The organism is Pseudomonas sp. M5, assembly GCF_016907075.1.
GTDB lineage: Bacteria > Pseudomonadota > Gammaproteobacteria > Pseudomonadales > Pseudomonadaceae > Aquipseudomonas > Aquipseudomonas putida_E.
The window spans coordinates 1,292,923-1,408,265 of the sequence record NZ_JAFBBH010000001.1; the positions used below are offsets into that span (position 1 = coordinate 1,292,923).

92 protein-coding genes and 1 pseudogene (2 of these 93 only partly in view) are annotated in these 115,343 nt (G+C 61.1%); 39 read left to right on the forward strand and 54 right to left on the reverse strand.

The window, feature by feature from the left end; translation table 11 throughout:
* On the forward strand, window positions 1-865 hold the 3' portion of the coding sequence (locus JOE27_RS05965; protein WP_204918226.1) for an 8-oxoguanine deaminase. 494 nt of this gene lie to the left of the window's left edge; the window shows 865 of its 1,359 coding nt (coding positions 495-1,359); the start codon falls outside the window, past its left edge; it ends in the stop codon at window positions 863-865.
* A gap of 66 nt (window positions 866-931) precedes the next feature.
* Here JOE27_RS05965 and JOE27_RS05970 read toward each other — a convergent pair whose 3' ends face one another.
* The 4 genes from JOE27_RS05970 to nhaA form a co-directional block, all read right to left on the reverse strand.
* A complete protein-coding gene (locus tag JOE27_RS05970; protein ID WP_046785803.1) occupies window positions 932-1,657 on the reverse strand; it encodes an anti-sigma factor in 726 nt (241 codons plus the stop codon).
* A complete protein-coding gene (locus JOE27_RS05975; protein WP_046785802.1) occupies window positions 1,654-2,202 on the reverse strand; it encodes a sigma-70 family RNA polymerase sigma factor in 549 nt (182 codons plus the stop codon). Before JOE27_RS05975 ends, JOE27_RS05970 begins: the two co-directional genes overlap by 4 nt.
* Before the next feature lie 105 nt (window positions 2,203-2,307).
* Window positions 2,308-2,841 (reverse strand): DUF3455 domain-containing protein, encoded by a 534-nt coding sequence (locus JOE27_RS05980; protein ID WP_046785801.1) that lies wholly within the window; start codon window positions 2,839-2,841, stop codon window positions 2,308-2,310.
* Between the two features lie 128 nt (window positions 2,842-2,969).
* On the reverse strand, window positions 2,970-4,328 hold the full coding sequence (gene nhaA / locus JOE27_RS05985; RefSeq protein WP_046785800.1) for a Na+/H+ antiporter NhaA: 1,359 nt from the start codon (window positions 4,326-4,328) through the stop codon (window positions 2,970-2,972).
* 287 nt (window positions 4,329-4,615) lie between these two features.
* Here nhaA and JOE27_RS05990 point away from each other — a divergent pair, with 287 nt between their 5' ends.
* The 8 genes from JOE27_RS05990 to JOE27_RS06025 all read left to right on the forward strand — a co-directional run bounded on the left by JOE27_RS05990 (window position 4,616) and on the right by JOE27_RS06025 (window position 25,784).
* Window positions 4,616-5,377, forward strand: a complete 762-nt coding sequence (locus tag JOE27_RS05990) for an efflux RND transporter periplasmic adaptor subunit (protein WP_204918228.1) — start codon at window positions 4,616-4,618, stop codon at window positions 5,375-5,377.
* Entirely contained in the window at window positions 5,364-6,710 is a 1,347-nt protein-coding gene (locus JOE27_RS05995; RefSeq protein WP_204918230.1) for an HlyD family efflux transporter periplasmic adaptor subunit, read from the forward strand. Before JOE27_RS05990 ends, JOE27_RS05995 begins: the two co-directional genes overlap by 14 nt.
* Window positions 6,710-8,800 carry an HlyD family efflux transporter periplasmic adaptor subunit gene (locus JOE27_RS06000; protein WP_204918231.1) on the forward strand — a complete coding sequence of 697 codons (2,091 nt, stop codon included), beginning with the start codon at window positions 6,710-6,712 and terminating at the stop codon, window positions 8,798-8,800. Before JOE27_RS05995 ends, JOE27_RS06000 begins: the two co-directional genes overlap by 1 nt.
* A 97-nt stretch (window positions 8,801-8,897) precedes the next feature.
* Window positions 8,898-19,433 (forward strand): VCBS domain-containing protein, encoded by a 10,536-nt coding sequence (locus JOE27_RS06005; RefSeq protein WP_204918233.1) that lies wholly within the window; start codon window positions 8,898-8,900, stop codon window positions 19,431-19,433.
* 35 nt (window positions 19,434-19,468) lie between these two features.
* A complete protein-coding gene (locus JOE27_RS06010; RefSeq protein ID WP_115274511.1) occupies window positions 19,469-20,977 on the forward strand; it encodes a TolC family protein in 1,509 nt (502 codons plus the stop codon).
* Between the two features lie 271 nt (window positions 20,978-21,248).
* Window positions 21,249-23,141: a penicillin-binding protein 2 gene (mrdA, locus tag JOE27_RS06015; RefSeq protein WP_115274510.1), complete on the forward strand. Its 1,893-nt coding sequence runs from the start codon at window positions 21,249-21,251 to the stop codon at window positions 23,139-23,141.
* A 98-nt stretch (window positions 23,142-23,239) separates the two neighbouring features.
* On the forward strand, window positions 23,240-24,547 hold the full coding sequence (locus tag JOE27_RS06020) for a phosphate ABC transporter substrate-binding/OmpA family protein (protein WP_204918235.1): 1,308 nt from the start codon (window positions 23,240-23,242) through the stop codon (window positions 24,545-24,547).
* A gap of 172 nt (window positions 24,548-24,719) precedes the next feature.
* Window positions 24,720-25,784: a TerC family protein gene (locus JOE27_RS06025; RefSeq protein WP_119687262.1), complete on the forward strand. Its 1,065-nt coding sequence runs from the start codon at window positions 24,720-24,722 to the stop codon at window positions 25,782-25,784.
* 47 nt (window positions 25,785-25,831) lie between these two features.
* Here JOE27_RS06025 and JOE27_RS06030 read toward each other — a convergent pair whose 3' ends face one another.
* The 3 genes from JOE27_RS06030 to JOE27_RS06040 all read right to left on the reverse strand — a co-directional run bounded on the left by JOE27_RS06030 (window position 25,832) and on the right by JOE27_RS06040 (window position 29,001).
* Window positions 25,832-26,233: a hypothetical protein gene (locus tag JOE27_RS06030; RefSeq protein ID WP_115274507.1), complete on the reverse strand. Its 402-nt coding sequence runs from the start codon at window positions 26,231-26,233 to the stop codon at window positions 25,832-25,834.
* On the reverse strand, window positions 26,220-27,623 hold the full coding sequence (locus JOE27_RS06035; RefSeq protein WP_115274506.1) for a PAAR domain-containing protein: 1,404 nt from the start codon (window positions 27,621-27,623) through the stop codon (window positions 26,220-26,222). Before JOE27_RS06035 ends, JOE27_RS06030 begins: the two co-directional genes overlap by 14 nt.
* A gap of 148 nt (window positions 27,624-27,771) precedes the next feature.
* A complete protein-coding gene (locus JOE27_RS06040; RefSeq protein ID WP_204918237.1) occupies window positions 27,772-29,001 on the reverse strand; it encodes an acyl-CoA dehydrogenase in 1,230 nt (409 codons plus the stop codon).
* Between the two features lie 139 nt (window positions 29,002-29,140).
* On the opposite strand from JOE27_RS06040, the gene JOE27_RS06045 reads away from it, so the two are divergent.
* Window positions 29,141-30,067 carry a LysR family transcriptional regulator gene (locus tag JOE27_RS06045; RefSeq protein ID WP_046785795.1) on the forward strand — a complete coding sequence of 309 codons (927 nt, stop codon included), beginning with the start codon at window positions 29,141-29,143 and terminating at the stop codon, window positions 30,065-30,067.
* A 165-nt stretch (window positions 30,068-30,232) separates the two neighbouring features.
* Window positions 30,233-31,387: an aminotransferase class V-fold PLP-dependent enzyme gene (locus JOE27_RS06050; RefSeq protein ID WP_204918238.1), complete on the forward strand. Its 1,155-nt coding sequence runs from the start codon at window positions 30,233-30,235 to the stop codon at window positions 31,385-31,387.
* 77 nt (window positions 31,388-31,464) lie between these two features.
* On the opposite strand, the gene nfsB is transcribed toward JOE27_RS06050, so the two are convergent.
* Window positions 31,465-32,118 (reverse strand): oxygen-insensitive NAD(P)H nitroreductase, encoded by a 654-nt coding sequence (gene nfsB, locus JOE27_RS06055; RefSeq protein ID WP_115274503.1) that lies wholly within the window; start codon window positions 32,116-32,118, stop codon window positions 31,465-31,467.
* A gap of 103 nt (window positions 32,119-32,221) precedes the next feature.
* Here nfsB and JOE27_RS06060 point away from each other — a divergent pair, with 103 nt between their 5' ends.
* The 3 genes from JOE27_RS06060 (at window position 32,222) to JOE27_RS06070 (ending at window position 34,660) form a co-directional block, all read left to right on the forward strand.
* Window positions 32,222-33,112 (forward strand): LysR family transcriptional regulator, encoded by an 891-nt coding sequence (locus JOE27_RS06060; RefSeq protein WP_115274502.1) that lies wholly within the window; start codon window positions 32,222-32,224, stop codon window positions 33,110-33,112.
* Between the two features lie 82 nt (window positions 33,113-33,194).
* Entirely contained in the window at window positions 33,195-34,025 is an 831-nt protein-coding gene (locus tag JOE27_RS06065; protein ID WP_204918240.1) for an AraC family transcriptional regulator, read from the forward strand.
* Window positions 34,026-34,075: 50 nt separating this feature from the next.
* Window positions 34,076-34,660, forward strand: coding sequence for a LysE family translocator (locus tag JOE27_RS06070; protein ID WP_204918242.1), 585 nt, complete (start codon window positions 34,076-34,078; stop codon window positions 34,658-34,660).
* Between the two features lie 61 nt (window positions 34,661-34,721).
* Here the strand turns inward: JOE27_RS06070 and JOE27_RS06075 are convergent, their stop codons facing one another.
* On the reverse strand, window positions 34,722-35,921 hold the full coding sequence (locus JOE27_RS06075) for a sugar transporter (RefSeq protein ID WP_046785789.1): 1,200 nt from the start codon (window positions 35,919-35,921) through the stop codon (window positions 34,722-34,724).
* Window positions 35,922-36,142: 221 nt separating this feature from the next.
* Complete coding sequence (calA, locus tag JOE27_RS06080) at window positions 36,143-37,195, reverse strand: vanillin reductase (RefSeq protein WP_125923797.1); 1,053 nt, start codon at window positions 37,193-37,195, stop codon at window positions 36,143-36,145.
* A gap of 181 nt (window positions 37,196-37,376) precedes the next feature.
* On the opposite strand from calA, the gene JOE27_RS06085 reads away from it, so the two are divergent.
* Complete coding sequence (locus JOE27_RS06085; protein WP_119687267.1) at window positions 37,377-38,282, forward strand: AraC family transcriptional regulator; 906 nt, start codon at window positions 37,377-37,379, stop codon at window positions 38,280-38,282.
* 67 nt (window positions 38,283-38,349) lie between these two features.
* Here the strand turns inward: JOE27_RS06085 and thpR are convergent, their stop codons facing one another.
* Window positions 38,350-38,895, reverse strand: a complete 546-nt coding sequence (thpR, locus tag JOE27_RS06090; RefSeq protein WP_119687268.1) for an RNA 2',3'-cyclic phosphodiesterase — start codon at window positions 38,893-38,895, stop codon at window positions 38,350-38,352.
* Between the two features lie 169 nt (window positions 38,896-39,064).
* Here thpR and lpxO point away from each other — a divergent pair, with 169 nt between their 5' ends.
* The 4 genes from lpxO to JOE27_RS06110 all read left to right on the forward strand — a co-directional run bounded on the left by lpxO (window position 39,065) and on the right by JOE27_RS06110 (window position 43,383).
* A complete protein-coding gene (gene lpxO, locus JOE27_RS06095) occupies window positions 39,065-39,964 on the forward strand; it encodes a lipid A hydroxylase LpxO (RefSeq protein WP_046785785.1) in 900 nt (299 codons plus the stop codon).
* Between the two features lie 24 nt (window positions 39,965-39,988).
* On the forward strand, window positions 39,989-40,558 hold the full coding sequence (locus JOE27_RS06100; protein ID WP_204918243.1) for an N-acetyltransferase: 570 nt from the start codon (window positions 39,989-39,991) through the stop codon (window positions 40,556-40,558).
* Between the two features lie 113 nt (window positions 40,559-40,671).
* The gene (gene yghU / locus JOE27_RS06105) at window positions 40,672-41,511 is read left to right on the forward strand and encodes a glutathione-dependent disulfide-bond oxidoreductase (protein ID WP_119687269.1); all 840 of its coding nucleotides are present in this window, start codon (window positions 40,672-40,674) and stop codon (window positions 41,509-41,511) included.
* A gap of 168 nt (window positions 41,512-41,679) precedes the next feature.
* On the forward strand, window positions 41,680-43,383 hold the full coding sequence (locus JOE27_RS06110) for an amidase (protein ID WP_204918245.1): 1,704 nt from the start codon (window positions 41,680-41,682) through the stop codon (window positions 43,381-43,383).
* Window positions 43,384-43,502: 119 nt separating this feature from the next.
* On the opposite strand, the gene JOE27_RS06115 is transcribed toward JOE27_RS06110, so the two are convergent.
* The 8 genes from JOE27_RS06115 to JOE27_RS06150 form a co-directional block, all read right to left on the reverse strand.
* Complete coding sequence (locus JOE27_RS06115) at window positions 43,503-45,389, reverse strand: methyl-accepting chemotaxis protein (protein ID WP_204918247.1); 1,887 nt, start codon at window positions 45,387-45,389, stop codon at window positions 43,503-43,505.
* Between the two features lie 101 nt (window positions 45,390-45,490).
* On the reverse strand, window positions 45,491-46,210 hold the full coding sequence (locus JOE27_RS06120) for an ABC transporter ATP-binding protein (protein WP_115274492.1): 720 nt from the start codon (window positions 46,208-46,210) through the stop codon (window positions 45,491-45,493).
* Window positions 46,207-47,007 (reverse strand): ABC transporter ATP-binding protein, encoded by an 801-nt coding sequence (locus JOE27_RS06125; RefSeq protein ID WP_115274491.1) that lies wholly within the window; start codon window positions 47,005-47,007, stop codon window positions 46,207-46,209. The genes JOE27_RS06120 and JOE27_RS06125 overlap by 4 nt, the downstream gene beginning before the upstream one ends.
* Complete coding sequence (locus JOE27_RS06130; protein ID WP_115274490.1) at window positions 47,004-47,870, reverse strand: branched-chain amino acid ABC transporter permease; 867 nt, start codon at window positions 47,868-47,870, stop codon at window positions 47,004-47,006. Before JOE27_RS06130 ends, JOE27_RS06125 begins: the two co-directional genes overlap by 4 nt.
* Window positions 47,863-48,756, reverse strand: a complete 894-nt coding sequence (locus JOE27_RS06135) for a branched-chain amino acid ABC transporter permease (RefSeq protein ID WP_115274489.1) — start codon at window positions 48,754-48,756, stop codon at window positions 47,863-47,865. The genes JOE27_RS06130 and JOE27_RS06135 overlap by 8 nt, the downstream gene beginning before the upstream one ends.
* A 63-nt stretch (window positions 48,757-48,819) precedes the next feature.
* On the reverse strand, window positions 48,820-49,938 hold the full coding sequence (locus JOE27_RS06140; RefSeq protein ID WP_119687274.1) for an ABC transporter substrate-binding protein: 1,119 nt from the start codon (window positions 49,936-49,938) through the stop codon (window positions 48,820-48,822).
* Window positions 49,939-50,130: 192 nt separating this feature from the next.
* Window positions 50,131-51,420 (reverse strand): OprD family porin, encoded by a 1,290-nt coding sequence (locus JOE27_RS06145; protein WP_115274487.1) that lies wholly within the window; start codon window positions 51,418-51,420, stop codon window positions 50,131-50,133.
* 138 nt (window positions 51,421-51,558) lie between these two features.
* Window positions 51,559-52,878, reverse strand: a complete 1,320-nt coding sequence (locus JOE27_RS06150) for an MFS transporter (protein WP_119687276.1) — start codon at window positions 52,876-52,878, stop codon at window positions 51,559-51,561.
* A 334-nt stretch (window positions 52,879-53,212) separates the two neighbouring features.
* Here JOE27_RS06150 and putA point away from each other — a divergent pair, with 334 nt between their 5' ends.
* The 3 genes from putA (at window position 53,213) to JOE27_RS06165 (ending at window position 58,995) form a co-directional block, all read left to right on the forward strand.
* Window positions 53,213-57,148, forward strand: a complete 3,936-nt coding sequence (putA, locus tag JOE27_RS06155) for a trifunctional transcriptional regulator/proline dehydrogenase/L-glutamate gamma-semialdehyde dehydrogenase (protein WP_204918249.1) — start codon at window positions 53,213-53,215, stop codon at window positions 57,146-57,148.
* Window positions 57,149-57,216: 68 nt separating this feature from the next.
* On the forward strand, window positions 57,217-58,008 hold the full coding sequence (gene proC / locus JOE27_RS06160; RefSeq protein WP_204918252.1) for a pyrroline-5-carboxylate reductase: 792 nt from the start codon (window positions 57,217-57,219) through the stop codon (window positions 58,006-58,008).
* A 66-nt stretch (window positions 58,009-58,074) separates the two neighbouring features.
* Window positions 58,075-58,995 carry a LysR family transcriptional regulator gene (locus tag JOE27_RS06165; RefSeq protein ID WP_119687279.1) on the forward strand — a complete coding sequence of 307 codons (921 nt, stop codon included), beginning with the start codon at window positions 58,075-58,077 and terminating at the stop codon, window positions 58,993-58,995.
* A gap of 163 nt (window positions 58,996-59,158) precedes the next feature.
* On the opposite strand, the gene JOE27_RS06170 is transcribed toward JOE27_RS06165, so the two are convergent.
* Together JOE27_RS06170 and JOE27_RS06175 are read right to left on the reverse strand one after the other, a co-directional pair.
* Window positions 59,159-59,668: a ProQ/FinO family protein gene (locus tag JOE27_RS06170; RefSeq protein WP_115274482.1), complete on the reverse strand. Its 510-nt coding sequence runs from the start codon at window positions 59,666-59,668 to the stop codon at window positions 59,159-59,161.
* 105 nt (window positions 59,669-59,773) lie between these two features.
* On the reverse strand, window positions 59,774-61,156 hold the full coding sequence (locus tag JOE27_RS06175) for a PLP-dependent aminotransferase family protein (RefSeq protein WP_119687281.1): 1,383 nt from the start codon (window positions 61,154-61,156) through the stop codon (window positions 59,774-59,776).
* A gap of 121 nt (window positions 61,157-61,277) precedes the next feature.
* Between JOE27_RS06175 and JOE27_RS06180 the strand changes: the two genes are divergently transcribed.
* Complete coding sequence (locus JOE27_RS06180) at window positions 61,278-62,147, forward strand: DMT family transporter (RefSeq protein ID WP_119687282.1); 870 nt, start codon at window positions 61,278-61,280, stop codon at window positions 62,145-62,147.
* A gap of 21 nt (window positions 62,148-62,168) precedes the next feature.
* Here the strand turns inward: JOE27_RS06180 and JOE27_RS06185 are convergent, their stop codons facing one another.
* The 7 genes from JOE27_RS06185 to JOE27_RS06215 form a co-directional block, all read right to left on the reverse strand.
* Window positions 62,169-62,624, reverse strand: a complete 456-nt coding sequence (locus JOE27_RS06185; protein WP_012314933.1) for a hypothetical protein — start codon at window positions 62,622-62,624, stop codon at window positions 62,169-62,171.
* Between the two features lie 472 nt (window positions 62,625-63,096).
* A complete protein-coding gene (locus JOE27_RS06190) occupies window positions 63,097-63,903 on the reverse strand; it encodes a transporter (RefSeq protein WP_115274478.1) in 807 nt (268 codons plus the stop codon).
* A gap of 56 nt (window positions 63,904-63,959) precedes the next feature.
* A complete protein-coding gene (locus JOE27_RS06195) occupies window positions 63,960-64,490 on the reverse strand; it encodes a hypothetical protein (protein WP_115274477.1) in 531 nt (176 codons plus the stop codon).
* 82 nt (window positions 64,491-64,572) lie between these two features.
* On the reverse strand, window positions 64,573-65,241 hold the full coding sequence (locus tag JOE27_RS06200; protein WP_115274476.1) for a DUF3313 domain-containing protein: 669 nt from the start codon (window positions 65,239-65,241) through the stop codon (window positions 64,573-64,575).
* A 46-nt stretch (window positions 65,242-65,287) separates the two neighbouring features.
* Entirely contained in the window at window positions 65,288-66,550 is a 1,263-nt protein-coding gene (locus JOE27_RS06205) for an OmpP1/FadL family transporter (protein WP_231386497.1), read from the reverse strand.
* A gap of 121 nt (window positions 66,551-66,671) precedes the next feature.
* The gene (locus JOE27_RS06210) at window positions 66,672-68,594 is read right to left on the reverse strand and encodes an alkyl sulfatase dimerization domain-containing protein (protein WP_115275519.1); all 1,923 of its coding nucleotides are present in this window, start codon (window positions 68,592-68,594) and stop codon (window positions 66,672-66,674) included.
* A gap of 499 nt (window positions 68,595-69,093) precedes the next feature.
* Window positions 69,094-69,480, reverse strand: coding sequence for a putative quinol monooxygenase (locus tag JOE27_RS06215; protein ID WP_174141852.1), 387 nt, complete (start codon window positions 69,478-69,480; stop codon window positions 69,094-69,096).
* A 439-nt stretch (window positions 69,481-69,919) separates the two neighbouring features.
* On the opposite strand from JOE27_RS06215, the gene JOE27_RS06220 reads away from it, so the two are divergent.
* Entirely contained in the window at window positions 69,920-70,321 is a 402-nt protein-coding gene (locus JOE27_RS06220; protein WP_085984893.1) for a cupin domain-containing protein, read from the forward strand.
* Window positions 70,318-71,115, forward strand: coding sequence for a carboxymuconolactone decarboxylase family protein (locus tag JOE27_RS06225; RefSeq protein ID WP_174141850.1), 798 nt, complete (start codon window positions 70,318-70,320; stop codon window positions 71,113-71,115). The genes JOE27_RS06220 and JOE27_RS06225 overlap by 4 nt, the downstream gene beginning before the upstream one ends.
* Before the next feature lie 144 nt (window positions 71,116-71,259).
* Here the strand turns inward: JOE27_RS06225 and JOE27_RS06230 are convergent, their stop codons facing one another.
* From JOE27_RS06230 to JOE27_RS06250, 5 genes are all read right to left on the reverse strand, one after another.
* Window positions 71,260-72,177, reverse strand: a complete 918-nt coding sequence (locus tag JOE27_RS06230) for a LysR family transcriptional regulator (protein ID WP_115274466.1) — start codon at window positions 72,175-72,177, stop codon at window positions 71,260-71,262.
* A 108-nt stretch (window positions 72,178-72,285) separates the two neighbouring features.
* Window positions 72,286-72,729, reverse strand: a complete 444-nt coding sequence (locus JOE27_RS06235; protein ID WP_115274465.1) for an NUDIX domain-containing protein — start codon at window positions 72,727-72,729, stop codon at window positions 72,286-72,288.
* Window positions 72,730-73,929: 1,200 nt separating this feature from the next.
* Complete coding sequence (locus JOE27_RS06240; protein ID WP_204918254.1) at window positions 73,930-76,353, reverse strand: TonB-dependent receptor; 2,424 nt, start codon at window positions 76,351-76,353, stop codon at window positions 73,930-73,932.
* A gap of 90 nt (window positions 76,354-76,443) precedes the next feature.
* Entirely contained in the window at window positions 76,444-77,286 is an 843-nt protein-coding gene (locus tag JOE27_RS06245; protein ID WP_177010495.1) for a FecR domain-containing protein, read from the reverse strand.
* A gap of 3 nt (window positions 77,287-77,289) precedes the next feature.
* Complete coding sequence (locus tag JOE27_RS06250; protein WP_182445202.1) at window positions 77,290-77,799, reverse strand: RNA polymerase sigma factor; 510 nt, start codon at window positions 77,797-77,799, stop codon at window positions 77,290-77,292.
* Between the two features lie 909 nt (window positions 77,800-78,708).
* Between JOE27_RS06250 and JOE27_RS06255 the strand changes: the two genes are divergently transcribed.
* Together JOE27_RS06255 and JOE27_RS06260 are read left to right on the forward strand one after the other, a co-directional pair.
* Entirely contained in the window at window positions 78,709-78,951 is a 243-nt protein-coding gene (locus JOE27_RS06255; RefSeq protein ID WP_012314948.1) for a hypothetical protein, read from the forward strand.
* 140 nt (window positions 78,952-79,091) lie between these two features.
* Complete coding sequence (locus JOE27_RS06260; RefSeq protein ID WP_119687292.1) at window positions 79,092-79,307, forward strand: DUF3077 domain-containing protein; 216 nt, start codon at window positions 79,092-79,094, stop codon at window positions 79,305-79,307.
* Between the two features lie 283 nt (window positions 79,308-79,590).
* Here JOE27_RS06260 and JOE27_RS06265 read toward each other — a convergent pair whose 3' ends face one another.
* Complete coding sequence (locus tag JOE27_RS06265) at window positions 79,591-80,481, reverse strand: serine hydrolase domain-containing protein (protein ID WP_119687293.1); 891 nt, start codon at window positions 80,479-80,481, stop codon at window positions 79,591-79,593.
* Window positions 80,482-80,843: 362 nt separating this feature from the next.
* Window positions 80,844-81,836, reverse strand: coding sequence for a hypothetical protein (locus tag JOE27_RS06270; RefSeq protein ID WP_119687294.1), 993 nt, complete (start codon window positions 81,834-81,836; stop codon window positions 80,844-80,846).
* 91 nt (window positions 81,837-81,927) lie between these two features.
* On the opposite strand from JOE27_RS06270, the gene JOE27_RS06275 reads away from it, so the two are divergent.
* Window positions 81,928-82,212 carry a hypothetical protein gene (locus tag JOE27_RS06275; protein WP_115274461.1) on the forward strand — a complete coding sequence of 95 codons (285 nt, stop codon included), beginning with the start codon at window positions 81,928-81,930 and terminating at the stop codon, window positions 82,210-82,212.
* A gap of 76 nt (window positions 82,213-82,288) precedes the next feature.
* Window positions 82,289-84,250, forward strand: coding sequence for a WD40 repeat domain-containing protein (locus tag JOE27_RS06280; protein ID WP_119687295.1), 1,962 nt, complete (start codon window positions 82,289-82,291; stop codon window positions 84,248-84,250).
* A gap of 52 nt (window positions 84,251-84,302) precedes the next feature.
* Here JOE27_RS06280 and JOE27_RS06285 read toward each other — a convergent pair whose 3' ends face one another.
* A complete protein-coding gene (locus JOE27_RS06285) occupies window positions 84,303-84,638 on the reverse strand; it encodes a hypothetical protein (RefSeq protein ID WP_039601381.1) in 336 nt (111 codons plus the stop codon).
* Between the two features lie 114 nt (window positions 84,639-84,752).
* On the opposite strand from JOE27_RS06285, the pseudogene JOE27_RS06290 reads away from it, so the two are divergent.
* Window positions 84,753-86,025 (forward strand): annotated as a pseudogene (locus JOE27_RS06290) (IS1182 family transposase).
* A gap of 363 nt (window positions 86,026-86,388) precedes the next feature.
* Here the strand turns inward: JOE27_RS06290 and JOE27_RS06295 are convergent.
* The 5 genes from JOE27_RS06295 to JOE27_RS06315 all read right to left on the reverse strand — a co-directional run bounded on the left by JOE27_RS06295 (window position 86,389) and on the right by JOE27_RS06315 (window position 91,935).
* Window positions 86,389-86,838, reverse strand: coding sequence for a GNAT family N-acetyltransferase (locus JOE27_RS06295; protein ID WP_119687296.1), 450 nt, complete (start codon window positions 86,836-86,838; stop codon window positions 86,389-86,391).
* Between the two features lie 80 nt (window positions 86,839-86,918).
* Window positions 86,919-87,857 (reverse strand): 2-hydroxyacid dehydrogenase, encoded by a 939-nt coding sequence (locus tag JOE27_RS06300; protein WP_204918256.1) that lies wholly within the window; start codon window positions 87,855-87,857, stop codon window positions 86,919-86,921.
* On the reverse strand, window positions 87,854-89,221 hold the full coding sequence (locus tag JOE27_RS06305; RefSeq protein WP_204918258.1) for an MFS transporter: 1,368 nt from the start codon (window positions 89,219-89,221) through the stop codon (window positions 87,854-87,856). Before JOE27_RS06305 ends, JOE27_RS06300 begins: the two co-directional genes overlap by 4 nt.
* An 84-nt stretch (window positions 89,222-89,305) precedes the next feature.
* The gene (locus JOE27_RS06310; protein ID WP_204918260.1) at window positions 89,306-90,889 is read right to left on the reverse strand and encodes an aldehyde dehydrogenase (NADP(+)); all 1,584 of its coding nucleotides are present in this window, start codon (window positions 90,887-90,889) and stop codon (window positions 89,306-89,308) included.
* A gap of 101 nt (window positions 90,890-90,990) precedes the next feature.
* A complete protein-coding gene (locus JOE27_RS06315; RefSeq protein WP_204918262.1) occupies window positions 90,991-91,935 on the reverse strand; it encodes a LysR family transcriptional regulator in 945 nt (314 codons plus the stop codon).
* A gap of 115 nt (window positions 91,936-92,050) precedes the next feature.
* Here JOE27_RS06315 and JOE27_RS06320 point away from each other — a divergent pair, with 115 nt between their 5' ends.
* From JOE27_RS06320 to JOE27_RS06330, 3 genes are read left to right on the forward strand one after another with little or no spacing between them, the layout of a single operon-like run.
* Complete coding sequence (locus tag JOE27_RS06320; RefSeq protein ID WP_204918264.1) at window positions 92,051-93,232, forward strand: fumarylacetoacetate hydrolase family protein; 1,182 nt, start codon at window positions 92,051-92,053, stop codon at window positions 93,230-93,232.
* A 49-nt stretch (window positions 93,233-93,281) separates the two neighbouring features.
* Complete coding sequence (locus JOE27_RS06325) at window positions 93,282-94,670, forward strand: MFS transporter (RefSeq protein WP_012314962.1); 1,389 nt, start codon at window positions 93,282-93,284, stop codon at window positions 94,668-94,670.
* Window positions 94,671-94,701: 31 nt separating this feature from the next.
* On the forward strand, window positions 94,702-96,489 hold the full coding sequence (locus JOE27_RS06330; RefSeq protein WP_115274452.1) for an IlvD/Edd family dehydratase: 1,788 nt from the start codon (window positions 94,702-94,704) through the stop codon (window positions 96,487-96,489).
* A 193-nt stretch (window positions 96,490-96,682) separates the two neighbouring features.
* Here JOE27_RS06330 and JOE27_RS06335 read toward each other — a convergent pair whose 3' ends face one another.
* Window positions 96,683-97,153 (reverse strand): MarR family winged helix-turn-helix transcriptional regulator, encoded by a 471-nt coding sequence (locus tag JOE27_RS06335; RefSeq protein ID WP_012314964.1) that lies wholly within the window; start codon window positions 97,151-97,153, stop codon window positions 96,683-96,685.
* 286 nt (window positions 97,154-97,439) lie between these two features.
* Between JOE27_RS06335 and JOE27_RS06340 the strand changes: the two genes are divergently transcribed.
* The 6 genes from JOE27_RS06340 to JOE27_RS06370 all read left to right on the forward strand — a co-directional run bounded on the left by JOE27_RS06340 (window position 97,440) and on the right by JOE27_RS06370 (window position 103,799).
* Window positions 97,440-98,393 carry a PDR/VanB family oxidoreductase gene (locus JOE27_RS06340; protein WP_204918266.1) on the forward strand — a complete coding sequence of 318 codons (954 nt, stop codon included), beginning with the start codon at window positions 97,440-97,442 and terminating at the stop codon, window positions 98,391-98,393.
* 36 nt (window positions 98,394-98,429) lie between these two features.
* The gene (locus JOE27_RS06345) at window positions 98,430-99,506 is read left to right on the forward strand and encodes an aromatic ring-hydroxylating dioxygenase subunit alpha (protein WP_161872813.1); all 1,077 of its coding nucleotides are present in this window, start codon (window positions 98,430-98,432) and stop codon (window positions 99,504-99,506) included.
* A 306-nt stretch (window positions 99,507-99,812) separates the two neighbouring features.
* On the forward strand, window positions 99,813-101,147 hold the full coding sequence (locus JOE27_RS06350; protein WP_119687304.1) for an MFS transporter: 1,335 nt from the start codon (window positions 99,813-99,815) through the stop codon (window positions 101,145-101,147).
* 34 nt (window positions 101,148-101,181) lie between these two features.
* Window positions 101,182-102,456 (forward strand): OprD family porin, encoded by a 1,275-nt coding sequence (locus tag JOE27_RS06355; RefSeq protein WP_204918267.1) that lies wholly within the window; start codon window positions 101,182-101,184, stop codon window positions 102,454-102,456.
* 692 nt (window positions 102,457-103,148) lie between these two features.
* Window positions 103,149-103,391, forward strand: coding sequence for a hypothetical protein (locus tag JOE27_RS06365; RefSeq protein WP_012314969.1), 243 nt, complete (start codon window positions 103,149-103,151; stop codon window positions 103,389-103,391).
* Between the two features lie 144 nt (window positions 103,392-103,535).
* Window positions 103,536-103,799 (forward strand): DUF3077 domain-containing protein, encoded by a 264-nt coding sequence (locus JOE27_RS06370; protein WP_012314949.1) that lies wholly within the window; start codon window positions 103,536-103,538, stop codon window positions 103,797-103,799.
* A 486-nt stretch (window positions 103,800-104,285) separates the two neighbouring features.
* Here JOE27_RS06370 and JOE27_RS06375 read toward each other — a convergent pair whose 3' ends face one another.
* The 12 genes from JOE27_RS06375 to JOE27_RS06430 all read right to left on the reverse strand — a co-directional run.
* Complete coding sequence (locus JOE27_RS06375) at window positions 104,286-105,137, reverse strand: DUF6282 family protein (protein WP_204918271.1); 852 nt, start codon at window positions 105,135-105,137, stop codon at window positions 104,286-104,288.
* Window positions 105,134-105,910: an alpha/beta hydrolase gene (locus JOE27_RS06380; protein ID WP_204918273.1), complete on the reverse strand. Its 777-nt coding sequence runs from the start codon at window positions 105,908-105,910 to the stop codon at window positions 105,134-105,136. Before JOE27_RS06380 ends, JOE27_RS06375 begins: the two co-directional genes overlap by 4 nt.
* Before the next feature lie 13 nt (window positions 105,911-105,923).
* The gene (locus JOE27_RS06385) at window positions 105,924-106,913 is read right to left on the reverse strand and encodes a nitronate monooxygenase (RefSeq protein WP_204918275.1); all 990 of its coding nucleotides are present in this window, start codon (window positions 106,911-106,913) and stop codon (window positions 105,924-105,926) included.
* A gap of 50 nt (window positions 106,914-106,963) precedes the next feature.
* Complete coding sequence (locus tag JOE27_RS06390; protein WP_204918277.1) at window positions 106,964-107,323, reverse strand: antibiotic biosynthesis monooxygenase; 360 nt, start codon at window positions 107,321-107,323, stop codon at window positions 106,964-106,966.
* Between the two features lie 17 nt (window positions 107,324-107,340).
* On the reverse strand, window positions 107,341-107,805 hold the full coding sequence (locus JOE27_RS06395) for a flavin reductase family protein (protein WP_239539305.1): 465 nt from the start codon (window positions 107,803-107,805) through the stop codon (window positions 107,341-107,343).
* Window positions 107,806-107,873: 68 nt separating this feature from the next.
* The gene (locus JOE27_RS06400) at window positions 107,874-109,049 is read right to left on the reverse strand and encodes an LLM class flavin-dependent oxidoreductase (RefSeq protein WP_204918282.1); all 1,176 of its coding nucleotides are present in this window, start codon (window positions 109,047-109,049) and stop codon (window positions 107,874-107,876) included.
* A gap of 26 nt (window positions 109,050-109,075) precedes the next feature.
* Window positions 109,076-109,777, reverse strand: a complete 702-nt coding sequence (locus JOE27_RS06405; RefSeq protein ID WP_204918284.1) for an RraA family protein — start codon at window positions 109,775-109,777, stop codon at window positions 109,076-109,078.
* Window positions 109,777-110,937: an isocitrate/isopropylmalate family dehydrogenase gene (locus JOE27_RS06410; RefSeq protein ID WP_204918286.1), complete on the reverse strand. Its 1,161-nt coding sequence runs from the start codon at window positions 110,935-110,937 to the stop codon at window positions 109,777-109,779. The genes JOE27_RS06405 and JOE27_RS06410 overlap by 1 nt, the downstream gene beginning before the upstream one ends.
* Window positions 110,934-111,959, reverse strand: a complete 1,026-nt coding sequence (locus tag JOE27_RS06415; protein ID WP_348632615.1) for a nucleoid-structuring protein H-NS — start codon at window positions 111,957-111,959, stop codon at window positions 110,934-110,936. The genes JOE27_RS06410 and JOE27_RS06415 overlap by 4 nt, the downstream gene beginning before the upstream one ends.
* A gap of 425 nt (window positions 111,960-112,384) precedes the next feature.
* Window positions 112,385-113,314, reverse strand: coding sequence for a LysR family transcriptional regulator (locus tag JOE27_RS06420; protein ID WP_204918290.1), 930 nt, complete (start codon window positions 113,312-113,314; stop codon window positions 112,385-112,387).
* 47 nt (window positions 113,315-113,361) lie between these two features.
* Window positions 113,362-114,552 carry an MFS transporter gene (locus JOE27_RS06425; protein ID WP_204918292.1) on the reverse strand — a complete coding sequence of 397 codons (1,191 nt, stop codon included), beginning with the start codon at window positions 114,550-114,552 and terminating at the stop codon, window positions 113,362-113,364.
* Window positions 114,549-115,343, reverse strand: partial view of a zinc-dependent alcohol dehydrogenase family protein gene (locus tag JOE27_RS06430; protein ID WP_204920623.1) — the 3' portion only. 207 nt of this gene lie beyond the right edge of the window; only the last 795 of its 1,002 coding nucleotides appear in the window; its start codon lies off the right edge, out of view — the gene reads right to left on this strand; it ends in the stop codon at window positions 114,549-114,551. Before JOE27_RS06430 ends, JOE27_RS06425 begins: the two co-directional genes overlap by 4 nt.

Sequence of the window (115,343 nt, forward strand, 5' to 3'; positions counted from 1 at the left end):
CGGGCTGCCGCCAGACTCGGTGGTGGAAAAGGAAAGCGACATCCTCAAGGAGTCTCAGCGCCTGATCGAGGACTACCACGACGCCAACCATGGCTCGATGCTGCGCGTGGTCGTGGCGCCCTGCTCGCCGTTCTCGGTCAGCCGCGACCTGATGCGTGAAGCGGCGGTGCTGGCACGCAACTACGGGGTTTCGCTACACACCCATTTGGCTGAAAACGTCAACGATATCGCTTACAGCCGCGAAAAGTTCGGCATGACCCCTGCCGAATACGCCGAGGACCTGGGCTGGGTTGGCCACGATGTGTGGCATGCGCACTGCGTGCAACTCGACCAGCACGGCATCGAGCTGTTCGCCCGTACCGGCACCGGTGTGGCCCACTGCCCGTGCTCGAACATGCGCCTGGCCTCGGGTATTGCACCGATCCGCAAGATGCGCGACCACGGGGTGCCCGTAGGCCTGGGCGTCGACGGCTCGGCCTCCAACGATGGCGCCAGCATGATCGGTGAAGTGCGCCAGGCGCTGCTGCTGCAGCGTGTCGGCTTCGGCCCTGATGCGATGACCGCACGCGAAGCGCTGGAAATCGCCACCCTCGGCGGTGCCAAGGTGCTCAACCGTAATGACATCGGCGCCTTGGCGCCGGGCATGGTCGCCGACTTCGTCGCCTTCGACCTCGGCCATGTCGCCTACGCAGGTGCCCACCACGACCCGCTTGCGGCCTTGGTGTTCTGCACCCCGACCCAGGTCGACACCAGCGTGATAAACGGCCGTGTAGTGGTCAAGGACGGCCGCATCACCACCGTCGACCTGCCGCGGGTGCTGGAGCGCCACAACCAGTTGGCCCGTCAGTTGGTTACCGGCGATTGATAGCGGCCTGCAAGCCTGTAGAGCGGCGCGCAGGCGCCGCTTTTACTGCCCCTGTGCAAGGCGCTGTCAAAGCACCTTCACCGCTCGACCGATGAACTGCACAGGCCCGGTTGGGCGTCCGGTCGGCGAGCCGCCCGCTCTTTCCAGGGTCAGTTCGAACAGTTGGTTGGGCTCCAGGGGAGGCAGGTCATGCGCGGGCACGCGATATTGCTCGCCAGGTTTGACCAGGCCCAGCGACAGTGGCGCCTGCCACTGTTCGCCCTTGGTCCAGAACTGCAGCACCTTGTCGCTCGGTACCGCGAACTGCCCCAAGGGAATCAGTTGAATGCTGCGGGCATCGCTTGCCTGTACCACCCACCCCGGGGCACTGTCTGCCGGCGCAACCAGCACCACAAGGTAGGAAGGTTCCGGCGCCTTGGCGGTCAGCAGCGTGAAGGCCAACAGCAGGCTGGCAACCAGGCCTGCACCCGCCAGGCCTTGCCATAGCACCAGGCGATGCCACCAGCGCCTTGGCTGTGCTGACGCCGCCTTGCGCTGTGGCTGTGACTGTGACTGTGCATCGACGCTGCGGCTGATCCGCCCCCACAAACGTGGGCTGGGTGGCAAAGGCTCAGCGAGTGCGTTCAACGCCAATAGCCGCTGCTCCCAGGCATCCACGGCACCACGCAACTGCTGATCCCCCGTCAGGCGCTGGCGCACGGCCTCATGTTGTTCGGCCGACAAGGTACCCAACACATACTCCCCGGCCAACTCATCAAGTGCCTCGGCGGTTTCGCCCAGTGGCTTCTTCATCCCATGCACTCCCGCAACGCCTTCAGGCTGCGTTTGATCCAGGCTTTGACGGTACCCAACGGTGTGTTCAGCAACCCGGCGATTTCGGCATGGCTGCAACCGTCGACATACGCGTGCAGGATGCACAGCTTGCGTGAGGGTTCCAGTTGCTCGAGGCAACGGTGAACCTTGGCCGAGTCCGCCATAAGATCGATATCACTCGCGAAGGGCAACGGTACTTGTGCACTGTCGAACGCCCCTTCATCCAGCACGACTTCGCGCCGGGTGTCGCGTATGTAATTGAGCGCCAGGTGCCGGGCCACGCTATAGATCCAGCCCCGCGCAGAGCCGCGCGCAGGGTCGAAGCTGGCAGCCCCGGACCATATCCGAATGAAGGCATCGTGCAGGATGTCTTCTGCTGTAGCGTGGTCGCGGGCGATACGGCGCACCACACCTAGCAGGCGTGCGCCCTCCTCCTCGTAGAGTGCATGCAGCGCTCGGCGGTCTCCCCGTGCGCAGGCTTCAAGGCAACGCTGAAAGTCGAAAGGGGGCAAAGGTGAGTTCACTGCAAGGTCAGCCCTATAGTCCCTGGACGGTTCCCCCAGCCATTGGGCCGGGGGGCTGTCGATCAGCGTAGACGCCAGTGGCTCACCTGCCTATGCGCACTGCCATCATTTTGCCGCCCAGAAGATATAGTCAGCCTGGTAATCAACGATTTTGCGCTCACCTTTGTTCTGCATCGAGCAGGCAGTTGCCGGCGCAACACCGCCGCGGGTGGCCACGCGCTGGATATAGCTCACACCGGTCATGGCCCCTTTACCTTCGGCCGGGCTGGCCTGAACCAGCTGGTAAGGCAGGTCGCCCTTGGCCGCTGGCGCCACGGCCAATTGGGTGCCGGTGACCTTCGAGCCGTCTTTGGCCTGCCAGGTGGCGGGCGGCCCGAAATAGTCGCCCACCGCCTTGCCAGACCTGTCCTTGAGTACCGCTTTGGGGCCGACGAATGTCCACTCGGTCTGGCCGGGGGCATTGGCTTTGTCGCGGCATTCGTAGGTGACCTGGCCCACACCGACGGTTTCCAGCATGACGGCGTGGCCATCCGGAACCTTGACCGCGTCGGGCAAGGCGGATTGAGCGTGAGCGGCTTGGCTGGCCACGATCAGGACAAGACCGCCTGTGAGCATCAGCATGGTAACTGGGCTGTTCATGGTGCAAATCTCCTGGCGAGTAATCGACAGCGCGAAGTCGCGCTACCTGTAATACCCGCCAGGTTGCAGATTGGATGCACCTGTGGAAAAAAATTGTGCATCCACCCGTACGTTGCCCGGCTTGCCTGTCAGCCTACCTGGGCCGGTGCCGTCTTGGCTGCCTTGCGCAGGCTCCACACACCCCATGCCAGGCCGATCACAGCAGCAATGACCGAGCCCGAAAGTACGCCAAGCTTGGCCGCGCCCAGAACGCCAGGGTCAGAGAACGCCAGGTTGGCAATGAAGATCGACATGGTAAAGCCGATGCCTGCCAACAGCCCGATCAGCGTGATGCCGTGCCAGGTAACGCCCGCCGGCAACGCGCACCAGCCCAACCGTACCATCAGCCAGCTGATCGTCACGATACCCAACGGCTTGCCCAGGACCAGCGCCACAGCGACGCCTGTCATCACCCAGTGAGGACCATCGGCAGACAGGTCGACACCAGACAACCCGACACCGGCGTTGGCCAGGGCGAACAGCGGCATGATCGCGAAAGCCACCCAAGGGTGCAGATGGCCTTGCACGCGCAGCACTGGGGCGACCAGCTCGCGCTGCGCCACACGCAGGTTTTTCAGCGGGCTCATGAGTTCGCTGTCATCGATCTGCGGTGCCTTGGCGCGGCCGAGCAGGTCGTCGGTGAAGCGGGTGACGGCCTCCAGTGGGCGCTCGCCCAAAGGCATGGCCCGAACCGGTGTCATCAGGCCAAGCACCACGCCCGCCAAGGTGGGGTGGGCACCGGTCATCAACATGCCCAGCCAGGTGATGAACCCGGGGATGATGTAGGCATAGGCCGAACCGACACCTATCTTCTGCAGGCCGAGCACCAGCAGCAGGCCGATGGCGGCGACGCCGAAACCGCTGTAATCCAGGCCACCGGAGTAGAAGAAGGCAATGATCAGCACCGCGATGATGTCGTCGATGATCGCCAGGGCGAGCAGGAACACCCGCACATTGGAAGGGATCGACTTGCCCAGCAGCGCCAGCACACCCACTGCAAAGGCGATGTCGGTGGCAGTCGGCACTGCCCAACCCTCTTGCGCGGGAGGCGAATGATTGAACGCCAGGTAGATGAGCGCGGGTACCACCACACCGCCGACAGCCGCCGCCATCGGCAGCGTGGCCTGGCGCAGGCTGGACAGCGCGCCTTCATGAATTTCGCGACGGATCTCCATACCGACGACCAGGAAGAAGATGGTCATCAGGCCGTCGTTGATCCAGAAATGCAGTGACTGGGAATAGACCAGCGAGCCGACACCGAAGCTTATCGGCGTGTGCCAGAGGGCGTCATAGCTTTCGGCAGCGGGCGAATTCGCCCAGATCAGTGCTGCAACGGCGGCGATCAACAGTACGACGCCGCTCACGGCCTCGATATGCAGAAAGCGTTCGAAGTTGGCGAATGCGCGTTGGGCAATTTGCTGGGCACGGGGCATTACGTGTTTTTGCATGGGCACAAGAACTCCCGCACGGCGGCCCGACCTGCGTAGTTATTTAACCTGCGTCACTGCGTCATGCAGCTAGCACCCGGCGGGGATTCTAGCGCAAAACCTGGATACCGTGCACGAAACCGTCTTTCAACGCTTGGTTGCAGCCACCTGAACGCCTGCCCGCGGCACAGCAACCGCGCTCCCTTTACGACCCCCGGTTGGGCAAATTGCGAATTCATTCCTAGTATGAAGACGTTATAGCGATTGCGTTGCGTGCCTGCTGGATGCCTCTCTACAAGGAGTCGAGAATGCCTTTGCCTGTCGTTGCTCAGCGGTACCTTACCTTGTTGCTGGCCTTGGCCAGCGCTGCCGCCCAGGCCGAGCAAGGCGCCCCAACCGAGGACCCGCAACTGATTCGCGTGCTGCTGGCTGCCGAACTGGAAACGACCCTGTCCAGCCAGATGAGTGGCACCTTGGGCGAAATCCAGACGCGCTTCGGCGACCAGGTGGCCAAAGGCGTCACATTGGCACGTTTCAACTGCAACGAAGCCCAGGCCCGTAGCAAGGTCGCGGTGGCTGAACTGGCCATGGCCCGGCAGAACCTGCAGGCCAAGCAACAGTTGCGCAAGCTGGACGCAGTGGGCGACATCGAAGTGGCCGCAGCCAAAACCGAAGTGCAGAAGGCCGATGGGGCCCGCGCCATGGGTGAGGCGCAGATGAGCTATTGTCGGGTCCTGGCGCCGTTTTCGGGCCATGTGGCCAAGGTTTACGTCAAGCCCTACCAAACCGTCAGCGCAGGTACACCGCTGTTTGACCTGGTCAGCGATGGTGCATTGAAGGTGCGCCTCAATGTCCCTTCCAGCCAGTTGAAAACGCTCAGCCCCGGCCAGCCGTTGACGGTTAACGTTCACGAAACGGGCAAGACCTACCCGGCCAAGGTCAGCGTGATCAATGCCAGGGTAGATGCGGTGGCACAGACGGTGGAGCTTGAGGCGCGCTTCGATCAACGCTTTCCCGAACTGATGGCCGGCATGAGCGGCACCGCGCGGTTCGACCATGACCGTGAATAGGCCGCTGCCTCACCCACAGCTATTGCTGCAGCTGGACGCCCTGCGCGACAAGGCCATGGCCGCCGAGACGCTGGACGCACTGGCGTTCAGCATGGCCAACGACCTGTACCCGCTGCTGCCCTTTCACCAGGCACTGGTGTTCGGCCAAAGCAAGGCCGGCCTTGAACTGCTGTGCGTGTCGGGCCTGGCACGGCCCACCGAAGACTCGCCCTACCTGGTCTGGCTCAGGCGCGCCAGCCGTTGGCTGGCCGGGCGTCTGGCCGATGCGCAGCCTACCTGGCTGACCCTGGACAACGCCTCGCCGCCCGACGACATCGCTCAGGGCTGGACCGAATGGTGGCCTTCGGGGTTGTGGTGTATACCGCTGCACGCCCCTGCCGGCGAGCGCCTGGGCGTGCTTGTACTACTGCTCGAAGAAGCACCGCCGCCGGTGGTGCATCAGCAACTCGATGGCCTGATACGCACTTGGGCCTACTGCTGGAACACGCTGACACGGCGCCGCCGGCTCGGTCGATGGCGCCCCAGCCGGCGTCAGGTGCTGGTGACCCTGCTGGTAGCAGCGTCGCTGTTATTGGTGCCAGTGCGTCAGACGGCACTGGCACCGGCACAGATCGTCTCGCGCCAGGCACAGATTGTCAGCTCTCCGATCGACGGCGTGATCGCCCAGGTATCGGTACGACCCAACCAGCCGGTGCAAGCCGGCACGCCGTTGTTCACCCTTGACGAAACCACCTTGCGCAGCCGCGCCGAGGTGCTCGGCAAGGAGGTCGCCGTGGCCGATGCCGAATTGCAGGCTGCCAACCAGCGGGCGTTCGACAACCCGCAAAGCAAAAACGAACTGACCCTGCTGCAGGGCCGTGTCCAGCAACGACGGGCCGAACTGGCCGCTGTACAAGCGCAACTGCGGCGCACCCAGGTGCTGGCTCCACGCGCCGGGGTCGCGGTGTTCAGCGACCCCAACGACTGGCTCGGCAAACCGGTGACAACCGGCGAGCGCATCATGCACGTTGCCGACCCTGCGCAACCGGCCATGCAGATCCAGCTCGCCGTGGCCGATGCCATAGCCCTGGAACCTGGCGCCGAAGTGACCTTGTTCCTCACTGCCTATCCGCTCAGCCCACTCAAGGGCAAGATCCTCGAAACCAGCTATCAGGCCAAACCCAGCGACGATGGCGTGGTCGCCTACCGTCTGCTGGCAAGCATCGACGAGCATTCCGAGCATGCCCGCCTAGGCCTGCATGGCACCGCCAAGCTCTATGGCGACCGCGTCATGCTCGGCTACTACCTGCTGCGTCGCCCGCTGGCCACGTTGCGAGCCTGGAGCGGCTGGTGATGCTGGATCCCAGCGACCTGCCGCTGCCGCCACTGCGCGAGGACCTGCGCCTGTGCGAAGCCGCCGACAGCCGAGAAGGCGAACCGGCGTGGATGATCCACGACACCGTGCTGAACCGCTTCTACCGCATCGGCTGGCTGGAGTTCGAATGCCTGCTGCGCTGGGGCCAGACACCGCGCCAGATCAGCGAGCAGGTGTCGCACGACAGCGCGCTCAAGCCGGATGTCGAGCAGGTACTGGCACTGCGTGCGTTTCTCGAACAACACCACTTGCTGCGCCCAGGCCCCGAGCAACTGGCCAGGCTGCAAACCGCCAATGAGGCGCGCACCTGGTCAAGCTGGCGCTGGTGGCTGCACCACTACCTGTTCTTTCGCGTGCCGCTGCTGCGCCCACAAGCGGGCCTGCAGCGCCTGGCAGCTGCCTTGGGTTGGCTGTTCCATCCGCTGACCGGGCTAACAGTGATCGGTTTGACCATCCTGGGCGTGATCCTGGTGATGCAACAATGGGACAGCTTCACCCATGCCGTGGTGGAATCATTCTCCACCGAAGGCCTGTTCAGCTTTGCCCTGGCGCTAGTGGTGGCAAAAACCCTGCACGAGCTCGGCCATGCCCTGGTAGCCACGCGCCTGGGCTTGCGCGTCGGGCACATGGGTGTGGCGTTTCTGGTGTTGTGGCCAATGCTTTACACCGACACCGGCGAAAGCTGGAAGCTCAAGCGTGCCCACCAGCGCCTGGCGATCGCTTCGGCGGGCATCGTCACCGAACTGTCCCTGGCGGGTTTGGCGACCCTTGGCTGGGCCGTGTGCGACGATGGCGCCCTGCGCAACGCACTGCTGTACCTGGCGACCACCAGCTGGGTCCTGTCCCTGGCGCTCAATGCCAGCCCCTTCATGCGCTTCGACGGCTATTTCATCCTCAGCGACCTGCTTGACTTCCCCAACCTGCACGAACGCTCTTCTGCGCTGGCTCGTGTAGCCATGCGGCGCACCCTGCTGGGGCTCGACGAAGCCTGGCCGGAGCCGTTTCCCATTGGCCAGCGACGCCTGCTGGTGGCGTTTGCCTTCGCTACCTGGCTGTATCGCCTGGTGCTGTTTCTCGGCATCGCCGTGGCGGTCTACCTGTTTTTCTTCAAACTGTTGGGGATCGTGCTGTTCATGGTCGAATTGGCGTGGTTCATCGCGCTGCCGGTGAAACGTGAGCTGAGCCACTGGTGGCAACAGCGGGCACGCATTCCGGGGCAGCGCAAGCGGATATTCTATGTGTGCCTTGGCCTGGCCCTGCTGGCCCTGGCAGTACCTTGGCACAGCCAGGTAAATGCCGTAGGTGTGGCCCGTGCCGAGCACCAGCTGCGCGTCTACACCCCCTACCCTGCACGGCTGAAAAGCCTGCACCAGGCGGGCCCTGTCAAGGCCGGCGACGTACTGGCAGTGCTTGAGGAGCCGGACCTGAACTCACGCATGCGCAGCAGTGAGGCCAGCGCCCGCAGCTATGAGGCACGCTTGTCGGGGCTGCTGGCCGACCCTGCGGGGCTGGCCGAGGATGCTGCCACCCAACAGCGCCTGATGGTGCAGAACGAGGAAGCACGCGCCGCGCGCAGCGAGATTGCCCGGCTCAACCTGCAGGCGCCATTCGCCGGTCACTGGCTGGACCTTGAACCCGACTGGCAGCCTGGCCAGTGGTTCAACCGCCAGCAACCGCTGGGCATCTTGATAGATCCCCGTCACTGGCAGATCGATGCCTACGTCGCCCAGGACCAGGTGCACCTCCTTGCCGTCGGCAACCCGGTGAAATTCTATCCTGAAGGCCAGGCCATCGCCCTGCGCGGCAAGGTGCTGGCGATTGGCAGCACACGCGCCGGGCATTTGGCCCACCGCATGCTCTCTTCACACTTTGGCGGCCCGGTGCAAACGAGCGGTGAAGCGCTTGTACCCGACCATGCACTTTTTCAAGTGCTGGTGGCCCTGGATGAACCGCTGGCCAGCGTGCGCGAAACCCGCGGCAAGCTGAAGATCGATGGGGAAAAGCGCAGCGTGCTGGGCGAGGTGGGCAAATGGCTGTTGGGCGTTGGCCTGCGTGAGAGCGGTTTCTGAACATTGCCTTCCGGCGCCTGCTCCCCCGCCCCGAGAAAACCCGACTACGATTGCTAAAGCTTCGAATCTGGCGACGAACTTCTGAGCAGGGATGGAAATGGACATCAAGAGCAGAGCCGGCTTTGCCACTGCCTCGCGCCCTCGGTCGCACACCGTTGCCCTTGAGCAACGCATTCTCTTCGATGGCGCTGCAGCCACCGCTGTCGATCAACAGCACCACAGCGATGCCAGTGCTGCCGAGAGCAAGGACACTAGCCACCCTGCGCCTACCGCCAGCGAAGCGCAGACCACAACTGCAGCAACCACGCCACGCAACCTGGTAGTGATCGATGCGCGCGTGGAAAACCGCGACCAATTGGCTGCCAACCTGCCGGCCGGCACCACTGCGCTGGTGGTGGACCCTGGCCAGGATGCCATCGCTGCCATCAGCAATGCCTTGGCGCAACTGGGCAAGGTCGACGCCATTCAGGTGTTCTCCCATGGCGCTTCAGGCCAGTTCACCCTCGGCAACCAGGTGTTCACCAGCCAGACGGTCGAACAGTTGGGTGACCGCCTGAGTGCCTGGAGCAGTGAGTTGAACGCCGGTGCAGATATTCAGCTGTATGGGTGTGATGTGGGTAGCGGCAGCGCTGGCCAGGCTCTGGTCAACGAACTGGCACGCTGGACGGGTGCCGACGTTGGCGCATCGAGCAATGCGACCGGCAATTCGTTGGCCGGCGGCGACTGGCGCCTTGAGGTCAGCAATGGCGATGTCGACAAAGCCATCGCTCTGGCAGCTACCACCCTCGACAGCTTCCAGGGCCTGCTGGCCGATGCCAGCCCTACGGCCAGCCTGAATAGCGGTGGGGCCGAGGTGCAGTTGGGCGAACAATTCACCTTCACCGTAAGCTTCAACAACCCCTCGACCCAGGAAGGCTACGCCCCATTCATCGACGTATTCCTGCCTGCCACCGGCCGCGACGGCGATGATGGTGCCACTTTTGTCTCCGCCACCTACCTGGGCCAGGCGGTCAACAGCTTCGTGATCACGTTCGATGCCAACGGCAATGCGACCCACCCCCTGGCCAAGGACGCCAGCGGCAACGCCTTGGTCATCAATGCCGCCAGCGTGGGCATGAAGCCCGGTGACCAGATGGTGGTGCTGCAGTTGCCTTACGCCAGCGTCACCAACGGCCAGCCCAGCATCGACATCCAGATTACCGCGCAACTGAGCAACCTGGCCGACACCAGTTATTCCGACGGCACGCCAAACCTCACCATCAATACCCGTGCGGGCTTCGAATACGGTAACGATTCGCTGAACAACCCTGTGCAAGACCCAAGCCTGGTGGAGAGCGCGCTGCACAGTTTCATCGTCACGCCCACCCTGCTGAAAGTCTCGCAGACGTTGAACATGCCGGAGGGCGAAACGGTCACCGGGCCCAACTTCACCCGCACCCAGACCGTCACCGTCACCCCGGCCCCCGGGCAGACGCTGAGCAATGTCACCATCACCCAGACCGTGCCCGACCAGGTACACGTCAGCGCCATCACGCCAGGGCCGGGCGGCACCCTGACGTCGATCACCTTGCATGACGGTACCGTACTCACCAACCCGGCACTCATCGCTCTGGCACTGGCGAACCCCAATGCTTTCGTGGCCAGCTATGACATCCACTACGACACCCTCAGCGCCGCCAGCACCACGCAAGTCAGTTTCTATGTACCGGAAATCGACGCCAACGGCCGGCCCGTGATCGACCCGGCCACCGGTAACCCGGTAACGATCAACTTCGGCACCGCTAGCGTGACGGGTGACTGGAACCCACTGGACCCGCGCGACCGCCCCACTGACCCGCAAGGCTACCCATTCAACGAAACCGGCAACGGTCAAGGCGCGACGTTCGTCGCCAAGTCGATAACCCTGCTCAAGCAGGTCAACCTGCAGAACGACGTCGGCACCACTGGCCTCACGCCCGGCGATACCTTGCGCTACACCCTGGGCGTGGCGATTTCCGACTTCTTTGCCTTCGGTGAGAACATCCTCGAACAAGGCCAGTTCACCCTGACCGACCTGCTCAGCGATGGCCAGACCTTCGACCCAAGCAACCCTCCGACCCTGGTCATCCAGCAGCATGGCGGCACACAGAGCATTACCCTGATCTACACCCAGACAGTGAATGCCGACGGCAGCACCACGCTGGTCTTCGACATTGCCGAATCCATTCGCCAAGCGGTAGCCGGCCCCGGCGTTGCGGCGCTGTTCGGCGACCTCTACGACGACACCTTGCAGGAAGGCGCCACGCGCCTGAGCATTGTCTACGACGCCCTGATCGACGCCACCTACACCACCGACCACCCGCCCCACGACCAGCTCAACGAAGGCGACAGCGTCGGCAACAGCGCCACGGTGGATGCCACTGTGCTGCGCGATGCGGTCAACATCGGGGGCACTCAGACCGACGGTTCCGCCACCACCAGCACCATCCAGTCCTCCACCGTCGATATCGAGCTCACCCAGGTCAATGGTGGCAACCCACCGAGCAACGGCGAACTGCGCCCGGGCGATGTGGTGACCTTCACCATCAGCTACGACCTGCTGGTAGCCGACTACGAGAACTTCAAGCTCACGGCCTACCTGCCCTTGCCCCTGCTCAACGCGGCCGGCATCAGCTGGAGCTTTGGCACAGGCGTTGGCCAATGGACGTTCGGCAGCGGTAATACCATTCTCGACGTGCCAGACAGCGTCACCACCGGCCCCGGCAACGCGATCGTCTTCGACTTCGGCAACTACGTGTCCGGGGGGCTAGACGGCGGCACGGTGCAAGTGCGTTTCACCATGGTCGTGGGTGATCAACCCTATGCCGACCAGCGTGCACTGGACGTGCTGGCGCAATCGAGCCAGACCACCACCGTCGACAAGACCGTGCTCACGTCGTCGGATGTGGCGGTGATCGCGTCGGTCGCCGAACCGGTGCTGGACATCAAGCACGGCGTGGTCGCCAGCAGTAACGGCACAGTCACCGGCACCACCGGGAGCTGGGCGGCCCCCGGTACCAGCGGCGTGCCGTTCAGTGGCAGCGTCACCAGCCTGGCAGCGGTGGACGGCAACGTCAGCGGCATCGATGGCGCTGACATCCTGCGCCTGGCCACCGCCCTGAAGAACAGCGGCGGTGGCGGTGCTTACGACGTCAGCACCAGCATCACGCTGCCCGCCGGCCTGTCATTTGCCGGCGGCAGCCTGGGTGCGGCGAACCTGCAGATCTACCGCGGTGACGGCACCCTGCTGGTGCAGGGCACCGACTACAGCGTCAACGGCAACACCATCACGTTCCTCGACGCCAACGGTCAGGCCACCTTGCTGGCCGGCCGCGCCGGCACCGCCGCCGACCTTTCCGGCAGCAACGTGGTGGTCATCACCTATGACGTGACCGTGGCCAACGCCATCCTCGCCTCCAGTACCCTGCAGAGCACTGCGGCACTGACCAACTACGCCAGCGTCGACGGCGGCCAGGACTTCACACCGACCGACCTGGTCGAGGTCGCCAGCCAGCAGGTTGCCGCCCCGGCCATCAGCAAGACCTACAAGGACGGCACCCTCAGCGAAGATGACTCCAGCGCCACGCACACCACCGGCAGCAACCTGGTGATCGGCGAAAGCATCACCTACGACATCGTGGTCACCTTGCCGGAGGGAGCCACGGGCAGCCTGCGCATCAATGACCTGATCCCCCCCGGGCTGCGGCTTGATCCGCGCTTCAATGGCAACCTGGGCTACGAAATCATCACTACCACGGCAGGCAGCGCGGCCTTGACGGCGAACTTCAACGGCGTACTCAACGTCAACCCGGTGACCCTGGACGGCAGCGACGGCGCCGACCTGCTGCTGGTGTTCGGCAGCGCCGGGAGCACAGCCGACAACATCATTGGCAACAACAGTTTCGTCATCCGCCTGGTGCTGGTGGCCAGCAACGTGGCCGGCAACCAGCAAGGCACCACACTCAACAACGGCGCGCAGCTGGTCTACAGCGACCCTGACGGCGACACGCCCAATGGCGCCACTGCGGTGGATCGCAGCATCAGCAGTGCCCAGCAACCTGGCGTGGCCATCGTCGAACCCACCCTGAGCGTCACCCAGCAGGTAACCTCGACCCCGACCTTCGGCGGATTCGACGAAGGCGATACCGTCACCTTCACCATCACCGTGGCCAACAACTCAGGCACCGATGCGTTCGACATCAGCCTGCTGGACGTGCTGCCGACCGAGATCGACAACCTGGTGATCAGCGGCACGATTCAGTACAACGGCGGGGCCAGCAACAACGGCGGCGTCGATTTCGTCATTCTCAACGGCCAACTGGTGACCGCCAGTGGTGCCAACATCGACATTGCCAACGGCGGCAGCATCGTCATTACCTTGTCCGGCGTGGTCAACGCCACTGCCGCAGGTGAAGCGGCAATCCCCAACAATGTCGAAGTGCGCTGGAGCAGCCTGGACGGCACCAGCAACACCACCGACACGGTAAATGGCGAACGCAGCGGCGACGACGGCCGGCTCAATTCAGGCGCACTCAACGATTACCGCGTGTTGAGTGCCCTGCTGATCCCGGTCACCAATGGCATTCAGGTATCTCGCGTAGGCGGTGTGGCCGACACGCCACCGCCCACCAACAGCAGCGGCGCTACCGACACCAGTGGTTTGCTGGAAACCGTGGTGGTCGGTGAAATCGTCCGTTACCGCGTGGCGGTGCTGGTGCCCACCGGCGACAACCCCGATTACCAGATCCGCATCGAACTGGCCGCGGGCCTGGAGTTCATACCCGCCGACCTCAACAATATCCTGATTGCCATGGTATCGAGCCAACTGGGCGGCCTTACCACGGACGCTACCGACCTGCTCAGCGGCGGTACGTTGTACATGACCGGCAACCAGGACAGCGATGTGGCACTGCCGATCCAGGCGGACCTCAGCGGCACGACACCGTCCGGCACTTTCGACGGCAACAATGGGCGGCTGGTGATCACCACCAACGCCGACGGCAGCCAGACCATCACCTTCAACCTCGGCAACCTGACCAATACCGAGGCCAACGACAGCGACATCGAGGGCGTGATCCTCGAGTTCAACGTGCGGGTCAGCAACGTAGCGGGCAACCAGGCCAGCAGCCAGCTGGGCATGACCGTGTTCGAACACGTGGGTGAAAACGGCGGTGTGGACCGGGGCCAGAGCGATACCGTATTCGAGCGCATCGTGGAGCCCAGCTTCAGCAACCTGGACAAATCGGTCATAGACGTGTCCCCAGGCAGCGGCACCACCGATGCCACAGTATCGGTGAGCTTCACCCAGAACGGCGGTGCGCCGGCCTATAACACCCACCTGGCCGACCAGTTCCCCAGTGGCAGCAACTACCAGGTGCAGAGCATCCTCCTCAACGGCGTGGCACTGGACCTTGGCAACCTGCCCAGTGGGGTGACCTTCAGCGATGGCACGGCAATCGCCGTGGACTTCGCCCGGCTCGCGCCCAACGACTCGGTCCAGGTGATCTATACCGTCACCCTGCCCAACGTCACCATCGCCGACAACGCCGCCAGTGCCGCCGTACTGACCTGGACCAGCCTGCCCACCGACTTCGAAACCACCGGCTGGGGTGGCTCGCTCCCAGCAACAGCTGGTGGTGCTACCGGCGAGCGTACCGGGCAAGACGGCGCCACAGGGCTGAATAACTACATACTCAGCGAAGGTGCCGGCATGGGCGTGGTCCAAGGCACACTATGGGACGACACCCGCAGCGCCACGGATAACGTCACCCCTGACGGCCCTGGCCTGGACGGCATCGGCGTCAGCCTGACCTGGGCCGGCGAGGATGGCGTGTTCGGCAGTGCCGATGACCGTACCTTCAACACCGTGACCGCCAGTGGCGGCCTCTATCAGTTTGCGCTGCTGCCTTCGGGCAGCTACCTCATCGCCGTGGCACAGGACCATCAGGCCAGTGCCAACAACAACTTCCATGTGCGCATCGATACCGACAGCGGCGCCGCAGCAGTCGGCCTGGGCAGCGTAGCTCTCACCCTCGCTGAAGGTTCGACAGGCACGGCCGATTCAGGCTATGTGCATGTGAACGAGGCGCCGATCAACACCGTCTCCGATCAGCGCGGCCAGGAAGACACGGTGTTGCATATCGGCGGCCTGGCCACCAGTGACGTGGATGTGAACGCAGGCACTGCCGATGGCGTCATGACCATCACCCTGACGGTAGTGCATGGGGTCATCTGGCAGGCCGCCACACCGCCTGCAGCCACTGCCACTCCCCCGGCCGGCGCGGGCCGCAGCCTGGTGCTCAGCGGCACTCTGGCCGAACTGAACGTACTGTTGAGCCAGCTCTATTACAAAGGCGACCAGGATTTCAATACCTTCCGCGACCGCGAAACCCTGACCATGGTCACCAATGACCAGGGCAACTTCGGCGATGCACCGCTAAACGGTGATGGCATCCCTGGGCAGAACCCCGCCGATGCGCTGACCGACACGGACGTGATGAATATCGTCATCGACCCGGTCAACGATGCACCGATCGCCAACGCCGACCTGGCCACGGCCGTGGAGGCCGGTGGCCTGAACAATGCCGACCCGGGCGTGAACCCGACCGGCAATGTGCTGAGCAATGATACCGACGTCGATATCCAGACCAACAACGACGTGCTCACCGTAACCCGTATCGCCAGCACCACCACACCCGGTGGCGTGGCAGTAGCGGCCAACGGGGTCACCACCTTGCAGGGGTTGTATGGCACCTTGTCGATTACTGCCGGCGGCGGTTTCCAGTACATCGTCGACAACGACAATCCTGCGGTGCAGGCGCTGCGCACGGCGGGCAACTTCATCAGCGAATCTTTCAATTATGACATCGTCGACAGCGGCGGCCTGACCAGCAGCGCGGTGCTGCAAATCGATATTCATGGCGCCAACGACACTCCCGTGGCACAGGGCGATGCCGCCGCCGCCCTCGAGGCCGGCGGTACCAACAACGGCACGCCCGGGCAAGACGCCACCGGCAATGTGCTGGACAATGACACTGACGTGGATGCCGTGGCGCTGGGCGAGACCAAACAGCTCAGCGCAGTACGCTACGACGGCCCGGGCGGCGGTCGGATCATCCCGGTTGCCAGCGGCCAGTCCGCCAGTGTGCCGGCGACCTTCGGCACCTTGACCATCAACGCCGACGGCAGCTATCGGTATGTCATCGACAACGGCAACGCCGCCGTGCAGGCGCTCTCCCCCGGCCAGACACTGGTCGAGCAGTTCACCTACCAGATGGCCGATGCCGGTGGCTTGAGTTCCATAAGCGTGCTGGTGATCACCGTCCAGGGCGCCAACGATGCCCCGGTGGCCGTGGACGATAGGGGCAGTGCCAGTGCAGGGGCCAGCGACAACAGCCCGGCGCCGGTCAATGCCACCGGCAACGTGATCACCGGCACTGGTGGCGTGGGTGCCGATACCGACGTTGACAATCTGGACCAGCCACCCGCCACCCAACTCAAGGTCGACGGTGTGCGCAGCGGGCTGGAAAGCGCAGGTGGCGCGCTCGCTCCGGTGGCCAGCGGCGCTCCCGCCGCCATCACCGGCACGGTAGCCCGTTTGGCCGACAATAGCCTGATCAGCGGCAACTTCGGCCAGCTCACACTCAACGATGACGGCACCTACAGCTTCGTGGTCAACAGCGCTGACCCCACCATCCGCGCACTGGCCGCCGGGCAAAGCCTGAATGTGATCTTCACCTATCAGGTCCAGGACAGTGGCGGGCTTACCGACCAGGCGCAGTTGGTGATCACGGTAACCGGGGTCAACGACCCTCCCGTGGTCAGCCCGGTTAGCGTCGATGCGATCGAGGCAGGCGGGCTGAACAATGCAAGTCCCGGCCTGGACCCGAGCGGCAGCATCCGTGCAGCGTACAACGACCCGGACGGCGACGCCCTGACCATCAGCGGCGTAATCAGCCCGAATGGCATCAACGGCGCGCCTGGGCAGGCCCTGGCCGGCAACTATGGCAGCCTGGTGCTCGATGCCCAAGGCAACTACCGCTATGTGGTGGACAACGGCAACAGCGCGGTGCAGGCGCTGCGCAGTGACGCTGACAGGCTGACCGAGGTCTTCCAGTACAGCGTCAGCGATGGCAACGGCAAGGTCGTCACGGCCACCTTCACCGTGGTCATCCATGGCCGCAACGACACCCCGATCGCGGCCAACGACAACGCCATTGCCATCGAAGCCGGTGGTAGCAACAACGCTACACCAGGACAACCAGGCAGCGGCAACGCCCTTGGCAACGACAGCGATGTGGACGCAGGCGACAGCAAGAAGGTCGATGGCATTTACCTGGGCACCCTTGCAGCCGGCGGTACGTTCATCCAGGTCAACGCCGGCACGACCGTGGTGGCCGGCGCCTATGGCACGCTGAGCATCGATGCCAATGGCAACTACATTTACACCGTCAATGACAGCCTGGCTGCCGTGCAAGCACTCAAGGCCGGTGAGCAACTGCGCGAAACCTTCGTTTACCGCATGCATGACACTGCCGGTGCCAGCGCCCAGGCGCAGATCAACATCACTGTCGAAGGCCGTTACGATACCCCGGTGGCCCGCGACGACCTCGCCTACGCGGTAGCGGTGGACGACGATGGCACGGGTGGGCGCAACCCCACCGGCAATGTGCTGAACAACGACACCGACGTGGATGCCAACGATACCAAGGCGGTCACCGCCGTGGGCGTGGGCGCCGAAAGCAGCAACCCTGGCCTCGACCCACTGGTCGACAGCGCGACCGTCACCACACGCTACGGCACCCTGACCCTCAACGCCGATGGCAGCTACCGCTTCGTGGTCAACTCCAACGATCCCGACATCATTGCCCTCGGCGCGCTGGGCTTTGTCATCCAGCGCTACACCTATCAGGTTACCGACGCTGGGGGGCTGAGCGACACCGCGACGCTGACCATTCTCATCCGCGGCGAGAACCAGCCGCCCGTTGCCGGCCCCGACCAGGGCCAGGCGGTCGAGGCCGGCGGCATGGACAACAATATCCCGGGCAGCGACCCCAGCGGCAACGTGATGGACAACGACAGCGACCCGGACGCCGTCAACATCCTGTTCCCGGAAGTCCTCGAAGTGCTGGCGTTCTGGACTGGTGACGGCCCGCTGCCAGACAACGCCAGCCTGGTCGGGCAAACCCTGCGCGGCCAGTATGGCGACCTTACATTGAATGGTGACGGCAGTTGGAGCTACGTTCTGGACAACAGCCTGCAGGCAGTGCAAGCACTGCGCGTCAGCGGCCAGACCGTGGTGGACAATTTCACCTACTTGCTGGCAGATGTCTGGGGCGGTACCACCAACGGCCTGCTGACCATCACCATCGACGGGCGCAACGACTACCCTGCGGCCAATGATGATACCGCCAACGCGGTGGAAGCTGGCGGCGTGAACAACGGGACGGCGGGCGTCGATCCCAATGGCAATGTGCTGGACAACGATACCGATGTCGACGGCACGCAGTACGGCGAGACGAAGACAGTGGTGCAGTACACCGGCGAAAACGGCAACACCGCAGTCGCCGGCCAGGTGCTGCAGGGCCTGTACGGCACACTCCTGATCAATGCAGACGGCAGCTACCGGTACGTCGTCGACAACAGCAACCCGACCGTGCAGGCCATGCGCAGCGCAGGCCAGTCGCTGCGGGAAGTGTTCACCTACCGCATGCGCGATACCGCCGGTGTGACCTCGGACGCGCGCTTGAGCGTGACTGTGCAGGGCGCCAACGACAACCCGGTGGCCCGCGACGATGCCAATGCGGCCAGCGACCAGGTACCGGCACCGCACACCAGCGGCAACGTGCTGCCCAATGACAGCGATGTGGATGCCGGCGACGGGCTGACCGTGACCGGCATCCGTGCCGGGCAAGAGTCCGGCGCCGGTGCGGCCGGCGTCATCGGCCGCCCCATCGCCGGCCAGTACGGCACCCTGGTGCTCAATGCCGACGGCAGCTACACCTACACCATCGACCTGAGCAATCCCGACGTGCTGGCGGCTGCGGGCCTTGGGCAAGTACTCAAGGACTACTTCACCTACACCCTCAGCGACCTGACGGGCGCCACCGACCAGGCTGAACTGGTCATCACGCTGGATATTGCCAGCCCGTTCATCCCCGCAGGCCCCCATCTGCACCGTGACGGCAGCGACAGCCTGACAGGCCAGCCGCTGCCGGATGTCAACCCGGCGATCTTCGTTGCACCGGTGGTAGAACGGATCAACGAAAGCCTGACCCTGTCCGCCTGGAGCTCCGATGGCAGTGATGTGCGCCTGTTCGCCACGCCAGAAATCGAAAGCCAGTCGATAGGCAGCCAGCTGGGCCAGGTCAACGGGCAATTCGTTGCCAGCGCCGTCGCACAAAGCCGGCGCGCCAGCGCCGAGGACCAGAACTGGATCGACGGCCGCCACGGCGTCATCAGCCTCACCGCAGACGGCCTTTTGCCCGACCCTTCGGTATGGGCAACGGTGGAAGCCGACATGGTGGCGCAACCGGATAAAAGCTCACAGCCAGCGCAGGGCTTTCGTGCGCAATTGCGAGAAGCCGCGCAGCGTCGCGGCAGCGTTGCCCCCTGACGCCGATACATACACGGATGGACCAAGGACAGCCTATGCCCGTATCGAACTTTAAAGCCCTGAGCACTTTCACTGCATTCAGCGTTCTGCTCAGCGCCTGCTCGGCCTTCGAACCCAAGCCCTACACCGAGGACCAGATGCGCCAGCGGGTGATCGAAGACCAGGCCCGCATGTACAAGGAGCAGGAGCCAGTCAATGGACCAATCACCTTCTACGAGGCCTCGGCGCGCGCCCTCAAGTACAACCTCGACTACCGCCTGAAACTGCTGGAAAGCGCGCTGGCATCGGACCTGCGCGATGTCTCCAGCCACGAGATGCTGCCGCGTCTGGTAGCCTCCGCCGGCTACGCCGGGCGCAACAATGATTCCGGTGGCACATCGATCGGCATCGAGGACCGCCAGGTCAGCTTGCGTCCGTCCACCTCCGAAGAACGTTACCGCACCCTTTACAGCCTTGGGCTGTCGTGGAGCCTGCTGGACTTCGGGGTCGCCTACTTCCGCACGCAGCAGAAGAACGACCAGATGCTGATGGCCGAGGAGCGCCGTGAAAAGGTCGCGCAGAACGTGCTGCAGGATGTGCGCAACGCCTACTGGCGCGCCCTCGGCGCACAGCGTCTGCTGCCCGAGGTGGACGGCCTGCTGATGCGCACTCACCGCGCCCTGACCTCAGCCCGCGAAGCCGAAGGCAAAGGCCTGCTGCCGCGCCAGGACATCCTGGCCTACCAGCGCGCCCTGCTCGATTCGGTGTACATGCTCACCGTGCGCCGCCAGGACCTTGAGTTCGCCCGCGCCGAGCTTGCCGCGCTGATGTCGCTGCCACCCAACACCCGCATGGTGCTGGCCGACGTCACCGAGCAGCCGCTGCCACTGCTGACCAGCAACGTCGAACAGCTGGAGCGTCTGTCCCTGGAGCGCCGCCCGGAAATCATGGAGGAGTGGTATCGCAAACGCGTCAGCATGAACGATCTGAAGATCGCCAAGGCACAGCTGTGGCCAAACGTGAGTTTCAACTACGGCTACGAGTACGACTCCAACAAATACCTGTACAACAGTGACTGGAACCAGACCGGCATCAACGTCTCGATGAACCTGCTGCGCCTGCTGCAGTACCCGGACATCACAGCGGCGGAAAAAAGCCAGGAAAAAACCGATGACATGCGCCGCACAGCGCTGTCCATGGCGATTCTCACCCAGGTCCGCGTCGGCCTGCTGCGCTACCAGCTGGCGCGTCAGGAAGTGGAGTTTGCCGACGAAAGCCTGCGCGTTGACCAGAGCCTGCTCAACTACGCGCAGTCATCGCGCAACGCAGCACTGGGCAGCGAGCTGGAACTGATCCGCGCCGAGGGCCGGCTGCTGCTTTCGCGCTATCAGCGCGAGGCTGCCTACTCCGATGCCCAGGCTGCCTGGGGGCGGCTGTACAACTCGATCGGCTTCCAGGTCATGCCCAAGGAAATCGAGCAACATGACGTGAAGACCCTGGCGCAGGAGATTCAACGAACGGTCGAGCAACAGACGCGGGACAACCTGTTGGCGGCAGGCAAGTAGACGGCACACCGGTACCGCATGAACAAATCTTCATAGTGGCTGTGAGCGCCCGTGTTGCGGGATGAAACGCCGGATGCCCGGCTTCGCGCATCGCGCCTGTCTTGAGGCGCGCCCCCGGCACGCGTAGCATCGCCGCCCCGCATCCTTGTGGGAGCCGGCTTGCCGGCGATTCGAGTGCATGGCACTCGTCTACATCCATGTTGGCTGGCCTGGCGTAGTCGCCGGCAGGCCGGCTCCCACAGGTTTGCGTTCAACCGACACACCACCGCCCATGCCCCAACCGATCCCCCTCAAGGACCACGAAAAGGAAAAGCACCTGGTCAACCGCCGGCTCCTGGCTTGCGCTGCCCTGGTCTTCTGCCTGGTCGCCGTGCTGATCGGCCGTCTCTACGTGCTGCAAGTGCTGCAACACGACCAGCAAAGCGCGGTATCGGAAAACAACCGCGTACACGTACTGCCCATCGCACCCGAGCGCGGGCTGATCTACGACCGCAACGGTGTGGTGCTGGCTGACAACAAGCCCAGTTTCGACCTGACCATGACCCGTGAGCGCGCCGGCGATTCGGCCAAGGTGCTCGACACCCTGACCCAGGTCCTGAGCTTGGGCGAGGATGACCGCAAGCAGTTCGACAAGGACCTGCGCCGTGGACGCAAGCCGTTTGAACCGGTCACCCTGATGGTTGGCCTGACCGAGGAGCAGATCGCCCTAGTAGCGGTCAACCAGTTCCGCCTGCCGGGCCTGGATGTAGAACCGCAGTTCATCCGTGAATACCCGCTGGCCGAGCACTTCGCCCATTCGGTCGGCTATGTCGGGCGCATCAATGAAAGGGAAGCCAAGACCCTCGACAGCACCGAGTATCGCGGCACCCAATCGATCGGCAAGACCGGTATCGAACACTTCTACGAAAGCCAGCTGCACGGCCACGTCGGCTACGAGGAGGTCGAGACCAATGCCCAGGGCCGGGTGATGCGCGTGCTCAAGCACCAGGCCCCTACCCCAGGCGAAGACATTGTGCTGAGCCTCGACGCCCACCTGCAAGTGGCTGCAGAAAAAGCCTTGGGCGACCGCCGTGGGGCGGTGGTGGTGCTTGACCCGGCCAACGGCGACGTGCTGGCAATGGTCAGCAACCCCAGTTTCGATCCCAACCTGTTCGTCAAGGGCATCAGCTTTAAACAGTACGCGGCCCTGCGCGATTCCATCGACCGGCCGCTGTTCAACCGCGTGCTGCGTGGGCTGTATGCACCGGGGTCGACGATCAAGCCGGAAGTGGCCATCGCCGGCCTCGACAGTGGCGTGATCACCCCCGGCAGCCGGGTGTTCGACCCCGGGTACTACGAGCTGCCCAACTACGAACACAAGTACCGTAACTGGAACCGCAGCGGCGATGGCTGGGTAGACATGTACACCGCCATCATGCGCTCCAACGACACCTACTTCTACGACCTGGCGCACAAGCTCGGCATCGACCGCCTGCACGACTACATGGCCGAATTCGGCCTTGGCCATAAGGTCTCGCTGGACATGAACGAAGAGGCTTCGGGTTTGATGCCGTCTGCCCAGTGGAAACGCGCCACCCGCCGCCAGGCCTGGTACCCCGGCGAAACGCTGATCCTGGGCATCGGCCAGGGCTACATGCAGGTCACCCCGCTACAACTGGCCCAGGCCACCAGCCTGCTGGCCAGCAAGGGCGTTTGGCACCGCCCGCACCTGGCCATGACCGTGGGGGGTGAAACCCCGGTGGACCCGAACCCGATGCCCGACATCGTGCTGCACGACCGGCATGCCTGGGACCAGGTCAGCCAGGGCATGCAGATGGTCATGCACGACCCGCGCGGCATTGCCCGCGCCGCCGCCGCCGGCGCCCAATACCGCATCGCCGGCAAGAGCGGCACCGCGCAGGTGGTGGCGATCAAGCAGGGGGAGCGCTACAACCGCAACAAGACCCTGGAGCGCCACCGCGACAACGCCCTGTTCGTCGGCTTTGCACCTGCCGAGCACCCGAGCGTGGTGGTGGCCGTGATGATCGAGAACGGCGAGGCCGGCGGCCGGGTGGCCGGGCCGGTCGTGCGCGAGGTGATGGATGCTTACCTGCTGGATGACCAAGGGCACCTGAAACCGCAGTATGCCGGTGGTGCAGTGCTCAAGCAGGCTCCGCACACCTGAGGCAGCCCGACAGCTTAGCGCTGGCACGCCCATGGTCACATTTCGGTCACGCCACTGTCGTAATCTGCCGGGCAACTCTGTGCCAAAGGTCGCCCGGCATGCTCCGTCTGTTGCTCTTGCTGCTTCCCCTGCTCCCCCTGACGGCCGTGGCCGAGCCTGTGCACCTGCGCGTGCAAGGTTCCAACACCATCGGCGCGGCCCTCTTGCCTGCGCTGGTGCAGGGGCATTTGTGGGCGCAACAGGCAACGGCGATCGAGCAACGGCCAGGCGCTGTGGCCAACGAGACCGTGATAACCGCCGTTGATGCCCAGGGCCAGCCTCTGCGTATCGACATCGCGGCGCACGGCTCGAGCACCGGCTTTATCGCGCTTGGCCGTGGCGAGGCCGACCTGGCCGCAGCGTCTCGCCCCATCAACGATGCCGAGGTGCGCCAGCTCAAGGCGCTGGGTGACTTGCGTGCAGCCGGTGCCGAGCAAGTGATCGGTCTGGATGGTGTTGCAGTGTTCGTCCACCCCGACAATCCCCTGCCACAGCTCACCACCGAGCAATTGGCACACATCTTCTCGGGGCGCATCCAGTATTGGGAGCAACTGGGCTTGGCAGGCGGCCCGATACACCTCTATGCACGCGACGACCGCTCCGGTACCTTCGAGACCTTCAAGGCACTGGTGCTGGAACCGCACCAGAGTGAACTGGCCCAGCAGGCGCAGCGTTTCGAATCCAGTGATGAGTTGGCCGATCGGGTACGTACAGATCGCCAGGCCATCGGGTTCAGCAGCCTGGCAGCGGTGCACGGAGCCAAGGTGCTGGCGATCGCCGAAGGCGATGCGCCAGCCATGCTGCCGGACCGCCCGCTGGTGGCGAGCGAGGATTACCCCCTGTCACGCCGGCTGTACTTCTATTTGCCCGCCAACGCCAAACCCCAGGCCAGGGCCTTGGCAGAATTCGCCCAAAGCCCTGCCGGCCAGGCCATCGTCGCCGAGCAAGGTTTCGTCTCACAGCAGATCAAGTCCCTGGCTGTACCGGCGCAGGTCGACATGCCGCCGCGCTACCGCAACTTGGCGCAGAAGGCCCAGCGCCTGAGCGTCAACTTCCGCTTCCAGGAAGGCAGTGCCAGCCTCGACAACAAAGCGCTGCGCGACATACAGCGCGTCGCCGACTACCTGCGCCAGGCCGGCAAGCTGCACAGCAAGGCGGTGCTGGTCGGCTTTGGCGACACCAAGGCAACACCGGGCCGTGCCGCCCTGCTCTCGCGCCTGCGAGCACAGGCGGTACGCCGTGAGCTGGCGCGCGATGGCGTCGAAGTGCTGGAGGTGACCGGCATGGGCGACGAGTTGCCGGTTGCGGGTAACGAGCTGGAACAGGGACGCTTGCGTAACCGCCGGGTGGAGGTTTGGGTGTACTGAGGCAGGCAGCCGCGCACAGGCTCAGGCAAAAATTTGTAACAGCGCGCCATTCGGCATCACGGGGAAATGGGTCTAGGCTCAAACCCATGTGATACCGGGCCCCTCTGACGGCTACCGCGCCGCCATGTCGGATCACTGTTGCCATGCAACGTCGACAATCAAGGAGGGGCTCATGACAGCTCTACACACATTTCTCACAACACCATTCCTCGGTACCAGCACCTGGTTGTGGCTGGTGTTCATGGCCATCGTCATCGGCCTGCTGGTACTCGACCTGGGCGTGCTGCACCGCAAAGAACGTGAAATCGAAATGCGCGAAAGCCTGCTGCTGTACTCGGGCTATTTCAGCGTGGGCGTGCTGTTCGGCGCGTGGGTCTGGTACCAACTGGGCGCGCAGTCGGCGCTTGAGTTCTACACCGGTTTTTTGGTCGAACAGTCCTTGTCGATGGACAACGTGTTCGTCATGGCGATGATTTTCGGTTTCTTCGCCATCCCCCGTCGTTACCAGCATCGGGTGCTGTTCTGGGGCATCCTGGGGGTGGTGTTCCTGCGTGCGATCATGATCGGCGTGGGCGCAACACTGGTACAGAACTTTGAATGGGTGCTGTACATCTTCGGGGCATTCCTGCTGTTTACCGGGGTAAAAATGGCGTTTTCGAAAGAAGACAGCCACCCCGACCTGGCCAACAACCCGGTGCTCAAGTTTGTCAGGCGGCACATGCGCGTGACCGACCAGATTCACGGTTCACACTTCTTCGTGCGCCTCACCCCGCCAGGCGAGAGCAAGGCATTGCGCTATGCCACACCGCTGTTCCTGGCGCTGGTGCTGATCGAGCTGGCCGACCTGGTGTTTGCCGTCGACAGCGTGCCTGCAATCTTCGCCATCACGCAGGATCCGTTCATCGTCTACACCTCGAACATCTTTGCCATTCTCGGTTTGCGTTCACTGTACTTTGCCTTGTCGGCATTGATGCACCGCTTCGTTTACCTCAAGTACGCACTGGCGCTGGTGCTGATTTTCATCGGCTGCAAGATCTTCTACCACGGCATGGTGGGCAAGGTGCCAGCACTGCTGTCGCTGGGCGTGACGTTCGGGTTGTTGCTCGGTGGGGTGGTGGTGTCGCTGATCAAGACGCGTGGGCAGAAAGCGGTCATGGATGAAGCGCAAGGGGAACAGCCCCCATCCGCACAGACCAAGAGCGCCAAGAAGGAAGAAGACCCGCAATTGCGGGTCTGACCTTCCCCTTTCCCCTGAGTTTCCTCGATAAACTCAGGACAGCCGGATCAATTCATTTTGGAAAACTTCATCACTAACGCTGCAACTGTTAACCAACCGAAACCAATGATGGTCAGCCATGCAGATATGGCCAGCCGGCGTTTTAGCGCGGCGGGGAATGCTTTTAGCTCCTCAGCATCCACCTGCCCGCGACGCAATACAAAACCTGGGAAGTTGATCAGATTGCCGATCGTACACACCAATAAAAAACGCCACTTGAAACTGGAAGTACCCCAAGTAACCTTTAAGGCCTCAACATATGAATTGCTTGTAATGGAAGAGCAAACAACATCATAGTCGCGCGTCAAAGTGATATATGCATTCATCGCAATTCCGGCCAGAGAAATCACAAACGGCATAATCAAGAATGTTAGTTTTACGGCTACGGGCCAAGCATCAAAACTCATCATCTGAAGACTCAAAAATGTATTCGCCAATACCCTCACCGGCCCACTCACCTAACTTTCCGCCAGCAAAACCGCTTCCTCCGACTACTAAAACACCGCACAGTGGCACCGCTAATCCGCCGGTCCCAACGGCAAATCCAGCACATACTGCTCCGGCAGCCCATGTCGCCAGTGCCGAAGCCGCCATTCCACCCCCTACCCCGCCGCCAAACTTTCCAGACTCTACGAAGCGGGCCTTCCTGCACGCCTCAGTGCTCCCGGCTTGGCAGACCTCCCTCACGTTGAGGTACGACGATGTCGCACCGAGCCCAATGGCTACATTGCCACCTTGCTTGAGATACTTGGATAGCTTCGCCACCTTGTCCAGATGCGTTGCATACCCCGGTATCTGCCCGGCCCCACCCGCCTTCGACCAATGATGAACAAGACTTTTCGTCGAAATATTCAGGCTTTTCTTCAGCCGCTCGTAACTGCCAAGATTCAGCTGTTTATTTAGAAACGCCACCTTCAGTTGATTGTCCAACTGCTGCAACAACTGGCGCCGCGACGCAAAAAACTCTCGACTGTTCAAATGCCCATGTCGCAAAAATTCGCGTTGGTGCAATTGCTCTATCTGGGTCAGAGTATTCCTTACCTGTTTCAATCCCTGGTCCAGCATGTCCTTGCCCACCCCCATCGACTGGCTCGCGCTACTGAGCAACCCGGCAATCTCAGCCTGGTGCTGCACCATGAAATCCGACTCCGCAAAATCAAGTGCCGCTAACGCGTGCCGCACCTGTTGAGCGGCCGCCATCAGTGTGGCTTCCTCGCGGGTACAGGCATCACCATTGTCCGGGTCTGCGATGACGAAGATTTCTCCGGCCTTGAAACCTTGTTCGAACGTGGGGTTCAGCCGCTGCAGACGGGAAATCGGCAACGTAGCGTCATGCTCGAACAGTTTGAGCAACACCTGGGAGAACGACATGCTTCGGGGGACGATAAAGAAACCTGGTTCCAGTGAACCGGGCATTGCAGTTGCAAAACTTTGCGAAAAGCTCTGCGAGTAAGCAGCAGGCGATACTGCGGGGGAAAGCCCGCGATTGGCGGCATATGCCTGCCTGGCTGAGGGTGCCTCGCCCAGCGGTGCAACGACCCGATTGCTACCGGGCGGGCAGCCGCAATTGACCCGTGCGCCATCCATGGCCACGGCACGACCGTCGGAAATGAAATGCCACACACCTTCGGCGACGGTCCCTGCCTCGCCGCAGAGGGGGCAGGGTGTTGTGCTGTCTCCCACCCTGAGGACCATGCGCCCATTAGTCAAAGACCTGGCCCCGGTAGCGATACAAACAGCGCCAGTGGTAGTGGTGTCCCCATCTACCGCCTGGCCTTTCCCATCCAGGTTGAAACGCATTGGCAAGTTCCCTGTGCATTGGTGAGGTTTCGAAACCTAACACCTGCAACAGGGCTTCCAGTGCCTGAAACTGAAAACGAGACGCTTCCTACATCTGCCGCTTACCTTACTTACAAAGACACCCAGAAAAATTTCGTCGAGCGGGCCCTCACCGCCCGCTACGCAACATATCCACCGGCACATACTTGCCGATCTCATACTTGCCAATCGCCGCCCGGTGCACCTCATCCGGCCCATCAGCCAGGCGCAAGGTACGCTGCATCGCGTACATGTACGCCAGCGGGAAATCCCCACTCACCCCTGCCCCACCATGGAGCTGAATCGCACGGTCGATCACCTTCAATGCGACATTCGGCGCCACCACCTTGATCTGGGCGATCTCACTGCGCGCCACCTTGTTGCCGACCGTGTCCATCATGTACGCCGCCTTGAGGGTCAGCAGCCGCGCCATGTCGATTTCCATGCGTGAGTCAGCGATCTTGTCGACATTGCCGCCCAGCCGTGCCAGCGGCCGGCCGAACGCGGTGCGCTCGACGGAGCGCCTGCACATCAGCTCCAGCGCCCGTTCGGCCATGCCCACCGAACGCATGCAGTGGTGAATACGGCCTGGGCCCAGGCGCCCCTGAGCGATCTCGAAGCCGCGCCCCTCACCAAGGATCACGTTTTCGTAGGGCACACGCACGTTCTCGAACAACACCTCGGCGTGGCCATGGGGTGCGTCGTCGTAGCCGAAGACGGGCAACGGCCGAACGATCTTCACCCCCGCTGCGTCGGTCGGCACCAGCACCATCGAGTGCTGCTGGTGGCGCGGGCCATCAGGGTTGGACAGGCCCATGAAGATCATCACCTTGCAGCGCGGGTCGCAGGCCCCAGAGGTCCACCACTTGCGGCCGTTGATCACCCACTCATCACCGTCACGCACGGCAGTGGCGGCCATGTTGGTGGCGTCCGAGGAGGCCACCTCCGGTTCGGTCATGGCAAAAGCCGAGCGAATCTCGCCCCGCAGCAGAGGCTCCAGCCATTGGCGCTTCTGCGCCTCGCTGCCATAGCGCACCAACACTTCCATGTTGCCGGTGTCCGGCGCCGAGCAGTTGAAGGGCTCCGGCCCCAGCAGCGAGCGGCCCATGATCTCGGCCAGGGGCGCGTATTCCAGGTTGCTCAGGCCGGCACCGTACTGCGACTCGGGCAGGAACAGGTTCCACAGGCCCTCGGCGCGGGCCTTGGCCTTGAGTTCTTCCATGATTGCGGTGGGCTGCCAGCGGTCACCCTCGGCGACCTGGCGCTCGAACACCGGTTCAGCGGGATAGACATGGGCATCCATGAACGCAGTGACGCGCTCGCGCAGAGCCTGGACCTTGGGTGAATAGGCGAAATCCATCGGGGCTACCTTCACGGTTCGAAGTACATGGGCAGAGCCTAGAGCAGCGCAGCTCAATCCACCTAGTCTATTTTCTGCGTGTATAAACATTCATAACCGATATATGATCGGCCGATAATTCCAACAAAGAGCGGCGCCCATGAACCTCAGCAAGGTCGACCTGAACCTGTTCATCGTCTTCGATGCGATCTACACCGAAGCCAACCTGACCCGCGCCGGGCAGATCGTCGGCATTACCCAACCAGCGGTGTCAAACGCTCTCTCGCGCCTGCGCGAAACCTTCAACGACCCTTTGTTCGTGCGCACCGCCCAGGGCATGGTGCCCACCCCCATGGCGCAGAACATCATCGGCCCGGTGCGCAACGCGTTGGCGCTGCTGCGCACCTCGGTGCAGGAAAGCCGCATCTTCAACCCGCAGCAGGCCAACAAGACCTTCCGCATCAGCATGACCGACCTTACCGAAGCGGTGATCCTGCCCCCGCTGTTCCAGCGCCTGCGGCGGCTGGCGCCTGCGGTGTTGATCGAGAGCTTCCTGTGCAAGCGCCGCGAAACTACCAAGGAGCTGGCTGCAGGGCGCCTGGACTTCGCCGTCGACGCACCCTTGAACACAGATCCGCAGGTGCGCCATGTCAAGCTGATGCAGGACCGATACGTCTGCGCCCTGCGCCAGGGCCACCCGCTGGCCGACGCCAAACTCACCGTCGAGAGCTACCTGGGCATGACCCATATCCATATTTCCAGCCGTCGAAACGGCCTGGGTTATGTCGACCTGGCGCTGGGCAAAATGGGTGTGCAACGCAAGGTCGCCCTGCGCTCGCAACATTACCTGATGGCTTCACAGGTGCTGCAGCAGACAGACATGGCGATGACCGTGCCAGAACGGTTTGCCCGTCGCCACCAATTGCGCTACCAGCCCTTGCCGGTGGAAGTGCCTGCGCTTGAGACGCACCTGTACTGGCACGAAAGCACCGACCAGGACCCGGCCAACCGCTGGATGCGCGAGCAGATCATCGAATTGTGCCAACGGGTGGTGGCGGAAGAAGAACGGGCGCCGGAACCCGTGTGATCCCTCCTGAACCCTCTAAATGGCCTACGGTCAACCGCCTTTGGAGAATATTTTTCTACAAAAACTGGTAAATCACGAAATCAAGGGCAAAAATTTTCGCAGCGCCGAGGGTACGCTTGCTGTCAGGATCGCCGAACCCGCGGCGACAGCGACGGACCCACCGCCATGCCCAGCTCCCCACTCTATTTCGACTACGCCGCCACCACACCGGTAGACGAGCGCGTCATCGAAACCATGCTCACCTGCCTCGGCCGCCAGGTGAACTTCGGCAACCCCGCCTCCTCCGGTCACGCCTACGGCCAGAGCGCCCGCGAAGCCGTCGAGCAAGCTCGCCAGCAAGTGGCCGACTGCGTCGGGGCGAGCGCGCAGGACCTGGTCTGGACATCGGGCGCCACCGAGTCCAACAACCTTGCACTCAAAGGCATCGCCCAGGGCATGGGCCAGCCAGGCCACCTGATTACCAGTCAGCTCGAGCACAAGGCCGTGCTCGATACCGTCAGCGAACTGGAGCGCCAAGGGTGGGCAGTCACCCGCCTGGCACCGGACGCTGCCGGCCTGATTCAACCCTATGACGTACAAGCGGCCCTGCGCGACGATACCCGCCTGGTGTCACTGATGGCGGTCAACAACGAACTGGGCACCGTCACCGATTTCGCTGCCATTGGCGAGCGCGTGCGCGCCCATGGCGCCCTGCTGCACGTAGATGCGGCCCAGGCAGTGGGCAAGCTGGCCATCGATTTGCGGGCGATGGCGGTAGACTTGATGTCGTTTTCTGCCCACAAGGTCTATGGGCCAAAAGGCATCGGTGCGCTGTATGTCGGGGCTCGCGCACGTGCCTTGATGCGTGCGCAGATTCACGGTGGTGGCCATGAGCGTGGGCTGCGCTCAGGCACCCTGCCTACCCATCAGATCGTTGGCATGGGCAGCGCCTTCGCCCTGGCCGGCCAACCTGGCGACAGCGAGCATCAGCGCATCGGGCACCTCGCCAGGCGGCTGCGCGAAGGGCTACTGGCGCTGCCAGGGGTCAGTCTCAACGGCTGCGCCAGCCAGCGCATAGCGCATACCTTGAACCTGTGTATCGAGGCCCCGGGCTTCAACAGCATGGCGCTGGCCAGTGAGCTGGCGCTGTCGACCACCTCGGCGTGCAATTCGGCGAGCCACGCGCCGTCGCATGTGCTGCTGGCGTTGGGGCTGGATGAGGCGCAGGCGCGCAAAAGCGTGCGCATGAGCATCGGGCGGTTTACCAGCCAAGCCGAGGTGGAAAAGGCGATCGAGGTGTTTGAACGCACAGTTGCGGGCGCTTCACCGGCCTTGTGGTGAACCCGGGCTTTACCGCCTGCTGAACCGGCCTCTTTGCGGGCAGGGCCGCGAAGAGACCGGTACTAATGACGCTTGCCTTAAAGGAAGGTAAATACCTTCGCAACCGGCAATCGCGATTTGTTCAGCCCGGCATTGAAGTCCGACTCGCTGCGATAACCCAGGCTCAGTACCACCACACTGGTGTAGCCCTGCTCACGCAGGCCCAGTTCGGCATCCATGATCTTGCTGTCGAAACCTTCGATCGGCGTCGCGTCCAGGCCATGGGCGGCAGCGCCGAGCAACGCAGTGCCCAGGGCCAGGTAGGTCTGCTTCTCCATCCAGTGCTGCAGGTCTTTCTGATCGTAGCGGTGCAGGTTCACATAATGGCGACGGCTCTGGTTCTGGCCGGCACGGGCCTGATCATCGCGAAAACGTCCGTCAGCCGCTTCCTGGTCGAGCACGGCGTCCAGGTGTGCTTCGGTCATGTCGGTACGGGTGCAGAACACGATCACATGGGAAGCATCGAGGATCTTCGGCGTGTTGTAGGCAAAACCGTCCAGCGTGCTCTTGGCCAGACGTGCCTTGCCCTCTGCGCTGTCGGCCACGATGAAGTGCCATGGCTGCGAATTGACCGAGGATGGGCTGTGGCGCAGCTGCTCGAGCAAGGCGTCGATGGTGGCCTGAGGGATCTTGCGGGCAGCATCGTACGCCTTGGTGGTGTAGCGGCGCTTGGCCAGAGAAACGGTATCCATGTTGCAACTCCTTAAGCGGAACGGGACGTGTGGCGCATATTATCTTTCCTACAAACCAGAAAAAGCGGCAAAATGCAGCAACACTTTCACCCATGGAGTGAAAATGCTCCGCATCGCCGACCTCGAACTGTTCGTGCGCAGCAGCGTACTGGGAAGTTTCACCGCCGCTGCCCACGAGGCAGACCTGCTGCCCGGGCAGGTCGCAGCCGCCATCAAACGCCTGGAGCGCGACCTGGACGTGCGCCTGTTCGCACGTACCACCCGCAGCCTGCGCCTGACAGCCGAGGGTGAGCTGTACCTGCCCACCGCGCTCAGCGTGCTGCAGAGCCTGCGCCAGGGCCGCGATAACCTGCACGGCGCGCACAGCACCCTGCGTGGGGTGCTGCAGGTGTCGGCGCCCTCGGACCTTGGCCGCAACATCCTGCTGCCGTGGTTGAGTGATTTTCGCCGTGAGCATCCTGAGCTGACCCTGCGGCTGCACCTGTCCGACCACGTTGCCGACCTGTTCCGCGACCCGGTGGACGTGGCCATACGTTATGGCCTGAACGAAGAAGCCAACTACATCGCCCTGCCACTGGCACCGTGGAATCGCCGCGTGCTGGTGGCCTCGCCGGCCTACCTGGCGCGTCATGGGCGGCCGCAGGCGCTGGATGACTTGCAGCAGCACGCGTGCCTGCTTTACCTGCAACAGGGGCGAACCTACGACAAGTGGCGGCTGGGCAACCGTACCGTGCAGGTGAGCGGCCCGCTGTTCAGCGACGATGCCGATGTGGTGCGGCGCTGGGCCGTGCTCGGCGAGGGCATTGCCTACAAGTCGTGGCTGGATGTCAGCGCCAATGTGGCGACTGGCGAACTGGAAGTGCTGCTGCCGGAGCACCCGGGCGAACTGAGCCCGGTAACCTTGGTGTGCCCACACCGCAAGCAGCTGTCGCCTGCGGTATCGCAGTTGCACCTGTGGCTGCGGGAGCGTTTCGCGGCACAGCAGCCGCACTGAAGCCTGCGGTGCACAATTGTTCTAAACGCAGGTGGGGTTCTGCGTTAAGGTGAACTGCCCTACCCTCTGCAGCCTCGCCGCCATGCCCGACTGGATCGACCTCAAGCAAGACGCCGACACCGGCATCGAGTCGGTGCGTGCGCATTTCGTTGGCCACGCCTACGACCCGCACTGGCATGAGAGCTTTCTGGTCGGGGTCACCGAGCAGGGTGTGCAGCAGTTCCATTGCCGCCGTACACGCCATCACAGCACGCCCGGGCAGGTGTTCTTGCTCGAGCCAGGCGACATTCACGACGGCGATGCGCCAACGGCGGAAGGCTTTACCTATTCGACCCTGTACCTGGAGCCGACGTGGCTTGAGGCCGAGCTGCGCGTGCTGTTCGAGCAGGCGCCCAGTGACAGCCTGCCAAGCTTCGCCGATACGCTGTGCGATGATCGCCAGCTTGCCCGCGCAACTACCCTCGCCTTTCAGGCGGTGCATGGTGGCGAAATGCGCATCGTGCGGCAAACTGCCACCGATGACCTGCTCAGTTGCCTCACCGGCCACCTGCACTGGCGCAAGCGCTTGAACCCCGACCCGCGCCTGCCGCTGACGGCACAGCGGGCGCGCGACTACCTGCATGCCCACCTCGACCAGGACATCGGCCTGGACGACCTGGCACTGGCCTGCGGCGTGGACCGCTTCCGCCTGACCCGTGCGTTCAAGGCCGCATTCGGCCTGGCGCCGCACGCCTATCTGATCCAGCTGCGCCTGGCCCGTGCCCGGCGTTTGCTTGCCCAAGGCCAGACACCGACCGAAGTGGCCATGGCGCTCGGCTTTGCTGACCAGAGCCACCTGGGGCGCTGGTTCCGCCGTGCCTACCGGCTCACCCCAGCGGACTACCGGCGCCGCTGCTCAAACCTTCCAGACTGACACGCAGCAATCGCCGAGCATGGTGCCCTGTTCAACAGGAGCCGTTCACCATGTCGCATTCGTTGTTGCCGTTCATGCTCTTCGCCCTGGTCGCCAGTATCAGCCCCGGGCCTACCAACCTGCTGATCCTTGCCCATGGCGCACGGCAGGGCCTGCGCGCAAGCGTGGCGCCGATCCTGGCGGGTTGCGGCGCGGCGGCAGCGGTCGTGTTGCTGGTCGGCCTGGGCCTTGGTGACTTGCTGGTGCGTCACCCGCTGGCCCAGCAGGTGATGAGCTGGACCGGAGTGCTGTGGTTGAGCTGGCTGGCATGGCGCATTTTGCGCAGCGCGGGGCAGCCCCTGGATGTCAGCGCAGCCAAGCCTTTCGACGCCCTCAGCGCAGCATCGCTGCAAGTGGTGAACCCGAAAGTGTGGATGATGGCAGTGGCGGTGATCGGCGTGTTTGCCGCGCCGTCGCTGCCGGTGTGGCAATTGGCACTGGTGTTTTTATTGATCGCCCTGCCGTGCATGACAACTTGGGCACTGTTGGGGGTAGGCAGTGCGCGCTGGCTGCAGGCGCCGAGGCGGTTGCTATGGTTCAACCGGGGGTTGGCGGGCATGTTGCTGGTGTCGGCCTGGGCTGCACTGCTTGGCTGAGTTGAAGGTGGGCTGTACCGGCCCTGTCGGCAGCTGCCGACGATAGGGCCGGTAACGTCAATCAATGACTCAGGGCCTCGCGAAAGCGCCGGGTACTGGCCATTGCCAGCAGCAAGCCGACCACCGCCACACTGCCGCCGGCCCACCCGACAGAGGCCACCCCCATCTGGCTGCTGACGATACTGCCCAGCAACGCCCCACCGCCAATGCCGATGTTATAGATGCCCGAGAACAGCGCCATCGCCACGTCCGTGGCATCGGACGCCAGCTTCAGGGTCTTGGACTGCAGCGACAGGCTGAAGCTCAGGATCGCGACTCCCCAGAACATGCTCAGCCCGGCAAACAGATAGAAGTTGCTCGCCAGCGGCAACAGCAGCAGCAGGCAAGCCGCCAGCAAGCCGATCGAGCCTACCAGCAGGCCATGCGGAAAGTGGTCGCTGTAGCGGCTGAACAGCACCGAGCCAAACACCCCTGCACCGCCGAACAGCAGCAGCAACAACGTGATGCGCTCACCACTGATCTGTGCCACCTGCAGGGCAAACGGCTCAATGTAGCTGTACGCCGTGAATTGCGCAGTGATCACCAGGGTCACCAGCACATACGTGATCACCAGTGCAGGGCGTTTGAACAGGATCGGCAAGCTGCGCAGCGAACCGGAGTTCTGGCTGGGCAGCAGCGGCAGCGATTTCATCAGGCAAAGCATGGTGGCCAGCGCCACTCCGGCAATGCTGAGGAAGGTGACCCGCCAGCCCAGCGCCTCGCCCACCACGCGCCCCAGCGGGATGCCCAGGACCATTGCCAGGGTCGTACCGGTAGCCAGCAAGCCCAACGCCTTGGCCTGCTGGCCTGGCGGCGCCACACGCACCGCAAGCGAGGCGGTGATGGACCAGAACACGGCATGCGCCAGGGCGATGCCGATGCGGCTCAGCAGCAGCATGGCAAAACTTTGCGACAGCCACGACAGCAGGTGGCTGACCACGAACACCAAAAACACGAACAACAGCAGGCGTCGACGCTCGATGTTGCGCGTGAGCAGCATCATCGGCAGCGAGGCCAAGGCCACCACCCAGGCATAGATGGTCAGCATCAGGCCGACCTGAGCGGTGCTCATGTCGAAACTGCGGCCGATGTCGCTGAGCAGCGCCACCGGGACGAACTCAGTGGTGTTGAAGATGAAAGCCGCGAGGGCCAGGGCGATCACACTCAGCCAGCTGCCGCCACCGGTGGTTGGCGCAAGGTTGGTGGGGACAGGTCCGTTCATGGGGCGAATTCTATTCTCCGCAGGCAAGGCGAAAGGACGCGCGTCAGGGGCCAAGTATCGGCCGCGCTGAGGCACGGGTTTGTTATTGGAGGGAATGCCGGCATGGTACGCGTCAACAGCGCGCCTCACAACCAGACGCGCAGACGTGCGCAGGGGAATGGGCGCAGCCCCCAGACCAGATCGCCCATCTGGTCTGGGGGGCAACGCTTGGCTGGGATGGGTCAGCCCTGCAGCGTCGCCATGTCGATGACGAAACGGTACTTCACATCACCGGCGATCATGCGCTCGTAAGCCTGGTTGATATTGCGGATATCCAGCATCTCGATATCGCAACGGATATCGTGCTCGGCACAGAAATCCAGCACTTCCTGGGTCTGGGCGATACCACCAATCAGCGAGCCTGCCAGCACGCGGCGCTTCATCACCAGGTTGGCTGCGTGCAGCGCCGGGTCGATCGGCTCGATCAGGCCCACCAGGATATGCACGCCATCGAACTTCAGCGTCTCCAGGTACGGGTTCAGGTCGTGCTGCACCGGAATGGTGTCGAGCAGGAAGTCGAAGCGGCCGGCAGCGGCGCGCATCTGCTCGGCATCGGTGGACACGATCACATGGTCGGCGCCTTGGCGACGGGCTTCCTCGGCCTTGGCCTGCGAGCGGGTGAACAATGTCACTTCAGCGCCCAACGCCTTGGCCAGCTTGATACCCATGTGCCCCAGGCCGCCCATGCCAAGGATGCCGACCTTGTGGCCAGGGCCGACGCCATGGTGCTTGAGCGGCGAGTAGGTGGTGATACCGGCGCAGAGAATCGGCGCCGCGCTGGGCAGGTCCATCCCGGCCGGGATGCGCACCACAAAGTGCTCGCTGACCACGATGCTGCTGGAGTAACCGCCCATGGTGTTACTGCCATCGACCCGGTCCGGGGTGGCGTAGGTCATGGTCGGGCCTTCCAGGCAGTATTGCTCCAGGTCCTTGGCACAGGCCTCGCAGTGGCGGCAGGAATCGACCATGCAGCCGACGCCGACCAAGTCACCGACCTTGTGCGCCGATACCTTCTCGCCCACCGCCGTGACGCGGCCGACGATCTCGTGCCCGGGCATCAGCGGGTACACGGCAATGCCCCACTCATTGCGGGCCTGATGGATGTCGGAGTGGCAAACGCCACAGTAGAGGATCTCGATGGCGACATCGTCCGGGCGCGGGCTGCGACGCTCGAAGGTCATGGGTGCCAAGGGGCTGGTCGGGGTTTGGGCGGCGTAACCGATAGCAGTGTACATACAAGACCTCAGGTGAAAGTGAAACGATTCAGTCGATACATTTTCCGCATCCTCGCCCTCCCCGGCCACAGCAGATCCTCCGAGGTGAATGCCTGATTCACCGAACCTGGCCAGAGCCACCTGGCGCCAAGCCTCAAATCTGAGATGATGCAAGTGTCTGATTCTCTGCCCATGGTCCATCATGCAACTGACCCGCCACGTCGACGCCAACGCCACGCTGTGCGCCCTGATCCGCAGCCTGGCCACACGCCCGGGCTTCGTGCCCACTCATCTGCCACAGGTCCAGGTTTTGAGCTGGGACCATTACGTGGCCAGCAGCCCGCAGATCTACGAGCCCAGCCTGATGATCCTGGCCCAGGGCAGCAAGCTGGCGCGCCTTGGCCCGCGCACCCTAGAGTACGGCGCCGGGCATTACCTGGTGCAGGCGCTGTCGGTGCCGTTCATGTGCGAAACCTTCGCCACCGCCGAAGCGCCGTTGCTGGGCGTGGCTGTGGACATCGACCGTGGCGTGCTGGGTGAACTGGTACAGAGCATGGCGTTGGCGCCTGACCCCGCAGTGCAGGCGCAGACACCGCAGTCGATGACCTCGGCAGCGCTGGATGTGCCCATGCGCGAATGCGTCGAGCGGCTGTTACGCTGCCTGCAGGACCCGATAGACGCCAAGGTGCTCGGGCCGGCGCGGGTGCGCGAGGTTCTGTACACCGCACTGCGTGGGCCCCAGGCCGGGGTGTTGCGGGCGCTGGTCGAGCAGCAGGGGCACTTCGCGCGCATCGGCGCCGCCCTCGCTCACCTGCGTGAACACTACACCGAGCCGCTGAGCGTCGAGGCATTGGCTGCGCGGGCGAACATGAGCGTGTCGACCTTCCACGAGCACTTCAAGCGCTGCACCGACATGGCGCCGATGCAGTACCTCAAGCGCCTGCGGCTGCTCAAGGCGCAACAGATGCTGATCGGCGAAGGGCTGGGCGTGGCGCAGGCGGCGCACCGGGTGGGCTATCAGAGCACCTCACAGTTCAGCCGCGAGTACAAACGCCAGTTTGCCCGTAGCCCGGGGGATGAGCAGGCCTATCAGAGTTTGCCTGCCTGACTGTACGGGCGACAAGCGGGCCCAGCCAAGGCCGTCGACCAAGACATCGATACGCGCTAAACCCGCTTCACGCTGTCAACGGCCACTGCGCCAGCGGCAGGTACTGGCCTTTGCGCGACTCGTAGAGCGCGAAGTACCGGGCGACGATGAAGAAGTCGGGCGCCACGCTGGCCTCGGGCGCCTGGCCGCGAAAGTCCCGTGACAGGGTCAGGTGTGGCCGGTAATCATGGGCCTGCTCGGCAAAGCCCATGGGCAGCAGTGCCTGCTGCAGCCCATAGGCCAGCTGGCGCAGCGCAGCCGGGGCCTGCTGCGGCTCGAGCACCAGCACGTTTGCCCGCGGCCAGACCTTGAGCTGATCGAGCAGCAGGCGCAGGGGTGCATCAGGGCGCGCCAGGTTGTCCACCGCAGCGCAAATCGCCGGTACCTGCGCTGCATCCACATCGCCTAGAAACATCAGGGTCAGGTGGAAGTTCGCACTGGGCACCGGTTTGCCACTACGCAGCTGGAGGCCACGCCGCCACTGGCCTATCGCACGCTGCTGGGCGTCGGTTACCGGCAGGGCGAAAAACAGCCGTTTGAAGGGGGCGCCACTGCGGCGCGGGTCCTGAACCATGCGTGCTCCTTTACCTTAAACGTTTGCGCAAACTGCGGCCATTACACCTTGGTCGGCCGCAAATCTCGCCAACCTCGGTACAAACTATCTGTACAAACTCCCCCCATGATTGTTTATGCTGGCGGGCTTATGCCATGGCGCATGGCCATTTTTCGACAAGTAATCGTCCATGAAAATTGCACTCGTACTGATCTTTGCCCTCTCGATCGCCTATGTTCATCTGCGCGGTCGGGTACGCCACAAGCTCACCCGCCAATTGGGTGACCACTCCAGTTTCCTGGCCCCGGTCAACAGCTTCCTTTACCTGTTCTCCAGGCACCCGGCCAAACCCTATCTGCCGGTAGAAGCGTTCCCCGAGCTGCAGCCGCTCAAGGACCACTGGCAGGAAATCCGCCAGGAGGCCCAGCAGTTGCTGCATGTGGGCGAGATCAAGAAGTCCGATAATTACGACGACGTTGGCTTCAACTCCTTCTTCAAGACCGGCTGGAAGCGCTTCTACCTGAAATGGTACGGCGAAAGCCACCCGTCTGCGATGAACCTGTGCCCGCGCACCACCGAGTTGCTGCAGGGCATCGGCACGGTCAAGGCAGCCATGTTCGCGACCCTGCCGCCGGGCGCCAAGCTGGTGCGCCACCGCGACCCTTATGCCGGCTCCTATCGCTACCACCTGGGCCTTGACACACCGAACGACGATGGCTGCTACATCGATGTGGATGGCGAGAAGTATTCCTGGCGTGACGGCGAAGCCGTGGTGTTCGACGAGACCTACATCCACTACGCCGCCAACACCACCGAGCACAACCGGATCATTCTGTTCTGCGACATCGAGCGCCCGCTGAAATACCGCTGGGCGACTGCGTTCAACCGCTGGTTCAGCCGCAATGTGATGGCTGCCGCGGCAGCGCCGAACAATGCCAATGACAAGACTGGCGGCATCAACCGCCTGTTCACCCGGATCTACAAGATTCGTGAACGGGGCAAGGCACTGAAAAAACGCAACCGCATGCGCTACTACCTGGAGAAGTGGCTGGTGGTGGCGGCCTTGGTGCTGGCCTTCATCTATATCTGAGCAGGCCGGGAGCCTTTTGCCGCCATGATCCACATCCGCCCCATGACGCCCGAGGACTTCGAGCGTTTCTGGCCCACCTTCCAGGCCGTTGTCCAGGCCCGCGAAACCTACGCCTACGACCCTGCCCTGAGCTTCGAACAGGCACTCCAGCTATGGCTGGAGCTGCCTTTGCACACGCTGGTGGCCGAGCAGGACGGTGAGTTGCTGGGGGCATACTACCTCGAGGCCAATGCCGCCGGCCCCGGTGCCCATGTTGGCAATTGCGGCTACATGGTCGCCGAAGCCGCCCGTGGTCGCGGCGTGGCCAGGCTGATGTGCGAACACTCACAGAAACTGGCGCGTCAGGAAGGCTTCCTGGCGCTGCAGTTCAACTCGGTGGTGGCCAGCAATGAAGTGGCCGTGGCGCTATGGCACAAACTGGGCTTCGAGACCGTCGGCCGCTTGCCCAAGGCTTACCGCCACGCCCGCCTGGGCCTGGTGGACTGCCTGGTGATGTACAAATGGCTGGCCGACGAGCCGGTAGTGGAAAAACCGCCGCTGCTGATTGGCCGCAAGAACATCGAGGCGCGCGTGTCGCGGCGGCGTGGCCGCTAAACGTGTTGATACCCTGGCCCGCGCCACCGGATTTGCACTTTTCTGCGAACCCGTGGCATAGATGCGGGTCAACGCCTGTATGTGACCGTCTGCGCCACTCAAGGAGCCCCTGCATGAGCAAGTCCCCCTATGTTCCGCCCAAGGTCTGGCGCAATGAGTCAGCCTCTGGCGGCCAGTTCGCCAGTATCAACCGCCCGATCGCCGGCCCTACCCACGACAAGGCGCTGCCTGTTGGCAAGCACCCGTTGCAGCTGTACTCGCTGGCAACCCCCAACGGCGTGAAAGTCACCATCCTTCTTGAAGAACTGCTGGCCCTGGGCCACAGCGGCGCCGAGTACGACGCCTGGTTGATCCGCATCGGCGAAGGCGACCAATTCTCCAGCGGGTTCGTTGAGGTCAACCCCAACTCGAAGATCCCCGCCCTGCTCGATCGCAGCGTCGAGCCACCGGTTCGGGTATTCGAATCGGGTTCGATCCTGCTGTACCTGGCCGAGAAATTCGCAGCCTTCCTGCCCACCGGTGCGGCCGCGCGTACCGAAACCCTGAACTGGCTGTTCTGGCAGATGGGTTCGGCGCCTTATCTGGGTGGGGGCTTTGGCCACTTCTACGTGTATGCCCCGGAAAAGTTCGAATACGCCATCAACCGGTTCACCATGGAAGCCAAGCGCCAGCTGGACGTGCTTGAGCGGCGCCTTGCGCAAAGCCGCTACCTGGGTGGCGATGAGTACAGCATCGCCGATATCGCCGTGTGGCCGTGGTATGGCCAACTGGTACGCGGCAACCTGTATGGCGCAGCAGAGTTCCTTGCCGTGCATGAATACCCGCAGGTGCAACGCTGGGCCGAGGCGATCGCGCAGCGGCCGGCCGTGCAGCGGGGCACCCGGGTCAACCGCACCTGGGGAGATGAAGCCAGCCAGGTGCCCGAGCGCCATTGGGCGGCAGATCTGGATTAAGCGCGTATGGGCCGCCAAGCGGCCCTTTGCCCAGCAAGCCGGCAGCCGCAGGGCCAGACAATGCCCCGCTGCAAAAAACCATTTGCCCCTGCGCAAACCTGCTTCCGCCCAGCCCTTCTTGTACACTCCTCGCAAAAGCCCCCACCTGCACAAAATTTTGGTGAAAGCATGATCGAGGTAACCGAGGTTTCCATTGCCGAGCTGCGCGACGCGCTCGAAAAGGGCCGCACGACGGCGGTCGAGCTGGTCAAGGCCTACCTGGCGCGCATCGACGCCTACGATGGAGCCGATACCCCCACCGCGCTGAACGCGGTGGTAGTCCGCAATCCAGAGGCGCTCAAGGAGGCCGAGGCTTCCGACGCGCGCCGCGCCCGTGGCGAACTGCTCGGCCCGCTCGATGGCATCCCTTACACCGCCAAGGACAGCTACCTGGTCAAGGGCCTGACCGCTGCATCCGGCAGCCCGGCGTTCAAAGACCTGGTGGCCCAGCGCGACGCGTTCACCGTCGAGCGCCTGCGCGCCGGCGGCGCCATCTGCCTGGGCAAGACCAACATGCCGCCCATGGCCAACGGTGGCATGCAGCGCGGCGTCTACGGCCGTGCCGAAAGCCCGTACAACGCCGACTACCTGACCGCACCGTTCGCCTCCGGCTCATCCAACGGTGCCGGCACCGCCACCGCTGCCAGCTTCAGCGCCTTCGGCCTGGCCGAGGAAACCTGGTCCAGTGGCCGTGGCCCGGCCTCTAACAACGGCCTGTGCGCCTACACCCCATCGCGCGGGGTCATTTCGGTACGCGGCAACTGGCCGCTGACACCGACCATGGACGTGGTAGTGCCCTACGCCCGCACCATGGCCGACCTGCTGGAAGTGCTGGATGTGGTGGTTGCCGACGATGCCGACAAGCGTGGCGACCTCTGGCGCCTGCAACCTTGGGTGCCAATCCCGGCCGCCTCTTCGGTACGCCCGGCGTCCTACCTGGACCTGGCGGTTGACGCCAGCGCGCTCAAGGGCAAGCGTTTCGGCGTACCGCGCATGTACATCAACGCCGACCCCGAGGCCGGTACGTCCGAGAAACCTGGCATCGGTGGCCCGACCGGCCAGCGCATCAACACCCGTGCCACGGTCATCGACCTGTGGCAACAGGCGCGCCAGGCCTTGGAAGCAGCGGGCGCTGAAGTGGTTGAAGTGGACTTCCCACTGGTCTCCAACTGCGAAGGCGATCGGCCCGGCGCACCGACCGTTTACAACCGCGGTATCGTCAGCAAGGCGTTCCTGCATGACGAGCTGTGGGAACTGTCCGGCTGGGGCTTCGACGACTTCCTGCGTGCCAACAACGACCCCAAGCTCAACCGCCTGGCCGATGTCGACGGCCCGCAAATCTTCCCCCACGACCCAGGCACCCTGCCCAACCGTGAGGACGATCTGGCTGCCGGCATGGACGAGTACGTCAACATGGCCAAACGCGGCCTGAAGCGCTGGGACCAGATCGAAACCCTGCCCGACGGCCTGCGCGGGCTGGAAAAGACCCGCAAGCTGGACCTGGAAGACTGGATGGACGCCCAAGGCCTCGATGCGGTGCTGTTCCCGACCGTGGCCGACGTTGGCCCGGCCGATGCCGACGTGAACCCGGCCTCGGCGGACATCGCATGGAGCAACGGCATCTGGGTAGCCAACGGCAACCTCGCCATCCGCCACCTGGGCGTACCGACCGTCACCGTGCCAATGGGCGTGATGGCTGACATCGGCATGCCGGTGGGGCTGACCTTCGCCGGGCGTGCCTACAGTGACAATGCGCTGTTGAGTTTTGCGGCAGCCTTCGAAGCGACCGGCTCACGCCGCATGATCCCGCCACGGACACCGGCGCTGGGGTGATGGTCGCCTGAAAGGCCAATTTCTTGCGCACCCTTGAGATCGAGCGCCGCACCGGCGCTCGACTCGCGCAGCACCGCAAACCGCAGGTCAACATCCCAACGACCACACAAGCCTCTGGACTATTTCTCGATACAGAAGCTCGCCACCAATCGACGCAACTCCCGCGAACGCCCATCCAGCTTTTCACACACTCCCAACGTCTGCTCTTGACCCGCCTGCACATGCTGATTGAGCGTGACGATTTCGCCCACTTCGCGACCGATCGACTCGACCACCGCACGTTGCTGATCCGTGGCGGCAGCGACGGACTGGTTCATGTCATCGATATCGGCCAGACGCCCAATCACTGCATCAATACCCTCGCAGGCCTGAGCGATGACGTGAACGCTGCGCTCGGCGTGCTGGTGGCTGGCTACCATCGAGGCGATCGACGCTTGGGCGCCGACCTGCAGCGATTCGATCATGGCATGGATCTCCTGGGCCGACCTTTGGCTGCGATGTGCCAGTTGACGCACCTCGTCCGCCACCACCGCGAAACCTCGGCCAGACTCCCCTGCTCGCGCAGCTTCAATGGCTGCGTTGAGCGCCAGCAAATTGGTTTGTTGGGCGATGCTGTGAATCACTTCGAGGATGCGGCCGATGGCTTCGGTCTGGCCGCCCAATTGCTCCATGCTCGCGCGGGCGGTTTCAACTTGCGCCGCGAGCGCACCAAGTGCCGTGGAACCATCGCTGAGAATACGCTGGCCCTGCTCGGCCTGGTTGCGCGCCGCAGCACTTTGCACCGAAACATTGGCGGCGTTGCCGGCGATTTCCTGGGCGGCGGCACCCAATTGCTCGATGGCAGCGGCAACCGTGTCGCTGCGCTGCACCAGTTCGCTTGACTGGCGCAGGGTAGCCTGGCTGGCCTGGACCACGCTGCGCGCACCTTCATCGACGCCGACACTGCCATTGGCGACCAGCCCGATGGTGCGCTGCATGCGCTCGACGAAAAGGTTGAACGCCTGGGCCAGCTGGGCCAGCTCGTCCCGGCCGGTGGCAGGCAGGCGCTGGGTAAGGTCGCCTTCACCGGCGGCGATGTCCTGCATGGCGACGATCATGCGCAGCAACGGCTTTAGCAGCAAACGCAGCAGCACACCAAGGGCGAGCATCACCAACAGCACTGACACCAGCATGGCGATCAACGCCGAACCACTGAAGTCGCGCAGTTGCTGGTAAGCAAGGTCACGATCCACCGAAAGCCCGACATACCAGTCGGCACCCGGCAGCCCCGGTACCGGGACGAAGGTATCGATGCGAACCTGTCCATTCACCTTGTGCTCTTGCAGGTCACGACTGACTTTCAGGGGTTGCGCCGGGTCCAGTTCGTTGAGGCGACGGTTGATCAGGTCAGTCTGGGGATGCACCAGGATCTTTCCAGCGCCATTGACCAGATAGGCATAGCCTTTGCCCTGCAGGTCGACGCTGCCGATGATCTGGACCAGCGTATCGATCGGCATTCCCGCGCCCACCGCCCCAAGCAATTCGCCGGCACGCACCACCGGGGCAGCGGCGGCCATGATCATTTCCTGGGTAGCGGCATTGACATAAGGCTCGGTGAGGACGCTGTCGTTGCGCGCCTGCACACGCTGGTACCAATCGCGCTGGCGAGCATCATAACCGGCGGGCATATCTTGCTGCGGGCGAATGCTGAAACTGCCATCGGCGCGCGCCAGGTACACCATGTTGAAGGTGTTTTTCAGCACATCCTGGCCGAAGGCCTGCTCGACGGCGGCTTCGCGGGTATCGGCGGCCAAGCGCTGTGCCAGGCTTTCCACCAGCAGCACTCGCCCGCCAAGCCAGTTGTGAACGCTGTCGGCGGCCAGGGCGCCAACCTCGCGCAGCTGGCTTTGCAGCTCTCGGGCCAGCAGGCGCTTTTGCCAGATGTAGTTGTACAGGGTGAACGAAGCGAAGGCGCTGACCACGACCAGGGCAGCGGCCAACAGAATCTTGTGGCTGAATTTCATCATCAAGGCTCTAAAAAGGGCCGCGCAGTAAACCCTGCGCGGCCAAACACGCTCTACGCCATTCGCGGCCCCAGGAGCGCGAGGACGCGAATGCAGGCAGAGTCTCAGGCGACCCGCCCTCCCAGGTACAGTTCGCTGACTTGCGGGTCGTACATCAGCTCCCGAGCATTGCCGGTCAACGCCACACTGCCCATCGACAGCACATAGGCGCGGTCGGAGATGCGCAGCGCCTCCATCGCGTTCTGCTCCACCATCAGGATGGTCACGCCTTCCTGGTCGCGAACCTGCTGGATGGCTTCGAACACTTCCAGCAGCACTTTGGGCGACAGGCCCGCCGAGGGTTCATCGAGCAGCAGCAGGCTGGGCCTGGGCATCAGCGCCCGGGCCAGGGCAAGGATCTGCCGCTCACCACCGGACATGGACGCCGCGGGTGCGTTGAACTTCTTTGCCAGGATCGGGTAGGCCGTGCACAGTTCATCGATACGTCGCTGGTTGTCCTGGGGGCGCTGGTAGTGCCCGCCCACGTGGAGGTTTTCGCGGATGCTCAGGCTGGCGAACACGTTGTCGGTCTGCGGCACGAAGCCAAGCCGGCAGCGGCGGATCTTCTCGTGCACCGCTACCCGCGACACGTCCTGCCCCTGCAGCAGGACCTGCCCCTTGCGCGGCAGCAGGTAACCGGCGATGGTCTTGAGCAAGGTGCTCTTGCCGCAACCATTAGGGCCCAGCAAAGTAACGATTTCCTTCTGTTCGGCATGCAAAGTCATGCCGCGCAGGATGTCCACCTCGGCGCTGTAGCCGGCGACGACGTCCTTCACTTCGATCATGGCGCGTTCTCCTCGATGGCTTGCGGGCTGTGACGGCCACCCAGGTAGGCCTGGATCACCCGCGCGTTGGAGGCCAGTTTGTCCGGCCTGCAACTGGCGACGATCTCGCCGCGGTCCAGAACCACGCAGCGGCTGCAGACATCGCGGATGAAGTGCATGTCATGCTCGACGATCACCAGCGTCATGCCCTGGGCATTGAGGCGCTTGAGCGCTGCCACCAGGTCACGGCGCAGGTTGGGGTGCACCCCGGCGGTAGGCTCGTCGAGCAGCACCAGTTCCGGCTCGCCCATCAAGGCGCAGACAATGCCCAGCAGTTTCTTCTGCCCACCCGACAGCGCCGAAGCCGGCAGGTCGCGCACAGGGCTGAGCAGCAACTCATCGATCAGCCGCTCGGCCTTGGCCCGCGCCTGCTCTTCGGCCCGGCGCAGCGCCGGTAGGCCGAGCAGCGTGGCGAACACACCGTGCTGGCGAGTGCAGGCTGCCATCGCCACTTCGATGACCGACATCTTGGTGGGCATGGAAGGCAGCTGGAAAGTCCGGGCAATGCCGTGGCGGACGATACGGTGGGCCTGCAACCGCTCGATACGCCGTGCTCCCAGCGCAATGGCGCCGCCATCCACCGCTTCAAAACCCGTGATGCAGTTGAGCAAGGTGCTTTTGCCGGAGCCGTTGGGCCCAAGCAGGCCGACGATTTCGCCGCGCTGCACGTTGAAGCTCACGTCACGCAGCACCTGGTTGCCGCCAAAGGCCTTGGCTACCGATTGCACATTGAGCAGGTATTCGCGCGAAGCACTCATGCGATCTTCCTTACTTTTTCAGGGATCAGACCTTCGCTGCGCCACATCAGGCAGGCCAGCAGGATCGCGCCGATCAGGCCCAGGCGCAGGGCGCCGGCAAGGTCGGAATCAAAGCCCAGGTAATCCTTGGCGAAAGGCACCAGGCTGTAGGCGGCCTGTACCAACAACACCCCCAGCAGCACGCCGCGCAGGTTGCCCAGGCCACCGATCATCAACATGGTCCAGAGCAGGAAGGTCTCGGAGGCGAGCAGGTAGTCAGGGCCGACATAACTCATGAAGTGGGCGTACAGCGAACCGGCGATGGCGGTTAGCGCAGCGCTGACCATGATCGCCCTCGACTTCAGCGAGGTCAGGTCATACCCCATGCAGGCGGCCAGTTGCGGTTCCTCGCGCATCAGCCGCAGGGCACGGCCGAAACGGCCATCGGCAAGGCGCTGGCAGAGCAGCGTAGCGATCCCCAGCAGCACCAGCATCATCACCAGAAAGCCCACACCGTCGAACAGCGTAGGGATCGCGCCGATGCCTTGCGCTCCACCGGTAAGCCAGCCCTCGTTGGTCGCCACCACGCGCAGGATTTCGGCAATTGCCAGGGTGGCGATACCCCAGTAGTCCGAAGCCAGCTTGCGCCCCAGGCGGGCCACGCACCCGCCCAGACCCATGGCCAGAAGCACACCAAAGGCCATGCCGAGCCATGGCGAATAGCCAGCCTGGACCGCGATGCCGGTGGCGTAGGCGCCCAGGCCGGCGAAGGCGATGTGCCCGAAATTGAGCAGGCCGCCATAGCCGGCCTGCAGGTTGAGCCCCAGTGCCATCAGGCCATAGAGGCTGGCGAAGGTGAGCGCGGAAACAAGGAAATCAAACACGGCGCACCTCCCGGTCGAACAGGCCGTAGGGCTTGAACAGCAATGCCAGTAGCAGGATCAGGAACGCAGCGCCGCTGATGTAGGACACCGGCAGGAAGGCCATTTCCCGGCCCACCAGCCAACCGAAGTTCAGGTTGGTGACCAGGGTTTCGGTGAAGGCGATCAACAAGGCGCCGGCGACCGCACCCATGGGGTTGCCAAGGCCACCGAGGATGGCCGCAGCGAACACCGGCAGGAGCAAGTCATGCCCCAGGTTGATGTGGGCACCGGTGGACAATGCCAGCAGGCCGCCGCCAAGACCTGCGATGGCACCACTGGCGAAAGTCACCATCAGGGTGATCCGGGCAGCGTGCAGGCCGCTGGCGTTGGCCAGTGCCGGGTTGCCGGCCAGCGCGCGCATGGCACGCCCCAGACGGGTATGGAACAGTGCCACGGTGAACGCTGCCAGCAGAACGAGGGTGGTGGCGAAGAAGTACAGCTGGGTGTGGGTGATGCGCGCATCGCCCAACAGGATCGGCGCCTTCAGGGGTAGCTCGAACATCCGCGGGAAGGTACCCGCGCTGCCCTGGAGCGCGGCGACCAGCAGCATGGCGATGGCCAGCGAGCCGATCATGGCGATGGCCGGGCCACTTTTGAGCAGGCGCTGAAACACCAGGCGCTGCAGCACCAGGGTCAGGACACCGACCAGCAGTGCAGCAAACAGCAAGGCCAGCGGCAAGGGCACGCCGGCGGCATCCAGACCATAGGTCAGGTACGCACCAAGCATGGCGTACTGTACGTGGGCGATATTGGGAAACTTGACCAGGCCATACACCAGGCTGAGGCCGAAGGCGATCAGCGCCAGGTCGGTTGCCCGCAGCAAGGTATCGATCAGGAACTGCAACATGGAAAACACTCCGCAAGAGCAGGCACAAGCCCGCCCGGCGAACCGGGCGGGCGTATCGCGTACTTATCGAGGTACGACTTTGCCGCCGTCATACTTGAGCTTGGCGTAGGGCGGGTCGAGCCGCTGGCGGCCGTCGTCGAAGGCGACTGTGCCAGTCACGCCGTCATAGCCCTTGCCCACTTCCTTGAGCGCAGCCTGTACTGCGGCCGGCTCGGTGCTGCCGGCCTTTTCGATCGCCTTGGCCGCCATCAGCACAGCGTCGTAGGCATAGCCGGTGTAGGAGGTTTTCATGCCTTCCTTGTATTTGGCGGCGAAGGCATCGGCGTAGGCCTTGCCGGTCGGGCCAACGAACGACCCAACCTCCATCCCCAACTGGCCCTGGGCGATGTTGGCCGGCGTGTCCGACAGGCTCATGGACAACAGGATCGCGTACCACGGCTGTTCACGCAGCCCCAGCTCCAGTGCCTCGCGGTTGATGACCGCAGACTCCTGCCCATAGGCGGTGTAGATGTATGCGTCCGGTTTGCTGCGGGCGATCTGTTGCAGTTCGCGGCGGTAGGTTGACTGGCCGGCGGTGTAGAGCGTCTCGTTGACGATCTTGCCGCCGAGCTTTTCGAACTCGGCGCGAAAACCGTGTGCTACGCCCTGACCGTAGGCATTGTTCGGTGCCAGGACGGCGACGTTACGAAAGCCCAGGTCCCAGGCATCCTGGGAAGAAAACTTGTTGCCCTTGTCTTCCAGGCCGATCAGGTTGAACGAGCTACTGCCCAGGTCGCGGATCTTCACGCTGGTGCTGGCGATGTTGATATGCACCACGCCCTCTTTCACCAGATACTGGCCCATCGGGATGCTGATACCCGACGAGTATTCGCCGATCACCACCGGCACCTTGTCGACGCTGACCAGCTTGCGTGCGGCGTTGATGGCGGTGGTGGGATTGCCGCCGGAATCTTCGACGATGACCTGGAATGGCTTGCCGAGCACACCACCGTCGGCGTTGACCTTGTCTTCAGCCAGCTTCACGGCGCGGCGCACGTCTTCGCCAACGGTGGCGTTGGCGCCCGTCAGGGAGAGCACGGCGCCCATCTGCACAGCGTCAGCGGCAGACGCGAACGGCGCGGCCGTGGCCAGGGTAAATAACATCGAAGTCGAAATAAGCATGGAGCGGAACTTGAAAGGCATAACTGTCTCCTTGGAATGATCGTGACGGCGTCGCCGTCGCTCACTGCGTCATGCAGCCCCCTGCGCCAGCGGGGCAAAACAGCTCAAGCACCGATGCTCCCTGAGTCGCTCGTGGCAAATCACGGACGCACCGCTCCGGTCCTCCCGAGGGTTGCGGGAGGAGGAAAAATTCATTGCATCGCTTCGAAGCCCTTACCAGATAGGCACGGTGTAACTGACGGTCAGGCGGTTGTGATCGATATCGCCCAGCACGTCGCTGCGCAGTACGCCGTTGCGCCAGGCGACGCCCACGCCTTTCAATGGCCCGCCTTGCACCACATAGCTCAGTACGATGTCGCGCTCCCACTCTTCACGGTCGGAACCAACGGCAGTCTTGATCTGGTCGCCCTTGAGCCAGGTGACGCTGGCGTTCAGGCCTGGTACGCCGAGCGCGGCGAAGTCGTAGGCGTAGCCGCCCAGGATGGTGCGCTCACCCGCGTAGGTGAAGTTCTGCACCAGGCTGTCGGTGATCACATAAGTACTGGTGCCCCCTGCGCCCTCGTTGGCCAGGCCGCCCTGGTTCAACTGGGTGAAGACGCTGTCGTCCGACACCTGCTGGTAACCCAGGGTCAGGGCATGGCCGCTCAGGGCGTAGGTGAACTTGGCGCTCCAGGTCGAGTTGTCCAGTTCGCCATCGTTGCCGCTGGCATTGGTCGATGCCAGGTAGCCTGCAGCACGGTCGGCATTCTTGCCATCAGAGGTGGTGCGGAAGTAGCGCAGGTCGGTCTTGAGCACGCCGGGGCCTAGTGCCAGGCTGTGCAATGCACCGAGGAAGTGCTGGTCGTAATAATCTTCGAGGTTGGCGAAGTAATACTGCAGGGTCAGGTCCTTGATGCCTTTGTAGTCGCCCCCGGCAAAACGCAGATGGTTGCTTTCCTGGCTACCGCCGGCGATCGACATGCCGGTGAAGTTGCTCGACATACGGCCCACCACATGCTCGATCTGGCCGCCAGTGAGGGTCAGGTTGTCGATCTCGTTGCTAGTGATCTGCCCGCCTTCGAACAGCTGCGGCAGCATGCGGCCGTCGTTCGACCAGAGGATGGGCAGCTTCGGCGTGAGGATGCCATAGCGGGCCTCGGTCTTTGACAGGCGTACCTTGCCAGTCAGGCCACCGCGGCTGAAGTTGTCCACGGCCTCGCCGTCGCTGTCGGCCGGAAAAATGGACCGCGCACCCGGTGCATCGAGCTTCACGCCGAGGGTGTAGGTGGCATCTGCCCCGAAGCCGACCAGCCCCTGGGTGAAACCGGACTGCACGTTGAGCAGGAAGGCCTGGCCCCACTCGTCCTGGGTCTGGGTATCGGTGTCACGGAAATCGTGGTTGAAATAGAAGTTGCGTAGCTCCAGCTTTGCCGTGCTGTCTTCGATGAACCCTGCGGCAAGTGCCTGCCCGCCGAAACTCCCCATGGCCGCAAGAATGGCCAGATTCAATAGTTTTCTCTTCATGTGAAGCGACTCTCCCTTGTGTATTGCTTTTATTAGGACGCACGCCCCCGCGGGGCTGCCATGGCAAGGCAGGCCCGGGGAACGGATACGGAGTGGCGACAGATAGAACCCGGAGCGCGCAGGCTCCGGTCATTGCATTCAGGAAGCGCGAGCGCCGCCTTGAATTTCGTCGTCTTTGCGACGTTTACCAACGGACAGGATGGCGACCAGCGAGATGGCTACGGTTGCCAGCATGTACAGGGCCACCGGCTGCCAGTCGCCCTTGTACTCGGACAGCAGCCAGGTTGCGATCAGTGGAGCCGTGCCGCCCGCCAGTGCAGCGCCCAGCTGGTAGCCCAGGGTGATGCCGGTGTAGCGCACGCGGGTGGAGAATATTTCCGAAGACAAGGTGCCGAGCACGGCGGTGACCGGCGCCCAGAGCACGCCGAAGCCGATGACGGTGGCGACGGTGATGCCCCATTGGGTGCGGGTATCGAGCAGCATGAAATACGGCACGATGTACAGCGCAATGGCCAGGATGCCGCCGATGTACACGCGCTTGCGGCCGATGCGGTCAGACAGCCAGCCCATGACCGGGATCAGCAGCGAGGCCACCAGGGCACCGATCATCACGGCGTTCAACGCCGAGACTTTCTGGTAGCCGAGGTTGTTTACCGCATAGCTGACCACGAAGGTCGAGAAGATATAGAACGGCGCCGTCTCGACCACTTTCAGGCCCGCAGCGATCAGCACTTCACGCCAGTGATTGCGCAGCGTCTCCACCACCGGCATTTTCGAAACGTTACCGCTGGCCTTGGCTTTCTTGAAGTCCGGAGTTTCGTCGAGGCCGTGACGGATCCACAGGCCGAGGAACACCAGGCCGGCGCTCAGCACGAAGGGCACACGCCAGCCCCAGGACAGGAAGTCTTCCTCGGGCAGCATCGCCATCAGGCTCACGGCCATGGTGGCGAGCAGCATGCCGAGGGTCACGCCCACTTGCGGCACGCTGCCGAACAGGCCCTTGCGGTTGGCCGGTGCGTATTCATAGGCCAGCAACAGAGCCCCACCCCACTCGCCTCCAATGCCAAGGCCCTGGACCACCCGCAGCAGGATCAACAGGATCGGTGCCCAGACGCCGATATGTTCATAAGTAGGCAGGCAGCCGATCAACACGGTTGCGCCCCCCATCAGCGACAACGTGATGACCAGAGTTTTCTTGCGCCCGATGCGGTCGCCGATATGGGCAAACAGTACGCCGCCAATAGGCCGAATAAAGAACGTCAGGGAAAACGACAAGTAAGCCAGTAACAGCCCAACGACCGGATCGAAGTTAGGAAAGAACAGTTTGTTGAACACCAGCGCGGCGGCTGTTCCGTAAAGAAAGTAGTCGAACCACTCGATCGAACTGCCTGTGAGGCTGGCGACCAACGCGCGGCGACGGGTCTTGGCCGATTGCGCCTCGGCGAGGGAATTGCTCATGTGTTATGCCTTATTTTTTTTGGGTTGGGCCACAATGACCCAAGTATCACTGGGTAGCACCGATCCTAGTTTTCATCGGGCACAAGGTGCAACCACACATTTTGCTATAGGTATAACAAAATGGGTGAATGAGACCAAAATGCACCATTGCAGTGCGCGCCATGCACGTGCCAAACGTTTGCTGCCTTGGGCCGGCACATAATTATTTTTATTGAACAAACATCCAATAAAGTTCATTGGAACTATTGGGTTGCACTAGGTTGCACCTTTATTGATTCCGGGTTTAATCTGCGCACCGTTCCGTTTAGCCAACTACCTACCCGGTGATAACAACATGGCAACCACCACACTTGGCGTAAAGCTTGACGACGCCACCCGCGAGCGACTCAAACAGGCTGCACAACAAATAGCCCAGACGCCGCACTGGATGATCAAACAGGCCATTTTCAACTACCTGGAGCAGATCGAAGGCGGCATGACGCCCGCTCGGCAGTCTGGCCTGGCCGCTGTTGCAGGCGAAGAACAGGCAGAACACCTGGATGAGGGCGCCTTGCAGGTATTTCTCGACTTCGCCGAAAGCGTCCTTCCGCAATCGGTGCTGCGCGCTGCCATCACCGCAGCCTACCGCCGCCCCGAAGCGGACGCCGTACCAATGCTGCTGGAGCAGGCGCGCCAGCCGGCAGAGATGGCGAAAGCGTCTCACCAGTTGGCTTACAGCATCGCCCAGAAGCTGCGTAACCAGAAAAGCGCCGGCGGCCGTCAGGGGCTGGTACAAGGCCTGCTGCAGGAGTTCTCGCTGTCGTCGCAGGAAGGGGTGGCATTGATGTGCCTGGCCGAGGCCCTGCTGCGCATCCCCGACAAGGGCACCCGTGACGCCTTGATCCGCGACAAGATCGCCAATGGCAATTGGAGCCAGCACCTGGGGCAGAGCCCGTCGATGTTCGTCAACGCCGCCTCGTGGGGCCTGCTGATCACCGGCAAACTGGTGTCGACCCACAATGAGACGGGCCTGTCGTCCTCACTCAACCGCATCATCAGCAAGAGTGGCGAACCACTGATTCGCAAGGGTGTGGACATGTCCATGCGCCTGATGGGCGAGCAGTTCGTCACCGGTGAAACCATCGGCGAGGCCTTGGCCAACGCGGCACGTCGTGAAGCAAAAGGCTTCCGCTACTCCTACGACATGCTGGGTGAAGCTGCACTGACCGAGCATGACGCGCAGAACTACCTTGCCGCATACGAACAGGCGATCCATTCCATCGGCAAGGCCTCGCACGGGCGCGGCATCTATGAAGGCCCGGGCATCTCGATCAAGCTGTCGGCGCTGCACCCGCGGTACAGCCGCGCCCAGTACGAGCGCGTGATGGAAGAGCTGTACCCGCGCCTGTTGTCGCTGACCCTGCTGGCCAGGCAGTACGACATCGGCCTGAACATCGACGCTGAAGAGGCCGACCGCCTGGAGCTGTCGCTCGACCTGCTCGAGCGCCTGTGCTTCGAGCCATCACTGGCCGGTTGGAACGGCATCGGCTTCGTCATCCAGGCCTACCAGAAGCGCTGCCCGTACGTGATCGACTACGTCATCGACCTGGCCAAGCGCAGCCGCCACCGCCTGATGATCCGCCTGGTCAAGGGCGCCTATTGGGACAGCGAGATCAAGCGCGCCCAGATCGACGGCCTGGAAGGCTACCCGGTCTACACCCGCAAGGTTTACACCGACCTGTCCTACATTGCCTGCGCCCGTAAGCTACTGTCGGTACCGGAGGCCATCTACCCGCAGTTCGCCACCCATAATGCTCACTCACTGGCGGCCATTTACCATATCGCCGGGCAAAACTACTACCCGGGTCAATACGAATTCCAGTGCCTGCATGGCATGGGCGAGCCACTGTACGAGCAGGTGGTGGGCAAAGTGGCCGATGGCAAGCTGAACCGCCCGTGCCGCATCTATGCACCGGTCGGCAGCCACGAGACCCTGCTGGCCTACCTGGTGCGCCGCCTGCTGGAAAACGGCGCCAACACCTCGTTCGTCAACCGTATCGCCGATCGCTCCATTAGCCTTGATGAGCTGGTCGAAGACCCGGTGCTGCAGGTAGAGAAGATGGCCGGTCAGGAAGGCGCGCTAGGCCTGCCGCACCCGCGCATCCCGCTTCCGCGCAACCTGTATGGCACCACCCGCCTCAACTCCGGCGGCCTTGACTTGTCCAATGAGCACCGGCTTGGCTCATTGTCCTCGGCGCTGCTCGCCAGCGCCAACCAGCCCTACACTGCCGGGCCAACGTCAAGCAACGATTGCAGCCACCCGCGCACCGTCACCGCCGTGCGCAACCCGGCGGATCATCGCGACCTGATCGGTCAGGTGTACGAAGCCAACGAAAGCGATGTGCAAAACGCCATTCTGTGCGCCCAGGCCAGCGGCCCGATCTGGCAGTCGACCCTGCCCGCCGAGCGCGCGGCCATTCTGGAGCGCGCCGCCGACCTGATGGAAAGCGAGATGCAGCAACTGATGGGCCTGCTGGTACGCGAGTCTGGCAAGACCTTCAGCAATGCGATCGCCGAAGTCCGTGAAGCGGTCGATTTCCTGCGCTACTACGGTGCCCAGGCTGGCAGCTTCAGCAACGACAGCCATCGCCCACTGGGCCCTGTGGTGTGCATCAGCCCTTGGAACTTCCCGCTGGCGATATTCAGTGGCCAAGTCGCCGCCGCCCTGGCCGCTGGCAACACAGTGCTGGCCAAACCTGCCGAGCAGACGCCGCTGATCGCGGCCCAGGCCGTGCGCATCCTCCATGAAGCCGGCGTGCCGACCGGCGTCGTGCAACTGCTGCCAGGCCGGGGCGAGACCGTTGGGGCGAGCCTGGTCGGTGACAGCAAAATCAGGGGGGTAATGTTCACCGGCTCCACCGAGGTCGCCGGCATCCTCAGCCGCAACCTTGCCGGCCGCCTGGATGGCCAGGGCCAGACGCTGCCGCTGATCGCCGAAACAGGCGGCATGAACGCCATGATCGTCGACTCCTCGGCACTGGCCGAACAGGTGGTCGTGGATGTCATCAGCTCTGCGTTCGATAGCGCCGGCCAGCGCTGTTCAGCGCTGCGGGTGCTGTGCGTGCAGGCAGACGTGGCCGACCACGTCTGCCAGATGCTGCGTGGCGCGATGGCTGAATACCGCGTCGGCTCGCCAGAGCGCCTGGATACAGACATAGGCCCGGTGATCGACCGCGAAGCCCGGGACAACATCGTCAACCACATCGAGCACATGCGCCGTAAAGGCCGTACCGTCTTCCAGGCTGCCCGGGCCGACGGCCAGGTGCTGCAACGGGGCACCTTCGTGCTGCCAACCCTGATCGAACTGGACAGTCTCGACGAACTGGAACGGGAGATCTTCGGCCCCGTGCTGCATGTGGTGCGCTACGAGCGCAGCGAGCTCAACCAACTCCTGGAGCAGATCAACGCCAGCGGTTACGGGCTGACCCTTGGCGTGCATACCCGCATCGACGAGACCATCGCCCAGGTGGTCGATACCGCCCGCGTGGGCAACCTCTACGTCAACCGCAACATCGTCGGGGCCGTGGTCGGCGTACAGCCGTTCGGCGGTGAAGGGCTGTCCGGCACCGGCCCGAAGGCAGGTGGCCCGCTGTACCTGTATCGCCTGCTCGCCACCCGCCCGCACGATGCCGTGGCGCAGGCCCTGGCTGACGGCGATGGGCATGCGGTTGCAGCCCCCACAGACCTGGAAAATGCGCGCACGGCCTTTGCCGCTTGGGCCGAGCAGAAAGAACCGGAAATCGCCAACCTGTTCGCCCGCTATCTGGAGCAGTCGCAAAGCTACACCACTCACCTGCTCGCCGGCCCCACCGGTGAGCGCAACAGCTACACCCTGCTGCCGCGGGAGGTGGTGCTGAACCTGGCCGAAAACCGCCTGGACCTGCTCGCCCAACTCGCCGCCAGCCTGGCGGTCGGCAGCCGCGCGCTATGGCTCGATAGCCATCAGGCCCTACGCGCAGAACTGCCAGCATCGGTGCAAGCGCGCATCGACAGCATCAGCGACTGGACCGACCCGGACGCCCATTTCGACGCGATTCTGCACCATGGCGATAGCGATCAATTGCGCCACGTCAGCCAGCTGTCTGCACGGCGCCGCGGCGCCATCGTCGGCGTGCACGGCCTGGGGCGGGCAGACACTGACATTCCACTGGAACGCCTGCTGATCGAGCATGCCCTTAGCGTCAACACAGCTGCGGCCGGTGGTAACGCCAATCTCATGACCATCTGCTAGGCCCACGATCGGAACCGGCGCAGCGCATCCTTGCGCTGCGCACTTTCGCACCACCACGAGGAACAACCATGAACGCACTTTTCCTGGGCTACGGCCGCATGGGCAGCGCCATTGGCCAAGCCTGGCTCAAGGCCGGCCTGGTCAACCATGTCAGCGCCGTTGACCCCTATCTGCAAACAGCCAGCCAAGTCACCCTCTACAGCAACGTCGAAGCCCTGCCTGCACTGCCTTTTGACATCATCGTGGTGGCGGTCAAGCCAAACTACGCGTGCGAGGTACTGGCCGCCCTACCCCGTGCAGTACGCGAGCACGCCGTGGTGATTTCTGTCGCAGCAGGTGTACCCCATGACAAGCTCAGCCTGGCACTGGGCCACAGCTGCCCGGTGGTACGCGCGATGCCCAACACGCCGGTACTGGTCAACGCGGGCTGCACCGGCCTGTTCGCCACCCCTGACCTGGATGCAAACCTGCGCGAGCGGGTGACTCGGCTGTTCGAAGCCGTCGGTAGCGCCAGCTGGGTGGAGCACGAGGGCCTGCTGGATGCCGTGACGGCGTTGTCCGGCAGCGGCCCTGCTTACTACCACCTTTTCAGCGAAGCCCTCGCCGCAGCAGGTGTAGCACTTGGCCTGAGCCCGGAACTGGCAAAGACCCTGGCAGCGCAGACAGCGCTGGGTGCCGCGAAGCTGCAAACCCAGCCAGGCGCAGACTTTGTAGAGTTGCGCACCGCAGTCACCTCGCCCAATGGCACCACGGCGGCGGCGATCGCCTCGTTTGAACACAATGACGGCTTGCGTCGGTTGGTCGACGCCGCCGTGCAGGCCGCACATTCCCGTTCACAAGCACTCTCACGCGAGTCCTGAAAGCCCCGGGCAGCGGGCGGCCGGCAGGACGCCAACGCTGCTCCACCTAGCCGATGTGCATAGCCTATGAAGCTCCATCAACTGAAAGTGTTGGTCACCATCTGCGAGAGCGGCAGCTTTCAGGAAACCGCACGCTTGCTGCATCTTTCCCAGCCCGCGCTCTCCAGGACCATCAAGGAACTTGAGACGTCCCTGGGGGTGCCGCTGCTGGTACGCTCCAACCGCGGCATCACCACCACCGAGTACGGCGAACGCCTGGTGCGCAGGGCGCGCCTGATGCTTGAAGAGGCCAGCCGCGCCCGTGAAGAGATTGCGGCGCTCAAGGGCCAAACCCATGGCCGGGTTTCGATCGGCCTGTCACCGGCGACACCCAGGGCGCAGGTGATCGCAGCCATAAATCAGTACAGCGAGCGCTACCCACTGGTGCGCCTGCGCATTCACGAGATGCGCCCCTCAAAACTGATGGAAAGCCTGCGTGAAGGGCAGGTGGACCTGGCATTGTCATGCCAGCCGGCAAGCCGCTACGGCGATGGGTTTCAATGGACCGAGCTGTACAATCAACCCACCGCGCTGGCTGTGCGCAAAGGCCACCCGCTGCGCAAGGTACGCTGTCTTGAGCAGCTACGCGAACAACGCTGGCTGTTGCAGGAGCCGCTGGAAAGTTCTCAGATCGGCATGATGTTCGAGCAGTATCGGCTTGCGCCACCTGAAAACATCCTTGAGTGCTCCGCCGGGATCATCTTCTGCGAACTGGCGCGCGCCACTGATGTGATCAGCTATTGGCCGCTTCGCATGCTCGACTACGTCAACCGCACCGACCAGGGGTTGGAGATACTGAACCTTGAGGAGCAAGTGCCCGCGCTCAATATCTCACTGGTTTATCGAAACCAGGAACTGCTCACGCGCGAAGCCCGGCTGCTTGCTGATGAGCTCGAGTATGTGTTCATCAACCCTCGGGCACCTAAGTACAACGATGATTACTGTTGACGGGGGGTATGCCTTGATGCCGGTCAGTCAAGCGATTGGGGCCGCTTTGCGGCCCATCGCCGGCAGGCCAGCTCCCACGGCTACAGCGCATACCCACGAAGTGACAATAGGTCCTCCCCCAGCGTAGTTTGCCGGGAAAGCACAGGGCAGAGCCCGACCGGTCTCAGTCGGTGATCTGCTCCGCTGTGATATCGGCGGTAGAGGCCGGGGCACTCGCTTCTGACTTCACACGCTTGCGTCGGCCCTGGCTACGTTGGCGCGAAGCTTGTTGCTTGGCATGCAGCGCCTGAGCGGCGGTCACAATGCCAGACGGTTGCCCATTCAAGTCCAGGCGCGGCGCATTCTCCACCATGGCTGCCCAGTATCGAGCTCCCTTGCACCAGGTAGAAATGCCCAGCTTGAGCTGTTCGCGGGTCAAGCCGAGCAGTTCGAGGTGCTGCTCGGCATCCTTGAAAATGCCCTCCTTGAGCGGCACCTTGGGCGCCGGATTGACGGGGAAGGCCAAGGGAAAATGCTTCTGCAAGGGCCAGATCGCTTGCACTGCCGGATCAAGGTCGCGAGGCTTCGCCTGCGGGGAAGGCTTGCGCTTGGGGTGTTTCCCACCCTCAGCCTTTACCTGCTCTTTTTCCGACCGGAGACGGTCACGTAGCTCTGCTAGTTGTTCAAAACCCATCGTTCAATTCACTGCTTCGAAGTTGATTGCGTGGCGTAAGGATATGCCATGCACGCCTTGAAAGCAGCTAGAACAGGATGAGTCGCCGCTGGATCGGTCCCGAGACTATGCATTCAGAGCCCGTTTCAACACTTCGTAGATCTTGCTGTCACCCGATTGAGCGACGTTGAAACGCAGGAAATCTCCCGCAGTCATGGACTGGCTGAAAGCATTTCCGGGCGCGAGCACCACTGCGTCCTTCAAACAAGCTCTGGCCAGCGTCGCTGCATCCTTACCCTGAGGGAGTTGGCACCACACGTACATGCCTGCCTGGGGAACCATCCATGGCTTGATACCAATCGCCTGAAGCCTCGCTACTGTTTTGCCCATTTCCTGGGCTAACCTGAAGCGGACACCTTCCATGTGCTTTCGGTACCCGCTATCGGTAATGGCTTGATGAACGATGTCCGCAGCCATGCGCCCACCCCCGAATGTGGTCGCAATCTTGAGGTCGACCAGGCTCTCGATCCACTCCCTGCGCGAAGCGATGTAGCCGCATCTGATTGAAGCGGAAATGGTCTTGGAAAAACTACCGATTTGGATCACACGAGCGAGGCCATCGAAGGCAGACAGTCGTGGCGCGGGGGTATTCTCGAAATCGCCGAAGATGTCGTCCTCGACAATTACCAGGCTGGAGGTGTCGGCCAGCTTTAGCAGCCTGTGTGCTGTGACTGGTGACAAGGTGGCCCCGGTCGGGTTGTGGATGCCGGAGTTCGTTATGTACAACCGCGGCGCGTGCTCGCGCAGGGCAGCGCCGAACGCCTCGATGTCTGGACCCGTTGCGGTGTAGGGGACTCCGACGATGTTCACCCTATGTGCTTTGAGTAATGCGTGAAAATTGAAATAACAGGGATCGTCGACCAGGACAGTGTCACCCGGTTGCAGCAGAAAACGGCAGATCAGGTCGATAGCATGAGTGCCGGACTCAGTGAGCATGATCTGTTCCAGAGGGGCTTCGATACCAACGCCTGCCAGTCGTCGCGACAAGAATTGCCTGAGAGGCGGATGCCCAAGCGGTGAAGCGTACTCAGTCAATTTCGACGTGTCAGAACGCGCAACCATTCGAAGAGCTTTACGCAAGCCTGCTTCGTACAGCCAGGATGCGGGCAGCCACCCGCATCCTGGTTTCAACGCATCACTGGAAGTTTCCAGCGACTGGCGCGAGATCCACAGCGGGTCGACATCACGATCAAGTTTGGGGCCGAGCTCGGTCAGTGCCAATGGCGCAACTGGCCCAGCTACGTAAAAACCGGAGCCAGGGCGAGCGCTAAGTACACCTTCTGCGGTTAACCGTTCATAAGCCTCCAAGACGGTAGAAACCGATACTTGCATGCTCTGAGCCATTGCGCGAACTGAAGGAATTCTCGCACCTGGTGTGTAGCTTCGAGAGGCTATCCTGGCCTGGACCTCCCCCATCACAGCTCGAATTCGCGTTCCGTCCCGTTTCATCGCACCCCCAACTGTGCTGGATTCATATGCATAACAGTTCGGTTGAATTGTAGTGGAGTGTACATGGCCTTGGTGAGCCCGTCAGTGATGTACTGAGCCCTGGCTTATCGAGGACGCACCGATGGAAAAAACAACAAGCGGGTGGATAAACGGCTTTATAGGCGTCGCCATCTTTGCCGGCTCGTTGCCGGCCACCCGCGTGGCAGTGACGGCCTTCGAGCCTACGTTTCTGACCTGTGCCAGGGCAACCATTGCCGCGCTGTTGGGTGCGCTGTTCTTGATCGTGCTACGCCAGCCGCGACCCAAGCGCGGTGACCTGTCGTCACTGGCTGTAACAGCGCTTGGCGTCGTTATCGGTTTTCCGCTGCTGACGGCACTGGCCCTACAGCACGTCACTTCTGCCCATTCCATCGTTTTTGTCGGGCTGCTGCCATTGTGTACCGCAGGGTTCGCCGTTCTGCGCGGCGGCGAGCGACCTGGGCCACTGTTCTGGTTGTTCTCGTTGTTCGGTGCTGGGCTAGTCGTTGGCTATGCGTTGATGAATGGAGGAGATGCGTCGGCGCTAGGAGACCTGCTGATGATGGCTGCGGTAGTTGTTTGTGGGTTGGGCTATGCGGAAGGGGCGCGTCTGTCACGGACTCTCGGAGGGTGGCAGGTGATCAGTTGGGCATTGCTGGTAGCGTTGCCGTTCATGCTGCTGCTGACTATCGTCAATCTCCCAGCACCCGATGCCTTCGCCCGAGTTAGCGCCCCTGCGTGGTTCAGCTTCGCCTACGTTTCACTGTTCAGCATGCTGATCGGGTTTGTGTTCTGGTACAAAGGGCTCGTCCAGGGCGGCATTGCGGCAGTGGGTCAACTGCAACTCTTTCAGCCGTTCATGGGGCTTGGACTGGCAGCGTTGCTTCTGCACGAGCAAGTCAGCTGGGTGATGCTCGTCGTAACGCTGGGTGCTGTCATCTGTGTTGCCGGGGCAAAGAGATACGCCCAGTAGTAGTGTGGGAGCGATCAACCTCTATCGAAACTGCTGTGAAGCGCTGGCGATACGCTGGTACTTACGCAGCTGCCGGTTGACGCTGCGGATATCCAGAAAGAATATCTCTGCGCTGCGCCAGAGCAGCATCCAAGCGGTGACGGTAACGACTCCCACGGGGATGGTGCCTTCTATGCCCAGCGCCGTGCCTGCCAGCACCAAGGCTAGCGCCAAGCCCAAGAGTGTCAGTGCTACCAGCCGCTGCGTGCGAATATCCCCTCTGAGCTGTTCGCTCTTTTGCGCAAAGGTATTTCTGATGGCTTGCTGCAGGCGTTCTCGCTCCTCTTCCGGGCAGCGGATCTGCAGGCTCAGCTCTGGGTGAAACCAGGCACTATCTGACAGGTATTCCACCAGCTCGGGGCTTAGTTTGGGATTGTCCGGCGAAGCAAACGGATTGAGGTAATCGGGCGTGATCGTCAGATCGATGTTTTTAGTCATGACGAACCTCTAGCTGGTTGAGTTGTGTTATCACGCTCTGCGGGGTGGACAGCTGTCAGCTGGCTGTGCATGCGCGGATGCCCCTGCGTGCGACCGTATGTAAGCCAGCGAAATCGACCCGATTGAATCGGTCGACAGGTCGTTAGCCGCTCTCCATCAACGCTAGCACTGGATCGGGAGCGGCCATCCACGACCGGCAGCTTTCGACGCAAAGCAGACACCGATCCCAAGCTCTGTGGTCAGTTCCGGCCTCATCGCCGGCAGCCGGCTCCCACTGGAATATCTCCAGCCTTAAGGCATGCGCTGTACGTGTGGGAGCCGCGCTTGCCGGCGATGGGCCGCGAAGCGGCCCCGGTTACAGATGTCTGCTTCGGGCCGAAAGCGGGCGGTCACGACTGGCAGCTGCCCATAGAGGACGCACGTGTGCTGATTGGGCAGCTGGAGGAAAAGCAAAGCAGTGCGTGCTTCAGGATCAGCGCGGGAACAGCAACGTCACAGCAAAGCGAAAGCCCCAGCCTTCTGGGCCATTATCCGGTGAATCGAGCCAGTAACGCGGCCCGGCTTGGAGGGTGATGGGGTGACCACCAACTTTCAGTAACTGGGTTACCGTCAGGTTGACCGGAATGGCCCATTCTTTGGATTGCCAGTCGTAGGTTGATTCACTGTTGATGCCAAATGTGGTCAACGAGCTGTTCGTGTACGAAAGAAACGGCTGCATGAAGGTCTGGTTTACCTTCTCCTTACCATCTGCGGGGCTGCCCTCTAGCCCCCAGATATGGTTAGCCAGTATCCCGTGCGTCCAACCGTTGGCTTGCTTCAAGGCTACCGCAGTCGGTCCGAGCCCCCATTGTTCACTGCTCAGCACGTCGTTGCTGCCTGTTGGAATCAATAGCGCCGGCCCTGCGCCGAGAATCCAGCCACTGGCAGTGGGTTGTTTCGGGGAAAAAAAGAAGCTCTGGGTCACATCGCCCACGCCAGAGGTATCTGCCGCGCCACCCAGGCCGTGCTGGTCGACGACTGGCAGGATAGTCCTGGAGATCAGGTTCCAGTCATCATTCAAGCTGAAAGGCAGAACGGGCTGGATGTTGGTCAGGCTGCGCTTGCCATCGCCGTCGGGGCCCATTTTCTGGTCCCAATTATATTGCACCGGCAAGCTGTACATGGCCGCAACCGGGTTCAGCGCTTTCTTGGCAAGCTCTGCCGAGTCCTCTGCTTGCCCTTGCCCGGTGTGCCCCAGCAACGCAAGTGCGTAAAGCGGGTAGCATTTCCTTTTCAACATTGTATCTCCCGTCAACTGAAAGCCACGTCGTTTTGAGCGGCCCGGGTTTTCGGCGATCAAGCGTGATTCGACATCTCGGTCTGCTTTGGCGGCAGCGGGCCAATGAACATTTGCTTTAAGCGCTTGCGGCCAATGACGCGTGCCAGTTCCGCGATGACGCAATACATGAATATCAATGTGATCAGTAAGATCTGAACTGCCCAGAAACGAGGCCAGTTCATCGATGACCATAACAGCGCATTCGCATCGAGCAGGCCGGGCGCCTCTTTCCAGTAGTCATACAGACGCTCCAAGTAATGAACGATCAGTGCGACCAAGGCATACATGAGTGTTTTCCAGGTGACGTTCCAGATCAGCGGCTTGTCGGGAAACCGATTGATGAAGGGCAGCATATCGGCAACCAGAACAGACTTGCCCAATATGAGAGCGGCGATCAGTACCGACGCTGAGACAGGCAGCTCCACCCCTGACCCTTTGATCATGAGCGCGCGGATCAGGGCAACGATGTGCAGAATCACGAAGAAAAACACGGTGGGAGGAAGCACTTTCAGGAATTCATGTTTAATTTTGAGCATGACCGTATTCATTGGGGCATCCTTAGGCCATCAAATCTCGGCATGAAATTGCGGTGCCCCCTGGCGCACATCCACGGCAGGGGGAACCTGGGGGCTACTTCTTCAGGGCCTGGAATGAACTGACCATGTCCCTGGCCCAGCCATCGAGCACGGCGCGGGCGTCCGAGGCCTGCATGATTTGCGAGGAATTGTCCAGTTCAGCGCCTGCACCTTTGCGCACCACTGCGGCCACCACCTCATTGGTACTCCCGTCAAGGAATGCAGCCTCGGTAGCCACGCTGGTGTCTTGGTCGCGAATACCCGTGGCCGTACTGATGCCGGCTGCCACAAGCGCGATCGGGATCACCTCATACGGGCGCAGCCCCTTGGTTTTGGCACTCACCCCAGTGATCGCCGGGCGCACCACCAGTACACCTGGCCCGGGGCTCGTAGCAAGCGGCAGGACCTTGGAAAACTGGTTTTTCAACGACTGATCGTAATACTGGGTTATGCCTTGCAAGGTTTGCTGCGGAATCTTCGCGGTTGGTTGCGGCTTGGGGTAAAACTGGCTGGGTTCGACATACACGCTGGTAAATTGGTTGGCATCAATGCCAGGCTTGATCCAGCGCGTAACCTTCGCGCCCGAAGGCGATTCATCCTCCTTGAGCTTGCTGTAGTCCTTCAGAAACCCGGAGTATTCGTCGGGCTCAACGTATTTGCTCGCACAACCATGCAGTAAAAGCGATGTGAGACACACCGTTGCAATAAGCGCCTTACTTTTCATGCAACTTCTCCTTCCACGTATAAGCATTGTCCAAGGATCAAAACCTTCAGAATCGCCAAGTCGCACCGCCACCGATGATGTGCAAGGCGGCGTTATCGAAAGTACCTGACAACGTGTCGCCGGAGCGTGCCTTGGTCTGCTCCACGTCCATGTCGCCGAGCCAGACCAATGTGTAAGCCAGATGCAGGTCCAATCCTTCTTCCACCTGATAGTTCACCCCGGTTGCGAAGCGCCACGCCTCCCCCATCGGGTTGTCCACGGTGCGATCCTTGTCATCCACGGCCGAACTGTCATACCCCACCCCAAAACTCCAGCGCAGCTGGCGGGTCGCCTGATACTGGGCTCCAACCGAGGCGTGCCAGGTGTCCTTGTACTTGCGATCGACCGTGCGGCTAACCCCGGCGGCATTGGCATCCACCTCTACCCCGATGTCACCGAACTCGCTCCAGTCCTGCCAACCCAGGCTTCCCAGCAATGTCCACTGCTCGTCCAGCTGGTGGGCCACGCTGAATGTCGCGGTCTGCGGCACGTTCATGTCCAGTTCCAGCGTGTCCACCGCCAGGCGGTTGAGTGCGGCATTGATGAGGGGGTTGTTGATATCGCTGACATGTGGACTGTCCTCGAACTCCAGCTTCACCTTGCTGGTGTAGGCCAGGCCAATCCGTGTGCGGGGGGCGAGCTGGTAGAGCAGGCCCAGGTTCACGCCAATGCCGAAGTCAGTGTCCTTGTATTCGAGCTGGCCATCGGGGCGCTCGACCAACCCGAGCAGGCTGTTGTTGATGGCCACCTCGGTGCGGTAATAGCCGAGCATCATGCGTGGGCCGATGCCGACGGTAAGGTCATCGGTGAACTTGTACGCAAAGGTGGGTTGGAACGAGACGCCAATCACCGCCGATTCCTGGGTGAAGTAGCGCCCGGCCCAGTCATCGTCGTAGTCCAGCGCCAAGCCGAAGTTACCGTACATGCCGAACCCGATGGCTGAGCGGTCATCGAGCTGGTGGCTGATGAACAAGCTGGCGCCCGGCAGGTATTGCAGAGCGTTACCGCCCTCGTTGCCATCGAACTGGTTGCTGCTGTCACGTGAATAGCGCAGGTCGCCGAGGATAACCTGGGCATTGGCGCTGATCTGCGTGCCAGGCAGCAGGGCGATGCCTGCGGGGTTGGACATCAACACGCTGGGGTCGGTGGCGAGCGCAGCCGAGCCAGCATTGGCCAGGCCGTTACTTTCCTGGCCGGCTTCATAAATGAAGATGCCTCCGGCAGACACGTTGGTGCTGTGAGCAAACAACAGAATAAGCGTTGCAGGCATCCACCATTTGGTGTGATCCATACGATTCGTCGTGGTCATAGTCCCTGACTCCTCACTTTGAAAAGAGCAGGACACCGATGGCTCGATGTCCTGCTTGACGCAACCTGCGCCAAGGGAGCAATCAAGGTGTAACGATCGGGAACCAGAAGTCGAAGTTGTCCATGTAGCTCATCAGCTCCTCAAGCTTGCCTTCGGCACCCTCGACTTTGACGTCACCTGCGCCCACCGCGTCCTTGAGCGTGGTTTCCTTGAGCATCAGTTTGTTCAAGGTGTCGCGCGTCAGGCTGACCGTGGCGTCGGCGTTCTCGGCTTGCGAGCCTTCGGTGTGGTTGAGCACGCCATTGACCATTTCCACCAGGTATTTCTGCTTAAGGTCGGTGAAGTCGAAGTTAAGGGTAATGTGCTTGTCTTCGACCTCCGGCCCTTTCAGGCGCATGGCCAGGTAGTCGAAGAACAGGTCAAGGTCCATCGCCCGGACCGTATCGGGGCTGGCCGTGTCTGGCGTCGGCAACTGTTTCACGCCATCGCGCAATTCCTTGGCGCCGGTGAGGTAGAAGTTGCGCCATGGTCCACTTTCAGCCTGGTAACCCAACTGCTCGAGTGTGTCGGCTTGCAGGTTTTTCGCTGCCTGGTTGTTGGGGTCGGCGAAGACCACTTTGTTGACCACCTCGGCTACCCAGCGGTAGTCACCCTTGTCGTAGTACTCCTTGGCCTTCTTCAGCACCGCGTCGGCGCCGCCCATCATCTCGACGTAGCGCTTGGACGATTCTTCAGGCGGCAATTCATGCAGCGTCGCCGGGTTGCCGATGAACCAGCCCATGTACAGCACATAGGTGGCCTTGACGTTGTGGTTCAAAGCCCCGTAATACCCACGGTTGGAGAAGCGCGAAGCGATCGATTTCGGCAGCTTCACCTGCTCGGCAATCTCGGTCATGGTCAGGCCCTTGTTGGCCAAGCGCAGCGTTTCATCGTTGATGTAGCGGTACATGTCCCTCTGCGACGACAGTTGCTCCTTGACCTCCTTGTTGCCCCACACCGGCCAATGGTGCATGGCATACATGACCTGGACGTCTTTGCCCCACATCTTCAGCGCTTGGTTGAGGTACTTGGACCACGGCAACGGCTCGCGAATTTTTGCTCCGCGCAGCGAATAGGTGTTGTGCATGGTATGGGTGGAGTCTTCGGCCGTGTTGAGGGCTTTTTTCTCGTGGATGTAATAGAGCATCTCGGCTGGCGCCTCGCTGCCCGGCGCGTAGAGAAACTCGTAGGTCAGCCCATCGATCGTGCGCTTCTCGCCGGTTTTCTCGATGATGTCGGTCGGCGGGATCAGGGTGACCGTGCCGGCAGAAGTCGTGGTGCCCAACCCTGCGCCCAGTTGGCCCGTTTCGTTCGGCGGCAGCAGGTTGCCGTACATGTAACTGGCCCGGCGGCTCATGGCGGTGCCGGCCATCACGTTCTCGGCAACGGCGTGCTCCAGGAAGCCTTTGGGGGCATAGACCTTGACCTTGCCTGCCTTGACATCCTTCTCGTCGATCACACCACGAACACCGCCGTAATGGTCGACGTGACTGTGCGTGTAAATCACTGCGACCACGGGTTTCTTCGGCCGATGCTGATAGTAAAGGTCGAGTGCGGCCTTGGCAGTTTCCGCCGAAATCAACGGATCAAAGATGGTGATGCCTTCCTTGCCCTCGACGATGGTCATGTTCGACAAGTCGTAGTTGCGTACCTGATAGATGCCATCGGTGACTTCGAACAGGCCGGAAATATTGATCAGCTGTGACTGCCGCCAGAGGCTGGGGTTGGTGGAAGCGGGTGCGGCCTCGCCTTCCTTGATGAAGTTGTACTTGGCCGGGTCCCAGATCAGGTTGCCCGAGGCGCCCTTGATCGGCTCTTTCGGAAGCGGGGCGATAAACCCTTTATGGGCCAGTTCGAAGGAGGTCTTGTCATTGAACGGCAACTCTTTGAGCAACGCATCGTTGGCTTCTTTGGTTGCTGCTGTTGCGGGTTTCGCTTTCTCTTCGGCCCACGTCTGTGATGCCATCGTGATGGCGGTGGCTAAAAAGAAGGTAGAGCTAAGCTTCCAGATTCTGCCCACCGAGGCAGTGCGGCCTTGGTTTCTGAACGTTTTTACGAACACAGTCATTGCCAGCTCCTTTTGACCAATGCGCTGTACCGATTCGGCAACTACCAGCCAGGATTTCATGTCGCTTAGAGAGAGTAGACGCGGATGAGAAGTTTTCCTCTTGACTCCAGTTAAAATATTGAAATCAACAGCCTGACAAGCCTCGATGGGCTACTTGCACTTGGGCACCTGTTTTCCATGCCCGGCATGTTGCTGGGCGCAGGCATGTCTGCATGGCTATTGGAGTAACGCATGAGCGCGACCTTACCAAGGCTTGTTGCAGGCATTGCATTTCTGGGAGCAGCCCTTGGCTTCATGATCGTCCAGATGTTCATGTGCACTATTGCGGGGCCCTGTCATTTGGCGTGTGGGGATGAGGGAATCTGGCCGTTCTCGCTTCTGCGAACCCACCCTACCCTCACTTTCCAGCTTGGACGCTCAGTTGAACGGGCGTGGTCTCGATTAATCGCTTTGAAAGAATCATCGACTGGGTCGCCGCCGCGTACTTCTGAAAATGCGCTGAGGCAATATGGCTCCGATAGGCTTCATCGCTCGCGTATATCTCGAAGAAGTGCAGCCGGTTCGGCTGGTCTTTCTCCGCCACCGAATAGATGGCCAGCACGCCAGGCTCAAGGCGGATCGACTCGGCCATTTCCTCTTTAACCGCCGCCTCGTATTCCTGCAGTTTGGCTGGGTCTATTTCAAGCTGGGCAATGCGCACTACCGTCTGCATGTCTTCTCCAAGCGCTTGAGCGGCGGTTAAGCAAGCCACTGCGCAGGCCCCTATCAAGGTCGGAATTTTCATCCTGTTTCCTCAGTGGCTGTGGGCAGCGATCTTGGCGGTGGCCAAGCCAATGCCGGACACCGCGCCGGTGACCAGTGCGACTTGGTTGCGAAATTCAAAGCTCATGGATGATCTCCGTTACAAAAATTTAACCAGATGGTTAGCAGCATATTCCGTCAAGGGCGTGCGGACTAGCCGGAGAAGGCAGGATGTTCCGATGAGCCAAGCTCATGAATGAGTGGGCTTATAATCAGACCGTTTCAGCAATTGATGAGCCCTACTCACAACTTCATGCGACCTGAGGCCGGTAGTCACCGCGTTTGCGCTGCACTAACTTGGCCACTGAATCGGCCATCACCTCAGGAGCCTGCTGATGCCAAAAATCGTTGCTGGGTTTGCCCTGGCTACTGTTCTGATCCCGGCGGCAGCCATCGCCTCCGACCCTGCACCCGATCAAACGATGCTGGTTGTAAGGAACGGTGAGCAGCCTTCCATCAACGGGCCGGCCACAAGCTTTGTCGGCAGCGCACGCATAGACCCGCTTTTTCCAGCCCGTGCGCCGTCCAGGGTTTCCGCTGGTTACGTCAATTTCCAACCGGGCGCACGCTCGATGTGGCACACCCACCCGCTGGGGCAAACCCTGGTGGTTACCGCCGGTACCGGCTGGGTGCAGCAAGCGGGCGGTAAAAAACAGCTGATCAAACCGGGGGATGTGATCTGGACGCCCCCTGGCGTCAAACACTGGCACGGCGCAACGGCTACCACCGGCATGACTCATATGGCCATTCAAGAGTCCCTCGACGGCAAGAACGTCGAATGGCTGGAACCCGTCAGCGAGGCGCAATACGAGGCCGCCGAATGAAACTGCTTAAGACCGCCCTCGCCTCGTTTTCCCTGTTGTTGGCCGCCTGCTCCACCGCCGACAAAACTACACCCACCGGCATTGCGCAAAGCCCCGGCGCACCGAGCCTGGACGACGTTCGCGCAGTCTCGCCCGCCTTGGCGCACAACACCGAGATGTTGCTGCTGGACGAAGTGTGGAAGCGACCAGGCCTTTCACCCCGCGACCGCAGCCTGATCACACTCGCGGTGTTGATCAGCCGTAACCAGACTGTAGAGTTGGCGTATCACTTGAATCTAGCCCTGGATAACGGCGTGAAACCGGCTGAGCTATCCGAACTGATCAACCATCTGGCCTTCTATTCCGGCTGGGCCAATGCCACTGCCAGCGTGGCAGCTGCCAAAGCGGTATTTGCCAGCCGAGGGATCGGGGCTGATCAGTTACCGCCGGTTGCACCTACGCGGCTGCCCATCAACGAAGCCGCCGAGAACGTGCGGGCGCAAGCGGTTGCCAACAATGTCGGCCCCGTCTCACCTGGGCTGGTGCACTACACCGGCGACGCGCTGTTCCACGACCTGTGGCTGCGGCCCGATCTGGCGCCCCGCGACCGCAGCCTGATCACCGTCAGCGCCCTGATTGCCAACGGCCAGGTGGCCCAGGTGACCTACCATCTCAATCGCGCAATGGACAACGGCCTGACCCAGCCAGAGGCCGCTGAAATGCTTACCCAGCTGGCGTTCTATGCAGGCTGGCCAAACGTGTTTTCTGCCGTGCCAGTCGTCAAAGATGTGTTCGCCACCCGTAACAAAGGCTGACCTCAAAAACGCTACCGCTTACTCGCCGGGCGCGCTTGGCAGGGCCTCGTGGTGCCGGGAGTAAGCCGGGCAAATGAGTCTTTTCATTGAGAACAGGCGCGCTTCGCCTGCTTGCGGTGTTTCAGCAAATCCAAACCGGCCTGATCAGGGGCTGATCGGCCCCAACGGCTGAACCTCGCGAATCAGATCAATCAACAGCCGCAAGCCCACCGGCAATTGCCGGTGGCTCGAGTAATACATATGAAAACCCGGTGCAACGCTGGACCAGTCATCCAGCACCGTTACCAAATCGCCACTGGCCACCAGCGGCGCGATCACTGGCTCCGGTGCGTACATCAACCCCGCGCCATGACGAATCAATGACACGCCAATGCGCGTCTCATCAATGGTAATCGCACCCGGAACAGCGATGGCCAACTGCTCGCCATCTTTCTCGAATTCCCAGTCGTACATATGGTCATTGCCCAGGCGAATGCGTAAGCAGCGGTGCTTAAGCAAGTCCTGCGGATGTTTCGGCTCGCCAAAGCGCTGAAGGTAGTTGGCAGTGCCCGCCACCACCCAGCGGATGTCCGGCGACAGGCGCTGGGCAATCATGTCTTCCGGCACCGTTCCACCGTAACGAATGCCCGCATCATGCCCACCACCAATAACATCTACCAAACGGTTGGTTACCGTCAGGTCGATTTCGATGTCGGGGTAGCGGTCATTGAAAAGGGGTAATACGGGGCCGAGCAGAAAGTCCGCGCCATCGCTCAAGGTATTCAAACGAATACGCCCGGTAGGCTCATCGCGGTAGCGATTGAGCACCTCCATCGCCTGGCCGATTTCATCGATAGGCCCACTGATCAGCGTATGCAACTCTTCGCCGGCGGCGGTCAACGTTACGCTGCGGGTGGTTCTGTTTAGCAGGCGAACACCAAGGCGAGTCTCCAGCCCCTTGATCGCATGGCTAAGTGCCGATGCGCTGATACCCACCTCAAGCCCGGCCCGGTTGAAGCTCTGGTGGCGGACGATGGCCAGGAAGTAGACGAAGTCGGCCAGATTGGCACGGCTGAGTTGCATGGGACGGCTCCTGCTGGCAAATACGTTTGCAGCAGTCTCTATACCAGCATTAGCGGCATTCGTTAATTGGAAGCAGATTGAGCGAGAACAATTGAATCGTGGGAACGATTACGGTCCATTCGCCCCTCCCCCCCAATGACCGGACGTATTCAGTGTTTCGCATAAAAACTCCAGTGCCCGCTGGAAGACCGGATGACAGTCGGCATAGGGAAGATTGTCGAGCGACGCCCAGAAAAACTCGATGAGGTGGCCATGGTCATCCAGCGTCTGATGAACCCAGCACTCAGGCAGCACCCTCCCAGCGCGACAAAGGTGAAACGACCATACCTGATCTTGGTGGTCAGACTTCCAGCATCCCAGATCAAGCCCGATCACTGCGTCACTGATGCCGGACTCCTCTTGCAGCTCACGCAATGCAGCCGCACCAGGTGTTTCTCCATTCTCGATAGTGCCCTTCACCAATTGCGTGCCTGCCAAAGGGTGCCTGAATAGGAGAATCCTGATGGGTAGCGAAGTCGAGAGCACTACGGGACAGGCCTTGTTGGGGTACATCGCAACCTCCCTATGCGGCATAAAAGCTTGAGTGTTTGCTTTTGGCCGAATCTTAGCCTTCGTGGCGTGCAACTTCGGGTCGGTAGCGGTCAATCGCGACCGGCTGCTGTCGACCCGGAGCAGACAGCGATCCAAAGCTCTGGGGTCAGTACTGGCCTCATCGCCGGCAAACCGGCACCCACAGAATGGACTGCCCCAGGAAATCACCAGCCTTCAGGCATGCGCTGTACCTGTGGGAGCCGCGCTTGCCGGCGATGGGCCGCGAAGCGGCCCCGGTTACAGATGTTCCGGACGATGCGGGCAGACCATCTCTGCGTCGGAGGGACCAACAGCCCGACACTCCAGCCTGGGAAATCCTTCACATACTTGTGTTTCGATCATCGCTTCCCCAGCATCAGTAACATCGATTCATCACGAGACTGGTTGACATAGACCGACCAACACCCCCACATCTTGAGCGCTGGAAACACCAAGAAATCAGATTTTCCCTCTTCCTTGTAGTCCATTTCCCAAACATACTCTCGCCGCACTTTTTCCGTTGCGGTCGCTTGGGCTGCATTCTAGTCTCGGCGGGTCGTTGCTCATCAACGATACAGCTTTGACAGGCTGTGACGGTAAATCACGCAGACAGTCTCCTTTTTATGGTGGCTGTGCGTGCGCCGGAACTTGCATAGTCCGCCGGTCTGTCAACCCATGTACAGCTGCCACCCTTCTGTTTGACAGCGGATAGGTGACCGCCTGTGCTATCGCCCAGTCAGGCACATCCCATTCAGCTCGGGAGCGCTCTCCGCTAACAAGTGCACAGGGATAGAAGAAAATACCGTCTTCAATGCATCGTGATAGTGATCACCTCCGGTCTCGATCAATACTGATCGGGCCATGGTTTGCAATGTGCTGGAGGGTTGATGAGCCAACCAAGTCGCAGCGACCTCTTTTTTTGCATAGACGCATGCACTGGGGGTGAACGTCGCACTCACGTCCAGAGTGAGATTTGTGGAGGCGTGGTTTGCGGATCCACTTCTGGCCGTTTGTTTTCTGTGGTGAGGGGCAGCTTCGGGTCGAAAGCGCTATTCACTACCTGCCAGAAGGCAGGCTCGAAAACGGCCACACATGAGTGACCTTTTCCGGGCTATGCCGAACGCCTGCTCGCGCCAGGCTCGCTGAGCCAATCACAGCGGGTCCTTCCACAACGCAACCTAACTAGAATTCGGGCGTGTATTTCACACTGAGCATCAGGTTGCGCGGGTCACCATAGTAGTTGTTGTAGTCAATGGTGTTGTAAGCCGGCACGTAATACTTCTTGTCCAGCAGGTTGTTCAGGTTCGCCGCCACGGTGACTTCGTCGCTGACTTTGTACGCCACCCGCGCATCCCACACCGCATAGCCCGGCAGGTCGAACACGTGGTCGTAGGAGGTGGTGCCGGTGACCGCCGTGGTCCCGAGGCCCACCGAAGTGCGGTTCCAGTCACCCGGCAAGGTGTAGTCGGCCCACAGCTTGAACTGATGCTTTGGCGTCCAGGTGCTGTACACCTTGTCCTTGTAGTCTCCATCTTCCAAGTAGCGTGTGGTGTTGTAGACGTAGCCGGCCATCACCTGCAGACCACTCAGTACCTCGCCGCTGACCTGCGCTTCCAGGCCCTGGCTGCGCACCTTGCCCGAGGCCGTGGAGCAATACCAGCCATCGCAGTCCATAGGGCCGCTGCGGTTGAGCACCGCGCGATGCTCCTGGTCATAGCGAAACAGTGCAATCGAAGTGTTCAGCGCACCGTCGAACAGCTCACCTTTGAGACCCAGTTCATAGTTGCTGCCAATGATCGGCTCGACCACCGAGCCCGACACCGTGCGCGCGGTCTGTGGCTGGAACACGTCAGTGTAGCTGGCGTAGATCGACCACTGTTTGTCCAGCGCATACACCAGCCCCGCATAGGGCGATACTTTGCCGCTGCTGCTGGTGGTGGACTCACTGTAACCGCTGTGGTCAAAGAATTCGGCGGCGTAGCTGAAGTCGTACCAACTGGTGCGGGCACCGAGAATAAGCTTCAGCGGGTCGGTCAGATTGATCGACCAGCGCGTGTAGAAACCCTTCTGCTCTACCTGGTACTCGGTCAACTGGCCACGGCCGCGGCTGGCCAGTTCGTAGATGTTCGGCATCGGTCGATGATGATCGACATTCGACGAGTCCGCACCGAAGGTGGGTGCCCGTGCCCAGCGGTCATCAGTGTTGATGCGTGAGTAGTTGGCGCCAATCAGGAAGGTCTGCTCGAAGCCGAAACCGGTGAAGCTGCCATCCAGGTAAAGGTCCAGGCCCTTGCTGTGGGTGGTGAAATCAGTGCTCCAGTCAATAAAGGTGTTATCTGTAGAACCATTGGCCGGCAGGGCATCCCACAGCGCCTGGTAGGTGGCACCATTGTGTTCGCTTATATACACGCCGGCAGCCTTTAGCCGCCAATCGTTGCTCAGCCGATAGGTGGCATCCAGGAACACGCTGGTCTGGTCATTCTCGGCTCGGTTCCAGTCGGCGCCGACATAGGTCGAGCGCGACCAGTCCGGGTTGCCTCCGTCGGCGTAGCGCGGCAAGCCGAGCATGGCTGGACGAGAGTGGCCCTTCTGGTTGGCAACGCCCAGGCCTACCGTAAGGTCGGGCGTGAAATCGTAGTCGACTGCACCATAGACAGTCTGGTTCCAGCCACGCACGTAGTCGATGAACGAGCCGCTGTCATTTTGGCTGATAACGGTGCGTGCACGCAGGGTGCCCTCGGCGTTCAGCGGACCGCCGGCGTCCAGCTGCAGGCCGTAGCGGTCCCAGGAGCCGGCCTTGCCAGTGAGGCTGACAGTGGCCTTTTCCTGACCACGCTTGCGCACCAGATTCATCGCCCCGCCCGGGCTGTCGCCACCTTGCAGCAGCGCGGCCGGGCCCCGCAGCACTTCGACGCGGTCGTAGAAACTCAGATCTTCGGTCAGATAGCTGCCCAGCGAGTAAGTGTTGCGCGGTACAGGCACGCCATCGTACTGCAGCGTGTCGATGCTGAAGCCGCGGGAGTAGATGAACAACCCCGAACCTGGTGACTTGGTAGCGGTCAGGCCAGGCGTTCGGCTGACCAGATCGGCGATGGTCTGGGTGTTCTGGTCATCCATCTGCTGGCGAGTCATGACGGTGACTGACTGCGGGATGTCCTTTAGGCTCTGCACGCCCTTGCCCAAGGTCACGGCGCCGGAGGTGTAGGAATGGCTGCCCTCGGTTGTAGTCAGTGGGGCGCGGCCGATGACACTGGAGGCCTCCAACTCCAGCGCGCCGTTGCCGGGCTCGCTTGGCAGGGCGATCAGATACTGGCCGTCGGCAGTCTGGCCGAGGGTCAGGTTGCTGCCAGCGATCAGTTGGCGCAGTGCCTGCTCGACGCTCAACTGCTGGTGCACCGCCGGCGCCTGCGCGGTGTGGGCGGCATCTGTGTTGAAAAGGATACGGGTGCCAGTCTGTCGGGCCAGGGCGCTGATCGATTGGTCCAGCGGCTGCGCAGGCAGGTCGATGCGGTAGTGTGCCTGTTCAGCTTGCAAGGGGCCGGCTGCCAGGAAACCAAAAGTCGCCAGGAACATCGTCTGGCGCAGCGGGTAGACAAAGAGCGTCATGGAATCCCTATCGAAATGTAATGAGAATGAGTTTCATAGGGATTGGCGTTTGTGCCATGGCGAACTTTGATGTGTGCCTGAAAATAATTATCAGTGACGCACAACTACCTTCACCACACCGCCATCTTCGCGGTGCACGGTTACCGGAGCCAGCCGGGGGAGCGTGTCGATCAGCTGTTCGACGTTGCCAGTCAGGAACTCACCGCTTAGTCGATACGCCCCAGCGGGTGCACCTTCTAGTTGAATCGGCGCGGCGCGATGGCGCCGTAGTTGAGCGACAACCACGTCCAGCGGCGTGCCGTCGAAGTGGAACAGGTCACGCCGCCATGCCTCCAGTTCACCGGGCCTTGTCGCTTCGATCGGGCCAAGGGCCAGCGGGCTGGCGAGCAACTGCTCCTTGGCGGTGAGCTGCCTGCGGGCCTCGCCGTTGTCCACTTCCACCGCCCCCTCCAGAACAGCCACTCGCACACCGCGCAGGTCGCTGCGCACATCGAACACCGTGCCGATGTCGCGCACTGCCACACCTTGGCTGCGCACGATGAAGGGCTTGGGTTGATGTGCCACGCTGAACAGACCTTCGCCGTCGAGCAGCTCGAACTGCCGGCTGCGCAGGCGGTACTCGATGCGCAGCACGCTACCGGCGTCCAGCTCGATTCGGCTGCCGTCACTCAGGTGCAGCACTTCGCGTCCACTGCTGGCGACTTCGATCTGGCGGTAGCCGAGCGCCGGGTCGGCCAGCCAGGCCCAGCCGGCCAGAGCCAGCAGCAAGGCTGTGCCGGCAGCCTTGCGCCGACGACTGGCATTGCGTGTGCTCTGCGCCCTGGCTTCGGCCAGCAGGGCTTCGCGACTGGGCACCAGGGCGCGCAGCGACTTGGCGTAAGGCTCTAGGTCATCAGAACTGATGGGGGCGGTGGGTGGGGTTTTGCGTTGCAATGGTCAGGCCTCCGGCTGCCAGCGCTGCGCAAGGGTGCGCATGGCCCGCATGAAGTGCTGGGCGACCATGTTGACGGAAATGCCTAGCTCGTTTGCGATGTCATGTTGAGGCATGCCGTGGATGCGGTGCAGAAGAAACACGTGGCGCTGGCGGGCTGGCAACGATTCGATCACCGCCAGCAGCGCCTTCAGGCGCTGTTCGAACTCCAGTGCCAGCGCGCCGTCGAGGTCGTCGCGATGCTGCTCGACCACGGCTATCTGGCTCTGCATGTACAACGAGCGGGTGCTTTCGGCGCGGCGCCGATCAATGGCGCGGTTGAGCGTGGCACGGCGCAGAAAGGCGATGGGTACGCTGATGGCCTTGACCGGTGGTTTTTCCAGGATCTGCACGCAAACATCATGGACCACGTCACGGGCGAAATGCTGGTTGGAAAAGCGTCGACGGATATGCTCGACCAGATCGTCATAGTGCAAGGCCAAGGCTTGCAAGAGATCGTTGTCAGTCGAGGCCATGACGGCATCCAATTGATAGTGAATATCATTTATATCATGCAGTTCCCAGATCGGGCAAATTGATCTGAAGCTGGCCATCCAGCGCACAGTCCAGCAGGCGCTTGGCCAGAACGATTGGATCAAATTGACGTTACGATCAGCACTGAAAAATGAGGTCGCACATCATGCCGGCGTTGGCACAACTACCGCATGCGTGGTCTCCAGCGATATAGAGAGGTCACCGGCGAGCGAACTCGGCATCAGCAGCTTGCATCAAGGCCAAGGCTAGGCCTCGGCGGCGGTAGGCCGGCTGGTCAAGGTCCAAGAGCTTGAATCCATAATACCGACCGTCACCGAGCCGCTCCTCCAGCCATCGGTGAAAGTGCTGAGCCATGACCTGTGGTGTTTCAAGACTCCGCCCTCTTCAAGAAACATTTCCTGACGGTGCGGGCAGACCATCTCTGAGTCAGAGGGACCGTGAGGCCGACACTCCAGCCTGGGGAATCCTTCACATACTTGTGTTTCGATCATCGCTTTCCCAGCATCAGTAACATCGATTCATCGCGAGGCTGGTTGACATAGACCGATCAATACCCCCACATCTTGAGCTCTGGAAACACTAAGAAATCAGATTTTCCCTCTTCCTTGTAGTCCATTTCCCAAACATACTCTCGCCGCACTTTTTCCGTTGCGGTCGCTTGGGCTGCATTCTAGTCTCGGCGGGTCGTTGCTCATCAACGATACAGCTTTGACAGGCTGTGACGGTAAATCACGCAGACGGTCTCCTTTTTATGGTGGCTGTGCGTGTGGGCACGCTTGCGTGCGCCGGAGCTTTTCGTGATTTTACCGCCGGTCTGTCAACCCACGTACAGCTGCCACCCCACTGTTTGACAGCAGGTGGGTGACGGCCCCGCTAACGGTAAAATCATTATGTTAAAGGTCGTCCCCGATCCACCCCACAACCACCACTCCCTCGAAGACACGATCATCCAGGCTGCGGAGTTCGCCCTGTGCGCGCAGAGCGTGGCGCAGCAGGCTGTTTCGCTACAGCCCAGAACGCCCGCCTCGGTTCTGATGATGGCCTCGATGCATGAGCTCGAGTCGCTACGCGTGCTGCTCGAATCAGCCCTGATCCAGCTGCAGATGCCGCCCGAGCCACGCACCCTGCACTAGGCCGTTAAGCCTGTTTTGCCTGGGCGGGCGCTGTCGCCAGCAAGCCCATACGCACAGCGCGCTGCGTGAGACCGGTGCTGAGCTAAAGGCGGGTTGCCCGTCATGACGCCCAGGCCCTAAACCTTCGGGGAGAATACGCAATGACCCCAGACGACACCAAAGTCACTGTCGGTAAGACCACGTTCTACCAGGGTGAAAATGCCCGCGAACAGGCTTCAGAGCTGATGGGCTATGTGCGGGACCTGACCATCGAAGGCTTGATGGAAGATAAACCACAGCTGATCTGGGCTTCCCACTACCTGAGTGCGTTGGCCAAAGCACTGATGGATGATGCCGAGCTGGGCATGATGCACTAAGGGCTGAACTGCCTGACGATGGCGGACATCTGTAACCGGGGCCGCTTCGCGGCCCATCGCCGGCAAGCGCGGCTCCCACAGGTACAGCGCATGCCTGAAGGCTGGTGATTCTCTGGGGAGAGTCCATTCTGTGGGCCGGCTTGCCGGCGATGAGGCCAGTACTGACCACGGAGCTTTATCGCTGCCTGCCTCGGGTCGAAAGCGGTCAGTCGGTCGCGACCGGCTGCTGTGGAGCCATTACGGACATTGCGCAGAGAGAGCGCCCCGAGGGGCACGCGAAGCTTCAGCGTGTCGCTTCCAGCGCCTCTCGTATTTCTTGAACTACCAGCTTTTCGATACCTGCCTCATCCGCCCCAATCGAGTGAGCTGCACAGCATGCGGCGGAGTCACCAACGACACACCGATAGACCGCAATAACGCTTCCCGGGCCCAATCCGGTATGCCCAGCCAACATCAAGTCACCCTCGATTCCACCTCGCATCATGCCGAGTGCGTAACCGGGCGCGAGCCAAGGCCGGCCTGCTATCGGGCCACCCAGTACCCGCGTCGTCTGCATTTCCTGAAGCAGATTGTTGGGTAGGAGGCCTCCAGCGAGCACGCCATCCAGCAGCCGGGCAGCCTGTGAGACAGGGCCAATCAGCAATCCGTGGTAGACCCAGCCGGGGTCGTAATTCAACGACCTGCCGAGGAGCCTCCCATTCAGCTCAGCACGCTCCGTTGCCAAGCGAACCGTCGATATGCCAAGCGGACTCAGGACTTGCTGCCTGATAGCGTCTGCGAGCGGCAGATCGGCGGCACGCTCGATGATTTGGGCTACCAGCATGAAACCAACATTCGAGTAATGCCAACCCGTTCCCGGGTTGTATCGGAGTCGGTGTCCATCCAGGCGCTGCATCATTTCGCCTGCGGGCCATGCGGACTCATGGTTGGCTACGGCGGCGTGGTATTCGGGAAGTTCGCCATAGTCCGCAAGGCCCGCCTCGTGACGCAGCAGTTGGCGCAGAGTGAAAACACCTTCGGGAAGCGAAGCATCCAAGTCGAGCCTACCGTCGCGCACCAATGTCAGGGCGGTCGCGGCTAACACCGTTTTCGTGAAACTCCACCAGGGCACGAGGGGTTCGTCCGGCAAGGCTGGCGATATCAGTCGGCCGTCGATAAGGGTAGAGATCAGCATTGAGTGCTCACGCAGGAATGACAGGTCAGTTTGGAGGGGGCGGCGACAACATACCCCATTGCCACCTCGCAAACTCCAAGCTGATGTCTTTTGATGTGGGGTTTCCACGCGAACGTCAACTTGCGGCCTTTGTTAGCTTTCACGAACGACCGCAATGGGTCCAGGCTGTGTGAAAACTCAAACGGGTCTCTGAAGATCGCGAGCGTACGTGAAATCTGAAATGGCTTGGTTATTCAGCTAACCCAGATTTCGCGCAGGAGCGCGAAATTCTGGTCATTTTCTAACCAGCCGGATCGCGCCAAGCGTTTTCACACAGCCTGGACCCATTGCGGACACTGCGGCCCGCCTCAGTTCATTGAGCCTCAGCGCACTATGATTTCGTCAGGGAAATAAACACCCATAGAGCGGTTGGTACGGACTTCTAGTACCTCACCAGCCATGCTCTGCACCACCGTCTGCCCGCCTTCTATGGGCATTCCAGTACGTCGATCCTCGGCTTGTGCGTCAGGTGGCAGGCTGAACTGCATCTGGCCTTGATAACGGCTGACTTGGATGTCGGCAGGATAGTGAACAGGGCCGAAGTCGAAAGGTTGGTTCGAGTAGCCTTCCCATGAGCGACCTTCCCCATAAGGCCGATCCAGAATCATGATCAGTGAGCGCAGTTCGATCCCCAGTAGCTTGACCGGGCTTTCCTCGGACCTGGCCAGCCAACCCGTGGTGTTGGTGGATACCCTCACCGGCCCAGGCCAGACGATGCCGCCCAGGTCTGTACCTGGCGCCAGCGTGCATCGACTCATCTTCCATTCGGAAAACTTGAAATGAGCACCGAACGGAAAATCGAACTCGATCTCCCCAGGCTCACATTTCCATCCTGCCAGGTCATGGGCCGACAGGGTCTCGACCGTCGCGAATCCATGGCCCTGCGCCAGTTTCAGACGACGCACAGGCATGCCCATGATGTGACCTGGCGTGCGGTCGAAATCAGCATGATCCAGGCTCTGCATGCCATAGGGCACGGGATCGCCGGACAGGTCGTTGAAAGGCTCCAGGTTTTGCAGATGGACTCGCGTCCCGGCTGGAAGCACCAAATCACCGAGCACTTCCTCGTATTCGAGGCGGGGATTGTGCGCACGCCAATCCTGCCAGAGCCTGTTGGTGGACTCGATGTATGGCACACTGCCGGCTGCAAGCAACACCAGCAACAAGCCGCACCTCCAGCGCCGCGCCGCCATATAACGACGGCTTCGCGGAATCAGCAAGGCGATCAGGCCGGCGATGAAAAGCCAGAGAAAAACTTCGGAAAAAATGTAGATCATGTAGCCGAGCAACATGAGTGGCATATCGACAGGAATCATGGACGTCCTTGTGAACCCTTCTATGAACGTCGCAGAATAGGCCAGATGGCAGTGATGCCCCAAGCCTGGTCATAGAAGGACATCCCAAGGCATGACGCCTGACGAAGCTTTACGATTTACCCGCACGGTCGCTGGGCTTTCGATCACAACAGTGATCCTGGGCCTAATCCTGGCGCTCTACATGCTGCAATCGCCAACCACTTCCCCTGTCAAAATCTCGGGCATCCTTGCGTTCGCCGTCTTGGGGCTCACCAACCTGATTTCAATGATATTGAACGCGATTTACTGGTTTATCCGGCGGGAGCCAAAATGGCTTTCGGTAACGCTCTTGGTTCAAGCCGTTGTGGCAGTTGCCACGTTGATTCCATTCTTCTAATCAGTTCATTTGTACGGCTAAGCAGTCTCAACATAGAGCTAGCCCGTAGCGCCAAACTGCCAAGGAGGCAATCTGTATGAACCCGGCAAATTTCTGGAAGCACGCCTTGTGCATTGCAGCAATCGGCTGCTGTGGTTCAAGCCACGCGGCAGCGTTACCACAGGGATGGCAGATCCGCCCGCCTGCGGCCGAGGACCTCGAACGTGGGTTGCCGTCGGCTTTGCAGTCGCAGGAATTGGCCAAAGACGGGCGCAGGCTTGCCAGTGTAGAAATCGTCGTGGATCTGCCGTACACCCAGGTTATGCCGATAGTCGCTTCGGCATTGAGGCAACTTGGCCCTGTGGACGACGAGATTGTTCAACAACCGTTGTCGCGCCTGAACGACGACTGGGGCGAGGTACTGCTGTCGCGTCGACCCGATCTGGTGAAAAACCTGGTCGACCAGGTCGTTCTACCCAAGTTGCAGCAGGATGTTCGTGAGGGGGCGTTGGCCAGTTCCGAAATTCCCAATCATATTGCCCGTATCGAAAGGACTATACGCTTTCAATCAGGCAACGCGCTCATGGGGCCTTTGACGGAGCCATTCAAACACTGGCACGGCAGCGTGCGACGTACTCACGGCGCACTTGGGCGCAGTACAAGCATTCTCGTTGCCGACGTGAAGCAACTCGACGCTGTCTTTGGGCGGCCTGCCAGCGCAGTCTACCTGACGCGAGTCGACGAGTTTCCCAATCCCAAGGCCAACTTCATCGGCCGGCTACGGGAACTTGCCAAATTCGACATCTTCAGCCCTACCGCCCCAGATCGATTGCATCGGCAAAGCGTGCCAGAGGAACTGCTCAGCCCGGTTTACGGCGCGTTGAGTGCAATGCCCAAGGCCAATCTGCAACTGGGAGCAAACCCGGAACAGTGGCGCGCGCCTGCAACACAAACCCCAACCCCGCTGGTTAGCGAGCCCAAACTCACCCTTCCGGACAGCCATGCGCAGATACTCCAGGCAGCCGCCGTGTTCGCTGTGCGCAGCACGGACAAATTCACCGTACTGGCCGATGACAGCGTTTTGCTATACCGCAACTACCCACGCGCACTGCTTTACTGGTCGCCAGCCACGGGTGGCGAGCCGCGCGAGGTCTGGACGTCTGCGGGGAGTTACAGCAAGTCGCAATTGGCCCGTGATGTCAGTGGGGCTTCGGCGTACCTGGCATTGGAAGGTCTGGTCATTCGTTTTGACGCGAAAAGCACAACGGTGGCCACACACCCGATGGCCTACGACACACCCGACCGGCTGGGCTACGACTACATTGACTACGTGCATGACGGAGATGGCGTACCGCTGACTTACCGCCACAACTATCGAGGCAATCGGGATACGCTGGAAGTGTGGGAGCCCGCTGCACAACCCGCTGAAGAGGGTAGCGAATGGTCGTATACGCTGCGCTATGCTTCTTCACGTCAGGACATGATGAAGGGACCATCGCGCACCAACAGTCAGATCAAGCCCGTGCATTGGGATGGGCCTACGCCCAACGCATGGGTTGAAGACCTTTACGGGCTCACCGAAATCAATGGCAAGACGGGCCATGTGCTGCGCGTGGTGAAGCTGCCTCGGCGTTTTGGTGAGGTCGACTTGCGGGATGACAGCGGCATGGCACAGTGGACGCCGGAGCCATTTGGTTCGGCCAAAGGCGGATGGATTGCCGTCGGCTTCGTGTTGATGGAGGGCCAACGGCGCAAGCCTGGCCTGCATGTTGTCGACATCGCCAGTGGCAAGATTCGCTATTCGCTGACACTTCCGGGGCAGGACTCACTGGGTACCGCAGTGGGCTCGCCTGACGGTCAACTGCTGGCAATGGGCACCGGCGGCCCTGAAGATGCGGTAGTGCTATGGAACCTGCAAAGCGGGCGATCGTTGACACTGAAAACCGACGACGCCAAATGCAGTGGTATTGAGCAACTGCAATGGAGCCTGTCAGGTAAACACCTTTGGGGGCGATGCTGGAACGGCCTGATTGCTTGGGATGTGCCAGGAAGTTGGTGAGCCTTGGTTATCATTTGACGTTTGCCTGAGAACCGTCGCTTTCGCGGAGTTATCAGGAGCGACGCCACAGGCAGGCACCGACCAAGGCAAAGCAGCCGGCCGTCAGGAGCGTCCATAGGTTCAGCCAGCCAAAAAATACAAACGTATCGGATACGCCCGATGCGTCGCTCCCGCTTATCCCGGCGGCACTGATGCCAATGATGAGCAGTCCTACTAACGGTGCAGTGATCAGGTAGAGCACGCCAAGAAAGAGAAGTCGCCGCCGCGTCAGAAAGGTCCGAATGTCCTCGGATCGCCGCTTCATGCCAATGATCTTGCACGGCAATGTGGCCAGTGATCCTATCGCATATAGCCACATGCCAAGAATTACGATTGCTGTAAAGGACATGCTACGTGTATCTCCTGAGGCTACCGTGGGGGGCGCTGGCTATCGACCCAGGCTGTGTGAAAACGCCTGCGATTGTCTAACCTTCTGATCGTCGAGATCGCGGCGGGGACGATCATGAAGCGATTCATTGAAGGTGAGTCTCGGACGCAAGTCACGTTGCTGCCGGAGTGCCTGGACGACTACATCACCGAAGAAAACCCAGTTCGGGTAGTCGACGTTTTTGTCGATGAACTCGACCTTGGAACACTCGGGTTCGAGGGTGTCGATCCTGCGGCAACGGGTCGTCCGGCTTACCATCCAGCAGTGCTGCTAAAAATCTACATCTACGGCTATCTCAACCGAATTCAGTCCAGCCGCCGGCTTGAGCGTGAGGCCGAGCGTAATGTCGAGCTGATGTGGCTGACAGGCCGATTGGCGCCTGACTTCAAAACGATTGCCGACTTTCGCCGAGACAATGGTAAAGCCATTCGCAGTGTCTGCCGGCAGTTCGTTGTACTTTGCCGCAACCTCAATCTCTTCTCCCAATCGATCATCGCCATCGACGGCAGCAAATTCAAAGCCGTGAATAACCGCGACCGCAATTTCACTCAAGGCAAAGTGAAGGCGCGCATGCAGCAGATCGAGCAGAGCATCGACCGCTATCTAGCGGCAATGGATTCAGCGGATCGGGCAGCGCCGGAAGTGGCCGAGGCCAAGACTGAGCGGTTGAAAGACAAAGTCGAAAAACTGAAACAGCAGATGCAAAAACTCAAGGACATCGAGGCGCAGCTTCAAGCCAGTCCCGATCAGCAAATCTCGCTTACCGATCCAGATGCCCGTTCAATGGCCACAAGCGGCCGAGGCTCCGGCACAGTTGGGTACAACGTACAAACAGCAGTCGACGACAAACACCATCTGATCATTGCCCATGAGGTGACCAACGTTGGTAATGATCGCGGGCAACTGAGCAATATGGCTAACCAGGCACGGGAAGAAATCGGTGTTGAGGCGCTGACGGTGGTTGCTGATAGAGGCTATTACAAAGGCCCGGAAATCCTTGCTTGCGAGCAAGCTGGCATCACCACCTTTGTACCTAAACCACTGACATCGAGCAGCAAAGCGGAAGGCCGATTCGGCAAGCAGGACTTCATCTACATGGCTGCTTCGGACGAATGTCGAAGGAGTGCAGATTCGATTGGAGCATGATCCGGGGAAGATGAAGGTTCGCCGGCAGACGGTGGAGCATCCCTTTGGCACGCTCAAATTCTGGATGGGAAGTACCCACTTCCTGACCAAAACCCTGCCGAGGGTAAGCACCGAAATGAGCCTTCACGTGCTCGCCTACAACCTCAAACGAATGATGAGCATCTTCGGCATCGCAGGGTTACTTGAGGCGATCAGGGCGTAAACCCCGCTGTTTGCTGACCCGCAAACAGCTATATGGGCCGCTGACGCGGCCCATATAGCGCTGCAAACGTCTTTTTCGCTGGGTGAGGCTATTCGGGCTCTCGCGTGCTGATTCCACAGGCAGTCAGCTCGACTCTGAGTTTTCGATGTATTTACTGCGTTTTCACACAGCCTGGGTCGATAGCGGTCAGTCGCGACCGGGTAGGCGTACGGCGAATTCCAGTCTCGCCATCAATGCCAACGTCATCCGTAAATGGCTACCGCTCTACCAAGAGCAGCCGCCAGCTTTCATCCCGCCAAGAGCGCAAGCGTTGCAGTTGCAGCCCCAGGTCGAGGTGATGCGCATAAATAGTCTGGCCTAATCCTAGAGCCGCTTTTCCATGACGATGGTGCGCTCCGCCCCATGAAACTCGTCGCGGATTTTCTGATAACCCAACGCGGTATAAAACCTTTCAGCTGTAATCGACGATGGCACACGCACAGCACCAATTCCTGCGCGGGCAGCGGCTGCATGAATGACATCCATCAAATGCCGACCTATACCGCCTTTCTGGTGAGCCGGGTCAACGAAAACACTTCTGACCACGTCACCGTCGAGACCGGCAGTGCCAATAATTTTTTCGCCCAGCAAGGCTACGAAAACCCTGCGCTTGGCGAGCTGTGTGGTGATGACTTCAGGAGAAAAGCTCTGTTCCACCTTGGCGATCACATCAGGCGGGTAGTCCTGTGAATTTGACTCTCGCAGGGCAGCTAGAACTACACGGCTAATCGCGGCTGCATCTCTGCTCGTGGCGGGACGAACGTGACATTCCATGCTGAGACCTCAATCCTCAAGAATTACAGCTTAGCGCATCGCAATGTGCCTTCCCCGGGCGCTTACGTATCGCCGTTCCTTCACCGCGTACATCGACAAACCGCATTAACGACGTAGTCTCCCATCGCCTTCCTTGTCTGCAGAGTGGCGCTGCCTATGTGCGGTTGAAGCACTACGTTGTCCAGGTCAAACAAGTTGGGGGGGACTTGTGGCTCATCTATGTACACGTCCAGGGCCGCCCCTCCAAGCCGCCCGTCCTGCAATCGCGCAACCAGTTCCGCTTCGTCGATCACACTGCCCCGCGCCACGTTGACGATGAAGCCTTTCGCTCCAAGCGCTTCCAGCACTGTCGCATTGACCAGGCACGACGTGGCATTTCCTCCTGCGGCAGCCACGATAAGAATGTCGCTGTGGGCGGCTAGGCTGCAGGCGTTGGGGTGGTAGGCATAATTGCAGCCATGCACCTCATTGCGGTTGTGGTACGCCAACTTGACTCCGAACGGCAACAGGCGACTGGCAATCGCTTGTCCTATACGTCCGAGGCCTATTATGCCGACGCGCTGCCCTCGCAACGTGGTACCTAGCGAAGGGAACGCGCCCCCACGCCACATGCCTGCCCGGACGAATCGGTCAGCCACGCAGACCTGGCGCAGCAGGCTCAAAAGCAAAGCCACTGCGTGATCCGCCACCGCATCCGTCAGGATATCGATCGTCGTCTCAACCCGAATGCCGCGGGCTTTCACCTGGTCCAAATCAATGCCATCAACTCCAACACCGTTCACGGCGATCAATGAAAGATTGACCAGCGCGCCAATGGCCTTGGTCGGCACCCCTATCACTCCGTTGGTCACCACCGCGCGGAAACGTTCCGGCCGGTCGGCCAGGACAGCCTCTTGGGCCTTCGAATCAAACGCTCGTACCAGATCAAATTGCTTGGCGAGCTGTTTTTCGTGCTCGTCGAGCAACGGCGCCAACATCAGCAGCGCCTGGCGCTGGCTTGCTCCTTGGCTGATGCTCATGCAGCCTCCAGCTTCAACTGCGTGCGGGGCTGCGAATCGGGCCGCTTCAACATCGCGGCCGGGATCGCCATGATCAATGCTCCACTGATGAACAGGCACAGGCCCAGCACATAGGTGCCGTTGTTAATGTCGCCGGTGAGGTTCTCCGCCACTGCTGTAATCATCGAACCTGTAAAACCGGACAGGTTGCCGAAAGCGTTGATCATGCCAATGCCTGCCGCAGCTGCGACACCTGAGAGCACCGTGCCCGGCAGCGTCCAGAAGATTGGCATCAGGCTAAGCACCCCTGATGCAGCCACGGTCAGAAATACGATTGAAAGTACAACGTCATGTGCGAAAGCCGCGCTGAGGATCAACCCGCAGCCCCCGACAAACGCTGGGATCGCGGCATGCAGCCGACGTTCACCAGTGCGATTGGAGTGGCGTGCGTTGAGGAACATGGCGATCAACGCGACGCCATAGGGGATAGCGGTCAGCAAGCCGATTTCCAGACTGCTGGTCACACCCGCGCTCTTGATGATCGAAGGCATCCAGAAGGCCAGGCCATAAAAGCCTGTGTTGAAAGTCAGCAGGATGAAGACGAGCAGCCAGACACGTGGGCTGAAGAAGACATCTTTCAGACGTGAAACCTTACCGTGCTCATCTTGCTTCAAATTGGCTTTGAGCAGCTCCTTTTCATCCGGGGACAACCAGGCAGCCTTGTCGATGTTGTCGCACAAGCAGCAAAAAACGATTGCCGCCATGATCACCGACGGCACGCCCTCGACCAGAAGCATCCACTGCCAGCCCGCCATACCGTGCCAGCCATCCATGCTGGTCATAAGCCAGCCAGACATGATACCGCCTAGCGTCAGGCTGACCGGCATTGCCATCAGGAAGCCAGACATCACCCTGCTTTGACGATGGGTCGGGAACCAGTAGTTGAGGTAAAGAATCACCCCTGGGAAGAAGCCCGCCTCACAGATGCCGAGCAGGAAGCGCAGCACGTAGAACATGGTGCTGGACTCGACATGGAAGAACGAGGCAAGTGGCTGGGTAAATGCGACAGCCATTGAGATGACGGCCCAGCTCAGCATGATGCGGGCGATCCAGAACCGCGCACCGTATCGATGCAGCAACAAATTGCTCGGGACCTCAAACAAGAAGTAGCCCCAGAAGAAAACGCTGGCGCCCAGGGCGTAGACGGTATTACTGAATTGCAGATCCTCCAGCATGCTCAGTTTCGCGAATCCGATGTTCACCCGGTCGAGATAGGCAGCCATGTAACACAGCAATAGGACCGGCAGGATTCGTACGATTACTTTGCGATAGGTGCGATCTTCAAAAGCCTGATCGCGCACGGGGTCGACAACTTGATGGTCCATAACCAGCCTCTTGGCATGTCGGGCACGCCTGATTGTTGTTATTTGGGTAGCATCGGGCACCCAGGCGCCCGATGGTGGAGCCTGTCAGCGAATCGGGTCGCGGCTGGGCTGACCATCGACCAGTCGCAGCAGCCCTAGTGGATTGGAGTCGCGCAGGGCTTCGGGCAGCAGCGCATCGGGGAAGTTCTGGTAGCACACCGGGCGCAGGAAGCGGTCGATCGACAGTGTGCCGACTGAGGTGCCACGGCTGTCAGAGGTGGCCGGGTACGGCCCACCGTGCACCATGGCGTCGCAGACCTCGACACCGGTCGGGTAACCGTTGACGAGTATCCGACCGGCCTTCTGCTCCAGCACGGCTACCAGTGGCGCGGCAGCGGCCAGGTCGCTCTGCTCGCCGATCAGCGTTGCGGTCAGTTGCCCACTTAGTGCATGCAGTGCGGTAAGCAACTGGGCTTGGTCGGCCAGTTCGACCACCACCGTGGCCGGTCCGAAGACTTCTTCTTGCAATAACGGCTCACCATCCAGTAGCAACCGCGCATCTGCCTCGAACAGCTGCGGCCAAGCCTGGTTCCCCTGCTGCTCGGCACCAGCCAGGTGGCGAATGCCGGGCTGTGCCTTGAGGGTGGCCACGCCGTGGGCATAGCTGGCCAAGGTGCCTTTGTTGAGCATGGTCTGCGGTGCCTGGTCGGCTACCTGCGCACGCAAGTGTTCGACAAAAGCGCTGAACTCAGGAGAACTCGCCCCCAGTACCAAGCCGGGATTGGTACAGAACTGCCCACACCCGAGCACCACCGAGGCAGCCAGTTCACGGGCCACGGCCTCGGCGCGAACCGCCAGGGCTCCGGGCAATACCAGCACCGGGTTGATACTGCTCATTTCGGCGAAAACGGGGATCGGTTGTGGTCGTGCTGCGGCAAGGTCGCAAAGGGCACGGCCTCCTTTGAGCGAGCCGGTGAACCCAACAGCCTGAATTGCAGGGTGCTTGACTAAAGCCTCACCCACGCCGCCGCCGAAAATCATGTTGAACACCCCGGCAGGCATGCCACAACGCTCGGCGGCCCCTACGATGGCTTCGGCCACCCATTGCGCAGTACCCATGTGGCCGCTGTGCGCCTTGAACACCACTGGGCAGCCCGCAGCCAGCGCTGCGGCTGTATCGCCACCGGCGGTGGAAAATGCAAGAGGAAAGTTACTGGCGCCGAATACCGCCACTGGCCCCAGGCCCATGCGGCACTGACGGATGTCCAAGCGTGGCTGCGGGGTGCGCTGGGGCTGCGCGCGGTCGATACGCGCGCCGGCGAAATCACCACGGCGCAGCACCGAGGCGAACAGCCGCAACTGCCCGCTGGTCCGCGCCCGCTCGCCCATGATTCTCGCTGGTGGCAAGGCTGTCTCGCGGCACACGGTAGCAATGAAATCATCGCCCAGACCATCCAGCGCTTCGGCGATGGCGTCGAGGAATTCAGAGCGACGCAGAGCGGACAACGCCCGGTAGATTGGATATGCAGCGGCAGCCGCTAGAGCGGCAGCGTTCACTTCTTGTTCGGTAGCTTGGAAAAACTCGCCAGGTAGCGCCTGCCCGGTGTGCGCATCCACGCTGCGCAACGACGCTGTTCCAGTAGCACGGCGGCTACCGCCGATGAATTGTTGGCCTGCAAATGAAGTCATGAATGGTCCCTTCGCCTTGCGTAAGACAGTGGTCGCTAATCTATGCGGCTCTGCGATTCTTGCCCAATGGCTTTTGGGGATCATCCGATAACTATGTGTTATCAGTCCGTCTGCGCCCTTCGTGCGTTGTTCACCAATATCTCGGCAAACTCCAACGCCACACCGGTCAAGAGCTCGCCTTTGCGGGTCAGGATGCCGTAATCCTGGGGAGGCAGGTGCAGCGGTGTGTCGAGGTTGATGAGTACCCCGCTGGCAAGGTGTGGCTCGACCATCGCTTGGGGCAACATGCCGATCATCGGGCCACCCAACAGCACCTTGAGGAAGGTCTGCATTGAAATGGTGTCGATCGTGTTGCGTGGCACTGCGACGCCCGCCTCGGCGAACGCGCGCTCCATGCGACCGCGAATTGGCGTGCCTTTGGGGTAGAGGATCCACGGCCACTCGAGCAACTGAGGTAGCGTCACCGGCCCGGCTTCGCTCAAAGGGTGCTGGTCGTTAACCACGAAGCAGAACGGCTCCGGCGCCAGCGGCTGGAAGTCGAAGCGCTGGCACTGTGAAACATCGGTGAATCGCGCTACCGCCAAGTGAAGGTTCTTGTCCTCCAACATTGCCATGAGATGGTCGCTGGTCTGCTCCACCACCTCGATCGAAAGCAACGGCTTGCGCTGCTTGATCTCGACAATGGCATCGGGCAATGCCACGGCGGTGGCGGCAAAGATGCCGCCAACCTTCAAATGACCGTGGCCTCCTTGGCGCAAGCTGTCGATCTGGTCGACGAAGTTCCGAGCATCATTGAGAGCGATCTGTGCATAGCGCACCACCTGCTCGCCCAAGGCGGTGGGCGGCATGCTTCGTGGCAGACGCTCGAACAGGGGAAAGCCGAGCAGGTTCTCGATCTCCTTGAGCATCTTGCTGATCGCCGGCTGGCTGAGGTTCATCTGCTGTGCTGCCAGATGCATGTTGTGGGTGCGGCCGAGTGTGTCGATGAGCAGGAGGTGGCGGAACTTAAGCCAGTTGCAGACGTGAGAAAAAGAAAGGTCCGACATGAATCCACCTTTGGTGCAATAACCTGATGTTATCGAATAGTGAAAAGATGCCATTGGAGTTTATCGCACGGTTTGCCCTAGCGTGCAGCTTTCAAATCCAAGAGACCTAGCTGCCATGCCGATAACGCTCACTTGCGCCAATACTCTTCCCGACGACGGCCTGGCCGGTACCCTTATCGGCCGCGCCTGGACACCCGGTGAACCCGGCGGCCCCTCGCCGATAGTTCTGCGTAGTGACGGCGTGTTCGACCTGTCCGAATGCTTCGCCACCCTTAGTCAGTTGCTCGAGCACGAAGATCCACTGCAGGCTGTACGCAGCACGCCAGGCCGATTTATGGGTAGCGTCGAGGCGCTGCTGAGCAACAGCGGTGCGGCCTTCGATGCGAGCAAGCCCTATCTGCTCGCGCCAGTCGACCTGCAGGTAATCAAAGCCGCAGGAGTGACATTCGCCGCCAGCATGATCGAGCGGGTCATTGAGGAGCAGGCAGGCGGCGACGCCAGCAAAGCCGAAGCAGTACGTGCCACAGTGCGCACAGTGATTGGTGACAACTTGCGTGCGGTGCGGCCCGGCTCTCCTCAGGCAATGGCGTTGAAAGCACTGCTGAAAGAAAAGGGCATGTGGTCCCAATACCTGGAGGTCGGGATCGGTCCGGATGCGGAAATATTCACTAAAGCCCCGGTGCTGGCAGCTGTCGGCAGCGGCAGCGCTATCGGCGTGCACCCAATATCGGCATGGAACAACCCCGAACCGGAGGTGGTACTGGCAGTCAACAGCCGCGGGCGGATTCATGGCGCGACCTTGGGCAACGACTTGAACCTGCGCGACTTCGAGGGCCGTAGCGCGCTGCTACTGAGCAAGGCCAAGGACAACAACGCCTCTTGCGCCGTCGGCCCGTTCATTCGCCTGTTCGACGAAACCTTCAACCTAGACACAGTGCGCCGCTGTGTGGTCGATCTGGAAGTCCAAGGCAGCGATGGCTACCGCCTGCTTGGCCACAGTTCGATGGACCAGATCAGCCGCGACCCCGAGGATCTGGTGCGCCAGACCCTCAACGAAAACCACCAGTACCCCGACGGCTTCATGCTGTTCCTCGGCACGCTTTTCGCTCCCACCGAGGACCGCGACCAGCCAGGCGCCGGCTTCACTCACAAACCCGGCGACCGAGTACGCATTGCCAGCACGTTCCTGGGCCACCTGCATAACCAAGTCACAACAAGCGACCAAGCCCACCCTTGGACCTTTGGCCTCGCCGCGATGATGCAAAACCTAGCCGCTCGAGGGCTCCTGAAGCCGTAAAACAAACGATTCCTGCCGGGCCCATAACAACAAAAAAGCGAGGCAAAACATGCAAACCCAAGCCAAGGACACAGTGCCCGACCCGCGTCAGCTGCGACGGGCGATCTATACCGGCGCAATTGGCAGTGCCCTCGAGTACTACGATTTCGCCATTTATGGGCTAGCCTCGGCGCTGGTCTTCGGCCATATATTCTTTCCCTCCCTCGGTACGACTGGCGCCCTGCTCGCCAGTTTCGCCACCTACGGCGCAGGCTTCCTGGCGCGGCCGTTCGGCGGCCTTTTCTTTGGCTCGCTGGGTGACCGCAAAGGGCGCAAGCTGGTCTTGTTGCTGACCATTGCCCTGATGGGCACAGCGACCACCCTGATCGGCCTGCTACCGACCGGCGCAACTGGGGCCGTGCTGCTGGTACTGCTGCGCCTGCTGCAAGGTTTCGGTGCTGGTGCCGAACAGACCGGCGCGGCGACGCTGATGGCCGAGCTGGCTCCGCGTGAGCGGCGAGGGTTCTACGCCGCCCTGCCCTTCATCGGTGTGTTCAGCGGCCTGGCCCTTGCCACCATCACTTTCCAAGTGATGCAGACCTCGCTGACACAGGAGCAATTGCTCGACTGGGGCTGGCGGATACCCTTTCTGGCCAGCGTAGTGCTGATATTCATGGCCATATGGATTCGCCTCAAGCTCAAAGAAAGCCCGGTGTTCCAGCAGCTCAGCCAGAGCCAGCAGGTTATCGAATCGCCGATGCGCGCCGTGTTGCGTAATGCCCGTCGGCCACTGGCGGCTACGACTTTGATGCGCATGGCCGAAACTGGCTGCTCGACCCTCTATGCCACTGTTTCCATAGCCTTCCTGACCGGTTTCGCCAGCCGCCATCTCGGCCAGGATGGCGCCAACCTGGCCACCGTAGGGACCAATGCGGTGCTGGCCGCCAGTATCCTCAGCGTGTTCACCACCCCATTGTTCGGTGCGTTGTCCGATCGCTTCGGACGCCTGGCGGTGTACCGTGGCGGGGCGTTGTTCGGCGCGTTGTGGGCATTCCCCTCGTGGTGGATGATCGACAGCGGCGACTCGACACTGGTGTGCATCGCAGTAGTAGGTGGCTTCGCCTTGGCCGCCAATAGCATGCTTGGGGCCCAGTGCGCGCATTTCACCGAACTGTTCGGCAATCGCTACCGCTACTCCGGCGTGGCTCTGGCCCGAGAAATCGGCGCGATGCTATCCGGCGGCCTGGCGCCGATCCTGGGTATATTCCTGGTCGGTCTGGCCGGTGGTGCCTACTGGGTGCTGGCCCTCTACACCCTGGTTCTGACTGGGCTGACCTTGATCGGCACCTGGCTGTCGACCGAAACCCGTGGCCGCGACCTGACTGCACTGGACGACGCAGTGGCAAGCGGTGCTTCCCCCCTACACAGCCATGCAGGCGCGGGTGTACCGCAACGCTGACCGGTGGCCAACAAATACAAGAGAGAGCGATATGACCGATACCCCGAAACGCCCGCTGCGCAGTCAGCAATGGTTCGACGACCCGAGCCACGCCGACATGACCGCGCTGTACGTCGAGCGCTACATGAACTACGGCCTGACCCGCGATGAACTGCAATCGGGGCGGCCGATCATTGGCATCGCACAGACCGGAAGCGACCTGACGCCCTGCAACCGCCACCACCTGGAACTGGCCCAGCGGGTCAAGGCCGGCATCCGTGATGCTGGAGGCATTCCGATGGAATTCCCGGTGCACCCGATAGCCGAACAGAGCCGTCGGCCCACCGCCGCGCTCGACCGCAACCTGGCATACCTGGGGTTGGTGGAAATCCTTCATGGCTACCCGCTGGATGGCGTGGTGTTGACCACCGGCTGCGACAAGACTACGCCAGCCTGCTTGATGGCCGCCGCCACCACCGACCTGCCGGCCATTGTGCTGTCCGGCGGGCCGATGCTCGACGGCCATCACAAGGGCCAGCTGATCGGTTCGGGCACGGTGCTGTGGCACGCACGCAATCTGATGGCTGCCGGCGAAATCGACTACGAAGGCTTCATGGAAATGACTACCGCCGCTTCGCCGTCGGTTGGCCACTGCAACACAATGGGCACGGCGCTGTCGATGAACGCTCTGGCCGAAGCCCTTGGCATGTCGCTGCCCGGTTGCGCCAGTATCCCCGCGCCCTATCGGGAACGCGGGCAGATGGCCTACGCCACCGGCAGGCGCATCTGCGAGTTGGTGATGCAAGACGTACGCCCCTCATCAATCATGACCCGAGAAGCATTCGAGAACGCCATCGCTGTAGCCTCGGCGCTAGGCGCCTCAAGCAATTGCCCACCACACTTGATCGCCATCGCTCGACACATGGGCATCGAGCTGTCGCTCGACGACTGGCAGCGCATTGGCGAAGACGTGCCGCTGCTGGTCAACTGCATGCCAGCGGGCAAGTACCTGGGCGAAGGTTTCCACCGTGCCGGTGGCGTACCGGCGGTGATGCACGAATTGCGCAAGGCAGGCCGCCTGCACGAAGCTTGCGCCACGGTCAGCGGCAAGACCATCGGTGAGGTGGTCAGCGACACTGTCACCAGCAACCGCGACGTGATTCTGCCGTTCGACGAGCCGCTCAAGCACAGCGCTGGGTTCATCGTTCTCAGTGGCAATTTCTTCGACAGCGCGATCATGAAGATATCGGTAGTCGGCGAAGCCTTCCGCAAGACCTATCTGTCAGAGCCCGGCAAGGAAAACAGCTTCGAGGCACGGGCCATCGTGTTCGAGGGCCCCGAGGACTACCACGCGCGCATCGATGACCCAGCACTGGACATCGACGAGCGTTGCATCCTGGTGATCCGTGGCGCCGGCACCGTGGGTTACCCGGGTAGTGCAGAGGTGGTCAACATGGCGCCACCGGCGGCGCTGATCAGAAAGGGCATCGACTCGCTGCCCTGCCTGGGTGACGGTCGCCAGAGCGGCACCTCGGCCAGCCCGTCGATTCTCAACATGTCGCCGGAAGCGGCGGTCGGGGGCGGCCTGGCACTGCTTCAGACCAACGACTTGCTGCGCGTCGACCTCAACCAACGTCGCGTCGACCTGCTGGTAGACGACAAGGAAGTGGAGCGCCGTCGCGCAGCCTGGAAGCCGAACATCCCAGTCTCTCAGACACCATGGCAAGAGCTCTACCGCCAATTGGTCGGGCAATTGTCCACCGGTGGCTGCCTGGAACCGGCCACCCTGTACATGCGTGTGATTGCCCGCGAAGGAGGGATGCCGCGACATTCCCATTGAGCGGTCTCCAGGACTTGGAACTGCCCCCGTACCGGGTAACGGTGGCAGTTCCACGCTGCAGCAATTTCAAGTCCATGACGGTTCCGTCCCAGGAAGTGGCGTAGCTCATCACGGCCGAGAGCTTGGCTCGTGGATTATCGCCAATGAGCCAACCCCTTCTCAGCCACAGGACATGCCCACAAAGGCAATCGATTCACGGTTTCTCTGGATCGTACTCATTGACGTTGGCGACCTGGGCGTTCAGGCGACCGAGCAGGTCGATCAGCGTGTCCACTTCCGAAGGTGAAAGGCCACTGAGCAGACGGCGCTCTCTCTCAAGCGCAACCTTCAAGACCCGCTTGTACAACTGCGTACCGCTCTCTGTAAGCGACACGGTGTAGCGTCGTCCATCAGCAGGATCCGCCTCTGTGCGAACTCGCCCTGCCACCTCTAACGCGTGCAGCGCGCGGCTCACAGCACTTTTGTCCAGACCGATCACCTGGCAGATCCGATTGGCAGTGATCCCGCTTTCCACGGCCAGCATGGACAGCATCCTCCACTCCACAACACCAATCTCGAAGTGTTTGCGATAGCACTGGGAAGCGCCTGACGAGAGCTTGTTGGATAAAAAATTCAGCTGCGCTGGCACGTAGCGAGCGAGGTCCAGCTGGGGTTCCGAGGCCATTGAGCGCACACCTCCAATCGAGTTCTCGAAAAATTAGTTGACACCGCAACTAATTGATCCGAGGATTAACTCAACCAATAGCTGGGGCCAGCCCAGCATGATATGCCGTCAAAGCACCTCACAAAAATAATTATCAGGTAGTGCCATGAAAATCCGCGATCCACTCGCCTTCCGCGTGTCTAGCTGCAAACCTGAGCGGCCGCCGTTCGCTCCAGGCTGACCTCCTCCCAGTTGAATTAACCACCCGTATTCTTTTTGTAGCCACTTAACTGTGGGGGGATGAGTAATGCTTCAAGTAACCGTTAGCCGCAAGGCAAACGAAGCTGAAGGTGTTTGCAGCTTTGAATTGAGCCCCGTGAAGGGTGAAACCCTGCCACCCTTCGAGGCCGGTGCTCACATCGATGTCCATATCCCGGGTGGGCTCATTCGCCAGTATTCGCTGTGCAATGACCCACGAGAGCGCAATCGTTATCTGATCAGTGTCCTCAAGGAACCCAACTCCCGTGGCGGATCAGAGGCAATGCATTCGATTGTCGGCCAAGGCCATGAACTGACCATCAGTGCGCCGCGCAACCTGTTCAAACTGGATCATGGCGCTGCACGTCATCTGCTTTTTGCAGGTGGTATCGGCATTACCCCGATCCTGGCCATGGCGTATGAACTTGCCCATCGTAACGCTGACTTCGAGCTTCATTACTGCTTTCGCTCCTGCGACCGGGCAGCCTTCGTCAAGGCACTCGCTGACGCACCCTTCGCGGACCGCGTAGTGCTGCACGATGACAACGGTCCGCAACAGCAAAAACTGAATGCGGCAGCAATTCTCGACGCAGTCGATGAGGGTCGCCATCTCTACGTCTGCGGCCCCTCCGGCTTCATGAATCACATCCTTGATACAGGTGAGGCCGCCGGATGGCCGCAAGAGCGGATGCACAGAGAGTTCTTCGCCGGACAAGTCATTGACCAAGGTGCCAATGCACCCTTCGAAGTCGTGCTCGCCCGCAGCGGCAGATCATTCGATATTCCGGCAGACCGCACCGTGTTCGAGGTATTGGACGAAGCGGGAGTCGAAGTAGAAACGTCCTGTGAACAAGGCATCTGTGGGACGTGCGTGACACGCGTACTGGAAGGTATCCCCGATCACAGGGATCAATTCATGACGGCCGTTGAGCACGCCAGAAATGATTGTTTCACCCCGTGTTGCTCTCGTGCGAAGTCCCATCGGCTCGTACTTGATCTCTAGTATCAGACAAAACCTAACTGTTTAATGGAGACCCTTATGACTGCCTCTTCTCTCCAGTCGTTGGCCCAGGACATTTTGCCTGCCAAACCCTCCACATTTCCGCTCAACCAATGGTATGTCGCTGCTTTGGGTTGGGAACTCAAGGATCGACCCGTAGGCCGAACCTTGTTGAATAAATCAGTCGTCATGTTCCGCACCGCGGATGGCAAGGTAGCGGCCCTTGAGAACCGCTGCTGCCATCGGGCGTTGCCTCTCTCCGACGGCACACTTGAGGCGGGGGGACTTCGCTGTGGCTATCATGGCCTCTTGTTCAACGATGAAGGCAAATGCATCGAGATTCCTGGGCAAGACAAAATTCCGAGTAAAGCGAAGGTGGCAGCCTTCCACGTCGTGGAAAAAGATCAGATTGTCTGGATCTGGTTCGCAAGCCCCGAACATCCTGAGCCTACTACTGAACCACCCTCTTACGATATCCACAGCAGTGGAGACTATCTTTTTGACGGTGATGTGTATCACTACGATGCCCCGTATCAGCTCATTCACGACAACTTGATGGATCTGAGCCATTTGGGCTATGTGCACCTACGCACGATTGGCGGGAATGCCAGCATTCACATGAATGCGAAAATGACAGTAGAAGGTGACGACAATCATGTTCGTGTGGTTCGGCACATGCCCGGCTCTGTGCCGCCGCCGACGTACGCGGCCGCTTATCCGTTCAAAGACACTGTCGACCGATGGCAGGAAATTGAATTCCATGTCAGCCACCTGCGTATTTGGACAGGTGCCACTGACGCGGGGACCGAGTCCTTGGACAATCCACAACGTGGTGGCTTCCATATGCGCGGTTTCCATGGTGTGACCCCAGAAACCGAGACCACCAGCCACTACTTCTGGACAATCGCCACCAACCCGAAAAGCAATCACGAAGAGGTCAAGGCGAAGGTCGTCCAGCAAACGATGATGACGTTCGATGAAGACAAGGTCGTCATCGAGTCTCAATACAAGAACATGTGCCGGTTCGGTGAGCGGCCCATGATCGACATCCATGTCGATGCTGGCGCCAACAGAGCCCGTCGCATCATCGAAAAACTTTGCAACTCCGTTAGTTGAGTGCGCAGTGCATTTATATCGTGCGGGTATCTATGCACTTTTTTACACGCCGCAAACGCAATACCGCCCCTCTTGGGGCGCTCTGAAACACCCTGCACCAGCGTGCAACTTGTTCAATGATAACTACAAGAGAGCGAGGCCTAGCTATGTCCGGAAATCGTGGTGTTGTGTATCTCGGGGCCAGTAAGGTTGAGGTACAAAAAAATGATTACTCCATGCCTCTCCTACTCGCCGCCCAGGCAATGCGGCAGAGCCTGTCCGCGCACCTGACGTACAGGCCTTTCATCAGTCAAGAGGCCTGCCATCATGAGTAACTACGCCGGGCACCAGCTCGATGAGAAAAAGATGTCCGCCTTCCAATGGTGGGTCATCACGCTCTGCTTCGTAATCAACATGCTAGACGGCTTCGACGTTCTGGTGATGGCCTTCACAGCCTCCTCCGTCGCCGCTGACTGGGGGCTCAACGGACTGCGGCTTGGTTATCTGCTGAGCGCTGGCTTGGTCGGCATGGCAATTGGCTCACTGTTCATTGCCCCTTGGGCTGACCGCTTCGGTCGTCGGCCGCTGATTCTTGTCTGTGTAGGCGTGGCAGGGACAGGCATGGTCCTATCCTCGCAGGCCACCGGCCCACAGATGCTTGCAGCCTTCCGTTTCGTGACCGGCCTGGGAATCGGTGGCATCTTGGCCAGCAGCTATGTCATCGCTGGCGAATACGCCAACAAGCGCTGGCGGGGACTCGCAATCAGCCTGCAATCGACTGCCTACGCGCTTGGCGCCACCATTGGTGGGCTAATCGCAGCAAAAATGATTCCTGCGCTGGGATGGAGGTCCGTGTTTCTTTATGGTGGGTTCGTCACGCTCGCAACCCTTCCAGCGTTGTTTTTGTGGCTGCCAGAATCGCTCGCGTTTTTGATGTCGAGCAAGTCCGAAAGCGCAATCAAGCGGATCAACCACTTGCGCCTCAAGGTGAAACTCGCACCACTTACCGAAATGCCTGAAACGAGCCAGGTTGAGCGCCCATCACTGCGAGCATCGTTCGCTCAGCTGTTTTCCCCCGCCCTCTTGCGCTCAACGTTGCTGATCTGGGCGTCATTCTTTCTGGTCATGTTCGGTTTCTACTTTGTAATGAGCTGGACCCCAAGATTGCTTGTCACTGCGGGGCTGTCCAATGAGCAAGGTATCACCGGAGGTGTGCTGCTCAACGTGGGGGGTATATTCGGAACTGCGTTGGTAGGGCTATTGGCCGCACGCTTCCGGTTGTCCAAAGTACTGATGATCTACCTCCTTGCAAACGCCTTGCTGCTCGCCGTCTTTGTCAAATTTACCAACACGCTGAACCTGGCATTTGCGCTGGCCATCCTGATCGGCATTTTCGTGAATGGTTGTGTGGCGGGGCTTTACGCGCTGACACCGTCCATATACGACGCTAGCCAGCGTGTGACTGGCTTGGGTTGGGGTATCGGCATCGGCCGTGCGGGAGCAATTGCCTCCCCTCTTGTAGCTGGACGTCTGATCGACGCGCAATGGACCCCTTCTGATTTGTACATGCTGTTCGCAATGACGTTCGTTCTCGCCGCTATAGCTGTCGCCCTGCTGAGAATAACTCCACCCAAAGCACTACACGCTGCCACAAGCCTCTGAAATACCAAAAAACCAAAACAAGAAGGTAAATCCGATGCGACGTTTTGCCGATTGCTTGCCGCTGTTTGCGCTAGGCGTGCCATCGCTTTGCATGAGCACTGTTGTTTCAGCAGCTTTTTTTGAAGACAGTACGGTTGCCCTGACCACCCGAAATTACTATCTCGATCGAGATTACAAAGGGGACTCATCAGTTTCGGCAGTTCGTGAATGGGCTCAAGGCTTCATTATCAAAGCGAACTCTGGCTACACCGATGGCCCCGTAGGCTTGGGCCTGGATCTCACAGGGATGCTTGGGGTGAAACTTGATTCGTCACCTGAACGATCGGGCACCCAACTGCTGCCTATAGATCCTCAGACGCGCAGAGCACAAGACGCGTACTCTGAACTCGCCGTTGCGGTGAAAGCTCGATTCTCACAAACGAACCTTTCAGTAGGCACGCAACTTCCCGCGCTTCCCGTGATCACTGCTAGCCCTGCACGCCTCCTGCCTCAAACTTTCAGGGGCGCGTCAATAACGAGCTCAGAGATTGAGAACCTCACGTTACAGGCCGGGCGAATGGATCGAGTCAACCTTCGGGACTCGACAAACAACCAGCTCATCGCAATGGCTTCACCGAACGGACGGTTCAAGCCTGGCGTATTCTCTGATCGCTTCGACTACCTGGGTGGCGAATACCGCGTTTCAGAAAATTTCACAGCGCGTTATTACCACGCAAATCTTGAAAATATCTACGAGCAAGACTTCATTGGAGGTATTCATTCTATTGCAGCTGGGCGGGGTAAGTTGAAAACGGAGTTGCGAGTGTTCGACAGCCGGGAGAACGGGCGTGCAGAGGCTGGCAAAGTAGACAACCTTAATGCCGGCCTGACGATGAGCTACCAAACGGGTGGGCATACGTTTGGAATGGGCTACATGTATCAAACCGGAGATACGGCCTTCGCCTATCTCGCTGGAGGCGAGCCTGTCGTTCTGAGTGATGGGACCATGAGCGCGGATTTCGTGAACCCCAAAGAACGCACAATGCTTCTGCGATACGATTACAACTTTGTAGCGATGGGTATTCCGGGGCTTTCGGGAATGATCCGCTATCTAAGGGGAACGAATATTGATTTGCCCCATCTCGGAGGCAGCGACCTCACAGAGTCTTCGAAAGACCTGGAGCTTTCCTATGTCGTACAGTCTGGGCCAGCCAGAGATTTAGCCTTTCGCGTCCGGCATGCATTTTACCGAAACGATCTGAGCTCAGCGGCAACCTTCAGAGACGACAACGAAACGAGAGTCAATGTAGATTACACAGTGAAATTCTAAAAACACGGCATCACGTCTGACGAAATCAAGTACTTCGGCGTTCGCCAGCAGCCCACTACCATGGGCAGCTATCGATAGCAGTCAGGGGTGACCGCTATCGATCTTTCGGTGATCCACTACAGCGTAGCGTTAACGGCTCGACCGGCTGCGTTGCGCTGGGTGAGACACCACAACAGCTTGCGAGGTCGGATCATCGTGGGCCCATACCGGGGTGCTCACGCCCACCGCGCCGATCACCTTCCCGTCGACCACGATCGGCTGACCGCCTGCCAGGGTGGTGACGTCCAGCGCCAGCAGCGCCGGATGGCCGTCGTTTCAGTAACATCGATTCATCACGAGACTGGTTGACATAGACCGATCAATACCCCCGCATCTTGAGCGCTGGAAACACCAAGAAATCAGATTTTCCCTCTTCGTTGTAGTCCATTTCCCAAACATACTCTCGCCGCACTTTTTCCGTTGCGGTCGCTTGGGCTGCGTTCTAGTCTCGGCGGGTCGCTGTTGTTCAGCGATCGGCTTTGACAGGCCGCGACGGTATTATGCATACGGCTTGCCTTCAATGGCGGCTGTACGTGCGGGCACGCTTGCGTGCGCCGGAACTTGCATAGTCCGCCGGTCTGTCAACCCATGTACAGCTGCCACCCTTCTGTTTGACAGCGGATAGGTGACCGCCTAATTGAAGGTACTATGCAATGCTCAAAATGGTCCCCGATCCACCCCACAACCACCACTCCCTCGAAGACACGATCATCCAGGCTGCGGAGTTCGCCCTGTGCGCGCAAAGCGTGGCGCAGCAGGCTGTTTCGCTACAGCCCAGAACGCCCGCCTCGGTTCTGATGATGGCCTCGATGCATGAGCTCGAGTCGCTACGCGTACTGCTCGAATCAGCCCTGATCCAGCTGCAGATGCCGCCCGAGCCGCGCACCCTGCACTAGGCCGTTAAGCCTGTTTTGCCTGGGTGGGCGCTGTCGCCAGCAAGCCCATACGCACAGCGCGCTGCGTGAGACCGGTGCTGAGCTAAAGGCGGATTGCCCGTCATGACGTTCGCCCAGGCCCTAAACCTTCAGGGAGAATTCGCAATGACCCCAGATGACACCAAAGTCACTGTCGGTAAGACCACGTTCTACCAGGGTGAAAACCAGACCCACCCACTGTTTCGCATCGAAGCGGGCATCCCTTGCCAGAATGCCCGCGAACAGGCTTCAGAGCTGATGGGCTATGTGCGGGACCTGACCATCGAAGGCTTGATGGACGATAAACCACAGCTGATCTGGGCTTCGCACTACCTGAGTGCGTTGGCCAAAGCACTGATGGATGATGCCGAGCTGGGCATGATGCACTAAGGGCTGAACTGCCCGACCATGGCGGACATCTGTAACCGGGGCCGCTTCGCGGCCCATCGCCGGCAAGCGCGGCTCCCACAGGTACAGCGCATGCCTGAAGGCTGGTGATTTCCTGGGGGCAGCTTGCCGGCGATGAGGCCAGTACTGACCACAGAGCTTTGGGTCGCTGTCTGCTTCGGGTCCAGGCTGTGTGAAAACGCTTGGCGCGATCCGGCTGGTTAGAAAATGACCAGAATTTCGCGCTCCTGCGCGAAATCTGGGTTAGCTGAATAACCAAGCCATTTCAGATTTCACGTACGCTCGCGATCTTCAGAGACCCGTTTGGGTTTTCACACAGCCTGGGTCGAAAGCGGTCGGGCCGAAGATCTCCACATGCACGTTGGTCATGTCATCATTGCCATCGGTGAAAACGGTAGTCGAGGTCAGGGTCGTCAAAGATGATCAGCAATGCGGTCATCGCAGGCTCTCCACCGATACGGGCGGTGCTCAGTGCTGCAGCATCTGCAGCGCCTGCTCGAACGTCACCGAGCGCTTCAGCGTATTGCTCAGTTGCATGCTCTCGAACCACTCGGCGGTTTTGCCTAGCCAACTTTGCACGTCCATTTGCGACGTCTGCCCAAGGTCGGAGCTATACAAGGCCCTGGGCACGGTTTTAAGCACCGCTTCGAAATCCTCCCAAGGCTGATAGCCAAGCAAATAGGTGAGCGCTGTTTGTTCGGCATACACCGACGGCACCTCGGCTAGATCGCGCAATGCGCGGGCATCCAGCCCGGTGAGCGGGTTGGCCGGTTGGTTGAGCATCAGCCGAGGCACCTGAAAACACACGGCGGCATCCACCAGCAGGTCGATTTCGTCGGCATTGGCATGGCCGGTGGAAATGACTATCGGGTAGTCCCTAGCCATGCGCAGGATGTCTTGAGCGGCTTTGGTTAGCTGGCCATCGCAAGATACTGTGGTGGGCAAGATCGGGCTGTGCTGCAAGAGACTGTGGCCGATCTCCCGCTTGAGGCTGGAGGTGTGCTTGCGGCCAGTGACCGTCGGCAGGTGCACGATGAGCCGGGCGGGGCTATCGCCGTGCAGGCACAGCGAGCGTTGCACCACTCTGAAATCGACGCCCCCCGCGATTTCGTTGAGAACAACCGAACCTGATACCGGCAGGCCTTCCTGACGCGCTTCCCAAGCTTGCGCCGCAGAGCAGCCCAAGTGATTTTTTAGCACAACCCAACCATCGTAGGCCGCGTACTGCCGCCCGGCTTCGAGCGCCCCGTGGCGACGCACGAAGGCGTCCGGGCCGGCATGGTAGTGAACGTCGATGAAACGGGCGTCCTGTAACTTCATTGCACACCCTCTTCGCAAGTTTCTATCATTCCCTGCAGCGCTTGGATCACGGCCTCGGGTGCGTCCACCAGCGGCCGCATTCCCCCACCGCGGATCTCCAGAAGTCGATGAGTGGGACGCGGGCCGATCTGCACGTGCTCCGCGCGTACCAGTTGCGAACACTCACCGACCACGCTTAGCACCGGCTTGTCGAACCGGCTCAGCGACTCATGCACGTCAAGCCGTTGTAGCAGGCCGAAGCCCTTGTCCAGACGTATGCAGGGGAGATCGGGGCCACTGACTCCGGCACCGACCTGCAGCGACTGCGTAGTGGCGGGTGCCGCAGGCATGACATAACACTCCAGCAAGTCCGACGCAGCCTTGAGCTTGCCCGCTCGGGCCAGGGCCGCCATGGCGCCGAGGCGCTGATCGAGGACCTGATCGGCTACCGTCGGCGCGGAAATCAGCAGCGCGGCGTTCACGTGCTGAGCAAGCGGCGTGTCCAGCAATGTCTGCACCAAAGCACCGCCCAAGGCACTGCCAGCCAGCAGGTCGATCGGTCCCAGTGCCTCGAGATGAGGCAGCCAGCGCTCGGCAAACGCCGACAGGTCGCAGTCGCGGTCCGACAGCAGCGACAAGCTGTCATAGACGACCACGCGGTAATGCTGTGATGTCAGGTACTCGGTCAGCGGGGCGAAGAACTCGCCGTGATCCCAATGTGTCATCACCGGAGACATCACGACCGCCAGCTTGTCACCCTGGCCGAATTGCGAGTAGGTAGGCTCAATTTTCACGATCAGGTGCTCCTCACTCTACTCGATGATCGGCGACTAGCCCTTGCAGGTGCACAAGGCATTGGTGGGTTTGCGTCACGATGCTGTGCAGCAATGCGGCCGCTGGCTGGACGTCATTGACCAGGTCCAGGACCTCGCCAGCCCAGATCACCCGCTGGTCCAGATCGTCGTTGCGGATGGCCTGCAGGAAATCTTCGGCGACACTGGCAGGCGCTTGCTGCAGCGCTTCGTCGCGGCCCAGCCAGGTTTGCGAAAATCCGTTGGCGATAGCACGGCCGCTGTAGGGGGCTGGCCATTCAATGCCGCGCACGAGGTCGAATATGCGGGTACGCACAGTCTGTGCGGTGCGCGAGGTAATTAGACGCTGCTTGAACGCGAGGCTTGGCAATGCCTCGTCGGTGGCCAGCATGCGTGTTCCGAGCATGCCCGCGTCAGCCCCGAGCGCCAGGCTGGCAGCCAGGCCTCGACCATCGGCGATGCCGCCGGCGGCGATGAGTGGAATCTGCTCCCCGACCAGATCTCGAACCGCCGGTAGCAGCGGCATCAATGCCCGACGCAGGCTGTGACCGCCGGCTTCGGCACCCTGCACGATCAGTGCGTCGGCACCGGCCTCAACGGCCACGCGAGCCTGTTCTAGATCGTGAATCTGTACGATGGCTTTGGCTCCAGCGGCGTGAATTTTTGGAATGAATGGGTGGGGATCGCCGAACGATAGCGCCACGACGTCGGGTCGGTAGCTCAGGGCGAGGTCGAGCAGGTGCATGGCGTTGATGACCGTGAACATGACCAAGCCAACGCCCCAGGGCTGCTGCACGTCGCGCATCGGCGCCAGTTGTTCCTTCATCCACTGCGCATCACCATAGCTGGCGCCAACCAGCCCCAGACCGCCGGCGCGCGAAACAGCGGTAGCCAGTTCATGCCCAGAGGCGCCGCCCATTGGCGCGAGCACGAGCGGGTGCTCGACGCCGAAAACTTGGGTGAAGCGGGTGTGCATGCTTTTCATCATCGACTTCCTTGTACTGAGAAAGGCGTGGCGTAGCCACGCCCGGACCGTTAGGCAGGTTGCTGGAGGGCTGCCGGGATGTAATCACTGACTTGATAGAGGTGGTACTCCCAGGTGCCGGTCTCCTTGAGTTTTAGGTATCGGTCCAGGAATTGCTGATCCTCGAACAGGGATTCGAACTCGGCGCGACTCTTCCACTGCGCCTGGTTGATCACGGTCTTGCCGTCGACGCTCTTGTACAGACGGCTCCACTGGAACGACGGATAGGTGCGCGACACGTAACCGACTGCTTCTTGCAGGACGGCGAGTGCAGCATCCTGCTTGCCTTCTTCGACGTGCACCACGTTGATCAGGAAGATGGCCGACTGCTCGTTGTTGTCGGGTGCGGGAAACGCTGGGAATTGAGTCATGGTCATTGCCTTCAGAGTTAAGAGAGCTGCTGTAGTGGAGCGGCCGCCGCAGCGGCGCCGTTTTGCCAAAGCAGTGGGTTGACGGTGCTGGCATGGGTCGCCGTCTGCACGCGGCCGATGATCAGTTCGTGACTGCCGTAGCTCACGCTCTGCTCGACATGGCAAACGATGTTGGCTTGTGCATCTGCCAGGCACGGCACGCCGAGTATGTCGTTCCAGGTACCATGGGCGAACCGCGCGCTGCCTTTCACGGCACCGGCGAACACCGCCACCAGTTGCGCCTGTTCGACATCCAGCAGGTTCACGCTAAAGCAGCCGTGCGCCAGCAGCGGCGTGTACAAACTGGCCGAGCGATTGATACACACCAGCAGCGCAGGTGGCTCGGTGCTCACTGAGGTGACGGCGGTGGCTGCCATACCGATCGGGGCTCCGTGATCATCGCGTGTGCAGACCAGCGCGACACTGCCGGTCAGGCGTCGCATCGCCCCCTTAAAGTCCTCTGCTAGCCCGGGGCCCGGCATGTTCCCCATCGGTAATCTGATTTCGGCCTTCATGCCAGCACCTGGGTCGGCGCTGTAATTATCGATGTCGCAGTTTGGCGCTGCCCGGCCTGTTCCATCAGCGGCATGACCTCGTCGACGAAGCGCGCCAGACCGCTGCGGTAGTCGAGCCAAGTGAGGTTCAGTCCATCCACGCCCAGGTCGGACCAGCGCTGCATCTGCTCGACAATCATCGGTGCCGTGCCGACCAACGGCACGCCGGCGAAGCCCGCCTTGAAGTGGAAGCGGAAACGTTCGGCGTCCGCCGCGTCCTTGAACATGCCGCTCTGGATACCAATCTCGCGCGTCACGTTGTCCAGCGCCGCATCGTCGCCTTGCTCGTTGGCGTAGTACTGCAGCTTTCGTTCAGCCTCGGCTAGGCTGTCCTCCTGCACGACATATGCATAGACCCAGATCTGGATCTCGCGGCCGAACTCGATGCGCGCCTGATCCCGGTAAGCGTTGATCTGTGCACGGATGGTGTCGTCATCGTCCTCGTGTTTGAGGATCAGGAACGCAGCATCGCAGTGCTGGGTACAGAAGCGTCTGCCTCGGGTCGAACCACCGGCATTCATCAGGAACGGCTGATTCAGCGGTTTGGGCTGGGAGTAACCTTGAGCAATCTGGAAGAAGTCGCCCTGGAAATCGAAGGCCTCCTGTTCGCCCCAGGCGCGCAGGGCGATTTCCAGCCACTCGTCGGCATGGTCGTAACGACGGTCATGTTCACGCTGAAGGCCATTGAACATGCCCATTTCCTTACCGAACCAGCCGCAGATAATGTTAAGCCCGAAACGGCCGCCGCTGATGTGGTCGATGGTGGCAGCCTGTTTGGCGGCGAACAGCGGGTGCACCGTGGACAGGTGCGAAGTGGTGAAAAGGGCGATCTGCTCAGTAACCGAAGCCAGCCCGGCTGCCCAAGTGTAGGTTTCATAGGACACGCCCATCGGGTTGCTATCCCCCTCCCAGCCTCGCCAGCGTCCGACGGGCAAGAGCATCTCCATGCCGGCGCGGTCGGCCATCTGGGCAATCGCCACGTTGGACTGCCAATCCGCGGCGTGGTGGCGTTCCGGAGCGTTGGTCAGCGTGCAGCCGCCTTCGATGTTGAAGCCGAACACACCCAGCTTGATCTTGTTCTTGCTATGGCGTACGGGGTTCTGTTTGCGTGGTACCGGCGTCATTGCGGTCATTTGGGTAGTCCTTATCACTTCCATGTTCAAGAAAGAGCACGTTGCTTGGCTTCGGTACTCAGCCACGGCTGGTCGTAGCGGTGCAGCGCGCGTGCCTGCTTCAGGGACAGGCCGTCGCCGACGCTGGCGATGATGTCCTGCTCGGTACGCTCGACGGCGTGTGCGCGGCGCACCACTTCACTGGCATGCTCGCGGGCAATGGCGATGCATCCGCTGCTATCGCAGACCATTAAGTCGCCAGGCGCGACACGGGTGCCACCGATGCTGAGGGGAACTTGCACAGCCTTGAGTTGCACCCGATTCTTGGCCGATTTCATGTAGCGCGCTCGGCTGAACAGCGGGTAGCCTAATCGGCGCACCGTGTCGATGTCCCGTGCGGCACCGTCGATGATGGTGCCTGCGATCTGTTTACCGATGGCGACATGGGTGAGAATGTCGCCCCAGGTCGTGCAGTCGGTGCGCCCAGGGTTGCTGGAGACGATCACCGCATTGGCGGGCACGTCATCGATGTAGTTGGCGGCATTGCGAAAGCCGTCGCCGACCTCGACCGACTCGTAGCAGACTGTGTAGGCGAAGCCGACACAGCGTGCTCCGGGCACCTGCTGATCGATGCCGAGCAGCCCGCCGTCTAGGCCCATGCTGTCCATGGCGTCGGACAGGCAAGCCGTGTCCAGGTGTTCACAGGCAGCGATCAAGGCCTGCTCGTCAATTTGGATGACTGCGGACATCAGTTGTACTCCGGGATAGTGAGCTGAGACGGGCGGACGGTGCCTCGCTGATTGAGCGTCAGGCACGTGTCGATGATGCGTTGGGCGACTTCAGTGGTGCTATGGGAGCCGCCCAGGTCGTAGGTACGCACATCGCTCTGGGCGACTTGGCGTACAGCACTGCGCACCCGTGAGGCGGCCTCGGTGAAGTCGAGGTACTCGAGCAGCAGCGCCACACTGAGGAACATTGCTGATGGATTGGCCTTGTTCAGCCCAGCGTGAGCCGGCGCACTGCCGTGTACTGGCTCGAAATAGGCGCCGTGCTCGCCGATGTTGGCGCTGGGCGCCAAGCCCAGCCCGCCCATGACGCCAGCGCCAAGGTCGGAGAGGATATCGCCGAACATGTTTTCCGCCACGATGACGCCGAAGCGTTCCGGGCGTTGCACCATCCAAAGCGCCACAGCATCGACGTTCTCGATGTTGAGCTGAAGATCTGGGTAGTCGGCCGCCACTTCTTCCAGAATGTCCCGCACGAACGCACTGCTATTGCGCAGGACATTCGGTTTGTCGGCCAGGGTCACCTTGTCGAAGCCCTGAGCACGGGCATGGTCGCAGGCGAAACGAAGCAACCTGGTCACTCCCAAGCGCGTCTGGAGGCGGAGGCTGACCGCCGCATCGTGGCGATCGATGCGCTGCCAAGACGCACCCTGGCGTTCCTTGGCGAGCAACAAAGGTTCGATTTCTAGCGGCACCGAAGCGTAGTCCAGACCCGCATACAGCCCTTCGGTGTTTTCGCGGATCACCGTGAAGCGGAAACGTTCGTCACCAATCACATCGGTGACCGGACGCACGTTGGCGTACAGCGAAAGCCTCTGGCGCAGCTGAATAACCGGCGACACATAAGGCACTTCGCTGTGCCGCAGGTGGTTGGGTAGCTCAGCTTGCGCTTCTCGCTGCGGCTTGCTGGTGATCGCGCCGAGCAGCGTCGCATCGCTTTCCTGGATCAGGCGCCAGGTTGCTTGCGGTACGGTGTTACCTTCCGCGCGCCAGCACTCCCAGCCGATTTGTCCGAAGTTCAGCGTGACTGGCAGCTCAAGCGCCTCGAATAGCGGCACGACTGCTTCGGTGACTTCGATGCCAACGCCGTCGCCGGGCAGCACACAGATGTTCTTGCGTTTCATTGGGAATGCCCCTGTACGGCGCGGAACGGGGTTGCCGGCTTGCTCCGGGCGGCGGCAGCCGGACGCTGACGGCTGGCCTCGTAGATGATTTCTGCCGCGTGGAAGCCCGAAGCGGCCTGACCATCGCTGACCATCTGCTCCACCTGGGCCTGGGCATCGAATGCCAGGTCATAGGTGCCTGTGATGATGTCCAGCAAAGACGGAGGAATGTGACTGACCGGCACCTGCTCGGCGGTACGTTGGGACAGGGTGAGGGCTTCGACCAGGTCATAGCGGCTGCGTAGGCCGGCCCGCTGCAGGTAGGCGATGAACATTCCTAGGTGCAGGTTGCCTGCGCCTTTGCCCATGCCGCAGATCGAGGTATCGATATATTCGGCGCCGGCTTCCATTGCAGCGATGGCATTGGACAGGGCCAGGGACAGGTTGTTGTGGGCGTGGAAGCCCAGTGGTACCAGCACGCGCCGTGAGATCCGGCTGATCAGTCGCTCCACGTCTGCCGGGATCATGCTGCCGTTGGAGTCAGCAAAGGCGATGACATCGGCCCCTGCTGCTTCCGCTCGCAGGCACAGCTCGGAAATGGCAGCCGGCGCCAGTTGTGTGACATGAGTGACGTTGGCGCTGACTTTAAGATCGAATTCCTTCGCCAGCGCGATGCAGTCAATGCCTTCCTGCATTTGGGCGGCTTTCAAACAGACCCGGACCATGCTCACCCCGCTAGCTTTGAGTAGGGCGAAATCCTGTTCGGTGACATGCTGTGGATGAACCATGACTACCAGATTGATACGCCCCGCCGCCGCTTGGCTGAGCTGCGTAAGGTAATCCGTGCAGACCCGCGCAGTGAGGCCAGGCTGCGCCAACCTACGATATGGACCGTTACGATAGCCAACCTCACAATATTCGACGCCGGCAGCAGCAAGTTGCCTCACCGCTTCGCTGGCGTATTCCGCGGAAAACTCAAAGTTGTTACGATAACCACCATCTCGCAATGTTACATCGATTATTTGAACTCGACTCATCTTCATTATCCTTTAGAAGTTGCACGCATTTAATCACCTGCTTTAAAGCCCAGCAGTTTGAATGTCGAGTTGCCACTGTTTTCAACGATGGCCAGGGCATTGTTAGTCCACACTCTGTACTTGTGTGTTATTTTTTGGTTAGCCGGAGCGATGGTGGTTTATCGCTGGAGAGTTGTAAATTGCCAGTTCCACAGGAGGGGATGTGAAAAAATTACCATTGCATCACTGCGCCGCAAGTGCTATGGCGCGGATGGGCTGATGATTGTTGTCGATGAGTGGAAACTGCTACGGTTAGGAAGCCCTTGTTCATGGAAAGTTCTATTTTCTTACATAGCTATGACGCATTCGAGCATCGCTGAATAATCATCGTGCAAAAAAAAGCTGCCCGGAGGCAGCAGTTGTGTTAGCTGAAAAGTTCTTGGCGCTGACCGTCAATTGAGCTGCGTCAATTTCGGATTGAAGCAGCTGTTAACGAAATCCATCATTTTCCGAATGTGCGCGGCGTGGCGCATGTCGCCATGCACGGTGAGCCAGAGTTCTAAGGTCATCGGACTGTCCTCCAGGCCGACGCGTTGCAGTGGATTGAGCGGGCTGTCGCCGCTGAAACACGGCAAAAGCGCGATGCCGGCACCGGCCCGGGCTGCCATCGCTAAAATGTCCAGGTACTTGGCGCGGACCACTACAGGTCGACCTGCCGCTGCCCGAGTCAGCCATTGTTCATGGGCCGAACCTTCGACGTACTCGTCATAGGAAATGAACTCATAAGTAGCGGGCAGGCGGTTCAGCAGATAGTCCGGGGACGCATAGAAACCGAACTCTACGGCGGCAATCTTACGTGCCACTAGCTCAGGCTCGGTCGGTCTGCCCCAGCGCAGATCAATGTCGGCCTCACCCTTGGACAGGCAGACCTTGCCCGAGTCAGCCAGCAGATGCAGATTCACCGCCGGACAGTCGGCGCGCAGCCTGCCCAGCTGCGGAGCGATGACGTGTGTCGCGAGTGATGGCGGACAGTGCAACGTGATATCGGCCACGTGCGCCTCGCGAATGCTCGAGGCGACACGGCTGATCGCACTGGCCTGCAACTGCATGTCCAGGCCTAGCTGGGCGATACGTTCACCGACCGGCGTCAGCTCGTATTTGCGACTGCGTCGGTCCACTAGACGCAACTTCAGCGATTGTTCCAGTGCAGTGATTCGGCGTGCGACCGTTGCATGTTCGACGCTCAAAGAACGCGCAGCCGCCGCTAGAGATCGATGCTGGCAGAATCCGAGGAAAAACCGCAGATCTTCCCACGCGAATGGGGAATCTTTACGTACAGACATCACGGAAGCTGTATCGGTGGTCGTCAGACTCATTTCCATGTCAAATACTCCGTAGACCCTTCTTTTCGACTGCGCGTTGTCGAACGTTAATGTGTTGCGTTATTGGCTTCGTACATTACCGGTTTGCGCCGCTCGCCGAAGATGACCAGTTTCAGCACGATCAGCCCGAGGGCAATGGCGCAGAACAGGGCACCGCTGATCAGCGTGCCGTGCAGACCGAACTGGTTGATGAACAGACCGCCTGCCGTCGAGCCCACCGTTACCCCGAGGTTGATGAAGGAGATGTACAACCCGGTGACGAACTCCGGCGCTTCCGGTGCCTCACCGGTCAGCCAGACCTGGGTAACGATCAGCCCGCTGGTGTGCACGGCCCCCCAGAACAGGACGATGGCCGTCATCGACCAGATGTCGGGGCTGGCGAATGCGTAGACCAGCGCGTAGGCGACAGCCAGAAGAACCGGGTGCAGCATCGTGGTCAGCACTTTGCGCTGTGCCAGCCATTTGCCGGCCAGCAAATTGCCGGCGACACCACCTACGCCGAAGACGATGAGTAGCACGCTGATGAGCTCGGCCGAGAGGCTGGCTTCACGCGAGAGATATTCGGCGCTGTAGGCATAGACTGAGAACATTGCAGCGAAAATCATGGTAGAGGCGGCGATGTTCAGCCACAAGGCAGGCTTTCGTAGGATTGCCAGCTGTTCGCCGTAAGGTGTTTTCTGCCCTGCGTGTGTGTCCGGTAGCCACGCCAGGATGCCGATGCCGGCCACCACGTTGACCACGGTGCAGAACAACCAGGCGGTTTCGTAGCTGAATTGCGCGGCGATCCAGGTGGTGATCGGTACCCCCAGAACCATCCCCATGCTGGTCCCTATGAAGGCATGGGCGGTCGCTTGAGTCGCACGCTCCGGCGGGTACAGAGAAATGGCCGCGACGAACGCCAGGGAGAAATACAGCGGGTGGAATAGCGCCGGTACGATGCGCAATACCATCAAAGTGCCGTAATTGGAGGCATATGCCGACAGCGCACTGCTGATTGCGAAGATCCACAGACAGATGGTCAGCACCCGCTTGCGGTTGTACCTGGAAAACTTCAGCACCATCCACGGGCCGCAGACCGCGATCACCAGTGCGAACACACCGACCAGAAATCCTGCCTGAGCCACGGATACTCCGTACCGCTCGACGATCACTGGCAGAATGCCGACGACGCCGAACTCGATGGTATAGACACCGAACAGACCCAATGCGATGAAGAATATCGGAGAGAACAGTCTCATTTGCCAAGCCTCGTATTGATGACGATTTTGCCCAGCTGCTTGCCGGACTCCATATAACGGTGGGCGTCGACGATCTCATCCAGGCTGAAGGTCTTGCTGTCGATGTAGGGCAGCAGACTGCCTTCCTCGATACCCTCGATGACGTAACGTTTGGCTTCAGCAAACAGTTGCGGATCGTCGATGATCTCGTGCAGCAGATAACCGCGCAGCGTCAGCGACTTGGCCAACACCGGCAGCAGTGGATAGGGGGTGCTTTCTTCGGCCAGGGCGCCGTAGCTGATGAGCATGCCGCCGCGACTGGCGACGTCGACCAACGTCTGCATCAATGCGCCGCCGACCGGGTCGAAGATCAGGCGAACCCCGCTTTCTGCGGTCAAACGTTTGATTTCGGCAGTCAACTCCGCCTCGCCGACAACGACATGACAGGCACCTGCATTGAGCAGGGCCTGGACCTTGTTCGGCGAGCGGGTGAAGGCGATGCTGCGGGCGCCGGTACGCCGAGCAATCTGGATGGCCGCGAGACCCACGCTGCTCGAGGCCGCGGTGATCAGTACGGTGTCGTGTCTGCTCAGTTTACCAATCGGCAACAGTGCGCCCCAGGCCGTGAGGTACTGCATCCACACCGCTGCGGCCTGCTGCATGTTCAAGCGGTTCGGGTGCTTGACCAGCATGGCCGCTGGCACCACGGTCTGCTCGGCATAGCTGCCCCAGCGCGCGATGCTGCTAGGGGGAACGAGGCTGACCTGGTCGCCGACTGCGAACGCGTCGACGCCTTCGCCGGTCTCGAGCAC

What these genes read in the sequence shown, in the direction of transcription:
- JOE27_RS05970 (WP_046785803.1), bottom strand. Translation starts at nt 1,657, where the DNA reads ATGAAGAAGCCACTGGGCGAAACCGCCGAGGCACTTGATGAGTTGGCC.
- JOE27_RS05980 (WP_046785801.1), bottom strand. Translation starts at nt 2,841, where the DNA reads ATGAACAGCCCAGTTACCATGCTGATGCTCACAGGCGGTCTTGTCCTG.
- nhaA (WP_046785800.1), bottom strand. Translation starts at nt 4,328, where the DNA reads ATGCAAAAACACGTAATGCCCCGTGCCCAGCAAATTGCCCAACGCGCA.
- JOE27_RS05990 (WP_204918228.1), top strand. Translation starts at nt 4,616, where the DNA reads ATGCCTTTGCCTGTCGTTGCTCAGCGGTACCTTACCTTGTTGCTGGCC.
- JOE27_RS05995 (WP_204918230.1), top strand. Translation starts at nt 5,364, where the DNA reads ATGACCGTGAATAGGCCGCTGCCTCACCCACAGCTATTGCTGCAGCTG.
- JOE27_RS06000 (WP_204918231.1), top strand. Translation starts at nt 6,710, where the DNA reads ATGCTGGATCCCAGCGACCTGCCGCTGCCGCCACTGCGCGAGGACCTG.
- JOE27_RS06005 (WP_204918233.1), top strand. Translation starts at nt 8,898, where the DNA reads ATGGACATCAAGAGCAGAGCCGGCTTTGCCACTGCCTCGCGCCCTCGG.
- JOE27_RS06010 (WP_115274511.1), top strand. Translation starts at nt 19,469, where the DNA reads ATGCCCGTATCGAACTTTAAAGCCCTGAGCACTTTCACTGCATTCAGC.
- mrdA (WP_115274510.1), top strand. Translation starts at nt 21,249, where the DNA reads ATGCCCCAACCGATCCCCCTCAAGGACCACGAAAAGGAAAAGCACCTG.
- JOE27_RS06020 (WP_204918235.1), top strand. Translation starts at nt 23,240, where the DNA reads ATGCTCCGTCTGTTGCTCTTGCTGCTTCCCCTGCTCCCCCTGACGGCC.
- JOE27_RS06025 (WP_119687262.1), top strand. Translation starts at nt 24,720, where the DNA reads ATGACAGCTCTACACACATTTCTCACAACACCATTCCTCGGTACCAGC.
- JOE27_RS06030 (WP_115274507.1), bottom strand. Translation starts at nt 26,233, where the DNA reads ATGATGAGTTTTGATGCTTGGCCCGTAGCCGTAAAACTAACATTCTTG.
- JOE27_RS06035 (WP_115274506.1), bottom strand. Translation starts at nt 27,623, where the DNA reads ATGCGTTTCAACCTGGATGGGAAAGGCCAGGCGGTAGATGGGGACACC.
- JOE27_RS06040 (WP_204918237.1), bottom strand. Translation starts at nt 29,001, where the DNA reads ATGGATTTCGCCTATTCACCCAAGGTCCAGGCTCTGCGCGAGCGCGTC.
- JOE27_RS06045 (WP_046785795.1), top strand. Translation starts at nt 29,141, where the DNA reads ATGAACCTCAGCAAGGTCGACCTGAACCTGTTCATCGTCTTCGATGCG.
- JOE27_RS06050 (WP_204918238.1), top strand. Translation starts at nt 30,233, where the DNA reads ATGCCCAGCTCCCCACTCTATTTCGACTACGCCGCCACCACACCGGTA.
- nfsB (WP_115274503.1), bottom strand. Translation starts at nt 32,118, where the DNA reads ATGGATACCGTTTCTCTGGCCAAGCGCCGCTACACCACCAAGGCGTAC.
- JOE27_RS06060 (WP_115274502.1), top strand. Translation starts at nt 32,222, where the DNA reads ATGCTCCGCATCGCCGACCTCGAACTGTTCGTGCGCAGCAGCGTACTG.
- JOE27_RS06065 (WP_204918240.1), top strand. Translation starts at nt 33,195, where the DNA reads ATGCCCGACTGGATCGACCTCAAGCAAGACGCCGACACCGGCATCGAG.
- JOE27_RS06070 (WP_204918242.1), top strand. Translation starts at nt 34,076, where the DNA reads ATGTCGCATTCGTTGTTGCCGTTCATGCTCTTCGCCCTGGTCGCCAGT.
- JOE27_RS06075 (WP_046785789.1), bottom strand. Translation starts at nt 35,921, where the DNA reads ATGAACGGACCTGTCCCCACCAACCTTGCGCCAACCACCGGTGGCGGC.
- calA (WP_125923797.1), bottom strand. Translation starts at nt 37,195, where the DNA reads ATGTACACTGCTATCGGTTACGCCGCCCAAACCCCGACCAGCCCCTTG.
- JOE27_RS06085 (WP_119687267.1), top strand. Translation starts at nt 37,377, where the DNA reads ATGCAACTGACCCGCCACGTCGACGCCAACGCCACGCTGTGCGCCCTG.
- thpR (WP_119687268.1), bottom strand. Translation starts at nt 38,895, where the DNA reads ATGGTTCAGGACCCGCGCCGCAGTGGCGCCCCCTTCAAACGGCTGTTT.
- lpxO (WP_046785785.1), top strand. Translation starts at nt 39,065, where the DNA reads ATGAAAATTGCACTCGTACTGATCTTTGCCCTCTCGATCGCCTATGTT.
- JOE27_RS06100 (WP_204918243.1), top strand. Translation starts at nt 39,989, where the DNA reads ATGATCCACATCCGCCCCATGACGCCCGAGGACTTCGAGCGTTTCTGG.
- yghU (WP_119687269.1), top strand. Translation starts at nt 40,672, where the DNA reads ATGAGCAAGTCCCCCTATGTTCCGCCCAAGGTCTGGCGCAATGAGTCA.
- JOE27_RS06110 (WP_204918245.1), top strand. Translation starts at nt 41,680, where the DNA reads ATGATCGAGGTAACCGAGGTTTCCATTGCCGAGCTGCGCGACGCGCTC.
- JOE27_RS06115 (WP_204918247.1), bottom strand. Translation starts at nt 45,389, where the DNA reads ATGATGAAATTCAGCCACAAGATTCTGTTGGCCGCTGCCCTGGTCGTG.
- JOE27_RS06120 (WP_115274492.1), bottom strand. Translation starts at nt 46,210, where the DNA reads ATGATCGAAGTGAAGGACGTCGTCGCCGGCTACAGCGCCGAGGTGGAC.
- JOE27_RS06125 (WP_115274491.1), bottom strand. Translation starts at nt 47,007, where the DNA reads ATGAGTGCTTCGCGCGAATACCTGCTCAATGTGCAATCGGTAGCCAAG.
- JOE27_RS06135 (WP_115274489.1), bottom strand. Translation starts at nt 48,756, where the DNA reads ATGTTGCAGTTCCTGATCGATACCTTGCTGCGGGCAACCGACCTGGCG.
- JOE27_RS06140 (WP_119687274.1), bottom strand. Translation starts at nt 49,938, where the DNA reads ATGCCTTTCAAGTTCCGCTCCATGCTTATTTCGACTTCGATGTTATTT.
- JOE27_RS06145 (WP_115274487.1), bottom strand. Translation starts at nt 51,420, where the DNA reads ATGAAGAGAAAACTATTGAATCTGGCCATTCTTGCGGCCATGGGGAGT.
- JOE27_RS06150 (WP_119687276.1), bottom strand. Translation starts at nt 52,878, where the DNA reads ATGAGCAATTCCCTCGCCGAGGCGCAATCGGCCAAGACCCGTCGCCGC.
- putA (WP_204918249.1), top strand. Translation starts at nt 53,213, where the DNA reads ATGGCAACCACCACACTTGGCGTAAAGCTTGACGACGCCACCCGCGAG.
- proC (WP_204918252.1), top strand. Translation starts at nt 57,217, where the DNA reads ATGAACGCACTTTTCCTGGGCTACGGCCGCATGGGCAGCGCCATTGGC.
- JOE27_RS06165 (WP_119687279.1), top strand. Translation starts at nt 58,075, where the DNA reads ATGAAGCTCCATCAACTGAAAGTGTTGGTCACCATCTGCGAGAGCGGC.
- JOE27_RS06170 (WP_115274482.1), bottom strand. Translation starts at nt 59,668, where the DNA reads ATGGGTTTTGAACAACTAGCAGAGCTACGTGACCGTCTCCGGTCGGAA.
- JOE27_RS06175 (WP_119687281.1), bottom strand. Translation starts at nt 61,156, where the DNA reads ATGAAACGGGACGGAACGCGAATTCGAGCTGTGATGGGGGAGGTCCAG.
- JOE27_RS06180 (WP_119687282.1), top strand. Translation starts at nt 61,278, where the DNA reads ATGGAAAAAACAACAAGCGGGTGGATAAACGGCTTTATAGGCGTCGCC.
- JOE27_RS06185 (WP_012314933.1), bottom strand. Translation starts at nt 62,624, where the DNA reads ATGACTAAAAACATCGATCTGACGATCACGCCCGATTACCTCAATCCG.
- JOE27_RS06190 (WP_115274478.1), bottom strand. Translation starts at nt 63,903, where the DNA reads ATGTTGAAAAGGAAATGCTACCCGCTTTACGCACTTGCGTTGCTGGGG.
- JOE27_RS06195 (WP_115274477.1), bottom strand. Translation starts at nt 64,490, where the DNA reads ATGAATACGGTCATGCTCAAAATTAAACATGAATTCCTGAAAGTGCTT.
- JOE27_RS06200 (WP_115274476.1), bottom strand. Translation starts at nt 65,241, where the DNA reads ATGAAAAGTAAGGCGCTTATTGCAACGGTGTGTCTCACATCGCTTTTA.
- JOE27_RS06205 (WP_231386497.1), bottom strand. Translation starts at nt 66,550, where the DNA reads ATGCCTGCAACGCTTATTCTGTTGTTTGCTCACAGCACCAACGTGTCT.
- JOE27_RS06210 (WP_115275519.1), bottom strand. Translation starts at nt 68,594, where the DNA reads ATGGCATCACAGACGTGGGCCGAAGAGAAAGCGAAACCCGCAACAGCA.
- JOE27_RS06215 (WP_174141852.1), bottom strand. Translation starts at nt 69,480, where the DNA reads ATGAAAATTCCGACCTTGATAGGGGCCTGCGCAGTGGCTTGCTTAACC.
- JOE27_RS06220 (WP_085984893.1), top strand. Translation starts at nt 69,920, where the DNA reads ATGCTGGTTGTAAGGAACGGTGAGCAGCCTTCCATCAACGGGCCGGCC.
- JOE27_RS06225 (WP_174141850.1), top strand. Translation starts at nt 70,318, where the DNA reads ATGAAACTGCTTAAGACCGCCCTCGCCTCGTTTTCCCTGTTGTTGGCC.
- JOE27_RS06230 (WP_115274466.1), bottom strand. Translation starts at nt 72,177, where the DNA reads ATGCAACTCAGCCGTGCCAATCTGGCCGACTTCGTCTACTTCCTGGCC.
- JOE27_RS06235 (WP_115274465.1), bottom strand. Translation starts at nt 72,729, where the DNA reads ATGTACCCCAACAAGGCCTGTCCCGTAGTGCTCTCGACTTCGCTACCC.
- JOE27_RS06240 (WP_204918254.1), bottom strand. Translation starts at nt 76,353, where the DNA reads ATGACGCTCTTTGTCTACCCGCTGCGCCAGACGATGTTCCTGGCGACT.
- JOE27_RS06250 (WP_182445202.1), bottom strand. Translation starts at nt 77,799, where the DNA reads ATGGCCTCGACTGACAACGATCTCTTGCAAGCCTTGGCCTTGCACTAT.
- JOE27_RS06255 (WP_012314948.1), top strand. Translation starts at nt 78,709, where the DNA reads ATGTTAAAGGTCGTCCCCGATCCACCCCACAACCACCACTCCCTCGAA.
- JOE27_RS06260 (WP_119687292.1), top strand. Translation starts at nt 79,092, where the DNA reads ATGACCCCAGACGACACCAAAGTCACTGTCGGTAAGACCACGTTCTAC.
- JOE27_RS06265 (WP_119687293.1), bottom strand. Translation starts at nt 80,481, where the DNA reads ATGCTGATCTCTACCCTTATCGACGGCCGACTGATATCGCCAGCCTTG.
- JOE27_RS06270 (WP_119687294.1), bottom strand. Translation starts at nt 81,836, where the DNA reads ATGATTCCTGTCGATATGCCACTCATGTTGCTCGGCTACATGATCTAC.
- JOE27_RS06275 (WP_115274461.1), top strand. Translation starts at nt 81,928, where the DNA reads ATGACGCCTGACGAAGCTTTACGATTTACCCGCACGGTCGCTGGGCTT.
- JOE27_RS06280 (WP_119687295.1), top strand. Translation starts at nt 82,289, where the DNA reads ATGAACCCGGCAAATTTCTGGAAGCACGCCTTGTGCATTGCAGCAATC.
- JOE27_RS06285 (WP_039601381.1), bottom strand. Translation starts at nt 84,638, where the DNA reads ATGTCCTTTACAGCAATCGTAATTCTTGGCATGTGGCTATATGCGATA.
- JOE27_RS06295 (WP_119687296.1), bottom strand. Translation starts at nt 86,838, where the DNA reads ATGGAATGTCACGTTCGTCCCGCCACGAGCAGAGATGCAGCCGCGATT.
- JOE27_RS06300 (WP_204918256.1), bottom strand. Translation starts at nt 87,857, where the DNA reads ATGAGCATCAGCCAAGGAGCAAGCCAGCGCCAGGCGCTGCTGATGTTG.
- JOE27_RS06305 (WP_204918258.1), bottom strand. Translation starts at nt 89,221, where the DNA reads ATGGACCATCAAGTTGTCGACCCCGTGCGCGATCAGGCTTTTGAAGAT.
- JOE27_RS06310 (WP_204918260.1), bottom strand. Translation starts at nt 90,889, where the DNA reads ATGACTTCATTTGCAGGCCAACAATTCATCGGCGGTAGCCGCCGTGCT.
- JOE27_RS06315 (WP_204918262.1), bottom strand. Translation starts at nt 91,935, where the DNA reads ATGTCGGACCTTTCTTTTTCTCACGTCTGCAACTGGCTTAAGTTCCGC.
- JOE27_RS06320 (WP_204918264.1), top strand. Translation starts at nt 92,051, where the DNA reads ATGCCGATAACGCTCACTTGCGCCAATACTCTTCCCGACGACGGCCTG.
- JOE27_RS06325 (WP_012314962.1), top strand. Translation starts at nt 93,282, where the DNA reads ATGCAAACCCAAGCCAAGGACACAGTGCCCGACCCGCGTCAGCTGCGA.
- JOE27_RS06330 (WP_115274452.1), top strand. Translation starts at nt 94,702, where the DNA reads ATGACCGATACCCCGAAACGCCCGCTGCGCAGTCAGCAATGGTTCGAC.
- JOE27_RS06335 (WP_012314964.1), bottom strand. Translation starts at nt 97,153, where the DNA reads ATGGCCTCGGAACCCCAGCTGGACCTCGCTCGCTACGTGCCAGCGCAG.
- JOE27_RS06340 (WP_204918266.1), top strand. Translation starts at nt 97,440, where the DNA reads ATGCTTCAAGTAACCGTTAGCCGCAAGGCAAACGAAGCTGAAGGTGTT.
- JOE27_RS06345 (WP_161872813.1), top strand. Translation starts at nt 98,430, where the DNA reads ATGACTGCCTCTTCTCTCCAGTCGTTGGCCCAGGACATTTTGCCTGCC.
- JOE27_RS06350 (WP_119687304.1), top strand. Translation starts at nt 99,813, where the DNA reads ATGAGTAACTACGCCGGGCACCAGCTCGATGAGAAAAAGATGTCCGCC.
- JOE27_RS06355 (WP_204918267.1), top strand. Translation starts at nt 101,182, where the DNA reads ATGCGACGTTTTGCCGATTGCTTGCCGCTGTTTGCGCTAGGCGTGCCA.
- JOE27_RS06365 (WP_012314969.1), top strand. Translation starts at nt 103,149, where the DNA reads ATGCTCAAAATGGTCCCCGATCCACCCCACAACCACCACTCCCTCGAA.
- JOE27_RS06370 (WP_012314949.1), top strand. Translation starts at nt 103,536, where the DNA reads ATGACCCCAGATGACACCAAAGTCACTGTCGGTAAGACCACGTTCTAC.
- JOE27_RS06375 (WP_204918271.1), bottom strand. Translation starts at nt 105,137, where the DNA reads ATGAAGTTACAGGACGCCCGTTTCATCGACGTTCACTACCATGCCGGC.
- JOE27_RS06385 (WP_204918275.1), bottom strand. Translation starts at nt 106,913, where the DNA reads ATGAAAAGCATGCACACCCGCTTCACCCAAGTTTTCGGCGTCGAGCAC.
- JOE27_RS06390 (WP_204918277.1), bottom strand. Translation starts at nt 107,323, where the DNA reads ATGACTCAATTCCCAGCGTTTCCCGCACCCGACAACAACGAGCAGTCG.
- JOE27_RS06395 (WP_239539305.1), bottom strand. Translation starts at nt 107,805, where the DNA reads ATGCGACGCCTGACCGGCAGTGTCGCGCTGGTCTGCACACGCGATGAT.
- JOE27_RS06400 (WP_204918282.1), bottom strand. Translation starts at nt 109,049, where the DNA reads ATGACCGCAATGACGCCGGTACCACGCAAACAGAACCCCGTACGCCAT.
- JOE27_RS06405 (WP_204918284.1), bottom strand. Translation starts at nt 109,777, where the DNA reads ATGTCCGCAGTCATCCAAATTGACGAGCAGGCCTTGATCGCTGCCTGT.
- JOE27_RS06410 (WP_204918286.1), bottom strand. Translation starts at nt 110,937, where the DNA reads ATGAAACGCAAGAACATCTGTGTGCTGCCCGGCGACGGCGTTGGCATC.
- JOE27_RS06415 (WP_348632615.1), bottom strand. Translation starts at nt 111,959, where the DNA reads ATGAAGATGAGTCGAGTTCAAATAATCGATGTAACATTGCGAGATGGT.
- JOE27_RS06420 (WP_204918290.1), bottom strand. Translation starts at nt 113,314, where the DNA reads ATGGAAATGAGTCTGACGACCACCGATACAGCTTCCGTGATGTCTGTA.
- JOE27_RS06425 (WP_204918292.1), bottom strand. Translation starts at nt 114,552, where the DNA reads ATGAGACTGTTCTCTCCGATATTCTTCATCGCATTGGGTCTGTTCGGT.